This window comes from Pantoea sp. YR525, assembly GCF_900116775.1.
GTDB lineage: Bacteria > Pseudomonadota > Gammaproteobacteria > Enterobacterales > Enterobacteriaceae > Pantoea > Pantoea symbiotica.
On sequence record NZ_FPBU01000004.1, the window covers coordinates 172243 to 286313 of the forward strand.

General features: G+C 55.3%; 111 protein-coding genes and 7 tRNA genes (2 of these 118 only partly in view). 71 read left to right on the top strand and 47 right to left on the bottom strand.

The window, feature by feature from the left end:
* The 7 genes in view from alsK to BM323_RS09695 are tightly spaced (at most 16 nt apart) and all read right to left on the bottom strand, a layout consistent with a single transcriptional unit that may run on beyond the window.
* Nucleotides 1–795, bottom strand: partial view of an allose kinase gene (gene alsK, locus BM323_RS09665; protein WP_008107857.1) — the 5' portion only. It extends 99 nt beyond the left edge of the window; 795 of the gene's 894 nt are visible here — the first part of the coding sequence; its start codon is at nucleotides 793–795; the stop codon falls past the left edge of the window.
* The gene (alsE, locus tag BM323_RS09670; protein ID WP_008107856.1) at nucleotides 792–1484 is read right to left on the bottom strand and encodes a D-allulose 6-phosphate 3-epimerase; all 693 of its coding nucleotides are present in this window, start codon (nucleotides 1482–1484) and stop codon (nucleotides 792–794) included. The genes alsK and alsE overlap by 4 nt, the downstream gene beginning before the upstream one ends.
* Nucleotides 1484–2533, bottom strand: a complete 1050-nt coding sequence (locus BM323_RS09675) for an ABC transporter permease (RefSeq protein ID WP_008107855.1) — start codon at nucleotides 2531–2533, stop codon at nucleotides 1484–1486. Before BM323_RS09675 ends, alsE begins: the two co-directional genes overlap by 1 nt.
* Before the next feature lie 16 nt (nucleotides 2534–2549).
* Nucleotides 2550–3539 (bottom strand): ABC transporter permease, encoded by a 990-nt coding sequence (locus BM323_RS09680; protein WP_008107854.1) that lies wholly within the window; start codon nucleotides 3537–3539, stop codon nucleotides 2550–2552.
* On the bottom strand, nucleotides 3532–5037 hold the full coding sequence (locus BM323_RS09685) for a sugar ABC transporter ATP-binding protein (RefSeq protein ID WP_036649324.1): 1506 nt from the start codon (nucleotides 5035–5037) through the stop codon (nucleotides 3532–3534). The genes BM323_RS09680 and BM323_RS09685 overlap by 8 nt, the downstream gene beginning before the upstream one ends.
* A 2-nt stretch (nucleotides 5038–5039) precedes the next feature.
* A complete protein-coding gene (locus BM323_RS09690) occupies nucleotides 5040–6023 on the bottom strand; it encodes a substrate-binding domain-containing protein (RefSeq protein ID WP_008107852.1) in 984 nt (327 codons plus the stop codon).
* Nucleotides 6024–6035: 12 nt separating this feature from the next.
* The gene (locus BM323_RS09695) at nucleotides 6036–6866 is read right to left on the bottom strand and encodes a DeoR/GlpR family DNA-binding transcription regulator (RefSeq protein ID WP_008107851.1); all 831 of its coding nucleotides are present in this window, start codon (nucleotides 6864–6866) and stop codon (nucleotides 6036–6038) included.
* Between the two features lie 489 nt (nucleotides 6867–7355).
* On the opposite strand from BM323_RS09695, the gene BM323_RS09700 reads away from it, so the two are divergent.
* Nucleotides 7356–8429, top strand: coding sequence for a DUF1176 domain-containing protein (locus BM323_RS09700; protein ID WP_008107849.1), 1074 nt, complete (start codon nucleotides 7356–7358; stop codon nucleotides 8427–8429).
* A gap of 40 nt (nucleotides 8430–8469) precedes the next feature.
* Here the strand turns inward: BM323_RS09700 and ampH are convergent, their stop codons facing one another.
* The 3 genes from ampH to tal all read right to left on the bottom strand — a co-directional run bounded on the left by ampH (nucleotide 8470) and on the right by tal (nucleotide 12815).
* Nucleotides 8470–9639 (bottom strand): D-alanyl-D-alanine-carboxypeptidase/endopeptidase AmpH, encoded by a 1170-nt coding sequence (gene ampH / locus BM323_RS09705; RefSeq protein ID WP_008107847.1) that lies wholly within the window; start codon nucleotides 9637–9639, stop codon nucleotides 8470–8472.
* A gap of 146 nt (nucleotides 9640–9785) precedes the next feature.
* A complete protein-coding gene (gene tkt / locus BM323_RS09710) occupies nucleotides 9786–11795 on the bottom strand; it encodes a transketolase (RefSeq protein ID WP_008107845.1) in 2010 nt (669 codons plus the stop codon).
* A 69-nt stretch (nucleotides 11796–11864) separates the two neighbouring features.
* Entirely contained in the window at nucleotides 11865–12815 is a 951-nt protein-coding gene (gene tal / locus BM323_RS09715; RefSeq protein WP_008107843.1) for a transaldolase, read from the bottom strand.
* A gap of 341 nt (nucleotides 12816–13156) precedes the next feature.
* On the opposite strand from tal, the gene maeB reads away from it, so the two are divergent.
* Nucleotides 13157–15436 carry an NADP-dependent oxaloacetate-decarboxylating malate dehydrogenase gene (gene maeB, locus BM323_RS09720; protein ID WP_091003713.1) on the top strand — a complete coding sequence of 760 codons (2280 nt, stop codon included), beginning with the start codon at nucleotides 13157–13159 and terminating at the stop codon, nucleotides 15434–15436.
* 39 nt (nucleotides 15437–15475) lie between these two features.
* Here maeB and hemF read toward each other — a convergent pair whose 3' ends face one another.
* Together hemF and amiA are read right to left on the bottom strand one after the other, a co-directional pair.
* Nucleotides 15476–16387, bottom strand: a complete 912-nt coding sequence (hemF, locus tag BM323_RS09725; RefSeq protein ID WP_008107839.1) for an oxygen-dependent coproporphyrinogen oxidase — start codon at nucleotides 16385–16387, stop codon at nucleotides 15476–15478.
* Nucleotides 16388–16435: 48 nt separating this feature from the next.
* The gene (gene amiA, locus BM323_RS09730) at nucleotides 16436–17293 is read right to left on the bottom strand and encodes an N-acetylmuramoyl-L-alanine amidase AmiA (protein ID WP_008107837.1); all 858 of its coding nucleotides are present in this window, start codon (nucleotides 17291–17293) and stop codon (nucleotides 16436–16438) included.
* A 211-nt stretch (nucleotides 17294–17504) separates the two neighbouring features.
* Between amiA and BM323_RS09735 the strand changes: the two genes are divergently transcribed.
* From BM323_RS09735 to BM323_RS09785, 11 genes are all read left to right on the top strand, one after another.
* Complete coding sequence (locus tag BM323_RS09735) at nucleotides 17505–17930, top strand: GNAT family acetyltransferase (RefSeq protein ID WP_007889032.1); 426 nt, start codon at nucleotides 17505–17507, stop codon at nucleotides 17928–17930.
* Nucleotides 17930–18391 carry a DUF2919 domain-containing protein gene (locus BM323_RS09740; protein ID WP_008107834.1) on the top strand — a complete coding sequence of 154 codons (462 nt, stop codon included), beginning with the start codon at nucleotides 17930–17932 and terminating at the stop codon, nucleotides 18389–18391. Before BM323_RS09735 ends, BM323_RS09740 begins: the two co-directional genes overlap by 1 nt.
* Before the next feature lie 63 nt (nucleotides 18392–18454).
* Nucleotides 18455–19075, top strand: a complete 621-nt coding sequence (locus BM323_RS09745; RefSeq protein WP_008107833.1) for an RpoE-regulated lipoprotein — start codon at nucleotides 18455–18457, stop codon at nucleotides 19073–19075.
* A 102-nt stretch (nucleotides 19076–19177) separates the two neighbouring features.
* Nucleotides 19178–20074: a Dyp-type peroxidase gene (locus BM323_RS09750; protein WP_008107830.1), complete on the top strand. Its 897-nt coding sequence runs from the start codon at nucleotides 19178–19180 to the stop codon at nucleotides 20072–20074.
* Between the two features lie 249 nt (nucleotides 20075–20323).
* Nucleotides 20324–21340, top strand: a complete 1017-nt coding sequence (locus BM323_RS09755; RefSeq protein ID WP_008107829.1) for a sulfate ABC transporter substrate-binding protein — start codon at nucleotides 20324–20326, stop codon at nucleotides 21338–21340.
* Complete coding sequence (gene cysT, locus BM323_RS09760) at nucleotides 21340–22173, top strand: sulfate/thiosulfate ABC transporter permease CysT (RefSeq protein ID WP_008107816.1); 834 nt, start codon at nucleotides 21340–21342, stop codon at nucleotides 22171–22173. The genes BM323_RS09755 and cysT overlap by 1 nt, the downstream gene beginning before the upstream one ends.
* Nucleotides 22173–23045 (top strand): sulfate/thiosulfate ABC transporter permease CysW, encoded by an 873-nt coding sequence (gene cysW / locus BM323_RS09765; RefSeq protein WP_008107814.1) that lies wholly within the window; start codon nucleotides 22173–22175, stop codon nucleotides 23043–23045. The genes cysT and cysW overlap by 1 nt, the downstream gene beginning before the upstream one ends.
* On the top strand, nucleotides 23035–24123 hold the full coding sequence (gene cysA, locus BM323_RS09770; protein ID WP_008107812.1) for a sulfate/thiosulfate ABC transporter ATP-binding protein CysA: 1089 nt from the start codon (nucleotides 23035–23037) through the stop codon (nucleotides 24121–24123). Before cysW ends, cysA begins: the two co-directional genes overlap by 11 nt.
* Nucleotides 24124–24195: 72 nt before the next feature.
* Nucleotides 24196–25077 carry a cysteine synthase CysM gene (gene cysM / locus BM323_RS09775; RefSeq protein WP_008107811.1) on the top strand — a complete coding sequence of 294 codons (882 nt, stop codon included), beginning with the start codon at nucleotides 24196–24198 and terminating at the stop codon, nucleotides 25075–25077.
* Nucleotides 25078–25254: 177 nt separating this feature from the next.
* Entirely contained in the window at nucleotides 25255–25935 is a 681-nt protein-coding gene (locus BM323_RS09780) for a response regulator transcription factor (protein ID WP_008107810.1), read from the top strand.
* Nucleotides 25932–27293, top strand: a complete 1362-nt coding sequence (locus tag BM323_RS09785) for an ATP-binding protein (protein WP_008107807.1) — start codon at nucleotides 25932–25934, stop codon at nucleotides 27291–27293. Before BM323_RS09780 ends, BM323_RS09785 begins: the two co-directional genes overlap by 4 nt.
* Nucleotides 27294–27407: 114 nt before the next feature.
* Here the strand turns inward: BM323_RS09785 and crr are convergent, their stop codons facing one another.
* The 5 genes from crr to cysZ all read right to left on the bottom strand — a co-directional run bounded on the left by crr (nucleotide 27408) and on the right by cysZ (nucleotide 32354).
* Nucleotides 27408–27911 (bottom strand): PTS glucose transporter subunit IIA, encoded by a 504-nt coding sequence (crr, locus tag BM323_RS09790; RefSeq protein ID WP_008107804.1) that lies wholly within the window; start codon nucleotides 27909–27911, stop codon nucleotides 27408–27410.
* A gap of 41 nt (nucleotides 27912–27952) precedes the next feature.
* Nucleotides 27953–29680 carry a phosphoenolpyruvate-protein phosphotransferase PtsI gene (ptsI, locus tag BM323_RS09795; RefSeq protein WP_008107802.1) on the bottom strand — a complete coding sequence of 576 codons (1728 nt, stop codon included), beginning with the start codon at nucleotides 29678–29680 and terminating at the stop codon, nucleotides 27953–27955.
* Between the two features lie 157 nt (nucleotides 29681–29837).
* Nucleotides 29838–30095, bottom strand: coding sequence for a phosphocarrier protein Hpr (gene ptsH, locus BM323_RS09800; RefSeq protein WP_008107792.1), 258 nt, complete (start codon nucleotides 30093–30095; stop codon nucleotides 29838–29840).
* Nucleotides 30096–30483: 388 nt separating this feature from the next.
* A complete protein-coding gene (gene cysK / locus BM323_RS09810; protein ID WP_008107790.1) occupies nucleotides 30484–31455 on the bottom strand; it encodes a cysteine synthase A in 972 nt (323 codons plus the stop codon).
* Nucleotides 31456–31595: 140 nt separating this feature from the next.
* Nucleotides 31596–32354, bottom strand: coding sequence for a sulfate transporter CysZ (gene cysZ / locus BM323_RS09815; RefSeq protein ID WP_036649317.1), 759 nt, complete (start codon nucleotides 32352–32354; stop codon nucleotides 31596–31598).
* Between the two features lie 217 nt (nucleotides 32355–32571).
* Between cysZ and zipA the strand changes: the two genes are divergently transcribed.
* The 3 genes from zipA to BM323_RS09830 all read left to right on the top strand — a co-directional run bounded on the left by zipA (nucleotide 32572) and on the right by BM323_RS09830 (nucleotide 35856).
* Nucleotides 32572–33549, top strand: coding sequence for a cell division protein ZipA (gene zipA, locus BM323_RS09820; protein WP_008107787.1), 978 nt, complete (start codon nucleotides 32572–32574; stop codon nucleotides 33547–33549).
* A 68-nt stretch (nucleotides 33550–33617) separates the two neighbouring features.
* Nucleotides 33618–35636 carry an NAD-dependent DNA ligase LigA gene (gene ligA, locus BM323_RS09825; RefSeq protein ID WP_008107785.1) on the top strand — a complete coding sequence of 673 codons (2019 nt, stop codon included), beginning with the start codon at nucleotides 33618–33620 and terminating at the stop codon, nucleotides 35634–35636.
* 1 nt (nucleotide 35637) lies between these two features.
* Entirely contained in the window at nucleotides 35638–35856 is a 219-nt protein-coding gene (locus tag BM323_RS09830) for a DUF3820 family protein (RefSeq protein WP_008107783.1), read from the top strand.
* A 31-nt stretch (nucleotides 35857–35887) separates the two neighbouring features.
* Here BM323_RS09830 and BM323_RS09835 read toward each other — a convergent pair whose 3' ends face one another.
* Complete coding sequence (locus BM323_RS09835) at nucleotides 35888–36889, bottom strand: bile acid:sodium symporter family protein (protein ID WP_008107781.1); 1002 nt, start codon at nucleotides 36887–36889, stop codon at nucleotides 35888–35890.
* 102 nt (nucleotides 36890–36991) lie between these two features.
* Here BM323_RS09835 and BM323_RS09840 point away from each other — a divergent pair, with 102 nt between their 5' ends.
* Nucleotides 36992–37912: a LysR family transcriptional regulator gene (locus BM323_RS09840; RefSeq protein ID WP_008107779.1), complete on the top strand. Its 921-nt coding sequence runs from the start codon at nucleotides 36992–36994 to the stop codon at nucleotides 37910–37912.
* Here the strand turns inward: BM323_RS09840 and BM323_RS09845 are convergent.
* From BM323_RS09845 to BM323_RS09865, 5 genes are all read right to left on the bottom strand, one after another.
* Nucleotides 37909–38238 (bottom strand): FlxA-like family protein, encoded by a 330-nt coding sequence (locus BM323_RS09845; RefSeq protein ID WP_008107778.1) that lies wholly within the window; start codon nucleotides 38236–38238, stop codon nucleotides 37909–37911. The genes BM323_RS09840 and BM323_RS09845 overlap by 4 nt on opposite strands.
* Before the next feature lie 162 nt (nucleotides 38239–38400).
* Nucleotides 38401–38476, bottom strand: a tRNA-Lys gene (locus tag BM323_RS09850).
* A 4-nt stretch (nucleotides 38477–38480) separates the two neighbouring features.
* Nucleotides 38481–38556 (bottom strand) — tRNA-Val (locus tag BM323_RS09855).
* 41 nt (nucleotides 38557–38597) lie between these two features.
* Nucleotides 38598–38673, bottom strand: a tRNA-Val gene (locus tag BM323_RS09860).
* A gap of 49 nt (nucleotides 38674–38722) precedes the next feature.
* A tRNA-Val gene (locus BM323_RS09865) sits at nucleotides 38723–38798 on the bottom strand.
* A 273-nt stretch (nucleotides 38799–39071) separates the two neighbouring features.
* Here BM323_RS09865 and gltX point away from each other — a divergent pair.
* Complete coding sequence (gene gltX / locus BM323_RS09870) at nucleotides 39072–40493, top strand: glutamate--tRNA ligase (RefSeq protein WP_008102132.1); 1422 nt, start codon at nucleotides 39072–39074, stop codon at nucleotides 40491–40493.
* 35 nt (nucleotides 40494–40528) lie between these two features.
* Here the strand turns inward: gltX and BM323_RS09875 are convergent, their stop codons facing one another.
* Both BM323_RS09875 and BM323_RS09880 read right to left on the bottom strand, forming a co-directional pair.
* On the bottom strand, nucleotides 40529–40882 hold the full coding sequence (locus BM323_RS09875) for a YfeC-like transcriptional regulator (RefSeq protein WP_008102134.1): 354 nt from the start codon (nucleotides 40880–40882) through the stop codon (nucleotides 40529–40531).
* A gap of 111 nt (nucleotides 40883–40993) precedes the next feature.
* On the bottom strand, nucleotides 40994–41782 hold the full coding sequence (locus BM323_RS09880) for a formate/nitrite transporter family protein (RefSeq protein WP_008102137.1): 789 nt from the start codon (nucleotides 41780–41782) through the stop codon (nucleotides 40994–40996).
* Between the two features lie 362 nt (nucleotides 41783–42144).
* Between BM323_RS09880 and BM323_RS09885 the strand changes: the two genes are divergently transcribed.
* A tRNA-Ala gene (locus tag BM323_RS09885) sits at nucleotides 42145–42220 on the top strand.
* Nucleotides 42221–42262: 42 nt separating this feature from the next.
* Nucleotides 42263–42338, top strand: a tRNA-Ala gene (locus tag BM323_RS09890).
* A gap of 128 nt (nucleotides 42339–42466) precedes the next feature.
* On the opposite strand, the gene BM323_RS09895 is transcribed toward BM323_RS09890, so the two are convergent.
* The 4 genes from BM323_RS09895 to BM323_RS09910 all read right to left on the bottom strand — a co-directional run bounded on the left by BM323_RS09895 (nucleotide 42467) and on the right by BM323_RS09910 (nucleotide 47143).
* Nucleotides 42467–44083, bottom strand: coding sequence for a rhodanese homology domain-containing protein (locus tag BM323_RS09895; protein WP_091003716.1), 1617 nt, complete (start codon nucleotides 44081–44083; stop codon nucleotides 42467–42469).
* Nucleotides 44076–44666, bottom strand: a complete 591-nt coding sequence (locus tag BM323_RS09900) for a cysteine dioxygenase family protein (protein WP_008101359.1) — start codon at nucleotides 44664–44666, stop codon at nucleotides 44076–44078. The genes BM323_RS09895 and BM323_RS09900 overlap by 8 nt, the downstream gene beginning before the upstream one ends.
* Nucleotides 44667–44671: 5 nt before the next feature.
* Nucleotides 44672–45760, bottom strand: coding sequence for an LLM class flavin-dependent oxidoreductase (locus tag BM323_RS09905; RefSeq protein ID WP_008101356.1), 1089 nt, complete (start codon nucleotides 45758–45760; stop codon nucleotides 44672–44674).
* A gap of 192 nt (nucleotides 45761–45952) precedes the next feature.
* Entirely contained in the window at nucleotides 45953–47143 is a 1191-nt protein-coding gene (locus tag BM323_RS09910; protein WP_008101354.1) for a NupC/NupG family nucleoside CNT transporter, read from the bottom strand.
* A 369-nt stretch (nucleotides 47144–47512) separates the two neighbouring features.
* On the opposite strand from BM323_RS09910, the gene BM323_RS09915 reads away from it, so the two are divergent.
* A complete protein-coding gene (locus BM323_RS09915) occupies nucleotides 47513–48754 on the top strand; it encodes an Nramp family divalent metal transporter (protein WP_008101352.1) in 1242 nt (413 codons plus the stop codon).
* A gap of 46 nt (nucleotides 48755–48800) precedes the next feature.
* On the opposite strand, the gene BM323_RS09920 is transcribed toward BM323_RS09915, so the two are convergent.
* The gene (locus BM323_RS09920; protein WP_008101350.1) at nucleotides 48801–49157 is read right to left on the bottom strand and encodes a DUF2502 domain-containing protein; all 357 of its coding nucleotides are present in this window, start codon (nucleotides 49155–49157) and stop codon (nucleotides 48801–48803) included.
* Between the two features lie 159 nt (nucleotides 49158–49316).
* A complete protein-coding gene (gene mgrA / locus BM323_RS09925) occupies nucleotides 49317–50306 on the bottom strand; it encodes an L-glyceraldehyde 3-phosphate reductase (protein WP_008101348.1) in 990 nt (329 codons plus the stop codon).
* A 214-nt stretch (nucleotides 50307–50520) separates the two neighbouring features.
* Here mgrA and BM323_RS09930 point away from each other — a divergent pair, with 214 nt between their 5' ends.
* Both BM323_RS09930 and glk read left to right on the top strand, forming a co-directional pair.
* Nucleotides 50521–52173 carry an alpha-keto acid decarboxylase family protein gene (locus BM323_RS09930; RefSeq protein WP_008101347.1) on the top strand — a complete coding sequence of 551 codons (1653 nt, stop codon included), beginning with the start codon at nucleotides 50521–50523 and terminating at the stop codon, nucleotides 52171–52173.
* A gap of 160 nt (nucleotides 52174–52333) precedes the next feature.
* Entirely contained in the window at nucleotides 52334–53299 is a 966-nt protein-coding gene (gene glk, locus BM323_RS09935; RefSeq protein ID WP_008101345.1) for a glucokinase, read from the top strand.
* Nucleotides 53300–53330: 31 nt separating this feature from the next.
* Here glk and BM323_RS09940 read toward each other — a convergent pair whose 3' ends face one another.
* Both BM323_RS09940 and BM323_RS09945 read right to left on the bottom strand, forming a co-directional pair.
* On the bottom strand, nucleotides 53331–54056 hold the full coding sequence (locus BM323_RS09940) for a LytR/AlgR family response regulator transcription factor (RefSeq protein ID WP_008101343.1): 726 nt from the start codon (nucleotides 54054–54056) through the stop codon (nucleotides 53331–53333).
* Nucleotides 54053–55744: a sensor histidine kinase gene (locus BM323_RS09945; RefSeq protein WP_036647392.1), complete on the bottom strand. Its 1692-nt coding sequence runs from the start codon at nucleotides 55742–55744 to the stop codon at nucleotides 54053–54055. Before BM323_RS09945 ends, BM323_RS09940 begins: the two co-directional genes overlap by 4 nt.
* Nucleotides 55745–56050: 306 nt before the next feature.
* Between BM323_RS09945 and BM323_RS09950 the strand changes: the two genes are divergently transcribed.
* Nucleotides 56051–56575: a GNAT family N-acetyltransferase gene (locus BM323_RS09950; protein WP_008101336.1), complete on the top strand. Its 525-nt coding sequence runs from the start codon at nucleotides 56051–56053 to the stop codon at nucleotides 56573–56575.
* A 118-nt stretch (nucleotides 56576–56693) separates the two neighbouring features.
* Complete coding sequence (alaC, locus tag BM323_RS09955; RefSeq protein ID WP_008101332.1) at nucleotides 56694–57932, top strand: alanine transaminase; 1239 nt, start codon at nucleotides 56694–56696, stop codon at nucleotides 57930–57932.
* A gap of 41 nt (nucleotides 57933–57973) precedes the next feature.
* On the opposite strand, the gene ypdK is transcribed toward alaC, so the two are convergent.
* The 3 genes from ypdK to BM323_RS09965 form a co-directional block, all read right to left on the bottom strand.
* A complete protein-coding gene (ypdK, locus tag BM323_RS24285; protein ID WP_099686956.1) occupies nucleotides 57974–58045 on the bottom strand; it encodes a membrane protein YpdK in 72 nt (23 codons plus the stop codon).
* Nucleotides 58046–58248: 203 nt separating this feature from the next.
* A complete protein-coding gene (locus tag BM323_RS09960; protein ID WP_008101330.1) occupies nucleotides 58249–59277 on the bottom strand; it encodes an HlyD family secretion protein in 1029 nt (342 codons plus the stop codon).
* 5 nt (nucleotides 59278–59282) lie between these two features.
* Nucleotides 59283–60884 carry an MFS transporter gene (locus BM323_RS09965; protein ID WP_008101328.1) on the bottom strand — a complete coding sequence of 534 codons (1602 nt, stop codon included), beginning with the start codon at nucleotides 60882–60884 and terminating at the stop codon, nucleotides 59283–59285.
* A 150-nt stretch (nucleotides 60885–61034) separates the two neighbouring features.
* On the opposite strand from BM323_RS09965, the gene BM323_RS09970 reads away from it, so the two are divergent.
* From BM323_RS09970 to BM323_RS09985, 4 genes are all read left to right on the top strand, one after another.
* Entirely contained in the window at nucleotides 61035–61820 is a 786-nt protein-coding gene (locus BM323_RS09970) for an IclR family transcriptional regulator (RefSeq protein ID WP_008101326.1), read from the top strand.
* A 7-nt stretch (nucleotides 61821–61827) separates the two neighbouring features.
* Nucleotides 61828–62280 (top strand): universal stress protein, encoded by a 453-nt coding sequence (locus tag BM323_RS09975; RefSeq protein WP_008101323.1) that lies wholly within the window; start codon nucleotides 61828–61830, stop codon nucleotides 62278–62280.
* Between the two features lie 9 nt (nucleotides 62281–62289).
* Entirely contained in the window at nucleotides 62290–63093 is an 804-nt protein-coding gene (locus BM323_RS09980) for a hypothetical protein (protein WP_008101321.1), read from the top strand.
* Nucleotides 63094–63344: 251 nt separating this feature from the next.
* On the top strand, nucleotides 63345–63626 hold the full coding sequence (locus BM323_RS09985; RefSeq protein ID WP_008101319.1) for a putative periplasmic lipoprotein: 282 nt from the start codon (nucleotides 63345–63347) through the stop codon (nucleotides 63624–63626).
* A 514-nt stretch (nucleotides 63627–64140) separates the two neighbouring features.
* Here BM323_RS09985 and BM323_RS09990 read toward each other — a convergent pair.
* Nucleotides 64141–65358 carry an L-lactate MFS transporter gene (locus BM323_RS09990; protein WP_008101315.1) on the bottom strand — a complete coding sequence of 406 codons (1218 nt, stop codon included), beginning with the start codon at nucleotides 65356–65358 and terminating at the stop codon, nucleotides 64141–64143.
* Between the two features lie 269 nt (nucleotides 65359–65627).
* On the opposite strand from BM323_RS09990, the gene BM323_RS09995 reads away from it, so the two are divergent.
* The gene (locus tag BM323_RS09995; RefSeq protein WP_008101313.1) at nucleotides 65628–65867 is read left to right on the top strand and encodes a hypothetical protein; all 240 of its coding nucleotides are present in this window, start codon (nucleotides 65628–65630) and stop codon (nucleotides 65865–65867) included.
* 38 nt (nucleotides 65868–65905) lie between these two features.
* On the opposite strand, the gene BM323_RS10000 is transcribed toward BM323_RS09995, so the two are convergent.
* Nucleotides 65906–66805 carry a DMT family transporter gene (locus tag BM323_RS10000; protein ID WP_008101311.1) on the bottom strand — a complete coding sequence of 300 codons (900 nt, stop codon included), beginning with the start codon at nucleotides 66803–66805 and terminating at the stop codon, nucleotides 65906–65908.
* A gap of 180 nt (nucleotides 66806–66985) precedes the next feature.
* Between BM323_RS10000 and BM323_RS10005 the strand changes: the two genes are divergently transcribed.
* The 3 genes from BM323_RS10005 (at nucleotide 66986) to BM323_RS10015 (ending at nucleotide 68550) form a co-directional block, all read left to right on the top strand.
* Nucleotides 66986–67855 carry an AraC family transcriptional regulator gene (locus BM323_RS10005; RefSeq protein WP_091003719.1) on the top strand — a complete coding sequence of 290 codons (870 nt, stop codon included), beginning with the start codon at nucleotides 66986–66988 and terminating at the stop codon, nucleotides 67853–67855.
* 187 nt (nucleotides 67856–68042) lie between these two features.
* On the top strand, nucleotides 68043–68273 hold the full coding sequence (locus BM323_RS10010) for a hypothetical protein (RefSeq protein WP_036647387.1): 231 nt from the start codon (nucleotides 68043–68045) through the stop codon (nucleotides 68271–68273).
* A gap of 25 nt (nucleotides 68274–68298) precedes the next feature.
* Nucleotides 68299–68550 (top strand): hypothetical protein, encoded by a 252-nt coding sequence (locus tag BM323_RS10015; protein WP_008101304.1) that lies wholly within the window; start codon nucleotides 68299–68301, stop codon nucleotides 68548–68550.
* A 20-nt stretch (nucleotides 68551–68570) separates the two neighbouring features.
* Here the strand turns inward: BM323_RS10015 and BM323_RS10020 are convergent.
* Nucleotides 68571–68645: transfer RNA gene (locus tag BM323_RS10020), tRNA-Arg, on the bottom strand.
* An 87-nt stretch (nucleotides 68646–68732) separates the two neighbouring features.
* On the bottom strand, nucleotides 68733–69647 hold the full coding sequence (locus tag BM323_RS10025; RefSeq protein ID WP_008101302.1) for a formate/nitrite transporter family protein: 915 nt from the start codon (nucleotides 69645–69647) through the stop codon (nucleotides 68733–68735).
* Between the two features lie 243 nt (nucleotides 69648–69890).
* Between BM323_RS10025 and ccmA the strand changes: the two genes are divergently transcribed.
* From ccmA to mlaA, 10 genes are read left to right on the top strand one after another with little or no spacing between them, the layout of a single operon-like run.
* Nucleotides 69891–70505 (top strand): cytochrome c biogenesis heme-transporting ATPase CcmA, encoded by a 615-nt coding sequence (ccmA, locus tag BM323_RS10030; RefSeq protein ID WP_036647378.1) that lies wholly within the window; start codon nucleotides 69891–69893, stop codon nucleotides 70503–70505.
* A complete protein-coding gene (gene ccmB / locus BM323_RS10035; protein ID WP_008101298.1) occupies nucleotides 70505–71164 on the top strand; it encodes a heme exporter protein CcmB in 660 nt (219 codons plus the stop codon). Before ccmA ends, ccmB begins: the two co-directional genes overlap by 1 nt.
* Nucleotides 71165–71221: 57 nt before the next feature.
* The gene (locus tag BM323_RS10040; RefSeq protein ID WP_008101296.1) at nucleotides 71222–71962 is read left to right on the top strand and encodes a heme ABC transporter permease; all 741 of its coding nucleotides are present in this window, start codon (nucleotides 71222–71224) and stop codon (nucleotides 71960–71962) included.
* Complete coding sequence (gene ccmD / locus BM323_RS10045; RefSeq protein ID WP_008101295.1) at nucleotides 71959–72192, top strand: heme exporter protein CcmD; 234 nt, start codon at nucleotides 71959–71961, stop codon at nucleotides 72190–72192. Before BM323_RS10040 ends, ccmD begins: the two co-directional genes overlap by 4 nt.
* Complete coding sequence (gene ccmE, locus BM323_RS10050; protein ID WP_008101293.1) at nucleotides 72189–72674, top strand: cytochrome c maturation protein CcmE; 486 nt, start codon at nucleotides 72189–72191, stop codon at nucleotides 72672–72674. Before ccmD ends, ccmE begins: the two co-directional genes overlap by 4 nt.
* Entirely contained in the window at nucleotides 72671–74629 is a 1959-nt protein-coding gene (locus BM323_RS10055) for a heme lyase CcmF/NrfE family subunit (protein ID WP_008101290.1), read from the top strand. Before ccmE ends, BM323_RS10055 begins: the two co-directional genes overlap by 4 nt.
* Nucleotides 74626–75183, top strand: a complete 558-nt coding sequence (locus BM323_RS10060) for a DsbE family thiol:disulfide interchange protein (RefSeq protein ID WP_008101288.1) — start codon at nucleotides 74626–74628, stop codon at nucleotides 75181–75183. The genes BM323_RS10055 and BM323_RS10060 overlap by 4 nt, the downstream gene beginning before the upstream one ends.
* On the top strand, nucleotides 75180–75635 hold the full coding sequence (locus BM323_RS10065; RefSeq protein ID WP_008101286.1) for a cytochrome c-type biogenesis protein: 456 nt from the start codon (nucleotides 75180–75182) through the stop codon (nucleotides 75633–75635). The genes BM323_RS10060 and BM323_RS10065 overlap by 4 nt, the downstream gene beginning before the upstream one ends.
* The gene (ccmI, locus tag BM323_RS10070; RefSeq protein WP_008101285.1) at nucleotides 75635–76846 is read left to right on the top strand and encodes a c-type cytochrome biogenesis protein CcmI; all 1212 of its coding nucleotides are present in this window, start codon (nucleotides 75635–75637) and stop codon (nucleotides 76844–76846) included. Before BM323_RS10065 ends, ccmI begins: the two co-directional genes overlap by 1 nt.
* Before the next feature lie 35 nt (nucleotides 76847–76881).
* On the top strand, nucleotides 76882–77649 hold the full coding sequence (gene mlaA / locus BM323_RS10075) for a phospholipid-binding lipoprotein MlaA (RefSeq protein ID WP_061717873.1): 768 nt from the start codon (nucleotides 76882–76884) through the stop codon (nucleotides 77647–77649).
* A 30-nt stretch (nucleotides 77650–77679) separates the two neighbouring features.
* On the opposite strand, the gene BM323_RS10080 is transcribed toward mlaA, so the two are convergent.
* The gene (locus BM323_RS10080; protein ID WP_008101280.1) at nucleotides 77680–79191 is read right to left on the bottom strand and encodes an MFS transporter; all 1512 of its coding nucleotides are present in this window, start codon (nucleotides 79189–79191) and stop codon (nucleotides 77680–77682) included.
* 107 nt (nucleotides 79192–79298) lie between these two features.
* Between BM323_RS10080 and BM323_RS10085 the strand changes: the two genes are divergently transcribed.
* Entirely contained in the window at nucleotides 79299–80207 is a 909-nt protein-coding gene (locus BM323_RS10085; protein WP_008101278.1) for a LysR family transcriptional regulator, read from the top strand.
* Between the two features lie 48 nt (nucleotides 80208–80255).
* Here the strand turns inward: BM323_RS10085 and fadL are convergent, their stop codons facing one another.
* Nucleotides 80256–81539, bottom strand: a complete 1284-nt coding sequence (gene fadL, locus BM323_RS10090) for a long-chain fatty acid transporter FadL (protein WP_008101276.1) — start codon at nucleotides 81537–81539, stop codon at nucleotides 80256–80258.
* Between the two features lie 359 nt (nucleotides 81540–81898).
* Here fadL and BM323_RS10095 point away from each other — a divergent pair, with 359 nt between their 5' ends.
* The 4 genes from BM323_RS10095 (at nucleotide 81899) to sixA (ending at nucleotide 86479) form a co-directional block, all read left to right on the top strand.
* Entirely contained in the window at nucleotides 81899–82195 is a 297-nt protein-coding gene (locus tag BM323_RS10095; protein ID WP_008101274.1) for a YfcZ/YiiS family protein, read from the top strand.
* A 166-nt stretch (nucleotides 82196–82361) separates the two neighbouring features.
* Complete coding sequence (gene fadI, locus BM323_RS10100; RefSeq protein WP_008101272.1) at nucleotides 82362–83672, top strand: acetyl-CoA C-acyltransferase FadI; 1311 nt, start codon at nucleotides 82362–82364, stop codon at nucleotides 83670–83672.
* Nucleotides 83672–85801, top strand: a complete 2130-nt coding sequence (gene fadJ, locus BM323_RS10105; RefSeq protein ID WP_008101269.1) for a fatty acid oxidation complex subunit alpha FadJ — start codon at nucleotides 83672–83674, stop codon at nucleotides 85799–85801. The genes fadI and fadJ overlap by 1 nt, the downstream gene beginning before the upstream one ends.
* A 195-nt stretch (nucleotides 85802–85996) precedes the next feature.
* Nucleotides 85997–86479, top strand: a complete 483-nt coding sequence (gene sixA, locus BM323_RS10110; RefSeq protein WP_036647371.1) for a phosphohistidine phosphatase SixA — start codon at nucleotides 85997–85999, stop codon at nucleotides 86477–86479.
* Nucleotides 86480–86545: 66 nt separating this feature from the next.
* Here the strand turns inward: sixA and smrB are convergent, their stop codons facing one another.
* A complete protein-coding gene (smrB, locus tag BM323_RS10115) occupies nucleotides 86546–87094 on the bottom strand; it encodes an endonuclease SmrB (protein WP_036647369.1) in 549 nt (182 codons plus the stop codon).
* A gap of 159 nt (nucleotides 87095–87253) precedes the next feature.
* Between smrB and prmB the strand changes: the two genes are divergently transcribed.
* The 6 genes from prmB to BM323_RS10145 all read left to right on the top strand — a co-directional run bounded on the left by prmB (nucleotide 87254) and on the right by BM323_RS10145 (nucleotide 92007).
* Entirely contained in the window at nucleotides 87254–88186 is a 933-nt protein-coding gene (gene prmB, locus BM323_RS10120) for a 50S ribosomal protein L3 N(5)-glutamine methyltransferase (RefSeq protein WP_008101261.1), read from the top strand.
* A gap of 46 nt (nucleotides 88187–88232) precedes the next feature.
* Nucleotides 88233–89318: a chorismate synthase gene (gene aroC / locus BM323_RS10125; RefSeq protein ID WP_008101259.1), complete on the top strand. Its 1086-nt coding sequence runs from the start codon at nucleotides 88233–88235 to the stop codon at nucleotides 89316–89318.
* Nucleotides 89319–89326: 8 nt separating this feature from the next.
* Nucleotides 89327–90151, top strand: coding sequence for a penicillin-insensitive murein endopeptidase (mepA, locus tag BM323_RS10130; protein ID WP_036647397.1), 825 nt, complete (start codon nucleotides 89327–89329; stop codon nucleotides 90149–90151).
* Between the two features lie 133 nt (nucleotides 90152–90284).
* Nucleotides 90285–91082: a sulfite exporter TauE/SafE family protein gene (locus tag BM323_RS10135; protein ID WP_008101255.1), complete on the top strand. Its 798-nt coding sequence runs from the start codon at nucleotides 90285–90287 to the stop codon at nucleotides 91080–91082.
* Between the two features lie 67 nt (nucleotides 91083–91149).
* Nucleotides 91150–91695 carry an elongation factor P hydroxylase gene (locus tag BM323_RS10140; RefSeq protein WP_008101253.1) on the top strand — a complete coding sequence of 182 codons (546 nt, stop codon included), beginning with the start codon at nucleotides 91150–91152 and terminating at the stop codon, nucleotides 91693–91695.
* A 30-nt stretch (nucleotides 91696–91725) separates the two neighbouring features.
* Nucleotides 91726–92007 (top strand): YfcL family protein, encoded by a 282-nt coding sequence (locus BM323_RS10145; RefSeq protein ID WP_008101252.1) that lies wholly within the window; start codon nucleotides 91726–91728, stop codon nucleotides 92005–92007.
* 29 nt (nucleotides 92008–92036) lie between these two features.
* Here BM323_RS10145 and mnmC read toward each other — a convergent pair whose 3' ends face one another.
* Nucleotides 92037–94049: a bifunctional tRNA (5-methylaminomethyl-2-thiouridine)(34)-methyltransferase MnmC2/FAD-dependent 5-carboxymethylaminomethyl-2-thiouridine(34) oxidoreductase MnmC1 gene (gene mnmC / locus BM323_RS10150; RefSeq protein ID WP_008101250.1), complete on the bottom strand. Its 2013-nt coding sequence runs from the start codon at nucleotides 94047–94049 to the stop codon at nucleotides 92037–92039.
* Nucleotides 94050–94203: 154 nt separating this feature from the next.
* Here mnmC and fabB point away from each other — a divergent pair, with 154 nt between their 5' ends.
* A complete protein-coding gene (gene fabB, locus BM323_RS10155; protein WP_008101249.1) occupies nucleotides 94204–95424 on the top strand; it encodes a beta-ketoacyl-ACP synthase I in 1221 nt (406 codons plus the stop codon).
* Between the two features lie 218 nt (nucleotides 95425–95642).
* Nucleotides 95643–96824, top strand: coding sequence for an MFS transporter (locus BM323_RS10160; protein ID WP_008101245.1), 1182 nt, complete (start codon nucleotides 95643–95645; stop codon nucleotides 96822–96824).
* Here the strand turns inward: BM323_RS10160 and BM323_RS10165 are convergent.
* Nucleotides 96787–98223 carry a MocR-like pyridoxine biosynthesis transcription factor PdxR gene (locus tag BM323_RS10165; protein ID WP_008101243.1) on the bottom strand — a complete coding sequence of 479 codons (1437 nt, stop codon included), beginning with the start codon at nucleotides 98221–98223 and terminating at the stop codon, nucleotides 96787–96789. The two genes, BM323_RS10160 and BM323_RS10165, sit on opposite strands and share 38 nt — an antisense overlap.
* 86 nt (nucleotides 98224–98309) lie before the next feature.
* Between BM323_RS10165 and BM323_RS10170 the strand changes: the two genes are divergently transcribed.
* Nucleotides 98310–98753, top strand: a complete 444-nt coding sequence (locus BM323_RS10170) for a rhodanese-like domain-containing protein (protein WP_008101240.1) — start codon at nucleotides 98310–98312, stop codon at nucleotides 98751–98753.
* Here BM323_RS10170 and flk read toward each other — a convergent pair.
* Both flk and BM323_RS10180 read right to left on the bottom strand, forming a co-directional pair.
* Nucleotides 98750–99781, bottom strand: coding sequence for a flagella biosynthesis regulator Flk (gene flk, locus BM323_RS10175; protein WP_008101238.1), 1032 nt, complete (start codon nucleotides 99779–99781; stop codon nucleotides 98750–98752). The two genes, BM323_RS10170 and flk, sit on opposite strands and share 4 nt — an antisense overlap.
* A gap of 112 nt (nucleotides 99782–99893) precedes the next feature.
* The gene (locus BM323_RS10180; RefSeq protein WP_008101236.1) at nucleotides 99894–100799 is read right to left on the bottom strand and encodes a DMT family transporter; all 906 of its coding nucleotides are present in this window, start codon (nucleotides 100797–100799) and stop codon (nucleotides 99894–99896) included.
* Between the two features lie 94 nt (nucleotides 100800–100893).
* Here BM323_RS10180 and BM323_RS10185 point away from each other — a divergent pair, with 94 nt between their 5' ends.
* The 14 genes from BM323_RS10185 to BM323_RS10255 all read left to right on the top strand — a co-directional run.
* The gene (locus BM323_RS10185) at nucleotides 100894–101673 is read left to right on the top strand and encodes an AraC family transcriptional regulator (RefSeq protein WP_008101234.1); all 780 of its coding nucleotides are present in this window, start codon (nucleotides 100894–100896) and stop codon (nucleotides 101671–101673) included.
* Nucleotides 101674–101729: 56 nt separating this feature from the next.
* A complete protein-coding gene (gene pdxB, locus BM323_RS10190; RefSeq protein WP_008101232.1) occupies nucleotides 101730–102854 on the top strand; it encodes a 4-phosphoerythronate dehydrogenase PdxB in 1125 nt (374 codons plus the stop codon).
* Nucleotides 102855–102955: 101 nt separating this feature from the next.
* Nucleotides 102956–103966 (top strand): aspartate-semialdehyde dehydrogenase, encoded by a 1011-nt coding sequence (locus BM323_RS10195; protein ID WP_008101230.1) that lies wholly within the window; start codon nucleotides 102956–102958, stop codon nucleotides 103964–103966.
* Complete coding sequence (gene truA, locus BM323_RS10200) at nucleotides 103966–104772, top strand: tRNA pseudouridine(38-40) synthase TruA (RefSeq protein WP_091003723.1); 807 nt, start codon at nucleotides 103966–103968, stop codon at nucleotides 104770–104772. The genes BM323_RS10195 and truA overlap by 1 nt, the downstream gene beginning before the upstream one ends.
* 159 nt (nucleotides 104773–104931) lie before the next feature.
* Nucleotides 104932–105585, top strand: a complete 654-nt coding sequence (locus tag BM323_RS10210; protein ID WP_008105206.1) for a DedA family protein — start codon at nucleotides 104932–104934, stop codon at nucleotides 105583–105585.
* A gap of 132 nt (nucleotides 105586–105717) precedes the next feature.
* Nucleotides 105718–106626 (top strand): acetyl-CoA carboxylase, carboxyltransferase subunit beta, encoded by a 909-nt coding sequence (accD, locus tag BM323_RS10215; RefSeq protein WP_008105205.1) that lies wholly within the window; start codon nucleotides 105718–105720, stop codon nucleotides 106624–106626.
* 124 nt (nucleotides 106627–106750) lie between these two features.
* Entirely contained in the window at nucleotides 106751–108016 is a 1266-nt protein-coding gene (folC, locus tag BM323_RS10220; RefSeq protein ID WP_008105203.1) for a bifunctional tetrahydrofolate synthase/dihydrofolate synthase, read from the top strand.
* The gene (dedD, locus tag BM323_RS10225) at nucleotides 108006–108755 is read left to right on the top strand and encodes a cell division protein DedD (protein ID WP_008105201.1); all 750 of its coding nucleotides are present in this window, start codon (nucleotides 108006–108008) and stop codon (nucleotides 108753–108755) included. Before folC ends, dedD begins: the two co-directional genes overlap by 11 nt.
* Nucleotides 108756–109005: 250 nt before the next feature.
* Nucleotides 109006–109491, top strand: a complete 486-nt coding sequence (gene cvpA / locus BM323_RS10230; protein WP_008105200.1) for a colicin V production protein — start codon at nucleotides 109006–109008, stop codon at nucleotides 109489–109491.
* Between the two features lie 36 nt (nucleotides 109492–109527).
* Nucleotides 109528–111045: an amidophosphoribosyltransferase gene (gene purF / locus BM323_RS10235; RefSeq protein ID WP_008105199.1), complete on the top strand. Its 1518-nt coding sequence runs from the start codon at nucleotides 109528–109530 to the stop codon at nucleotides 111043–111045.
* A gap of 116 nt (nucleotides 111046–111161) precedes the next feature.
* On the top strand, nucleotides 111162–111731 hold the full coding sequence (locus tag BM323_RS10240; RefSeq protein ID WP_008105197.1) for a UbiX family flavin prenyltransferase: 570 nt from the start codon (nucleotides 111162–111164) through the stop codon (nucleotides 111729–111731).
* Between the two features lie 278 nt (nucleotides 111732–112009).
* On the top strand, nucleotides 112010–112792 hold the full coding sequence (argT, locus tag BM323_RS10245) for a lysine/arginine/ornithine ABC transporter substrate-binding protein ArgT (protein WP_008105195.1): 783 nt from the start codon (nucleotides 112010–112012) through the stop codon (nucleotides 112790–112792).
* Between the two features lie 194 nt (nucleotides 112793–112986).
* The gene (locus tag BM323_RS10250) at nucleotides 112987–113673 is read left to right on the top strand and encodes a histidine ABC transporter permease HisQ (RefSeq protein WP_008105192.1); all 687 of its coding nucleotides are present in this window, start codon (nucleotides 112987–112989) and stop codon (nucleotides 113671–113673) included.
* Nucleotides 113670–114071, top strand: the 5' portion of a protein-coding gene (locus BM323_RS10255) for an ABC transporter permease (protein WP_008105190.1). Its footprint extends 315 nt past the window's final position; the window shows 402 of its 717 coding nt (coding positions 1–402); the start codon lies at nucleotides 113670–113672; its stop codon lies beyond the right edge, outside the window. The genes BM323_RS10250 and BM323_RS10255 overlap by 4 nt, the downstream gene beginning before the upstream one ends.

Here is a 114071-nt window from a genome sequence, read left to right on the forward strand (position 1 = left end):
GGCGGGTGGACGAAGATGCTGCTGGATCTGGCTGCGTAACGGCGCCAGCGGGAAGTCCGCCATCGCCAGCACGCCGCCGCCGAGAATCAGGTATTCCGGATCGAGAATGTTCATCTCGGTGGCAATCAACTGCGCCAGGCGCTGCACAAAAGCCTGTAGCTCCGGATGCTCGCGATGCTGGGTAAACAGCACCGACATATTGGTTTCCGGCACGTTGGCGCTCGCCCAGCGGCTCAGCCAGTGGCCGGAAGTGACGGTTTCCGCACAGCCACGATTGCCACACGGGCAGGGCAGATCGTTGCCGGCAACGGGCACATGACCAAGCTCACCTGCGCCACCGTGCTGACCATGATAAAACTGGCCGTTGATCCACAAACTGTTGCCCATGCCGGTGCCAGGATACAAACCCACCGCGCTGTCCGGCAGCTGCTCCAGCTGCAGCAAATCCCACAGCATCAGATGGTTAACATCTTTATCCATCGCTACCGGCACGCCAAGACGTTCGGTGAGCAGCGCGGCAACCGGTTGTTGATCCAGCGCCTGGATAAACGGCAGCGAAATCACCTGCTGGCGGTCGCGGCTGAGAATGCCGGGTAATCCGAGCATCACGCCGCTCACCGGCTGCTGCTCCAGCGTTTCACGGATTAACTCGCCCAACGCGCTAAGCGCATCAGGTTGCTGCGCCCAGCTGGCCGTCGGCACTTTACGGAAGCTCGACCAAACGCGGCCTGCTTCCATCAGCTGCAGACGTGTGCCGGTGCCGCCAATGTCGATACCGAGCCAGCATTTTTTCATGCGGATACCTGCGCCAATCCCTGAGCCTCATCGATGCTTTCGCGCATCATATTCCAGGCGGTTTCCAGATCGTCGTGAATATTGAATAAACCGGAGGTGCCAACAATCAGCACTTCTGCGCCCGCGCCAACCAGCGTGTTGTATGTGCGGGTGTTGCAGGAACCGTCGATCTCAATCAGGTATTTATAACCGTTGGCCTGCTTCAGCGCTTTCAGCTCCTGTACCTTCTGCACCATTTCCGGAATAAACGGTTGCCCGGCGTAGCCCGGATCCACCGTCATCACGGTGATCTTATCCACCAGATGAATGTAGTGATGGATAAAGGAGACCGGCGTCGCGGGGTTGAGCACCACGCCAACTTTCTTGCCGAAGCTGCGGATCATATTGATCACGCGGAACGCATCGCGGTTGATGGTTTCGGCGTGCGGGCAGATGTAATCCGCACCCGCTTTGGCAATCACTTCAATGAAATCGGTGGGCTGCTCGACCATCAAATGCACATCCAGCGCCACTTTGGTAAACGGGCGAATCTGCTCAATAAAGAACGGCGACAGCGTGATATTTTTCACGTAGTGACCATCCATGATATCGATATGCAGGAAGTCGGCGCGGGAGTCCAGCACGGCGAGCTGGTGCTTGATCTCCATCAGATTCATACACATCAACGACGGGGAGACTTGAATACGCATCATACTTCCTTTTTTTCGGTCAAAGGGTTAAGCGCCGCAGCCAGCTTGCTGAGTTTGACGGCACGATGTTCGTTAAAGCGGGTTTTAAATTGTTTGAAGGCCAGCACCACAATCAGCACCGCGCCCCACATCGCCAGGCTGACGTGCTGGCTGATATTCATCAGGTTGAAGCCGGTGGAGAGCACTTGCAGCGCGATCAGCGCCAGCACCACGCCAGTCACGCGACCAAAGCCGCCGTTGGGATCGGTACCGCCAAGGATGATCGCCAGCACCGTCAGCAGCAGATACGCATCGCCGTAACCCATACGCGCCGAGTTGAAGCGCGCCATCATGATCAATCCGGCCAACACGCACAGCAGGCTGGAGATGACGTACACCAGAATCACCATGCGATGGGTATTGATGCCGCTAAACCAGGTGGCGTTGATGTTGCTGCCGCCCATGTAGATGCATTTACCGGCGCGGGTTTTGCCGAGGAACAGCGCCAGCAGCGCGGCAGCAATCAGGAACACCCACAGCGGCAGCGGAACGCCAAGCAACGTGTTAGAACCGAGCGCCTGCACCACCGACGGCATGCCGCTGACCGCCGCACCTTTGGTCAGCCAGATGCCGATACCGTTGAGCGTCATCATGGTCGCCAGCGTCACCAGAATTGGGTGCGCACCGATGCGCGTCACCATCACGCCGGTTATCACGCCAATCAGCGCCGCAATCAGCATCGCGCCGATGATGGCGATGAACAGCCACAACAGTTGCATGCCGGTTCCCGCATCGGCGGGCAGGGCGCGCATCAGCGTCCAGGCGATAAACAGCGCGGTCAGATTGGCGGTGGCGATGATCGCCAGATTCAGTCCGCCGCTGAGAATGGCGATAAACATCGCCAGCGTCAGCAGACCGAGTTCGGGCAGCTGGAACGCCATGCTCATAAAGGTCGAATCAGTGAGAAAGCGGCCCGGCAACATGACGGTGAAGATCGCCAGCGCCAGCGCAATGAGCAGCATCAGGCCGATATTGGTGCCGTCCGGACGCAGAGCAGAGAGTGATTTCATGTGAATGCGCCTTCCGTTAGACGAAACTGACATCAGTTTCTTTACGTTTTTTGTAGTGAGTCACGGCGATGGCCACCATGATCACGCCGCCCACCACGATGTTCATGAAGTAGTTGGAGACGCCAATCAGGTTGAGGCCGTTCTTCAGGATGGCGATGAGGAACACGCCCATTAAGGTGCCGCTCACCGTGCCTTTGCCGCCCATCAGGCTGGCACCGCCCAGCACCGTGGCTGCCAGCACATCCAGCTCGCCGCCGACCAGCGCATTCGGCACCACTTCACCCATGCGATAGACCTGCACTAAGCCGCCAATCGCCGCCATCGCACCCAGCCAGCCGTAAGCGAAGATGTGAATCAGACCCACACGAATACCAATGCGGCGCGCTGATTCCGCATCGCCACCCACCGCATACAGCTGGCGGCCAAGATTGGTTTTGTTCAGCAGCAGCGCGGTGAGTCCGGCAATCACCAGCATGGTCACCAGCGGCAATCCAATCTGGAAGCTGTTGCCTTGCCAGCTGAATGGCAGCACGCTGCGCAGCGTGATCCACCAGTCCGGCAGCGAATAGAGGCTTTTGCCACCGGTCACCCACATCAGCAGACCGAACAGCAGCGACTGCATGCTGATGGTGATGATGATCGACACCACGCGCAGCGAGGTAATCAGCAGGGCGTTGATTACGCCAAACAGCGTGCCGCACACCACCGCCAGCAGAATACTGAGCAGGGCGTTATCAAACTGGAACTGCACAAACAGCGAGGCGATCAGGTATTGCACCACCGACGCCACCGCAGCAAAGGAGATATCGATGCCGCCTGTCACCAGCACCACAAACAGGCCGAGGGCGAAGATGCCGGTCACGGCGTAGCTTTCGGCCAGATCCAGCAGGTTTTGCACCGTCAGGAACTGGTCGCTGGCGGCAGAGAAAAACACAATGAACGCCAGCAAAACCCAGGCAAGCCAGCCCTGGCTGGAGCTCGGACGTAAACGAGAAAAATCAGGCATTGATCACCTCCGCCAGCTGCTGTTGCTCAACGGTATCGGGTTGGTATTCGGCATGAACGGTGCCATCACGGAAGTGCAGGATGCGGTCGCAGTTGTACCAAACCTCGGGCACTTCGTCGGAAATCAGGATGATCGACAAACCTTCCTTCGCCAGCAGATGAATCAGCTGATAGATGCTGGCTTTAGCGCCGACATCCACGCCAACCGTTGGCGAATCGAGGATCAGGATGCGCGGCTGGGTCAGCACCCATTTCGCCAGCACGATTTTCTGCTGGTTGCCGCCGGAAAGCGTAGAGATCGCCAGATTGGGATCGGCGACGCGCACGCCAAGCTGCTGAATCCACTGCAGGATCAGCTTGTTCTTGCGGTATTCGTCAATCAGGTGGAAACGGTTTTGCAGTTTGTCGAGGATCGGCAGCACCATGTTGTCGGCCACCGATTGCTGCTGCACCAAACCCAGCGTTAAGCGATCTTCAGAGACATATCCAATGCCCGCTTTGATCGCGTCTTCGTGTCCACGGAAGCGCACCGGTTTGCTGTCGAGCCAGATCTTGCCGCTGTCCGGTTTGGTCATGCCAAACAGCGACAGCGCCAGTTCGGTGCGGCCAGAGCCCAGCAGGCCGCACAGGCCCAGCACTTCGCCCTGATAGAGTTTGAAATTAACGTCGTGATATTGTCCGGCGCGCGTCAGTTTTTCGACTTCGAGGATCAGGCGGTCGTCATTGCGCGTCGGCGTTTTTAACTGGTAGTCGAGTTTCAGGCCGGTCATCAGTTCGGTCAGATGGTGCGGCGTCATCTCTTTGGCGGGCCAGCAGCCCATTTTGCGGCCGTCGCGAATCACCGTCACGCGATCCGAAATCTCCAGCACTTCATCCAGGCGATGGCTGACAAACACCACGCAGATGTTTTTGTCTTTCAGGTAACGCACGGTGCGCAGCAGCTGATTTACCTCGGTGCGCGTCAGCGACGCCGTTGGTTCATCCATGATCACCAGCCGCGCATCGGCGACCAGCGCACGGCAAATCGCTACCTGCTGGCGGGCGGCAATCGACAGCGCTGCCACTTTCTCATCGAGGTCGAGGTCAAATTTCAGTTCATCAATGATGCGCTGCGCCGATTCACGCAGTTTGGCTTTGCGGTGCCAGCCGAGCAGGCTACTCAGGTTGTGCTCGAAGGCGATGTTTTCCGCCACGCTGAGATTAGGGAACAGCGACAGATCCTGATAGATCACCTGGATGCCGAAGTCACGCGCCTGACGTGTGGTCAGACGCGGGAAGCTTGGGCCTTCGCCAAGCGTGATGCGGCTGCCGCTATCCGGGGCATGCACCCCGGAAATGACTTTGATTAAGGTGCTCTTGCCACAGCCGTTGGTGCCAGCGAGACAGTGCACTTCGCCAGCCAGTAAGGTCAGCGAGATATCGCTCAGTGCGCGGTTGCCACCAAATGTTTTCGACAGGTTGTCGAGCGCAATCAGCGTCTGTGGGATCACCTCTTTCATCATTACAGCCCCATTTTCACCAGTTTTGGCAGGTTCTCTTTGTCCAGGCTTTCGGTGTTGTTGCCGAGGATGGTGTGGGTCGCCTCGTCAACTTTCACTTTGCCCAAACCCTCGATGGTCATTCCGTCGGTGATTGGCTCTTTCTTCTGCATCATGTCGGCGATACGTACGAAAACTTCGCCTGCGGTCTGCGGATTCCAGATGTAGCCGCCTTTGATCGCGCCGCGCTGCACCAGCGATGCGCCCTGGCCAGGACTGAAGGCTCCAATTACGCACACCTGATCCATCTTGTTACGGTTCATCACCGCACGACCGGCGCCAATCGGACCTTGTGAACCAAAGGCCATAATCCCTTTCAAATCCGGGTACTTGGACATCAGCTCGTTGGTAGTACGGATCGAGTCATCCAGCGATTCGCCGACGCCAAACTTGTCGGTGACCATCTGCATCTTCGGATAGTGTTCTTTCTGATAATTCAGCGCCGCATCGGTCCACTGCTGATGCAATGGCACGGTCAGGCTGCCGACGTACATGGCGTATTTGCCCTCTTCATGCATGCACTTCGCCAGCGCTTTCATATGGTTGATGCCGTGCGTCGGCGCATCCACCAGTTCGAAGTCCCAGTTAGCGCCTTTCTGATCCGGCGATTCGTGGGTAATGACTTCAATGCCGGCATCACGGGCGCGTTTCAGCACCGGCTCCAGCACTTTCGGGTCATTCGGCACCACGCCAATGATGTCGACCTTCTGGGCAATCAAATCTTCGATAGCACGCACCTGCAAAGCGGGATCGGCCGCCGTTGGGCCCACCATCCACGCGTCAATGCCGCGTTTGGCCGCTTCACTCTTGATGCCCGCTTCCATGGCGCTGAACCACGGAATACCGCCAATTTTCACCACGATGCCCATGCGTAATTTGTCAGCAGCGTGCGCACCGGAGGCGGCAAACAGGGCGAGTAGAGAACAGGCGATAAGATGTTTTTTCATAAAGACTCCGATTTAATTTTTTATTAGCTGCATAGAATGGCTGCGCTGGGAGCAATCAATAATATTGACGCCGTTCCACGCTAATTCTTGTTCCAGCTCTTTGTCTTTTAATTGGTCAGTAATGAGAAAGTCCACATCGCGATAATGACAAATACGCGCGAATGAGGGCCGCAGGAATTTACTTCCGTCCAGCAGCAGATGTTTTCTTTCCGCTGCTAATAACATTTGCTGTTTTAAATGTGCGTTGTTTTCGTTACCTTCGCGTAAATAACCGTCATTGCCTAAACTGCTACAGGAAAAAAAGATCTTATTAATCTGAAATTCCCTGAGCGGTTGCTCGGCGACTACGCCGTGGAAATCTTCATAACGGTCAGAATATTCTCCCCCCAGACAGATAGTGCGGATGCTGCCGCGTGCCGCAAGGGTTTGCACAATCCTGATGGAGTTGGTTAATACCGTTAATTCAATATCTGGCAGCTGTCGCGCTAAATACCAGCAAGTGGTGCTGCTATCGAGTAATATACAATCGCCGGGGCTAATGAAATCGAGTGCGCGTTTGGCAATAGCCATCTTGGCATCAACGTGTTCATTTATTCTCTGGCGGAAAGATAATTCATACTCGTTAACGACTCTTGTATTCCCCTGAATGTTAGCGGCCTGTCGTTTTGCTGGTACCGCACCACCGTGACTGCGTTGTAACAGACCACGTTTCTCCAGCTGAGTTAAATCACGCCGAATGGTTTCTTGTGAAACCTGACATAACGTGACTAATTCAGCGACAATGACCCGACCATTTACATTTAATTCGTCAATAATTCGCTGCTGTCTTTCAATCGGCAACATACTAACCTCCGATGGTTATAAATTACTGGAATGCGCATTTAGAAAGTGTGGGCTGCGCACGAGTCCACAGTCCCCAAAACGCCTTAGCTGATTAGAGTGATCTGGATCTGTCTTTAATGTAAATGAGATGTCTGGTTATCAAAATTAAGTGATGCACTTCACATAAATGCGCCTAATGTCGCGAAATCCGCGTTCTACGCGCGTTGCATAGCCGCAACATGGATTTAACCTAGCATGACTGTTTATGACCGTTTGTGTGTATTTGACCGTTTTGTGATGCGTCAACAAGAGTGCGACGAATCCGATTGAGCAGGAATCGGTCAAAAAGGATGATGAGCCATTGCGTTATCCAATACCCGATTGCCACAAGGTGATGGCTTTTTCAGCGGTTGACCCCGCTTTTAGGGCCGGCTCACAGTTTATGCCTGCTGACAGCGTTCCCGTTGCGCTATTATTTTCTTTCCAGGAATTTGGGGACCGATTTTTTTGATGTCGTATTGGATGAAGTTACTGCTTTTATTGCCCTTTCTTTTTGTCGCGTGCGTACAGGCTCAGCCACTGCAAAAGTCATTTTCTGACTGGCAACTGACCTGTAACAATGCGGCTTTTTGCGTGGCACGCAGTTTTCCCGGTGACAACGGCTTAGTGATGACGATCTCACGTCATGCTGGCGTCAACGATCGCCCCTTGTTGCGCATTGATTACGGCAGCGGCTACAGCGGTGAGCTGCCGGGCGGCCCGCTAAAGGATAATTTGCTGCTCGATCAACGCCGTTTGACGCCGGATCTCAAACACTGGACGGTGGAGCCGCACCATCTGGCGACCAGCAATGCTATCGCCATCGACGAGTTCCTGGCGCAGACACTGGATGCGCAAAATCTGCAATTGACCTACAAAGCCAACGCCACCATTCCGCTCAGCGGCATGAAGGCAGCGTTACTGTTGATGGATGATGTGCAGGGGCGCGTTAACGGTGCCAGCGCTTGGGTGAAGCGTGGCGACCGCGTGCAGTGGGATGTGCCGCCGCAACCCGCGTTGCCGGCGTTACCCGCGCCGTTACCGCCGCCGCCGCCGCTGACGCAGGAAGAGACCAGCGGCTTAATTGATTTTGGTACTTGGCGGGTAAATACCGATAACTGCTCGCTCGATCCGTTGCGACGTGAAGTGAGCGTTTCACCGCTGACCGACAGCAAAGCGCTGCTGCTGATCAGCTGTGAAACCGGTGCTTATAACGTTATCGATCTGGCATTTGAAGTGACGCGTGATGCGCCTTACGTGTCGCGTGGTTTGAGCTTAACGCTGCCGTTTACCCCAGCATCACGCAGCGATAATCAGCTGGAGTTGGTGAACGCCGAATTCGATGCCAGCCATGGATTGCTCTACACCTTCAGTAAAGGACGGGGATTGGGTGATTGCGGCGTGGCGACGCGCTGGCAGTATGACGGCAACGAATTTGTACTGGCAGAGTATGCGGAAGAGAAGACCTGCGATGCGTGGCACAGCAGTGAAGACTGGCCAACACTCTGGGTCACTGAATCGCAAAATCCGGTGCAGTCGCGTTAATCAGTAGGGTCGCCATTAATGGCGACCTTCCCCCATATGATTAACGAATCGCTTGCACCGTCATCGGTGAACCCGACTGATTGCCCACCAGCTCGGTCAGCATATTATTCACGCCATCGCTCATCGGAGTGAAACGCGTTAACGGCGAGCGCGTCACCACCACAAACACACCAACGTTGTGCTGCGGCACCATCGCCATATAGGTAATGAAACCGCCGCCGCCGCCGGTTTTCTGAATAATCCCCGGACGACCTTCCTTCGGCCCCATATAGACCCAACCCATGCCCAGCGCATCGGCGCGGCCCGGCACATCCATGCCTTCCACTTTGGTTAGCTGGTCGCGGCGGTAGATCAGCGTTTGCAGGCGATCAATTTGCGGCGTGCGGTGATTCACCGCCGAGTTGAGGAACTGCTGCATCCAGCGGCCCATATCGTCTGGCGTTGAGTAAACGCCGCCGCTGCCGATAGCCGCCAGCGTGTTGTTGCACGGACTGGCGCCTTTCTCCGCAATCATCAGACGCTGACACTGATCCGGTGACGGCGTGAAAGTGGTGTCTTTCATGCCCAACGGACGCGTTATCAACTGCTGAAACAGCGCCGGATACGGCATGCCCGCCGCTTTGGCGAGAGCATCGCTCAGCAAATCAAAACCAAGATTGGAATAGGCGGCATTGGTGCCCGGCGCGGCTTTTAATGCGGCGCCGCTCAGCCATTGCCAGCGATCGGACTTGGTCGGCCAGACAAACACCGGACGATGCGGTTTACCGCCGGGCTGCTCGCGCGGCAGGCCGCTGGTATGCGTGGAGAGGTTAATCAGGCGAATCGGCTGGCCGTTATAGCTCGGCACGCGCGCGCCGGGCGGCGCGTATTTGCTTAGCGGATCGTCAAGACGCAGTTGACCGCGCTCGGCCATCTTCACCATCACTTCGCTGGTCATCAGCTTGCTGAGCGAGGCAATACGAATCACCGAATCAGGCTGCGGACGCACGTTGTTGCCGGGGCGCGTATCACCAAAGCTGGCGAAAACCCGCTGATTGCCATCAATTGCCACCAGCGCCATGCCGGTTGCGCCGCTGCCATAGAAAATGTGCTCGGCGTAACGATCAACAATTTGCGATGCCAACAGTGGATCGGGCGATGACTGCGCCATGCTTTTTAATGGAAGCACTGAAACCATTAAGGCCAGTAAAAAAGGAGTACGTTTTTTCAACGGGAAAGCGTCCGCTATAGGAATCGGAGGAAAGCTTATAGTAATCAGTTTGAGCGAGGCGTGAAGGGGGCAGGGCGGATTTTTTTCTGTATCAGGCTGTGATCAAAAAATGGCCCTTACGCCAAAAAGACGCAGGGCCAGATCGATTAGTGCGGCTTGAGTAATGCTTCGGTATGGCTAACGATGTTCTCGACGGTGAAACCGAATTCCGGGAACAGTTTGCCGGCCGGAGCAGACTCACCAAAGGTGGTCATACCGACAATCGCGCCGTCCAGCCCGACATACTTGTACCAGTAATCTGCAATACCGGCTTCGACCGCCACGCGCGCTTTCACGCCGGAAGGCAGCACCGATTCGCGATAAGCGGCATCCTGCTTATCAAACACGTCGGTACTCGGCAGCGACACTACGCGAATTTTGTGGCCGTTGGCGGTGAGTTTTTCCGCCGCGCCGAGCGCGATTTCAACCTCTGAACCGGTGGCGATAATGATCGCTTCCGGTGTGCCCGCGCTATCTTTCAGCACGTAACCACCGCGCGCGATATTCGCCACCTGCTCTTTGCTGCGATCCGGCTGCAACAGATTCTGACGCGAAAGAATCAGCGCGGTTGGCCCGTGATGGCGCTCAACGGCAGCTTTCCAGGCTACAGCGGTTTCTACCTGATCGCATGGACGCCACAAGCTGAGGTTTGGCGTAACGCGCAAGCCAGCGATTTGCTCAACCGGCTGGTGCGTAGGACCATCTTCGCCAAGGCCGATGGAGTCATGCGTATACACCAGCACCTGACGCGCCTTCATCAGTGCCGCCATGCGCACCGCGTTACGCGCATACTCGACGAACATCAGGAAGGTGGCGGTGTAAGGCACGAAGCCGCCGTGCGTGGCGATGCCGTTGCCAATCGCCGTCATACCAAATTCACGCACACCGTAGTGAATATAGTTACCGGCGAGATCATCTTTGATCGATTTCGAACCCGACCAAATAGTGAGGTTGCTTGGTGCTAAATCCGCCGAACCGCCGAGGAATTCCGGCAGCAGCTTGCCATACACTTCCAGCGTATTTTGTGAGGCTTTACGGCTGGCGATTTTTTGCGGATTAGCCTGCAACTGCTCAATAAATTTCTGGGTTTCCGTTTCCCAATTTACCGGCATTTCGCCACTCACGCGGCGGCTGAATTCCTCAGCCAGCTGCGGATGGGCAGCTTTGTAGGCGGCAAATTTCTCATCCCAGGATTTTTCACGCTGACTGCCGGCTTCTTTAGCATCCCATTGCTGATAAATCTCTTTGGGAATCTCAAATGCCGGGTACTTCCAGCCGAGTTTCTGTCGCGTCAGCGCCACTTCCTCTTCGCCCAGCGCTGCGCCGTGCGACTCTTCTTTACCGGCTTTATTCGGCGAACCGAAACCAATCACCGTGCGGCAGATGATCAACGAAGGCTTATCGGTAACGCTTTGCGCTTCCTTGATCGCCGCCGCAATGGCTTCTGGATCGTGGCCATCAATACCTTCTGCGCTGCCGATTACATGCCAGTTATAGGCTTCGAAGCGTTTATGGGTATCATCGGTAAACCAGCCTTCGGTTTCACCATCAATCGAGATACCGTTGTGGTCGTAGAAACCAATCAGCTTGCCAAGACCGAGCGTACCGGCCAGCGAGCTCACTTCGTGCGAGATGCCTTCCATCAAACAGCCATCGCCCATAAACACGTAGGTGTAATGGTCAACGATATCGTGATCGGGTTGGTTAAACTGCGCCGCCAGCGTGCGCTCGGCAATCGCCATGCCTACGGCATTGGCTAAACCCTGGCCGAGCGGACCGGTGGTGGTTTCGATGCCTGGCGTGTAACCGAGTTCCGGGTGACCTGGCGTTTTGGAATGCAACTGGCGGAAGTTTTTCAGCTCTTCCATCGGCAAATCGTAACCGGTGAGATGCAGCAAACTGTATTGCAGCATCGAACCGTGACCGTTGGAAAGAATAAAGCGGTCGCGATCAATCCATGCCGGATTATTGGGATTATGGTGGAGGAAATCGCGCCATAAAACTTCGGCGATATCTGCCATGCCCATCGGCATGCCGGGATGTCCGGAATTTGCTTTTTGTACCGCATCCATGCTGAGTGCACGAATCGCGTTAGCCAACTCTCTGCGTGAAGACATAAGGTTCTCCCTTGTGATTTGGCGATAGCGGATGAGCCAATGCCCATCCGCCATAAGAGTGAGTGCGGATTACAGACGAGAAGAGAGCACGTCTTCCAGCTTTTGCTGGTCGATGGCGAACTGACGGATGCCGTCTGACAGTTTTTCTACCGCCATCGGATCCTGATTGTGTTCCCAGCGGAATTCCGCTTCAGACAGTGAAGCAGGCTGATGGAAGCCTTCGGTTGATGGCTCCAGCTTACGCTCCAGTGGCGCATCACTGTTGGCCAGCTCTTCCAGCAGGTTAGGGGAAATTGTCAGTCGGTCGCAGCCGGCCAGCGCCTGAATCTGTTCCACTTTACGGAAGCTGGCACCCATGATGACGGTGCTATAACGGTGCTTCTTGTAGTAATCGTAGATACGACGCACAGATTTCACGCCCGGATCTTCATCAACCACATACGGGTCGATCGGTTTGCGTGAGTTGTACCAGTCATAAATACGACCAACAAACGGCGAGATCAGGAACACACCGGCTTCAGCACAGGCACGCGCCTGAGCGAAGGAGAACAGCAGCGTCAGGTTGCACTGAATACCGTTTTTCTCCAGCTCCTCGGCGGCTTTGATGCCTTCCCAGGTGGATGCCAGTTTGATCAGAATGCGTGAGCGGTCGATGCCGTACTCTTCGTACAGACGTACCAGCTTCTCGGCTTTGGTAACGCACATGCCACGATCGAAGGAGAGGCGCGCATCCACTTCGGTCGAAACACGGCCCGGTACGCTTTTCAGAATTTCCATACCGAGGTTGATCGCCACTTTGTCGCTGGCGTTAATGATTTGCGTCTCTTTGCTGCCGCCCTGTTTTTTTGCGTAGTCGATGGCGTCATCAATCAGATGTTTGTATGCGTCGAGACCGGCGGCTTTCAGAATCAATGATGGGTTGGTGGTAGCATCTTCCGGGTGGTAATGGCGAATGGATTCGATATCGCCGCTGTCCGCCACCACGGTGGTGTACTGTTTTAATGCATCTAGCTGGTTCATCACTTAACTCCTTGATTAGCAATAATGTGGGCAAAGGTGTTGCACCCATTCCTGTTAAGTATTGGTCCAACACAGTGCTACAGACGTTGCACGAAGAAAATGCGTTTTCTCTGATTGTGACGTCGTGGCGCTTAAGAGGTGCGATAGTGAAAGGAGGTCTAGCCTAAACGGTTCAGCTACGCTTTTTGCCATCAATAAGAATAGCAGGCTGTGCCGATCCCGCAGGCGAAGCGGTGGCAATCTGTGCCTTTCAGACTGTGCGTTCTTTGAGCGCCTTCACCCTCTTTTGTGCCGCACATTCCTATACTGAACGCTCACTTAGCTGCGCCAAAGGATGCCTAATGGACGATCAACTCAAGCAAAGCGCTCTCGATTTTCACCAATTCCCCACGCCCGGAAAAATTCAGGTTTCACCCACCAAACCTCTCGCCACACAGCGCGATTTGGCGCTGGCCTATTCGCCCGGCGTCGCCGCACCTTGTCTGGAAATTGCTGCCGATCCGCTGGCGGCGCGCAAATACACCGCGCGCGGTAATCTGGTGGCGGTAATCTCTAACGGCACGGCGGTGCTGGGGTTGGGCAATATTGGCGCGCTGGCGAGTAAGCCGGTAATGGAAGGCAAGGGGGTGCTGTTTAAAAAGTTCGCTGGCATTGACGTGTTTGATATCGAAATCGATGAGCGCGATCCCGACAAGTTGATTGAGGTGATTGCCGCGCTGGAACCCACTTTTGGCGGTATCAACCTGGAAGATATCAAAGCGCCCGAGTGCTTCTATATTGAACAAAAGCTGCGTGAGCGCATGCAGATTCCGGTGTTCCACGACGATCAGCACGGCACGGCGATCATCTGTACTGCGGCGGTGCTCAACGGCTTAACCATCGTCAAAAAAGCCATCAGCGATGTGCGGCTAGTGGTCTCCGGTGCGGGTGCTTCGGCGATTGCCTGCCTGAATCTGCTGGTGGCGCTCGGCATGCAGCAGCACAACATTGTGGTATGTGATTCTAAGGGCGTGATCTATCGCGATCGCGAGCCGAATATGACGCCGACCAAAGCAGCTTACGCAGTAGACGACAGCGGCGCACGCACGCTGGATGAGGTGATTGGCGGCGCGGATATCTTCCTCGGCTGTTCCGGCCCCAAAGCATTAACGCCGGAGATGGTGCAGAAGATGGCGCAGGATCCGCTGATTCTGGCGCTGGCCAATCCCGAACCGGAAATCATGCCGCCGCTGGCAAAACAGGTGCGGCCCGATGCGATTATCTGTACCGGCCGCTCTGATTTCCCCAATCAGGTGAACAACGTGCTGTGTTTCCCGTTTATCTTTCGTGGTGCGCTGGATGTAGGTGCCACGGCGATCAATGAAGAGATGAAGCTGGCGGCGGTACACGCGATTGCGGCGCTGGCGCAGGCGGAGCAGAGCGATGTGGTGGCATCGGCATATGACGATCAGGATCTGAGTTTCGGCCCGGAATACCTGATTCCCAAACCTTTCGATCCGCGCTTGATTGTGCAGATCGCGCCAGCGGTAGCCAAAGCGGCGATGGAATCGGGCGTCGCTACGCGACCAATTGAAGATTTTGATGCCTATCGCGAGCAGCTCACCGAGTTCGTCTACAAAACCAATCTGTTTATGAAACCGATCTTCTCGCAGGCGCGCAAAGATCCCAAACGCGTGGTGCTGGCCGAAGGCGAAGAGGTGCGCGTGCTGCACGCCACACAAGAGTTGGTGACGCTGGGCCTGGCGAAGCCGATTCTGATTGGCCGCCCGAACGTCATCGCTATGCGTCTGCAAAAGCAGGGTTTAAAGATCGAGGCAGGCAAAGACTTTGAGATCGTTAATAACGAGTCCGATCCGCGTTTCAAAGAGTACTGGAACGAGTATTACCAGATTATGAAACGGCGCGGCGTGACGCCGGAAACCGCCCAGCGCGCGGTGATCGGCAATCCTACGTTGATTGGCGCAATCATGGTGCATCGCGGCGAGGCTGACGCGCTGATCTGCGGCACCATCGGCGATTATCAGGAACATTACGACGTGGTGGAGAAAGTGTTTGGGCTGCGTGAGGACGTGAAGGTAGCGGGCGCGATGAATGCGCTGTTGTTGCCGAGCGGCAACACCTTTATTGCCGACACCTACGTTAATGAAGATCCCAGCGCGGAACAGCTGGCGGATATCACGCTGCTGGCGGCAGAAACGGTGCGACGCTTCGGCATTGAACCACGCGTGGCGCTACTGTCACACTCCAGCTTTGGCACCTCGAATGCGCCGGGCGCGCGCAAAATGCGCGAAGTGCTGGCGCTGATTCAGCAACGCGCCCCGGATCTGGAGATTGACGGCGAGATGCACGGTGACGCGGCGCTGGTCGAGAGCATTCGCCGCGAACTGATGCCAGATAGCCCGCTGAAAGGCACCGCGAATTTGCTGATTATGCCGAATGTCGAAGCGGCGCGAATCAGCTATAACCTGCTGCGCGTCTCCTGCTCCGAAGGTGTCACGGTGGGACCGGTGCTGATGGGGATCAGCAAACCGGTGCATGTGCTGACACGCATCGCATCGGTGCGACGCATTGTGAATATGGTGGCGTTAGCGGTGGTGGAGGCGCAGACAGAACCGTTATAGAACCCTCAAAAAGGTCGCCATGAATGGCGACCCTACGAGTTATTTCAGCCAATCTTTCACTGGCAGGAAATCGCGGTACAGCGCGGCTTCGGGGGAGTCGGCTGCGGGCTGATAATCGTATTCCCAGCGCACCAGCGGTGGCATCGACATCAAAATGGATTCGGTGCGACCGCCGGTTTGCAGGCCAAACAGCGTGCCGCGATCCCACACCAGATTGAACTCGACGTAGCGACCACGACGGTAAAGCTGGAACTGGCGCTCGCGATCGCCCCACGGCAGCGCTTTACGCTTCGCCACAATCGGCAGATAGGCGTTGGCGAAACCGTTGCCGACCGCCTGCATGAAATCGAAGCAGTAATCGAAATCGGGCGTGTTTAAATCGTCATAGAACAGGCCGCCGATGCCACGCTGCTCGTCGCGATGCTTGAGATAGAAGTAATCATCGCACCACTTTTTGTAGCGCGGATAAACCTCTTTACCAAACGGCTGGCACAGATCGTGTGCGGTTTGATGCCAGTGCAGCGCATCCTCTTCGAAGCCGTAGTAAGGCGTGAGATCGAAACCGCCGCCAAACCACCACACCGGATCGGCACCCGGTTTTTCCGCAATAAAGAAGCGCACGTTGGCGTGGCTGGTTGGTACATAAGGATTGGATGGGTGCACCACCAGCGACACGCCCATCGCTTCAAAGCTGCGGCCAGCCAGTTCGGGACGATGTGCGGTAGCGGAAGCCGGCATTTGATCGCCGTGCACGTGCGAGAAGTTAACGCCAGCTTGTTCAAATACCGCGCCATCACGCAAGACGCGACTGCGTCCGCCGCCGCCGCCGGGACGTTGCCACTCATCTTCGGCAAAGCTCGCCTTGCCATCTTCCGCCGCTAATTGGGCGCAAATATCATCTTGCAGCGCCAGCAAAAAGGCTTTGACGCGGGAAATATCGGGATTGCTCATCAGTCACTCGTTCCGGAAATTTGCCGCGATTCTACCACAGGATAAAGGCTATGCTTCGCGACGATCGACCTCATCAAAGTAGCGTGCGATGCCGTCGGCAATGGCGCTGGCAATTTTCTGGCGGAACGCCTGCGTGCCGAGCAATTGTTCCTCACGCGGATTGGTAATGAAGGAGGTTTCCACCAGCACCGAGGGAATCGACGGCGATTTCAGCACTGCAAACGCGGCCTGCTCGGTGTGCTGACTGTGCAGATGATGCACCGGGCGAATCTGATCGAGAACGTGCTTGCCGAGCGTCAGGCTGTTGCGGATGGTATCGGTCTGCACCAGATCGAACAAAATCTGATTGAGGTAATGATCTTTATCCTGCACCTCGGCACCGCCCACTTTGTCGGCGTCGTTTTCACGCTGCGACAGATAACGCGCCATCGCGCTGCTGGCACCGCGATTGGAAAGGGCAAATACCGATGCGCCGTTAGCATCCGGGCTGGTATAGCCGTCGGCGTGAATCGACATAAACAGGTTAGCGCCGTGCTGATGGGCAATTTCGACGCGCTGATAAAGCGGAATAAAGTGGTCGCTGTCGCGCGTCAGGCGTACTTCGATGCGCGGATGCGACTGCAGCAGCGTCTTCACGGTGTTAGCGATCGCCAGCACGATGTGTTTTTCTTCCGAACCCTCTTCGCCGACAGCGCCGGAATCGATACCGCCGTGGCCGGGATCGATCATCACGATGCGTTTGCCGTTGCTGGCGGGTTTCGGTGGCGTATGGCGCGGACTGACGCGCAAATCGCTGTTCTGTTCTTTGGCCTGCACCGCGCGCGGTGACAACACCGCCAGCGCTAAACCGGAAAGTATCAGTTGGCGACGATTGGTAAGGCGCTTTAGCAGTGAAATCTTCTTCATTTACGGGTCCATGGCAGGTAAATCCTGCCCAGTGTTATAGCGTAACAATTGCCAGGCGGCGACCTCGTAACTATTTCAAGTGTTTACTTTCTATTGCAACTGACTAACAGCGATGTCGCGCTTTTTTTGCCCCGTTGTCACGCGTGAGGGTTGCGCCTGGCAAAGAATGCGTGATAATCAGCGAATTGTGCCTAACAGCAGGGTAACGTCGATGGAAATCCGTTCTTTCCGCCAGGAAGATTTTGAAGAAGTGATCACGCTCTGGGAGCGTTGCGATTTGTTACGCCCATGGAACGATCCCGAGCTGGACATCGAACGCAAAATGAACCACGACCCGGAACTGTTTCTGGTCGCGGAAGTCGGTGGCGAAGTGGTCGGTACGGTGATGGGCGGCTACGACGGCCATCGCGGCTCTGTCTACTATCTGGCGGTGCATCCTGATTATCAGGGCCGTGGTTTTGCCAATGCGTTGATGAATCGTCTTGAGAAGAAGCTGATTGCGCGCGGTTGTCCAAAGATCAATTTGATGGTGCGTGAAGAGAACGATCAGGTGGTGGCGTTCTATGAAAAGCTTGAGTACGAGCCGGTGGATTCGCTGCTGCTGGGCAAGCGTTTGATTGAAGATCGCGAGTATTAATGGTCGCTTTGAAATACCTTCCCGAAGAGTACGATGCGAAAGGGCAGCTGCGGCTGCCGTTTCTTTTCTGGCTGATCCTGTTATTACAGGCGCGCACCTGGCTGCTGCTGGTGATGGCGGGCGCATCGCGTCAGCAGGGCAATGATTTGCTGGCGCTGTTCTATCCCGATCGCCAAAGCTTCTGGCTGGGACTGGCGTTAGGCATTCCGGCGGCGATTGGCTTGTTGCTGACCGGCTATCGTCAGCGCTGGCCGCGCCTGTGGCAAAGCTGGCGTCATGTATTGAGCGCATCGTTACTCATCAGCCTGCTGTGGCAAGGTTTCAGTCTGCTGCAAGGTGCCTTTCCCGACTCGCCGCTGCCGCTGTTATTGACGCTGTTTGACTTGCTGGCGCTGTTCTGGCTGCAAACGCAACATCGCCTGCGCGACTGCTTTCTGCCGGAACATCAGCACATCGAATAAACTTTTTGCCGGTTTGCGACTCCAACAGGCACGCCAATCGGCTTAGCAGATCAAGGAGTTTTCATGAAGGTTGTTCGTCACGCACTGCTGGTTAGCAGCATGATTCTGGCCGGCTGCGCCAGTTCGGGTTCCTCAACCAACGCGAGCGATAGCGAAAGTCATTGGTACAATCCGCTGAGCTATCACTGGTCAGCGCTCAATCCGCTCGGCTGGTTTGGTGGATCGCTGGAGGTCACCGAGCAAGGCGTTGCAGGCCTGACGAGCACCACTTCAATGTCGGAAGACGCCATCAATAAAGCCTTGAACGGCGATTACAAACTGCGTCAGGGTATGCGCACGCAGAATGGTCAGGTGGTGGATTTCTGGCAGGCGCTGGATGGCGACAAGGTTAAATTGGTGATTAACGGCAGCACCAGCGTTGAGCGCATTGAAGTGCAGGATGCCGATGCCAAAGCGGCGGACGGCAGCAAGATCGGCGATCTGTTCAGCGCGAAGTTCAGCAAAGCCTTTAATAACTGCAAAATGGTCACCGGTCTCGATGCACGTGATGTTGAATGCCGCGCGCCGGGCAGCCAGCATATCTCCTACATCTACAGTGGTGAGTGGCATGGTCCGGAAGGCTTGATGCCGTCGGACGAGACCCTGAAAAGCTGGAAAATCAGCAAGATTGTCTGGCAGCGTTAAACAAGATAAAACTTGCTTAAACACCCGCTCAAAGAGTGTGGCTTTCCGGTATGATACGGGCGAAAAAAACATCGTCTAACTTTCATGCCGGAGAGCAGTGCAATGTCTCAGTTTCAGAGCGGGATCCTGTTGGAACACCGCCGTTTCGCCATTTGGCTCGAAGCCCGCGTCACGGGCGATCTTGACGCGCTGCGCCAGGGCAGCAAATCCTTCCTGCAGCAGCTTGAAGCGCTGCAAACCAAATTCAGTGATGCCGGATTGGGCGCGGTGATCGCCTTTGGCGATGCGCTGTGGCGCGATCTGCAAGGCAACGCTTCTGCACTTGAACTCAAAGCTTTCGCCGCGCTCGGTAACGGCATTGCGCCAGCCACGCAGCGCGATTTGCTGATCCATATTCAATCTCAACGACATGACGTGAACTTCGCGCTGGCTCAGGCGGCACTCAGCGCCTTTGCCGCTGCCGTCAATATCGAAGAAGAGACACACGGCTTCCGCTGGATTGAAGATCGCGATCTGTCGGGCTTTGTCGATGGCACGGAAAACCCGCAGGGCGAAGCGCGTAAGGATGTGGCGATTATCAGCGCGGGCGCGGATGCGGGCGGAAGCTATGTGTTTACCCAACGCTGGGAGCATAACCTCAAGCTGTGGAATCGTATGGCAGTAGAGAAGCAGGAAGCGATTATTGGTCGTACCAAAGAGACGGATGAAGAGCTGCCGGGCGATCAGCGTCCTGCGACGTCGCATCTCAGCCGTGTCGATCTGAAAGAAGAGGGCAAAGGGCTGAAGATTCTGCGCCAAAGCCTGCCGTACGGCAGCGCCAGCGGTACGCATGGCCTGTACTTCATCTCTTACTGTCATCGTCTCTACAATATCGAGCAGCAGCTGCTGAGCATGTTCGGCGAGCGCGACGGCAAAATGGACGCGATGTTGCGCTTCACTAAACCGGTGAGTGGTAGCTATTTCTTTGCGCCGTCATTGGATGTGCTGACAGCGTTGTAATTAAGCGAGGTCGCCATAAATGGCGACCCTTCGGTGTGAAATTTCGTAGGGTTGCCATTTATGGCGACCTGGCCAAAACGCCGCACAATTCATTCCCACTCACCGCATAAACTCTCCCGCCGTCTTATGCCTTTTTAGACTTTGAAATCCCTAAACGATATATAAAACCGTTACAGCTTTCCCCTGAGTTATAAATACACTGACAGCATCTAATGGCATTGGCTTAACTGCCGTCTTTCAGGGTGCAGCATGACACTTCCGATTTCGAAAAAATGGCTTGGCGGTATCGCGCTGTCGTGTGCTTTAGCCAGTGCGGCGCAAGCGACCGAGTTGCTGAATAGCTCCTACGACGTTTCACGCGAACTGTTTGTTGCCCTGAATGCACCCTTTGAAAAGCAGTGGGACGCTGCGCATCCCAATGACAAGCTGACCATCAAGCAGTCACACGCCGGTTCTTCAAAGCAGGCGCTGGCGATTCTGCAAGGTCTGCGCGCCGATGTGGTCACCTACAATCAGGTTACTGATGTGCAGGTGCTGCATGACAAAGGCCAACTGATTCCCGCTGACTGGCAACAACGTCTGCCAAACAGCAGCTCACCGTTTTACTCCACCATGGCGTTTCTGGTGCGTAAAGGTAACCCGAAGCAGATTCACAGCTGGGCCGATCTGGCGCGCGATAACGTGAAGCTGATTTTCCCGAATCCTAAAACGTCCGGTAACGGCCGTTACACCTATCTTGCCGCGTGGGGCGCTGCCGATCAGGCCGATGGCAAAGATATAGCTAAAACTGAAGCCTTTATGGCAAAGTTCCTGAAGAACGTTGAAGTTTTTGATACCGGCGGTCGCGGCGCTACCACTACGTTTGCCGAGCGCGGGCTGGGCGATGTGCTGATCAGTTTTGAATCGGAAGTGAATAACATCCGTAATCAGTACGGCAAAGACCAGTACGAAGTGATCGTGCCGAAAACCAATATTCTGGCGGAGTTCCCGGTGGCGTGGGTCGACAAAAATGTCGAGCACAACGGCACCACAGACGCGGCCAAAGCCTATCTGAATTATCTCTACACGCCTGAAGCGCAGAAAATTATCACCAGTTACTACTATCGCGTGAACAATCCGCAGTTGATGGCGGAGCAGAAAGATCGCTTCCCGCAGACTGAACTGTTCAACGTCAAAGATGCCTTTGGCGGCTGGGACAATGTGATGAAAGTCCATTTCGCCAGTGACGGTGAGCTGGATAAATTACTGGCAGCGGGGCGCGGTTAATGTTTGCGCTTGCTCAAAAACGTGTTTTGCCGGGCTTTGGATTGAGTCTCGGCACCAGCTTACTCTTCACCTGCCTGATTCTGCTGCTGCCGATCAGCGCTTTGCTGATGCAGCTGTCGCAGATGACGCTGGCGCAATACTGGGCGGTGATTACCCATCCGCAGCTAATTGCCGCGTATAAAGTGACGATTCTGGCGGCGGGCGTGGCTTCGCTGTTCAACGCGGTATTCGGCATGCTGATGGCGTGGATTCTGACGCGCTATCGCTTCCCCGGACGCACGCTGCTCGATGGTTTGATGGATCTGCCGTTTGCGCTGCCAACTGCAGTGGCGGGCTTAACGCTGGCAGGCCTGTTCTCGGTCAACGGCTGGTACGGTCAGTGGCTGGCGCATTTTGATATCAAAGTCTCTTACACCTGGCTCGGCATTGCCGTGGCGATGGCCTTTACCAGCATCCCGTTTGTGGTGCGTACCGTGCAGCCGGTGCTGGAAGAGTTAGGTCCGGAATATGAAGAAGCTGCGGAAACCCTCGGAGCTACGCGCTGGCAGAGCTTCCGTCGCGTGGTGCTGCCAGAAGTGGCGCCGGCGTTGCTGGCGGGTACCGCGCTGTCGTTTACCCGCAGCATCGGTGAGTTCGGCGCAGTGATCTTTATCGCCGGTAACATTGCGTGGAAAACCGAAGTGACCTCGCTGATGATTTTCGTGCGTCTGCAGGAGTTTGATTATCCGGCGGCGAGCGCCATCGCTTCAGTGATCATGGCCGCTTCCTTGCTGCTGCTGTTCGCGATTAACACCTTGCAGAGCCGCTTTGGCCGTCGCTTAGGAGGCCATTGATGGCGGAGATTTCACACATTAATCACGCTGACCGCCAGCCAATCAACTGGGGCAAGTGGCTGCTGATTGGCATTGGCGCGCTGGTTTCCATCTTGCTGCTGGTGGTGCCGATGGTTTCCATCTTTTGGGAAGCGCTCAACCAGGGTTTGGTTGCCTCGCTGAATAACCTGAAAGATGGCGACATGCTGCACGCCATTTGGCTGACCCTGTTAGTGGCGCTGATTACCGTGCCGGTCAACATGGTGTTCGGTACGCTGCTGGCGTGGCTGGTAACGCGCTTTACTTTCCCCGGCCGCCAGCTCTTGTTGACGCTGTTTGATATCCCCTTTGCGGTGTCGCCGGTAGTTGCCGGTTTGATGTATCTGCTGTTCTGGGGCGTCAACGGTCCTGCCGGTGGCTGGCTGGATGCGCACAATATTCAGATTATGTTCTCCTGGCCGGGCATGGTGCTGGCTACCATCTTCGTTACCTGTCCGTTTGTGGTGCGTGAATTGGTGCCGGTGATGCTGAGCCAGGGCAGCCATGAAGATGAAGCAGCGGTGCTGCTGGGTGCATCTGGCTGGCAGATGTTCCGCCGCGTGACGCTGCCAAATATCCGCTGGGCGCTGATGTATGGCGTGGTGCTGACCAACGCACGTGCGATTGGTGAATTTGGTGCGGTCTCGGTGGTTTCGGGATCGATTCGCGGCGAAACCTATACTTTGCCGCTTCAGGTTGAATTACTGCATCAGGATTACAACACCGTGGGCGCCTTTACCGCCGCCGCGCTGCTGACCCTGATGGCAATTGTAACGCTGTTTCTGAAAAGCGTGGTGCAGTGGCGATTAGAGCATCAGCAGAAGCGCCTACAGGAGGAAAATCATGAGCATTGAGATTAAACAAATCAACAAATCGTTTGACCGCACGTCGGTTCTGAACGACATCTCTCTGGATATTCCTTCCGGCAAGATGGTGGGGCTGCTGGGGCCGTCTGGTTCCGGTAAAACGACGCTGCTGCGTATTATCGCCGGGCTGGAACATCAGAACAGCGGACAAATCCATTTCAATGGCAAAGACGTCAGCCGCATCCATGCGCGCGATCGTCAGGTTGGATTTGTATTCCAGCACTATGCGCTGTTCCGCCACATGACGGTGTTCGACAACATCGCCTTTGGCCTGACGGTGCTGCCACGTCGCGAACGTCCTAGTGCTGCTGAGATCAAACAGCGCGTTACGCGTCTGCTTGAGATGGTACAACTTTCCCATCTCGGCAACCGCTTCCCGGCACAGTTGTCTGGTGGACAGAAACAGCGTGTGGCGCTGGCGCGTGCGTTGGCGGTAGAACCACAAATTCTGCTGCTGGATGAGCCGTTTGGCGCGCTTGATGCGCAGGTGCGTAAAGAGCTGCGTCGCTGGTTGCGTCAGCTGCATGAAGAGTTGAAATTCACCAGCGTGTTCGTCACCCACGATCAGGAAGAAGCGATGGAAGTGGCGGATACCGTGGTGGTGATGAGCCAGGGTAATATCGAACAGGTTGGCACGCCAGATGACGTGTGGCGCGACCCGGCGACGCGCTTTGTGCTCGAATTCCTCGGTGAAGTGAATCGCTTTGCAGGCGAAGTGCACGGCTCGCAGTTCCATGTTGCCGCACATCGCTGGCCGCTGGGCTACACGCCAGCGCATCAGGGCGAAGTTGAGCTGTTCCTGCGTCCGTGGGAAATCGACATTTCACGCCAGAGCAGCCTGGAAACGCCTTTGCCGGTGCAGGTGCTGGAGATCAGCCCGCGTGGCCACTTCTGGCAATTGGTGGTGCAGCCGAGCGGTTGGCAGGGCGATGTGTTCTCGGTGGTGTTTGATGGCGACCATAACGCGCCGATTCGCGGTGAACGCCTGTTTGTTGGCCTGCAACAGGCGCGAATTTACCATGGCACTACGCCGCTGCGCCCGGTTGCCTTTGCCGAGAGCGCCTGATATTTTTGACACTCCTTCGGGCGGGATTTTCCCGCCCGTTTTATTTGCCCCTCTTTCGTCTGGAATCAAATCGTGACCACACTGGAAAATACCATCGGCAATACGCCGTTGATTAAGTTGCAGCGCCTGACGCCTGATAACGGCAGCGAGATCTGGCTAAAGCTGGAAGGCAACAATCCAGCCGGTTCCGTGAAAGATCGTGCGGCCTGGTCGATGATTCATCAGGCGGAGTTGCGCGGTGATATCAAGCCGGGTGATACCTTAATTGAAGCCACTAGCGGCAATACCGGCATTGCGCTGGCGATGATCGCCGCGATGAAAGGTTACAAGCTGCGTCTGCTGATGCCCGATAACATGAGCCAGGAGCGTCAGGACGCGATGCGTGCTTACGGCGCTGAGTTGCTGCTGGTGACGCGCGAGCAGGGCATGGAAGGGGCGCGCGATTTGGCGCAGGCGATGGCCGATCGTGGCGAAGGACGTGTGCTCGATCAGTTTAACAATCCCGATAACCCGCTGGGGCACTATCTCACCACAGGCCCGGAAATCTGGCAGCAAACCGCTGGCCGCATGACGCATTTTGTCTCCAGCATGGGCACCACCGGCACCATCACCGGCGTTGGACGTTACCTGAAAGAGTTCGCGCCTGCGGTGCAGGTGATTGGCCTGCAGCCGCAAGAGGGCAGTAGCATTCCCGGTATACGTCGCTGGCCCGAAGCCTATCTGCCCGGCATTTTCCGTCCGGAGCTGGTGGATGAGGTGATCGATATGGCGCAGCGCGAGGCGGAAGAGACCATGCGCGCGCTGGCACAGCGTGAAGGGATTTTCTGTGGCGTTAGCTCTGGCGGCGCGGTGGCTGGCGCCTTGCGTATTGCGACGGCGCAGCCAGGCAGCGTGGTGGTGGCGATTGTTTGCGATCGTGGCGATCGCTATCTCTCCACCGGTGTTTTCCATTGAGTGATTTTCCCCGCATTTAATTTGGCCTATGCGTACCTTTAAAGTATGACTGGGCCATTTTTGTCTATAGTTCCCCTAATAATCGTCTAGCGTAAGCACTGTAAGGATCGCGTAAAACCGGCTGCGCTCGCGGCGGAGTCAGGACAAAATAGCGGCAATTTTGTACGAGAGATAAAAATGAAAATCCTGCTGGTTGATGATGATGTAGAGCTTGGCACCATGCTGAGCCAATACCTGATTGCGGAAGGCTTTGAAACGCAATTGGTTTTAACCGGAAGCGCCGGTGTTGAAGGTGCGCTGTCGGGTAATTATACCGCGATGATTCTCGACATCATGCTGCCTGATATGAGCGGCATCGATGTGCTGCGTCAGGTGCGCCAGAACAGCCGTTTGCCGGTGATTATGCTGACGGCGAAAGGCGACAACATTGATCGTGTTATCGGACTTGAAATGGGCGCGGATGATTACATGCCGAAACCGTGCTATCCGCGTGAACTGGTGGCCCGTCTGCGTGCCGTGCTGCGTCGCTTTGAAGATCAAACTCCGCTGCCGGATAAGAAAGAGCTGTTGCGCTGGGGCGATCTGAGCCTCAATCCCGCGACACGTATCACCGAATGGCAGGGCAAAGCGTTCGACCTGACGGCTTCAGAGTTTAATTTGCTGGATCTGCTGCTGCGTGCACCGGACCGCGTGGTGTCGAAAGATGAGCTGTCGGAAAAAGGCCTTGGCCGTCCGCGCGAAGCATACGATCGCAGCGTTGATGTGCATATCAGCAACATCCGTCAAAAGCTGGCTGCGTTAACCGCCGACAGCGTCAACATTGAAACTGTGCGCAGTATTGGTTATCGCATTCGATGAAACACAGCTATCGCGGCCGCATGTTCTGGAAGATTTTGCTGGGCTTCTGGATTGTGTTTGTCATCATCAGCCAGCTGTTGTGGCTGGGCTTTACGCTCTCTGGTAATCGACATGAGCCGCCCGAGATTGTCGCGATTCGCCGTATTGTTAATCTGCAAATGGCTTCCGCCGTCTCAGTGCTGGAACGCGGCGGGCTGAGTTCGCTGGATGACATGATGGCGGATTGGGAGCCGAACGATCGTCAGTTCTTCTCAGTCATTCAGCACGATAAACCCGTTACCACGCCGGGCGATGCGCCACCGGAAACCTTTAGCGCACCGTTTCATGGGCCTTTTCCCAATGTGATTGTGCGTTGGGTGAAAGGACAGGATGGTAAACAGTACGAGTTGCGTTATGACGTTAAAGGCCTGCGTGAAGATAGCTCGATGGGCGGCGGCGGCCCGCGTCGCATCCTGAATATCCCAGAACCGATGTTTACTTTCGCTGGTGCATTGGGGCTGCTGTTTAGCCTGCTGCTGGCGTGGAACCTGACGCGGCCGATGCGGCAGCTGCGCGAGGGCTTTGCGCGCGTCTCCAGCGGTGATTTGTCGGTGCGGCTCTATCCGGTGATGCGTAAACGCCATGATGAGCTGTCAAACGTTGCGCAGGATTTTGATGCGATGGTGGAGCGCCTCGATACGCTGGTAAAAGCGCGCGAGGAGCTGCTGCATGATATCTCCCACGAACTGCGTTCACCGCTGGCACGCTTGCAGCTGGCGACCGGCTTAGCGCGGCAGACACCGGAATCCGTTGAGTCCTCACTCAATCGTATTGATGAAGAGGCCCGACGCCTCGACAAGATGATTGGCGAACTGCTGACGCTTTCGCGTGCTGAACACGAGAGTATGCCGGGCGAACAGTATTTCGACCTTACCGGCCTGCTGCATGCGGTGGTGACTGATGTTCGCTACGAGGCGCAAATTCCTGGCGTGAAAGTCGATTTTCAGGTTGATGAGAATGCGGATTACACCGTTCACGGCAATGCAGAGCTGATTCGCCGTGGCGTGGAGAATGTGCTGCGCAATGCGCTGCGTTTCTCGCATAAAGGTCAGCACATCAATGTGCGCCTGCAGGCGGAGAATCAGTGGCTGGCGATTAGCGTGCGCGATCAAGGGCCGGGAGTTGACGATGAGAAGCTCTCAAGTATCTTCGATCCTTTTGTCCGCGTGAATTCTCCGCTGATGGGCAAAGGCTACGGTTTGGGGCTTTCAATTGTGCGTAAGGTGATTCTGGCGCATCACGGTGAAGTGCAGGCGGTAAATCGCCCGGAAGGGGGTTTGGAGCTGACGTTAAGGTTGCCGCGCTGGAAGCAGGAATGAGGCTTGGTGTGGTCGTCCTGACCGCTCCTGGCGCATTCAGAGCTCTAATTTTTAAGTAAACAAAAACGGCACCCATTGGGTGCCGTTTTACAATTCTCACGAATCAGCCGAAGCTTACTTCTTGATGCGGATAACCGGAGTCTCGCCCACAGTTACCTGACCGGAGAGTTTGATCAGGTCTTTAATCTCGTCCATGTTCGAGATTACAACCGGCGTCAGCGTGGATTTCGCTTTCTCTTCCAGCAGTGCCAGATCAAACTCGATCACCACGTCGCCTTTCTTAACCTTCTGGCCTTCTTCAGCGATGCGTTTGAAACCTTCACCTTTGAGCTCAACCGTGTCGATACCGAAGTGAACAAACAGTTCGATGCCGTTATCAGACTCGATTGAAAATGCGTGGTTAGTTTCGAAAATCTTGCCGATAGTACCATCAACCGGTGCAACCATTTTGTTGCCGGTTGGTTTGATTGCGATACCGTCACCAACGATTTTCTCAGCGAATACCACATCAGGTACGTCTTCGATATTTACGATTTCGCCTGACAGAGGCGCAACGATATCGATAGTGCCTGACGCGCTCTCTGATTTTTCGCCAAAAAGTTTAGAAAACAAACCCATGATCTTCTCCTAAGCAGTAATTTGAGGCTAGCGTCCGTGGATCAGCAGAGCGTTTTTTCTTTAATGAACTTGTTGACCAAATTCATCAAATCATCCGCTGTTGGTTGATCCAGAGCCTGCTCCGCCAATGCCTTCGCATCTTCGAAATTAGTATTACGAATGATTTTCTTGATGCTTGGGATTGAAATGGCGCTCATGCTGAATTCGTCCAGCCCCATTCCCAGTAACAGTAGTGTAGCACGTTCATCACCAGCCAGCTCACCACACATGCCGGTCCATTTCCCTTCGGCATGTGATGCGTCGATCACTTGCTTAATGAGGCCCAGAACAGACGGCGTCATTGGGTTATAGAGGTGTGAAATCAAATCATTACCACGATCGACCGCCAGAGTATACTGCGTCAGGTCATTTGTCCCAATACTAAAGAAGTCGACTTCTTTCGCCAGATGGCGAGCAATCACTGCGGATGCTGGCGTTTCAACCATGATGCCCACTTCAATGGACTCATCAAAGGATTTGCCTTCTTCACGCAGTTGCGCTTTCAGCAGCTCCAGCTCGCCTTTCAGAATGCGAACTTCTTCTACTGAAATGATCATTGGGAACATGATGCGCAGTTTACCGAAAGAGGAGGCACGCAGAATCGCGCGCAGCTGCGCATGCAAAATCTCTTTGCGGTCCATGGCGATACGAATCGCGCGCCAGCCGAGGAATGGATTGTCTTCTTTCGGCAGATTCATGTAAGGCAGATCTTTGTCGCCGCCGATGTCCATGGTACGCACGATAACCGCCTGCGAACCCACAGCTTCAGCAACCGCTTTATAAGCCTGGAATTGCTCTTCTTCAGTTGGCAGTGAATCGCGGTCCATAAACAGGAACTCGGTACGATACAGGCCAACACCTTCTGCGCCGTTACGCTCTGCACCGGCGACATCGCGCACGGTACCGATGTTAGCGCAGACTTCAACCTGATGGCCATCCAGCGTAATCGCTGGCAGATCTTTCAGTTTCGCCAGTTCATGCTTCTCAGACAGATATTGCGTCTGGATCGCTTTCAGCTCTTCCAGTTCCTGCTCTGAAGGATTGACGTAAATCTTGTTGTTCACGCCATCAATAATCAGGAAATCACCGTTTTTCACGGTGGTGGTCACGTTACCGGTGCCAACAATGGCTGGCAGCTCGAGTGAACGCGCCATGATAGAGGTGTGAGAGGTACGTCCACCAATATCGGTGATAAAGCCCAGCACCTTTTTCAGGTTCAGCTGTGCGGTTTCTGACGGCGTTAAATCTTTCGCCACCAGAATAGATTCTTCAGCAATCGCGCTCAGATCAACAATGTGCAGACCGAGAATGTTCTGCAGCAGACGCTTACCGATATCACGTACGTCAGCCGCACGCTCTTTCAGGTATTCGTCATCCAGCTCTTCCAGGGCAACAGCCTGGCCTTCAATCACGGTGTGAGCGGCGGCGTCAGCGGTAGCGTGGTCTTTTTTGATGAGGTCGATGATTTCCTGCTCAAGCTCTTCGTCTTCGAGCAGCATGATGTGACCTTCAAAGATCGCAGCTTTCTCTTCACCGAAGGTTTCACCGGCTTTAATGCGAATGGCTTCGAGCTGTGAAGCAGCTTTGCTGCGTCCATCGAGGAAGCGCTGAACTTCCTGCTCAACCTGATCGTCAGTAATTTTTTTACGGCTAATGACGATCTCATCTTCCTTCAGCAAAAGTGCGTTGCCGAAAGCGATACCCGGTGATGCTAAAATGCCTGAAATCATAACCCTACCTTTTAATCACGATGGCTCATTGACCCGATGCGTCGCCACTGTCGCGGAGCAGTACTCTAAAGATGCAATAACGCGGACAGGTTGTCCGCGATCAAGATATTTGCACTCAATGGGGCAAAGGGGTCGGTTTAGTTGCGAACTGAGCCGGTTACTCCAGCTCAGCCATCAGCTTGACCAGGTGCTCAACCGCGTTCTGCTCGTCTTCACCTTCGGCAGACAGCGTAACAACCGTACCTTGCGTCAGACCCAAAGTCTGCAGTTTGAACAGGCTTTTCGCGCTGGCAGATTTGCCATTGGAAGTCACAGTGATTTCTGACTGGAAAGCCTTTGCTTCTTTAACGAACTGGGCTGCAGGACGAGTATGAAGGCCGTTAGGTGCGGTAATGGTAACTTCTTGCTGGAACATTCTATTTCCCCAACTTTATCAGGTTTGGTGTTATGGATCTAAAGTCTAGCCTGGAGCCGTAACTTTAGCCTGTGTAGGTGCGCTGGTATGGCTTTAAGCTCACCACAAAATGCGCTTGAATGAGTACGTCATTAACAGTGACAGATCAAAAACTGCACGAATGCGTCACTCTTCTCATTATGCCGTGATTCGCCGTTTCGCCAAATCAGTAAATCGATTCAGCTTGATCCACTTCAAAGGCAGATTAATTTCAGGCACCGAAATAATTGGAAGCTTAAATACCAGAGCCGCATCACTTAAAGCAATCTGTCTGGTGATAAAAGTGAGATCTGCACCACAAAAAAGCACCCATTCGGGTGCTTTTTTCGTCAGTTTCAGACTTTGAGCATCACTGCTGCAGCTCTTTCTCAGTGAAGAGATCGGCAAACAGTGCGGTACTCAAATAGCGTTCGCCGGAGGAGGGCAGGATCACCACGATGTTCTTGTTGGCGAAGGCTTCATCCTCTTGCAGCTTCAGCGCGGCAGCAACGGCAGCACCTGAAGAGATACCTGCCAGAATGCCTTCTTCTTCCATCAGTTGACGTGCGGTGCTAATAGCTTCTTCGTTGGTGATGGCGATTACACGGTCAATCAATTTCAGGTCAAGATTGCCAGGAATGAATCCGGCACCGATGCCCTGAATTTTATGTGGACCCGGTTTGATCTCTTCGCCCGCCAGCGCCTGCGCGATGACTGGTGAATCGGTTGGCTCAACGGCAACGGTAATCAGCTCTTTTTTACCTTTGGTGTTCTTGATGTAGCGGCTAACGCCAGTCAGCGTACCGCCGGTGCCCACGCCCGCGATGAACACGTCAACTTCGCCATCGGTATCTTCCCAGATTTCTGGGCCGGTGGTTTTCTCGTGGATTTCCGGGTTGGCTGGGTTGCTGAACTGCTGCAGCAGCACATATTTATCCGGATCGCTGGCGACAATCTCTTCCGCCTTCGCGATGGCACCTTTCATGCCTTTTGGACCTTCAGTCAGCACCAGGTTAGCACCTAACGCTTTCAGTAGCTTGCGGCGCTCAATTGACATGGTTTCTGGCATGGTCAGCGTCAGCTTGTAACCGCGCGCTGCGGCAACGTAAGCCAGCGCAATACCGGTGTTACCGCTGGTTGGTTCAACCAGCTCAACGCCTGGTTTCAAAATACCGCGTTTTTCCGCGTCCCAAATCATATTGGCACCGATACGGCATTTGATGCTGAAGCTCGGGTTGCGCGACTCGACCTTAGCCAGAATGCGGCCGTTACCGATGCGGTTCAGTCGAACCAGCGGCGTATGACCAATTGTCAGAGAGTTGTCTTCATAGATCTTACTCATAGCTCGTCCTTAACTGTATGAAATATTGGGAACCCTCAGAGCATACCTTTTCTAATGATGTGCGGAAGGAAAGAAATCGCATATCTATATAGCGCACAACCATAAGCCTTACGCAAAAATGCATAAGGCATTTTAAAGCTTTAGCGGCGCGCATGTTGTGCATGATAACGATCAACCCACATGGCCGTCGCACCGCATACCGCCACTGGCAGAATCGCCAGATTGATAATCGGGATCATGGTGAACAGGCTCACCAGCGCACCAAACTGCATATTGGCGCTCTTGTGCTGGCGCAGCGCCTGGCGCATCTGCTGAAAACTCACTTTGTGGTTATCAAAGGGGTAATCGCAATATTGCACGGACAGCATCCACGCACTGAATAAAAACCATAGAACCGGCGCCACCGTTTGTCCAAATCCAGGGATGAAGTGCAGCAACAGCAAACCAAGCGCACGCGGCAAATAGTAGCCGAGCTTCTGTAACTCTCGTTTCATGATGCGCGGTACATCTTTAACCATGGCCATCCAGCCACTATCGGGCAGTGGCGTTCCGGTCAATCGCCCTTCAAGCTGCTCGGCGAGTAAGCCACAGAAGGGCGCGGCAATCAGGTTTGCCAGCGTTGAAAAGAAGTAACTGAACACCAACACAATCGAAATCACCGATAGCGGCCACAGCAGATAACTCAGCCACTGCAACCAGTCGGGGATATGTGACATTAATGCCGGTATCCACTGCCCCAAACGCTGAAACAGCCAGATAAAGGCACCGCCAAGCAGCACGATGTTGATCAGTAGCGGCATGATGACATAGCGACGAATGCCGGGCAGGCGCACCAGTTTCCATCCTTCAGCGAAGTAGTGAACACCATTAAAAGTTGAGACCGAATTTCCTGCAGGCATAGCGAGCCTTTCTCCTAAATATAGCGGCGCGACCATCATAACCTGGCTTTTTGTCGGCTTCAGGCCTGGTTTGCGCGAAAAAACAGCAAAAAAGCGTGGGGCAGCTATCTAATTTGTCAGAAAATACTGCACAGACTTGCACTTGTTTAGCTGGGCAAATACAGTTAGAGGATAAAGTTTGCCGTGGTGGCAAGGTATTGGAACAACAGAGAATACAATGATGCAGGATTTGCGTCTGATATTAATCGTTGTTGGCGCGATCGCCATAATAGCGCTGCTACTTCATGGACTGTGGACCAGCCGTAAAGAGCGCTCCTCCGTGTTTCGTGATCGCCCGCACAAACGTCTGAAACAGCGCGAAGAAGCCGATGAAGATCTGCTGAGCGAAGAAGATGATGGCGTCGGCGAAGTCCGCGTACGTCGTCATCGTGATGCTGATGAAGAACCTGAGTTCAATGCACGCCCAGCGAGCGCGCCGCGTGCGCCTGAACCTGTGCGTCAACCGGCATCACGTCAGGCTGACCCGTTATTGGGCGATCCGTTGCTGGATGACGAACCTGAAGTGCGTAAGCCGGTGGCGCCACAAGCGCCCGTGGCGAAGCCAACGCCAGCGCCTGCCCCACAACCGATTCAGGCCGATCCGCTGCTGGATAACGATCCGCTTTCCGCAACGCAGCCTGCGCCAGAGTTCCAGGCGGCAGAAGAGCCAGAGTTCGAACCTGAAGCGCCAGTCGCACATCAACCGGAAGCGCCACAGCCAGCGGCTGCTGCGCCGGGCAGTAAAAAAGAAGCCGTATTAGTGCTGCATGTTGCTGCACACGCGGGCGGCGAACTGAATGGTGAAGCGCTGTTGCAGGGTATTCTGCAGGCCGGATTCCAGTTTGGTGAGATGAACATTTTCCATCGCCATCTTAGCCCTGCAGGCAGCGGTCCGGTGCTGTTTAGCCTGGCGAACATGGTGAAACCGGGTTCATTCGATCCGGATCAGATGGGCAATTTCTCAACGCCTGGCATCTCCATCTTCATGATGGTGCCGTCGTACGGTGATGCGAACCAAAACTTTAAGCTGATGCTGCAATCCGCACAGCGTATCGCCGATGACGTGGGCGGCGTGGTGCTGGATGATGAGCGTCGCATGATGACGCCGCAGAAGCTGGAAACCTACAAAACGCGTATTCGCGAAGTTATCGGTTAATCGCCGCTAGCTGAGTCAAAACAAATATAACCCCCGCATGTCGGGGGTTTTTTATCGGATAAGAGACTATGAAATCGGTTCAGGAGCAGATCACCGCGCTGCGCACCACGTTACGTCACCACGAATATCTCTACCACGTGATGGATACGCCGGAGATTCCGGATGCAGAGTATGACCGATTGATGGTTCAGCTGCGCGAGCTGGAAAGCGCTCATCCTGATTTGATTACACCTGATTCCCCGACACAACGCGTGGGCGCGGCACCGCTGGCCGCTTTTGAGCAAGTGCGGCATGAAGTGCCGATGTTGTCGCTGGATAACACTTTTGATGAAGCGGGCTTTCTTGCCTTCAACAAACGCGTACAGGACCGCCTTAAAAGCACTGACGAATTGACTTATTGCTGCGAACTCAAGCTGGATGGCTTAGCGGTGAGTTTGCTGTATGAAGATGGTTTGCTGGTGCGCGCGGCAACGCGTGGAGATGGCACCACCGGCGAGAACATCACGGCGAACGTGCGCACTATTCACGCCATTCCGTTGCGTCTGCATGGCGATAACATTCCCGCTCGCGTTGAAGTACGTGGCGAAGTGTTTATCACCGAAAGCGGCTTTGAAAAGCTGAATGAAGAAGCGCGTCGCACCGGCGCGAAAGTCTTTGCAAACCCACGTAACGCAGCGGCCGGTTCGCTGCGCCAGCTCGATCCGCGCATTACCGCCAAACGTCCGCTGACCTTCTTCTGCTACGGTTTTGGTCTGCTGGAAGGCGGTGAAATGCCCGCCAGCCATTGGCAACGTCTGCAACAGTTTAAGGCGTGGGGATTGCCGGTCACCGATCGTATTCGTCTGGCACACAGCGCCGATGAAGTGCTGGCGTTTTATCGTCAGGTTGAGCAGGAGCGCCCGTCGCTCGGCTTCGACATTGATGGCGTGGTTATCAAGGTCGATTCACAGGCGCTGCAGGAGCAGCTCGGCTTTGTGGCGCGTGCGCCGCGCTGGGCTGTGGCATTTAAATTCCCGGCGCAGGAACAGATGACGTTCGTGCGCGATGTCGAATTCCAGGTAGGCCGCACCGGCGCGATTACGCCAGTTGCGCGTCTGGAGCCGGTTCAGGTTGCGGGCGTTGTGGTGAGCAACGCTACCTTGCATAACGCTGATGAAATCGCCCGATTGGGTTTGCGCATCGGCGACAAAGTGGTGATTCGCCGCGCTGGTGACGTGATTCCGCAAGTGGTCAATGTGGTGGAATCGGAGTGCCCGCAAGAGACGCGTGAAATCGTCTTCCCGAGTCATTGCCCGGTGTGCGGTTCAGACGTTGAACGCGTGGAAGGTGAAGTGGTGACGCGCTGCACCGGCGGCCTGATTTGTGGCGCGCAGCGCAAAGAAGCACTCAAACATTTCGTTTCGCGTCGTGCGATGGATGTCGATGGCATGGGCGACAAAATCATCGATCAGCTGGTAGAGAAAGAGTACGTCTTAACGCCAGCCGATCTGTTCCGTCTTACTGCCGGTAAGCTGACCGGCCTCGATCGCATGGGGCCGAAATCGGCGCAGAACGTGGTTGATGCGCTGGAAAAGGCCAAATCCACCACGCTGGCACGTTTCCTCTATGCGCTGGGTATTCGTGAAGTCGGCGAAGCCACCGCTGCTAACCTTGCCAATCACTTTGGCGAGCTGGAAAAGGTGATGAACGCCGATCTCGATGCGCTAATTGAAGTGCAGGATGTCGGCAAAGTAGTGGCGACGCATGTGCGTAATTTTATGGATGAAGAGAGCAACCGCGTGGTTATTCGCGATCTTACCGAAGAGATTGGCGTGCATTGGCCGAAGGTTGAAGTGGTGAATGTAGAAGAGATTGATAGTCCATTTGCCGGTAAAACCGTGGTACTGACTGGTTCTTTGTCGCAGATGAATCGTGATGATGCCAAAGAACGTTTGGTGGCGCTGGGCGCTAAAGTGAGCGGCAGCGTGTCAAAGAAAACCGATTTGCTGATTGCGGGCGAAGCGGCCGGTTCCAAGCTGGCGAAAGCGCAGGAACTCGGCATTCCGGTGATCGACGAAGCGGAAATGATTCGCCTGCTCGGAGCCTAACGTGGATAAACAGCAGCTAGTTGAAATCGCCAATACCGTGATGCCGTTCGGCAAGTACAAGGGCAGAGTGCTGATTGATGTGCCGGAAGAGTATTTGCTGTGGTTCGCCCGCAAAGATGAATTTCCGGCCGGTAAGTTAGGCGAACTGATGCAGCTGACGCTGACGATTAAGATCGAAGGTCTGGAAGGTTTAATCAAACCGCTCAAGCGCAGTGAATAACCAAACGGCCCGCATTTGCGGGCCGTTTTACTTAGGACTTCTGCGCTTCTACTTGCTGCTGAGCCAGCCGTTTTTCATTCCCGGCTTTATAGCGTTGGGCAATGAAAGAACACACCATTAACTGCACCTGATGGAAGATCATCAGCGGCAATACGATAATCCCCACTGAAGCGGCCGGGAACAGGATGTTAGCCATCGGGACACCGTTCGCCAGACTCTTTTTCGAGCCGCAGAACAGCACGGTGATTTCATCGGCACGGCTAAAGCCAAACAGGCGTGATGCTCCGAGATTAATCGCCAGCGCAACAAACAGAATGAGCAGGCTGCCTGCCAGAATCCATAACAGCGTATCCAAACCGACGCGGTGCCAAATACCATTCACAACCGCTTCACTGAAGGCTGAGTAAACCACCAGCAGAATGGATGTCTGGTCAGTTTTACCAATCAGGCTGCGATTTTTTTCCACCCAACCGCCGATCCAGCGGCGTGACAGATGACCAATTACAAACGGTACCAGCAACTGCAGCATGATTTTGCCAATCTGCTCCAGCCCATTACCCGGCATTTCGCTGTGTACATTCATTACCAGATTCACCAGCAGCGGCGAGATAAATACGCCGAGCAGGCTCGAAGCCGACGCTGCACATACTGCTGCGGCAACATTACCGCCCGCCATCGAGGTAAAGGCGATGGCTGACTGCACGGTAGCTGGCAAAATGCAGAGATAGATAAAGCCGGTATAAATCTCCGGACCGACATTCACCGGATGCCACCACACCAGCAGCAATCCTAAAATTGGGAATACCACAAAGGTGCTGCACATGATCCACAAGTGCAAACGCCAGTGGCTGCTGCCGGCAATGATTTTCTCGCGCGACAGTTTGGCGCCATGCATAAAGAACAGCAGGGCGATGGCGGCGGTGGTCAAATATTCAAAGATGTCGACAAAGACGCCTTTGGCAGGAATAAAGCTGGCCAGCAGCACGGTGATGATGAGTTTAATCATCATCGGATCGAGGCGTAAAAATCCCATTGTTAAAATCCGGTTAAATTTAAAAAATTGATGGTGCTGATTGTGCGCCCGCTGGGTTTAGAAATAAAATTGATTTATTGCATCAATCTATGAGCGATATCGATGAATTACACTTTACGTCAGCTGCGAACCTTTGTGGCGGTGGCGCATCACGGCAGCTTCAGTCTGGCGGGTCAAGCGATTGGTTTGAGTCAGTCGGCGGTAAGCCATAGCATTAAAGAGCTGGAAGCGGAAATGGGCGTACGCTTACTGGATCGCACCACGCGAGAAGTGATGCTGACCGAAGCGGGGCAGCAGCTGGCCACGCGGCTTAATCGTTTATTGGAAGATCTCAATACCACGGTGTTGGATGTGCGCAGCTATGGTGAACAGCGCAGCGGCACGGTGCGTGTTGCCGCCAGTCAAACGCCTTCTGCCCACCTGATGCCGCAGTGTCTGGCCAGCAGCCAGCAGCGCTATCCCGATATCCGCGTCATCCTGCATGACCGCGTGCAGCAATGGGTGCTGCAAAGCGTACGCAATGCGGAGGTTGATTTTGGTATTGTGATTGGCCCGCTCAACGACACCGATTTCGATAGCGAAGAGATTCTCCAGGAGCCTTTTTTGCTGCTGTGTCATGAAGATGACGAGCTGGCGCAAATTGCACAGGCGCAGTGGTCGATGCTGGCCGGACGCAATATGGTATTACAGGATTATGCTTCTGGCAGTCGCGTATTGGTCGATGCCGCGCTGCAACAGCTGGCGTTAAATGTGAATGTGGTGCAGGAAATCGGCCATCCCGCCACGCTTTATCCAATGGTGGAAGCGGGGATTGGCATCAGCATTCTGCCCGCGCTGGCCTTGCCGTTGCCGTCAGGACGCAAACTCACGGTGCGACGTCTCTATCCGGAAATTAATCGCAGCCTGATGCTGATAAAGCGCAAAAACCGCTCGCTGACACCCGCCGCAGAAGCGATCTGGCAGGAAGTGCGTCAGCAGGCGGCCCTGCTGACGCAACAACGCATGCTGAAGCCGGCGTTTTAAACGTACACGTTGATCTGATTGCTATCAGTTGGACGGTTAATTCCATCGGCTTTGTTCGCCGCTGGTTGCTGAGCTTCCTGTTTCTGCTGCGCTTTCTCGGCTTGCTGCTGCTCAATCTGCGCGATTTGCGCTTCAATCATTTGAATCTGTGATTGCAGCATCTGCTCCTGTTCCGATTTTTGTTCATCGGTGAGCGTATCGTCGCTGGAAAGATCTTTCAGCTGCTTGGTGATGGATTGAATTTGTTTGTTGAGGCTGGCGATTTCTGAGGTCGATCCGCCGCCACTACTTGCGGTGCTGACACTACTAACGCTGGATATAGACATGGTTTTCTCCTTGCAATAGACCATAATCGTTATCGGTCAGAGCAGCGGGAGGCTTGAGGGCAGGGAGTGTTAAGCTTGCGAAAAGGTTTTGTTGGGATTTGGTACGCTAACGTGCCAGCGGTAGAAACGAAAAAAGCGCCTAAAAGGCGCTTTTCTCTGAATTGGTGGGTCGTGCAGGATTCGAACCTGCGACCAATTGATTAAAAGTCAACTGCTCTACCAACTGAGCTAACGACCCGAAGTGGTGGGTGATGACGGGCTCGAACCGCCGACCCCCTCCTTGTAAGGGAGATGCTCTACCAACTGAGCTAATCACCCACTTCGTACTGCTTTAACAAGAGCGTCATCTGACTAAGATATGGTGGGTGATGACGGGCTCGAACCGCCGACCCCCTCCTTGTAAGGGAGATGCTCTACCAACTGAGCTAATCACCCATATCTTATCTCTTGTTCACTGCGGGCCACCTTTAAAGCTTCTAAAGAGTGGTGGGTGATGACGGGCTCGAACCGCCGACCCCCTCCTTGTAAGGGAGATGCTCTACCAACTGAGCTAATCACCCCCGCTGTGTGGAGTCGCATTATAGGGATCCTTCAAAGTGAGTCAACGGTTTTTAAAACTTAAATGTGCGTTCGCTTTAAAAATAATCATCGTGGGGCGCTTTTCGCCAATGTGCTGGTTTTATTAGCAGAAAAGCGCACAGCAAACCGGGATGCCACCGCGACAATCATTGAGGAATCAGCCTCACCTGCTAGAATGTGCGCACTGTTTTTTCGCGTTAACCCGTTTTTTTGTCATCCAGACAATGAAACCTGCGCATTTAAGGCAATGCTGAATGAAAATCAAAACTCGCTTCGCACCCAGCCCAACCGGCTATCTGCACGTAGGCGGTGCTCGTACTGCTCTTTACTCCTGGCTTTATGCTCGCCATAACAAGGGCGAATTTGTTCTGCGTATCGAAGATACCGATCTGGAGCGTTCTACACCGGAAGCCATTGAAGCCATCATGGATGGTATGAACTGGCTGAGCCTTAACTGGGATGAAGGTCCGTATTATCAGACCAAGCGTTTTGATCGCTACAACGCGGTGATCGACGACATGCTGGAAGCGGGCACGGCCTATAAATGCTACTGCAGTAAAGAACGTCTCGATGCGCTGCGTGAAGAGCAGATGGAAAAGGGCGAAAAGCCGCGTTACGACGGCCGCTGCCGCGACAGCCATGAACATCACGCCGCTGATGAGCCGTGCGTGGTGCGCTTCCGTAACCCGCAGGATGGTTCTGTCATCTTTGACGATCAGATTCGTGGCCCGATTGAATTCAGCAACCAGGAACTGGATGACCTGATCATTCGTCGTACCGACGGTTCGCCAACCTACAACTTCTGTGTGGTGGTGGATGACTGGGATATGGGCATCACTCACGTGATTCGTGGTGAAGACCATATCAACAACACGCCACGCCAGATCAACATCCTGAAAGCGATCGGTGCAGAAGTGCCAACCTACGCGCACGTCTCGATGATCCTTGGCGATGACAGTAAGAAGCTGTCTAAGCGTCATGGCGCGGTCGGCGTGATGCAATATCGCGATGATGGATATCTGCCGGAAGCACTGCTCAACTATCTGGTGCGTCTCGGCTGGTCACATGGCGATCAGGAGATTTTCAGCGTGCCGGAAATGGCAGAGCTGTTCACTCTGGATGCGGTGAGCAAATCAGCCAGTGCTTTCAACACTGAAAAACTGCAGTGGCTGAACCATCACTACATTAATACGCTGCCGCCGGAATACGTTGCTACGCAGCTGCAATGGCACATTGAGCAGCAGAAGATTGATACCCGCACCGGTCCAGAACTGGCCAAGCTGGTTACCTTGCTGGGCGAGCGTTGCAAAACTCTGGTAGAGATCGCGGCATCTTGCCGTTACTTCTATGAAGAGTTTGAAGCCTTTGATGCTGACGCGGCGAAGAAGCATCTGCGTCCGGTCGCGCGTCAGCCGCTGGAAGTGGTGCGTGACAAACTGGCCGCGATCAGCGACAGCAACTGGAACGCTGAGAATGTGCATCATGCAATTCAGTCTGCGGCAGATGAGCTGGAGCTGGGCATGGGTAAAGTCGGTATGCCATTGCGTGTGGCGGTGACCGGTTCAGGCCAGTCACCGGCGCTGGATGTGACGGTGGAAGCGATTGGTCGCAGCCGCAGCGTTGCGCGTATTGAGAAAGCGCTGGGCTTCATCGCTGAGCGTGAAGCCAACGCATAATATGAAAAAGCCGGAAGCATCTGCTTCCGGCTTATTTATTCTTCCTGAATCCCCAGACGCTCCAGTACGCCTCGAATTCCCTCCCGCAATAACAACGCCGCAAATTGCTCTTGCTCCGCTGCCGTCATTTGCTGGACAGAATTTATTAATAACGCAGGTAACGTATTTTGTTGTGCACCGTAATTAGCCGCCGGTTCGTTCGCGTGGCGGGTGGACTGAACAAAGCTCTTTACACGCTCATCAATATGGATCAATCGCGCTTTACCGCCCTGAACACCGGGCTTTGGCGTGGTTGTCCAGTTTTCACGTTTAATCCATTTATTCACCGTTTGCCGACTGTAGCCCGTTTCCAGCGCGAGCTCCTCGGGGGTAAGCCATTCCTTTTTCACGATGCAGTCCCTGTTAAATACATTAGTTCTACATATTACAACAAAACGTAACGGGGAAAAGTAACCTGGGCAGAAAATGCCTTCTGCTCTCCAACAAAAGGCAAAATTCGGTTATTGCGCTTCGCTCACTGCGGGTTGTTCAGGACGGAAAGCGATGAAATAGGTGAGGCCAACAAAAATTGCACCACCCACGCCGTTACCAAGGAACACCGCAATTACGTTTGGCGCAAACTCCGCCCAGCTCATCTGGCCGGCAAAAATCGCTGCCGGAACAATAAACATGTTCGCGACAACGTGCTGGAAGCCAATCGCCACGAACGCCATCACTGGGAACCACATACCGAAGATTTTACCCACCACATCTTTACTGGCGAAGGCGAGCCACACCGCCAGACACACTAGCCAGTTGCAGCCTACGCCGGAAATAAAGGCGTGCAGGAAATCGGCATTCACTTTCGCGTGCGCAATCGCCACGGTTTTCTTCAGGTAATCGCCCTCTGTCATGCCTAGCATATGACCAAAAAACCATGCTACTGCAACGCTGCCAATAAAATTGGCGACGGTAACCCAAAACCAGTTACGCAGTACGCTGAAGCCACTGATGCGACGTGCGAACCAGGCGATTGGCATCGTCATCATATTGCCGGTCAGCAGCTCACCGCCCGCCAGCACCGTCATGATCAAACCAACCGGGAACACCGCAGCGCCGAGCAGCACGCCGAATGAGCCCCATTCAGCAGGCAGTTGGTTAATCACATGCAGATCGAGCAGGAAGCCGGTGGCGATAAACGCACCGGCCATGAAGCCAAGAATTAACAAGGTGGAGATAGGAAGGCGGCTTTTAGCCACGCCAGCTTGAATCGCCAGTTGAGCGATCTCTTTAGGTGTATGCAGCGACATAATTCACTTTTCTTATATGGATTAATGGGGACGTTGCTGGCCGGTCATTGAGAGAACACCCTGGCAGGATGACCGGTTAATTAGCGCGCTAAGTTTTACACGCACTTTTAACGAAAACAAGACTGCTCCTAACATCTTTAACCTTAAATTAACGCTGGGTTGAGGTTGGGTTTGGCGAGCATTGTTGGATAGCGCATATAAATAGAGGCGATTTGGGATGAAGTGTAGAAAAAAAAGCCATGCTGACGCGGGGTTGACGCCTTTTTCAGCGATCAAACACAGAACGAGAATTTGACGTTGACACTCAAGAGGCGGTTTCATATTATCCCGTCCGTCGAGTTTACTCGGCAGTTTTTCGGTTCGGGGGTATAGCTCAGCTGGGAGAGCGCTTGCATGGCATGCAAGAGGTCAGCGGTTCGATCCCGCTTATCTCCACCAAACCGCTCCCAACGGTTTGACCGAAAAATGATTTCCAGATGTGGGGGTATAGCTCAGCTGGGAGAGCGCTTGCATGGCATGCAAGAGGTCAGCGGTTCGATCCCGCTTATCTCCACCAAATCTCTGTTCGTTCTGAACACATTCAAAAAAAATTACCTTCTAAACGCAACGCAATAAATTGCGATTTTGTCGTTTGTAGGGTCGCCATTTATGGCGACCACATTACTGCATAACGCGGAATTATTGTCAGGCCGTAACAGCTTGCGGCTGCAATTGCAGCACACGGAAACCGTGCGTGCCATCGCGATCCAGCTGCGCCACTAAACCGTATTCCCAGTCTAGATACGCCTGCATCACGCCCGCCTCAATATCAGTGCCTTCATACGGGCGACGATAGCGATCGATGGCCGGTGACAGCAGATGCTGTTCTCCTTGCTCCGTCGGCAAACCCGCACCACGCCAGGCAGCGTTACCGCCTTCCAGCACAAACACCGGTTTACCGGTCAGCTCAGCTACCTGTTCCACCGCATAGCCCGCCAGCAGGCTGCTGCCACAGGTTAATACATAGCGACGCGCCTCCGGCAACAACGTTTTGCCTTGCTGTTGCAGAGTAGAGCGCAGCAACCAGGCCGCGCCCGGAATATGGCTGTTGAGATGGTTTGCGCGCGTGGTGAAATCCAGCACCTGCGTTTGCCCTTCCTGCAGCCATTCCGCTAACTGCTGCGGTGAGATGAATTCGGGTTGAGCGACGGGCGGCACCTGCGCTTTCCAGTTTCCGCTTTCACTGAAATCACTGGCCTGCAGCTCCTCCAGCACCGAAACCTGCCAGCCAAGCTGCGCCAGCCAGGATGCGGTCATATTGGCGCGCACGCCGTCATCATCAATCAGCACGATGCGTGCCCCGCGTACGCTGGCGTAATGATCGGTCTCCTGCACTAATTGTCCCCCCGGCACGTGACGGCTGCCCGGCAGATGCCCGGCGGCGTACTCGTCGGCATCACGCACATCAAACAGATAAGTGGTGCGCGTCTCCTGCTGCCAACGCTTCAGCGTGGCGAGCGGAATACGTTCCACACCCGCGCGATCGGCAATGATACGCGCACTGTTCGCCGCCTGACGCTGAGCGGTTTCACTGGTCTCGCCATAACGACGTGACTGGCCTTGATCCAGCGCATGTCCGGCCAGCGTCCAGCCGATGGTGCCATTGCGCAGCGCAAACACCGGATTGCGAATCCCGGCATTCACCAGCGATTGCGTGCCAATGATGCTGCGTGTGCGACCGGCGCAGTTGACAATCACCGTGGTCTCCGGCGATGGCGCGATATCACGCACACGCAGCACCAACTCACCGCCCGGCACGCTGGTAGCGCCTGGAATACTCATGGTTTGATATTCATCGAAACGGCGTGCATCCAGCACCACCACGTTAGCATCGCTGTTAATCAGCTGATGCACTTCGTCCGCTGACAAAGAGGGCGTGTGATTATGATGCTCAACCAGCTCGCCAAACGCTTTGCTGGGTGAATTCACGTCGATAAACAGTTCGCCGCCCGCCGCTTGCCAGCCGGCCAAATCATCCGCCAGCAGCGCAACATTGCTGTATCCCAGTGCGGCAATGCGCTCGGCAGCGGTTTGCGCCAGGCCTTCGCCACCGTCATACAGCGTAATCGCGGTGGTGTGTTGCGGAATGCGGTCCAGCAGCTCAAGCTCCAGCTTTGACAGCGGAATATTCACCGCAAACAGCGGATGCGCAGTGGCAAACAGCGCTTCATCGCGCACATCGACAATCGCCACTTCCTGCTGCTGACGTAGCGCATCAATAAGTTCCGCCGCCTGGCGTAAAGGGAAAACCGGTTTAGTCATGTGAAAGGTCCCAAATGTTAGGTAAGTAGCGGTTGCTGTAACCGGAGATAAACGTTTTTTCGATGCCGTCTTCGCGGTAGACCGCGCGTTTGACCGCGCCAATGTTGGCACCATAAACGTGAATGCTGATGGAGACGCGATCGTCATAGGCGTTGCTGACGCGATGAATATCGCCGACCGTTGGCGATACCGCTTCAACGCTGCCTGGATCGAGTCGAACGGGCGCGCCTTCCGGCTGCAATCCGTTCGGCCCCGGCTGCCAGGATTGTGAAATTTCCGCGCCGCGCAGCATGCCAATCAATCCCCATACGCGATGGTCGTGAATCGGCGTTTGCTGGCCCGGCCCCCAGACGAAACTCACCACCGAGAAGCGCTGCTGCGCATCGGCATACAACAAATATTGTTGATAGTGTTCGGGATGAGGTTGGCTAAAGGCGTCGTCCAGCCAATCGTCGTGGCGAATCAGCTCGCCAAGCCACTCGCTGCCACGCTGTAACACCGTGGCTTCCTCGGGCTTTGTATCCAGCAAATTAGCCAGATTTGCGACGAAATCGCGCAGGCGTTGGTGCTGATAATGGCTCATCAGATTCAGGCGCTCCTTTTATCTGCGGCGGAGAGCGCATCGACTTTCTCGCGCGTCAGCGGAATCAGCTCACGGCCATATTCCACCGCATCGTTAAGCGGGTCGAAGCCGCGAATCAGCACGCTATGGATGCCAAGGCGATAATATTCCAGCAGCGCATCGGAGACTTGTTCCGGCGTTCCCACCAGCGCGGTGGAGTTGTAGCCGCCCTGAACCAGTTTTGCGACGCCGGTCCACAGCACTTTATCCAGACGATCGCCTTCATTGGCGGCGGCGAGTAAACGCTGTGCGCCAACGCTCTGCGGTTTCGCCTTGCCAAAGGCAAAGCCAGTTTCGTTGAGCTGTTTCTCTGCCGTGGCGCGGATGTGTTCCGCGCGTTCCCAGGCTTCTTTTTCAGTTTTGCCAAGAATCGGGCGGAACGAGATGTTGAAGTTGATTTCTCGCCCCTGTCTGGCGGCAGCGGCGCGTACGTTGCGTACCGTCTCCTCCGCACCTTTCAGCGGTTCTCCCCACAGCGCAAACACATCGGCATGCCGTGCTGCGACATCAATTGCTTCCTGCGACGATCCGCCAAAATAGACCGGCAGTTTTTTCTGCAACGGTTTGATGGCCGAAAACGCCTGCTCGACCTGATAAAATTTACCTTGATGATCGTACGGCTGAACGGATTCGAGGCTCTGCTTCAGCACCGTAAGAAACTCATCGCTGCGCGCATAGCGCTCGGCTTTATTGAGGAAGTCACCGTCGCGGCGCTGCTCGGCATCGCTGCCGCCGCTGATAATGTGCACCGCCAAACGGCCGTCGGTTAAGTGATCCAGCGAAGCCAGTTTGCGTGCCGCCAGGGTTGGCGACACAAAGCCGGGGCGATGCGCCAGCAAAAATTTCAGCGTTGAGGTGTGCGCCGCCGCGTGCGCGGTGACCAGAAAGCCATCCGGCTGATCCGACCAATAGCCCACCAGAATGCGATCAAAACCGGCGTCTTCGTGCGCCCGCGCAAAACGCGCAATGTACTCTTTATCGAACAGCGGGCCGCTAGCCGGGATAATCTCGGAGGCGAGGCGGTGGCCAATCATGCCAAGGAATTGAATGCTCATGCGGTTCTCCTGAAGTGACGTCATGGAGAAAAACTACGGGCGCAGGCGGTGTGAACGGAAATTCAATATTGTGCAAAGGTTTTGCGTTTCACGGTGAAGCGGGTGATGGCGGGGGAAAAGCCGGGGCGAGGCGGGATAGAACCGATTGAAATAAATAAGAAGAGAAGGGCGAGCCGCAGCTCGCCCCTTTGATCAGAAGGCCAACACCAGGCCAGCGATAGCGGCTGATAGCACGCTCACCAGCGTTGAACCGTACAGCAGTTTCAGGCCGAAGCGTGAAACCACGTTACCTTGCTCTTCGTGCAGACCTTTAATCGCACCCGCCACAATCCCGATAGAGGAGAAGTTAGCAAAGGAGACGAGGAACACAGAGAGAATGCCTTCCGAATGAGGTGACAGCTGACCGGCGATTTTCTGCAGATCCATCATCGCCACGAATTCGTTGGAAACCAGTTTGGTTGCCATGATGCTGCCCACTTGCAGCGCTTCGTGTGAAGGAACGCCCATCACCCACGCAAATGGATAGAACACATAACCCAGCACGCCCTGGAAGCTGATGCCGAAAATCAGATCGAACAGCGCGTTCAGACCGGTGATTAAGGCGATAAAACCAATCAGCATCGCAGCGACAATCATCGCCACTTTAAAACCGGCGAGGATGTATTCGCCCAGCATCTCGAAGAAGCTCTGGCCTTTGTGCAAGTCCTGCAATTGCAGATCTTCTTCGCTATCAACGCGGTACGGGTTAATCAGCGACAGCACGATAAAGGTGCTGAACATGTTCAGTACCAGCGCGGCCACCACATATTTTGGCTGCAGCATGGTCATGTAGGCGCCGACAATCGACATGGAAACCGTCGACATGGCGGTCGCTGCCATGGTGTACATGCGACGCTGTGACATTTTGCCGAGGATATCTTTATAGGCGATAAAGTTTTCTGACTGTCCCAAAATCAGAGAGCTTACGGCGTTGAAAGATTCCAGTTTTCCCATACCGTTTACTTTTGACAGTACGGTACCAATACCGCGAATCACCCAAGGTAAGATGCGGAAGTGCTGCAAAATACCAATCAACGCAGAGATGAAGATGATTGGGCAAAGCACGTTGAGGAAGAAGAAGGCGAGACCTTTTTCACTCATATTGCCAAACACGAAGTTGGTGCCTTCGGCGGCATATTTGAGCAGATGATCAAAGAAGCCAGCGAAGCCCTGCACGAAGCCGAGACCGATGGAGGAGTTCAGGAAGAACCACGCCAACAACAATTCGATGACCAGAAGCTGTACGATAAAACGAAGACGGATGCTTTTACGATCGTTGCTGACCAGCAAGGCCAGCACCGCTACCACCACTAGTGCTAAAATAAAATGCAAAACATGGGACATGTCGGCTCCAAATTTGAGGAGGGTTGTATTTTGTTGCGTATTCTATGTAACGCGTTACTTAAAAACGAGATCAAAACCACATTATAAGTATTCGCTATCGCGATTTTTCTCAGATAAGTCTGACCGCTCACAACCCCATTACAAATCCATCACAAGAAATATCCACAAAAACATTGTCTATAAAATGACCCAAGCGTAGAGTCATTTGCGTTGCACGTATTTTTGGCAAGAACTGGCTTTACCACAATGTATAGCAATGGCTATACTTCATAGCACCATCTATTAATACAATAACTATAACCAAATTTCATCTGCCTTGAATGACCCTTAATCTGGTCGGGTCAACAAGCGTTAAGACAGGGTAAAACTATGCTAGAAAGCCGCACCGCTGAGCGCGCCGCTCGCGGAGCCAGAAAGATCAAACTCGCGTTGCTGGGCCCCGCTTTTATCGCGGCGATTGGCTATATCGATCCCGGCAACTTCGCGACCAACATTCAGGCCGGCGCCGCCTACGGCTATAAGCTGCTGTGGGTGGTGGTGTGGGCCAACGTCATGGCGATGCTGATCCAGCTGATGTCCGCCAAGCTCGGCATTGCCACCGGCAAAAATCTTGCAGAACACATCCGCGATCGCTTTCCGCGTCCGGCGGTGTGGTTCTATTGGGTGCAGGCGGAAATCATCGCCATGGCCACCGATCTTGCTGAATTTATTGGCGCAGCGCTCGGCTTCAAGCTGTTACTCGGCATTTCGCTGCTGCAGGGCGCGGTGTTAACCGGTATCGCAACTTACCTGATTCTGATGCTGCAAAGTCGCGGCCAGAAGCCACTGGAATTGGTGATTGGCGGCCTGCTGCTGTTCGTAGCGGCGGCGTATATTGTGGAGCTGTTTTTCTCCCAGCCAAAAGTGAGTGAGCTGGTGGTCGGTATGGCGCTGCCATCGCTGCCGACGTCAGATGCGGTCTTCCTCGCCGCAGGCGTGCTAGGCGCCACCATTATGCCGCACGTGATTTATCTGCACTCGGCGCTGACGCAGCACGGTAATAAAGGCAGTAAGGCGCAACGCTACAGCTCAACCAAGCTGGATGTGGCGATTGCCATGACCATCGCTGGCTTTGTAAATCTGGCGATGATGGCAACCGCCGCCGCAGCGTTCCACTTCAGCGGTCACTCCAGCATCGTCGATCTCGATCAGGCTTACTTAACGCTGCAACCGCTGTTGGGCGAAGCGGCGGCAATTGTATTTGGTTTGAGCCTGGTGGCCGCCGGTCTCTCATCTACCGTGGTTGGCACGCTAGCGGGACAAGTGGTGATGCAGGGCTTTATTCGTTTCCACATTCCGCTGTGGTTCCGCCGCACTATTACCATGTTGCCCTCGTTTATTGTCATCTGGGCGGGCTGGGATCCCACGCGCATTCTGGTGATGAGCCAGGTGCTGCTGAGTTTCGGTATCGCGCTGGCGCTGATTCCGCTGCTGTCATTTACCGGCAATCGTGAATTGATGGGTGATGAGATGGTGAACTCGCGCCTGATGCAGAATGCCGGTCGGTTGATTGTGGTGCTGGTCATCGCCCTCAATCTCTACTTACTGGTCGGCGAAGCGCTCGGTTGGTAACAGCTTTAGAAAAGAAAAATCCCGCTCATCAGCGGGATTTTTTTGTTTAGTGATGATGGTGATCGCGGTGATCACGACGATCATCATGGCGATGATCGTGACGCCAATGGTCACGACGTTCACGTTCATGCCAGCGACGTTCGCGCTCACGTTCATAGGCGCGATGACGTTTCCACTCTTCATGACGCCACCAGCGATGGTCATCGTAACGATAACGATCGTTCCACCAGCGCGGTTCACGCCAGCGACCGCCGTCCCAGTAATTACCGTGACGATCGCGATCGCCGAGATGCAGCGTAACGCCCGGACCCAAATTGATGGTGGCGCTGTCGGCTTGTGCTGTGCTGATAGCCAACGGGGATAAAGTTGCCAGCAAGGCGGCAAACAAAATGGCACGTTTCATAACTTCTCCTTTTCAGTAGCTTATCACTGCCACCGTTGCGCTAGTTTGCCACATCGGACCAGGTAAGCCTTGAGAATCAGTCTGAAAACGCTGAGGGAAATCTGAAATGAGAATTTTCTGCTGCGGAAAACGCCCGACAAATGCCGGGCGGGTAAACGTTTACACTAAGATATTGTGGATGGCGTCAATCTCGTCCTGACTCAGCACCGGCTGGCTCAACATCTCAACCGCATCATCAATTTGCGCAGTTTTGCTGGCGCCAATCAGCACCGAGGTGACACGCGCATCACGTAGCACCCAGCTCAGCGCCATCTGCGCCAGCTTCTGGCCACGCTGTTGGGCAATCGCCTGCAGCTGACGCACTTTTTCCATCTTCTCTTGCGTCAACTGGTTCTCATTCAGGAACTTACTGCCGCTGGCGATGCGCGAATCTTGCGGAATGCCCTGCAAATAGCGGTCGGTTAACACGCCACCCGCCAGCGGCGAGAAGGCAATGCAACCAACGCCGTTGTCGCCCAGTACATCCAGCAAACCCTGCTCTGGCGTACGTTCAAACATCGAATAACGCGGCTGGTGGATTAGGCATGGCGTGCCGAGATCGCGCAGAATCGCAATCGCTTCGGCGGCCTTGTCTGCCGGATAGTTAGAGATGGCGGCATACAGCGCTTTGCCCTGACGCACCACCTGATCCAGCGCGCGCATGGTCTCTTCCAGCGGCGTTTCAGGATCGGGACGATGGTGATAGAAGATATCAACGTACTCTAATCCCATGCGCTTCAGGCTTTGATCGAGGCTGGAAATCAGATACTTGCGTGAACCCCAATCGCCGTACGGACCGTCCCACATGGTGTAACCGGCTTTGGTTGAGATCACCAGCTCATCGCGCAGTCCCTGAAAATCCTCGCGCAGAATGCGACCAAAGTTAGATTCAGCCGATCCCGGCGGCGGACCATAATTATTGGCGAGATCGAAATGGGTGATGCCGCGATCAAAGGCGTGGCGCAGCAGTTCACGGCTGTTATCGACGCGCGTACTGTCGCCAAAGTTATGCCACAAACCCAGGGAAATTGCCGGTAACTTCAGGCCGCTACGGCCACTGCGACGGTATTGCATCTGTTGATAACGTTCGGGATGGGGAAAAGCACTCATGCAGCGTTCCTGTCTCAATAGGGGAGAAAGTGACATCAGCATAGCAGTGTATGCGTTTACACTAAGGCGAAACGCGCCGAAGATCGCAACTTACAGAATTATCTGTCGTCGTAACGAATGCTTGCCACAAATCAGCACCACACGATGGTGAATATCTCGCCAATTCAGCCACATCGCTAATACTCCTGATTATCCCCTTAACAAGGAGCTGTCGATGAAAACCCCCAACGTTGGCGATTATTTACTGCACCGATTACAGCAAAGCGGCATCCGACATCTGTTCGGCGTGCCGGGCGATTACAACCTGCAATTCCTCGACAGTGTAATTGCGCATCCCGAAATTGCCTGGGTTGGCTGCGCCAATGAACTGAATGCGGCTTATGCAGCGGATGGTTACGGCCGATGTAACGGCGCGGCGGCACTGCTGACCACGTTTGGCGTCGGCGAGCTCAGCGCGATTAACGGCATCGCCGGCAGCTATGCCGAATATGTACCGGTGATTCATATTGTGGGCGCGCCCGCGAGTCAGGCGCAGCAGCAAGGCGATTGCGTGCACCATTCGCTGGGTGATGGCGATTTTGGTCATTTCCTGCGAATGGCGCAGGAAGTGAGTGTGGCATCTGCGGTGCTGACGGCGGAGAACGCGGTAGTGGAGATCGATCGCGTTATCAGCGAGGCGCTAACGCAACATCGTCCCGGCTATTTATTGCTGGCGGTGGATGTGGCGGCGGCTGAGATTTCGCTGCCAGAGGAAAAAATTACAGCCGCAGATAACCATCAGCAGGTTGCCGCAGCCTTTGCCGATGCGGCAGAACGTTTGCTGGCACCGGCGCAGCGCGTGGCGTTGTTGGCGGATTTCCTTGCCGCGCGCTGGCAGTTGCAGCCGCAGCTTGAGGCATTGCGCCAGCTGCGCGCGATTCCTGCCGCCACCTTATTGATGGGCAAAGGCGTGCTCAACGAGCAGCAGCCGGGTTATGTCGGCACTTACGCCGCGCAAGGCAGCAGCGATGCGGTGCGCCAGGCGATCGAAGATACCGACGTCACGCTGTGCGTCGGCGTGCGGTTTACCGACACCTTAACCGCCGGCTTCACGCAAAATCTGCCCGCCGAACGTGTGATCGATCTGCAGCCGTTTCAGGCCACGGTCGCTGGTGAGGTGTTTGCGCCGTTAAGCATGCAGCAGGCGCTGGCGGCGCTGACGCCGATTTATCAGCGTCACTGTGCGCACTGGCGGCTGGCGGATGCGCCTGAGTGCGAAGAAAGTGAGCAAATTGCTGCGGCGGTAATCAGTCAGCAGGCATTCTGGCGGGCGATGCAGCGCTTCCTGCAGCCGGGTGATATTATCCTCGCCGATCAAGGCACTGCGGCCTTTGGTGCGGCGGCGCTGCGTTTACCGCAGGATGCGCAATTGCTGGTGCAACCGCTGTGGGGATCGATTGGCTATACTTTACCCGCCACCTTTGGTGCGCAAACCGCGCAGCCGGATCGTCGGGTCATCCTGATTATTGGCGATGGCTCCGCGCAGCTGACGATTCAGGAGTTGGGTTCGATGCTACGCGACGGCCAGCAGCCGATCATTTTCCTGATTAACAATGATGGCTACACGGTTGAGCGCGCGATTCACGGTGCTGAACAACGTTACAACGATATCGCGCAGTGGAACTGGACCGCGCTGCCGCAGGCGCTGAGCCAAGAGTGCGCGGCGCAGAGCTGGCGCGTCAGCGAAACGGTGCAGCTGGACGCGGTGATGGAGCAATTAATGCGGAATCGGCGTCTGTCGCTGGTGGAAGTGGTGATGGACAAACAGGACTTGCCGCCGCTGCTGCGTAAGGTCACCGCCGCACTGCATCAGCGTAACAGTGGCTAAATTTCGGAAAGTTGCCGCTGGGAAGTCGGGCAGGCGATCGGTAGGCTGTGCAGCATCTTTAAATGGATTACGCCCATCGTGCAGGTGGGCGTTGTTGTTTTATTGGCAGGCTTTTATAGTGTCCTGCAATTGTTTATGACCCAAGCGGAGCAGCAGAAGAATGACAACATACGCCCTGGTCGGCGATGTGGGCGGTACCAATGCCCGTCTCGCATTGTGTGAGGTAGAAAACGGTGCTATCTCCCAAGCCCAAACCTTCTCAACATCAGACTACGACAATCTCGAAGCGGTGATCCGTCACTATCTCGATGAGCAAAAACAGGACATTAAGCACGCCTGTATCGCCATTGCCTGTCCGATCACCGGCGATTGGGTAGAGATGACCAACCACGATTGGGCGTTCTCTACCAAAGTGATGAAAGAGAATCTGGCGCTGGAAAGCCTGGAGATCATCAATGATTTCACCGCCGTTTCAATGGCGATTCCGATGCTGAGCGAAAAGGAAGTGATTCAGTTTGGCGGCAAAGCGCCCGTTGAAGGCAAGCCCATCGCGATTTACGGTGCCGGCACCGGCCTCGGCGTCAGCCATTTAGTGCACGTGGATAAGCGCTGGATCAGCTTACCGGGCGAGGGCGGCCACGTTGACTTCGCGCCGAACAGCGAAGAAGAGGGTGAAATTCTCGAAGTGCTGCGCGCGGAGATTGGTCACGTTTCAGCTGAACGCGTACTGTCCGGTGCCGGTTTGGTCAATCTTTATCGCGCCATCGTGAAGTCTGATGAGCGTGAGCCAGAAAACCTCAAGCCAAAAGATGTTACCGAGCGCGCGTTGCAAGACAGCTGCATCGATTGCCGTCGCGCACTGTCGCTGTTCTGCGTCATTATGGGTCGTTTCGGCGGCAACCTGGCGCTGAATCTGGGCACCTTCGGCGGCGTCTATATCGCCGGTGGTATCGTGCCGCGCTTCCTCGACTTCTTTAAAGCGTCCGGTTTTCGCGCGGCGTTTGAAGATAAAGGCCGCTTCCGCGATTACCTGGTCGATATTCCGGTGTATATGATCACTCACGATCAGCCGGGCTTGCTGGGCGCCGGTGCGCACCTGCGTCAGGTGCTGGGCCGCGAACTGTAAGCACTCAGGCGAGCGGCATCCGCCGTTCGCCTTATAACCTCATCAACTGCCGAAAGGCTTTCACCTTGCTGCGACTCACCGGCACCTGCGCATCCAAATCACGCAACTTCACCAAATAGGTATTGTTAAACCACGGCTCGATTTCCCGAATCTTGCTCAGATTGACGCAGTAAGATCGATGGCAGCGGAAGAACTGCTGTTCCGGCAAACGGCTGCAAAACTCACTGATCACCATCGACATCACATAGGCTTCGCGTCGCGTATAAACAAACGTCAGCTTCTCGTGCGCCTCAACGTAATAGATCTCATTGATATCGGTGACGATGATGCGTTCATCTTTCACCAGATTAACGGTTTGTGGCGAGCTGGCCGCCGCGTTTTGCGGTTGCGACTGCTGCTGGGCGCTGGCTTCCAGTTTTTGCAGCATCGTCATGATGCGCGACTCGTGATACGGCTTGAGAATGTAGTCAAAGGCGTCCAGTTCAAACGCGTCAACCGCATGCTCTTTCCACGCGGTGATAAACACAATCAATGGCTTATGGGCAAACTGATTGATGTTTTGCGCCAGCAGCATGCCATCCAGCGACGGAATGTTGATGTCGAGGAAAATCACATCCACCCGATGGTTCTGCAGATATTTCAGCACCTCCAGCCCATCATCAAAGCAGGCCTCAACGCTGATTTGGCTGTGTTGCTGAATCATCCAGCTTAACTCTTGCTGGGCGAGAAACTCGTCTTCAACGATGATGGCTTTCACGTGGCGGTTTCCGTGGTGGGGCGCAGCGGCGCAGGTAGCGGCTGACCATTCTTGCTAAGCGTAAAGGCGATTTCAGTGCCGGGATGATGGCGGGTGATAACCAAACCCTGGCCTGAGAGCAATTTCACGCGATGATGCACATTCAGCAGACCAATCTTGTTACCGGGCATCTCATTACGCGCCACGCGGCTCATCACATCCTCGCTGATGCCGTCGCCGGTATCACGCACCGCGACGCGTACACGATCGCCCAAATCTTTCACGCTCAGCGTTACCACGCCTTTGCCGCGACAAGGCTGAATGCCGTGCACAATGGCGTTCTCCACCAGCGGTTGAATCAGCAGGCTAGGCAGCGTGAAGTGCAGATCTTCATCCACGTCATAAATCATCGACAGCTTGTCGCCGAAACGCGCCTGCTCAATCGCGATGTAGTCCTTCACCTGCCACAACTCTTTCTTGATATCGATAAGCTCGTCATCGTTGAGTTCGAGGTTGTAGCGCAGATAACGCGACAGGTTAATCACCAACTGGCGCGCCGTATCTGGATTAAGGCGAATCGATGAGGAAATAGCATTCAGCGCGTTAAACAGGAAATGCGGGTTAATTTTACTCTGCAGCGCGCGCAATTCAGCCTTGTTCGCCATCTCGCGCAGCTGCTCAGCCCGCGACACTTCCAACTGGGTGGAGATGATTTGCGACAGCCCAATCGCCATTTCTTTCAGCGAACCGGTGATGCGATGCGCACGGCGATAATAGATTTTTAGCGTGCCGGTCACTTCCCCTTTTTCCCAAAGGGGAATAACCAGCATCGAGTGAATATCTTTGGTGCGATGCGCCTCATCGTTGTTCTTGATGATGATTTTGCCGCTGGCGATCGCCTGCGCGGTGGTTGGGCTGATGGCATCATCGCCATTGTGATAGTTCTGCTCGCCGTAACCGACGTAAGCGAGGATCTGTTTGTTATTGGTGATGGCGACCGCATCGGCGTGAATGTCGCTGCGGATGATGTCACACACTTTATGCAGTGACTGGCTATCAACCTGACGAAACAGCGGCAATGTTTTGTTGGCGATCTCCAGCGCCAGCTTGGCCTGACGCGCCGCAATCGCCTCTTTCTCACCCTCAACGCTCTGCACCAGCAGCACGATTAAACCGATGCTCGATGCGCCCAGAATCATTGGCAGCGCAATCTCGGAAACAATCGCCAGGCCCAGCGTCATAGGCTTGGCCCACAATACAATTAGCAGCATGGTCAGGCTTTCGCACAACATGCCGCCGAGAATACCGGCGCGCCAGCGCTGCTCTTTACTCACCCGGCGATTAATCACGCCGGAAGCGATGCCGGCAATGATGCTGGTGATCAGGCAAGGCACCGCCGTGACGCCATCCATATCAATCAGATAGCGATGCAAACCGGCAATCACACCGGTGGCGATGCCCACCCACGGACCAAACAGAATGCCGCCGGACATCACCGCAATCACACGCACATTGAGCAGCGAACCGTCGACATTAATCCCCGACCAGGTGCTGAATAGCGCAAACAGCGAGAATATTGCCGTCACCACCACTTTTTCGCGCACCGAATGCTCATCTTTTTGCAGCAGCTGACGAAACACCCGCGTACGAGTGAGGAAGAACAGGCAAATCAGCATCAGCGCCGCGCGGTCAAAAACCGCCAGCAGCATGTCGAAGTGGGAAGGCAAGGGCATCTCTCAGGCAAGAAACGGGAGGCTATGATAAAAAATGTGATCACGATCCGCCAGCGCCACGGCAATCTGCAGACCTTTCTCGTAGCCAGGATCAATTTTTAACATGCAGGTCGCCATAAATGGCAATCGTACTCCGCCTTTGTAGGGGCGCCATTCATGGCGACCTCCCGAAAAGAGGAATACTTGACTAACAAAAAGAGGATTAACGAAAGCGTGCGCCGATCGCTGGTTGTGAATACGCCGGTTTGCTATGTTGCCGTATAAAAAAATGGGAGCTCAACCATGCAATTACTCACTCCACGTTTATACCTCAGCCGGCTTCAGCCAGAAGACTGGCAGATTTTCAAAGCGGTACACCAGGACGCCGCCACCATGACGTGGGTTAGTGAAATCCCGGATGAAAACGATATCCGTCAACGTTTTAACGAGCGTTTGGCGCCGTGGCAGGCGAGTAGTTTTCATATGTTGTGTCTGGTGGCGCGCATCCGGGAAAGCGATGAGCCGATTGGGTTGTTTGGCTGTAGCGCCGAATGGCATCCGTATCGTCAGGCCGAAGTGGGTTACATGCTACGCGCGGCCTTTACCGGCTTGGGTTATGGCAGTGAAGCGCTCGACGCGCTGTGCCAGTTTTTACTGCAGGCAGAATTTCATAAGTTAAAAGCGATGGTGATTGAGGGGAATTGGCCGTCGCGCCGCATTCTGGAGAAGAATGGTTTCGCCCTTGAGGGCACGTTACGGGATAATTATCTGCTAAATGGCCAATGGGTAAGCGATTGGGTGTTTGGCCGCCTGAATCCTGAATATTGAAAAAATTTTATTCCGCTCTCGACAATCTTGTTATCAGCGCGTTATGTTCTTGGTGCGGTCACCACAGTGACCCACGTCGCTCGGACGGTCCGGGCGCTTACGTAAACCAGAGGACATCATGGCTGATAACAGCACACCCCGTCGTTTCTCGCGTATTGAACGCCTTCCCCCGTATGTTTTTAACATCACCGCTGAATTGAAGATGGCTGCGCGTCGGCGCGGCGAAGACATCATCGATTTCTCAATGGGCAATCCGGATGGCCCTACGCCGCCGCACATCGTTGAAAAACTTTGTCAGGTAGCGCAGCGCGAAGACACGCACGGTTACTCAACCTCGAAAGGCATTCCCCGTTTGCGTCGCGCGATTTCGCGCTGGTACGCAGACCGTTATCAGGTAGAAATCGATCCGGAATCGGAAGCGATTGTCACCATCGGCTCGAAAGAGGGTTTGGCGCACTTAATGCTGGCCACGCTCGATCACGGCGACACTGTGCTGGTACCGAATCCCAGCTATCCGATTCACATTTACGGCGCGGTGATTGCCGGCGCGCAGGTGCGTTCTGTCCCGCTGGTGGCGGGCGTTGATTTCTTCAACGAGCTGGAGCGAGCGATTCGCGAAAGCTATCCCAAACCGAAGATGATGATTCTTGGCTTCCCGTCGAATCCTACGGCGCAATGCGTTGAGCTCGATTTCTTCGAACGCGTCATCGCGCTGGCGAAGCAGTACAACGTGCTGGTGATCCACGATCTCGCCTACGCTGACATCACCTACGATGGCTGGAAAGCGCCGTCGATTATGCAGGTGCCGGGTGCGCGTGATGTGGCGGTAGAATTCTTTACCCTGTCGAAAAGCTACAACATGGCCGGCTGGCGTATCGGCTTTATGGTCGGTAACAAAGAGCTGGTTTCAGCACTGGCGCGTATCAAGAGTTATCACGATTACGGCACCTTCACACCATTGCAGGTAGCGGCGATAGCGGCGCTGGAAGGCGATCAACAGTGCGTGCGTGATATCGCTGAGCAGTACAAACGCCGCCGCGATGTGCTGGTGAAAGGCCTGCACGAAGCGGGCTGGATGGTCGATCTGCCGAAGGCGTCGATGTACGTTTGGGCGAAAATCCCCGATCACTACGCGCATCTTGGCTCGCTGGAGTTCGCCAAATTACTGATGCAGGAAGCCAAAGTGTGCGTCTCGCCAGGCATCGGTTTTGGTGATTACGGTGATACCCATGTGCGTTTTGCGCTGATTGAAAACAGCGATCGTATTCGTCAGGCGGTGCGGGGGATTAAATCGATGTTCCGTGCCGATGGCATTTTGCCGGGAACGGTGAAAGCGCTGGAAGAAGAAGAGGAATAACCAGTAAGTGGGGCGACTCAGCGTCGCCCCGCCTGGCGGCTCTACAGCATCAGTACAAAGGTACCGACCCAAAGCAACAGGAAGAAAGAAATTCCCATCAAAGCGTATCTCACAAAAACAACTCCTCTGAGCGGCTACCCGGCGGGCGATCCCAAACCCGCGTAACCCGAACAGAATAAGAGAAAGGTGGAGTTCATCAGCGCTACACGCTTTCTTCTCAGGTCGCTCCAGGCAAGCCCGGAACAGGATCGAGGGCTAATTTACGCGGATTTGTCCCAAAAATAAATAGGCCGCTTCTGAGATATCGCTCACATTTTCAGCGGGTCTCAATCTCCGGTATCGCCGACATTCCCACACGCAGTTTTGCCAGATCCGGCTGGTTCTCATCGAGCACAATTTTCACCGGTAAACGCTGTACCACTTTGGTGTAATTGCCGGTGGCGTTGTCAGGTGAAATGGCGGAAAACGTCGCGCCCGTCGCCGGGGCAATACTATCCACGCGACCGGTAAATACTCTGCCCGGCAAGGCATCCACCTTCACGTTCACTTTCTGCCCTTGCTGCACATCCGCCAGCTGCGTTTCCAGATAATTTGCGGTGATATAGGTTTGCTGCAACGGCACCACCGCCAGCAAACGCGTGCCCGCGCTAACGTAGGCGCCGAGACGCACTGAACGCTGGCCGACCATGCCATCCACCGGCGCCACAATGCGCGTATAGGAAAGATTGAGCTGTGCCTGATCGACGCTGGCCTGCGCGGCAGTAACATCGGCTGCGGCCTGACGCACTGCGGCTTGCAGCACGCCAACTTGCTTGACGGCAGAAGCCAGCGCTGCTTCGCTCTGGCGCACGGTGGCTGAGGCGGAACGCTGCGTTGAGTTGGCTTTTTGCTGATCGTCTGCAGCGATGGTGCCACTTTTATACAGCTGGTTGTAACGCGCAGCGCTCTGTCCGGCGTACTGCGCTGAAGCCTGGCTCGCCGCTAACGTGGCTTTCGCCTGGTCGATAGTGGATTGCTGCTGTTCCAGCTGCGCCTGGCTACTCAAACGCTTGGCCTCGCTGACCTGCAAATTGGCCTGTGCGGTTTCTAATGCTACGCGGTAGTCGCGATCGTCGAGCGTGGCCAGCAGTTCGCCGGCCTTCACGCGCTGGTTATCCTGCACGTTGACGCTGGCGATGTAGCCGGAAACTTTTGGCGCAACCAGCGTGTAATCAGCATTCACATAGGCATCGGTGGTGCGATGATCGTTGCCGGTCATCGATGACCAGACAAAAAAGGCCATCGCCAATAACACCAGTAATAAGGCGCTCAACAGCACCGTTCTTTTCAGAGCAAAAGCTTGCATATCAATTATCTCGACGTCGTCGTAACAGGTTGAATCAGTGTTTGTGGTGGCCACACGCGTTTCGGCAGCCAGGCGGTTAACAGTAAAAGCAGGGCGGCGAAGGCAATCAGCATCTGGTAGCAATCACTCAGGCTCAGCACCATCGCCTGCTGTTTCAGCAAGGTGGCGAAGCCGCTGAGGTTTTCTGCGCTGCTGGCGCTGCCGTCTGGCAGCAACGGCAAGCTGCTGCTGGATTGCGCGCTATTCGGTGCGATCATCAGCCACGCACGGCTGGCGGCGCTATCGACCAGCACGTTGGAGTGGAATTTTTCACGGTGGCTGATAAACCACTCCACCAGCGTACTGGCGGCGATGCTGGAGAAACCGCGCACGGTGTTGAACATCGCCGAGGCGAACGGGCCTTCCGGCGGCGCGACCACGCTGGTGGCGCTCATCAGCACTGGCAAAATCACCATCGGCTGACCAAACGCCTGCAGAATCTGTATCAGCCAGAAATTCTGCCGCGCCCAATCAGTAGTGATGTGCATGCCCATCAGGCAGGACGTCACCAACAGCGCCACGCCCGCCGTCAACATCCAGCGACAATCCACCCAGCGAATATTCAGCAGCGCGGCAACAAAAGGCGCGATCAGCAACTGCGGCAAGCCGATGGTTAACGCCAGCGGGGCGAACTGCAGCGTGCGGAAACCTTGCACCTGCGCCAGATAGGCTGAAGGCAGCGCCGAACCAGACAGCGACAGAATCAGCACGCCCGCCAGCACCAGCAAGCCGTGCGCGAGATTGCGCCGTCCCAGCATCTGCAATTTGAACAGCGGCAGCGGGTGAAACCATTCATTAATAAAGAACACAGTCAGCAACGCCAGCGCGCTGAATAATAGGCCGCTGAATAACGGCGATTCGAGCCAGTCGAGCCGCTCGCCCTGCGTCAGTGCCAGAATCAGCAGCGCCATACCGGAACAACCGGTTAGCATGCCAAACAGATCGATCTGTTTGAAACGCTCAAGGCGCAGCGGATCTTGCGGTATACCCCAGCTAATCAGCAGCATGGCGATCAGCATGGCCGGCACCACTTGCCAGAAGACAAACAGCCAACTGACGTCATCGGTCCAGAATGCTGCCAGCGAAGCGGCCATATTCGGGCCGAAGGTGGCGGTCAGCGCATAACCCGCTAATCCGTATAATTTGATCGGCGGCGGCAGGAAGCGCAGCGCAACGGTCATCAGCATCGGCGGCAGCGCACCGCCAAACAATCCCTGCACCACGCGCAAGGCGATAAACAGCGTGGTATTGGGCATCAGCGGCAGCAGCAGGCCGCTCAGCATAAATCCGGCCGAGACGGTGAGCGCAAAACGGCGCAAAGAAAAGGTGACGGCGAACCAGGGCGCAATCATCATTGCCGCAACTTCAGCGGCTTGATACGCGGAGATAATCCAGCTGCCTTGATCGTAACTGATGCCGATGGCGGCGCGGATATCGGCTAGCGCGATATCGGTGACGCGATCGTTTAATCCCGATGTGAGCGCGGCAATCAGCACGCCAACCAATCCCAGCGCCAGGCGCAGAGTAAACGGATGGGGTGCCGGAGCCGCAATGGGCTGGGCGTTCATAGCAGGCTTCTCGTTATATTGTTGATGCAGTGTATTGCGATGTGATACAGATGGCATCTTACATATCGATATGCTGTATTGCAATGTGATACAGGGTGTAAAAGTGCGATCATTCGCGTTAAAGTAGGGCAGGCCAAAAAGGAACGCATCATGGTTGAACTTCCCTCAAGCCGTGAGGATGAAAAAGCGGGTGGCATTCAGGTCATCGCGCGTGCGGCAAAAATTCTGAATGCGCTGGGTGAGCATCCCGGCGGCATGAGTTTGGGTGAAATTGCGCAGGTGGTCGATCTGCCGCGCTCAACGGTGCAGCGCATTATTGGCGCACTGGACAGCGCACAGCTGGTGCGCAGCAGTGGTGCCGGCGGTTTACGTCTCGGTCCGGCGCTGCTCAAGCTGATCTCCAGCGTGCACAGCGACGTGGTGGAAATCGTGCGTCCGTTCCTCGAACAACTCTCTGCCGAAATCAATGAAACGGTATCGCTGGCGCGGGCCAGCGGCACGCAGCTGGCGATCGTGCATTATGTGGTGGCCTCGCGCGAACTGCGTGTGGTGCCGCGCATTGGTCTGAATCTGCCGCTCTACAGCACATCGGGCGGGCGCGCGTTGCTGGCGCTGGAGAGCGATGAAGATGTGCGCGTAATGGTGGGCGAAGCCTATAAAGAGTTAACCGAGATGACGGTGAAAACCCTGCCGCAATTGCTGGAGCTGATTGCCGAAGTGCGCGCCAGCGGATTAGCGATCGATCGCGGCGAGACGCTGGAGGGCATTTCGACCATGGCGGTTGCCATTGATACGCTGTTTGGCCGCTTCTCTATCTCATTGCTGGTGCCGACGGCGCGTTTTCATAAGCAGGAAGCGCACTATCGTGAGCAAATCATCAAGTGCAAAGACGCCTTGATTCGTGAAATTGGCAAAATGACCGCTGTGGAAGGATAACCAACTGATGAAAACCTTGCTGATGGCCATCGATAACTCTCCGGTGGCGGAAAAAGTGATTGCGTTGACCATTGAACAAGCGCTGGCGCATCAGGCGCAGGTCACGGTGTTGTGCTGCGTGGATCCCGCTTACTCCTCCTGCAATCAACCGATTGAGATTGATGCTGGTGAAGACCCGGATGATTTTGTGGCGGCGAAAGATGAGCAGAACACCGCCGAAATGGTGGTGCGTCATGCGCTGGCGCCGCTGCTGCGCGCGGGCGTGGCGGCAAAGGGATTGATTCTGGCGGGTGAAGCGGCTGAAACCATTGTGGCGCAATCCACACTTTTGCAGGCCAGCATGATCATCATGGGCCGCCGCCATCTGTCGCCATTTAATCGTCTGCTGAAAGGGTCGGTCAGCGCGGCAGTGATTGAGCGCGCCAATTGCCCCGTTTTAATCGATGTACGTAAGGATTAACCCCGTTCGATGCTCTCGCTTTTTCCGATTACGCTAGCGGCGTTCGCGCTGCTGGCGATCATTATTATTCTGCTGGTGCGCACCACTTCTTTACGACTGTGGCAAGGCGTGCTGTTGTTTATCTTGCCGCTGATTTTGGCGAATCTGCTGTGGTTTAGCTGGCTGCATCCGCGTCAGGAGCGTCAGGCGCTGGTGGAAGAGGTGGCAACCCAACTCAGCCTCGCGCCCGGTTATCGTCTGCTAAAAATTCAGGAACCGGCATTGTGGCAGTTGCTCAATCGCGAACTGCTGCATAAACGGCTTGAAGGCGTTCCCGCCGATCAGGCGCTGGGGGATATGCGCGGCTGGTTGATGGATCTGGTCAATCAACGTCTGACACGTGCCAGCGATGCGGCGATCATTGACTACATCCGCGTCTCGGTCGAGGAGATGCAGGCACTGCAGCAGCAGGAACCGCAGCGCTGCTTCCGTTTCCTCTATCCGCAGGTGAATGGCGGCGTCAATTTGCAACAGGTGCTGTCACCGGAATTGAATCAGCGCGATGCGCAGGCGCTCGAAACGTTGCTACAGCAAAGCACCGGCAATGAACAGCCGCTGGATCAGGCTGCGGCGCAGCGCGATCTGCAAAGCGTGGTGGAAAAGCTGTATGGCAAGTGGGGCGATAGGCTGCAACAGCTGAATATGCCGGCGGATACCGCGGTTGATCGCGGCGCGATGTGTGCGATGTCGATTGATCTCTATAGCGGCATTCTCGCATTGCCTGACAAACAAGCGGCCAATCTTTTACGTAAGATGGTCAGCCTTACCGGTTAGCGGGCAAAAAAAAGCCCGCTCAGCGCGGGCATGAAGGTCACTATCAGTATGTTTATTATTAACTCACCTGGTGTGGTGCAGACTTCGTTTTGTCTGGGTACATAATCGCACCGCTGAGTTGATAAGGAAAACCGTTTGGTTTTATCGATTTGATTGGCAAAAGCTTCACTAATCCCGGACATTTCGCGCTTTAATCCTATAGATAAGCGCGGCGTTGCATTTTAGACTGCGACGCTTTAGAGGAAACCCTAATGAAAAAAATGCTTATTAGCGCATTGGCGCTTTTTATGCTGGCCGGTTGTAGCGTCAGCAAACCAGGAGGATTTGAGCGTGTCGATGAAGATACCAGCTCAAATACCGTGCAGTATCGTTACGATCCGCACACGCTGAATAAAGACGCAATGGAGATCGACCTTGCGAATTATTGCAGTCAGCGTGGATTTGATAAGGTGGAATCACTGCCGTCGCAAAATAGCCATTTGCCCGGATTAAAGAAAGCCTGGTATCAATGTAATTACGCGGTAAAAAGCTAAAAAAATAGGGCGGGATAATTTCCCGCCCTTTTTATTTTCTTATTATTTGCTGTGTATATTCTTTGCCCAACTATCTGCGGTGTCCATAACCGCCGTACCCATGATGCCAGCCGCCGCCACCATGATGGCCCCAACCTGGGCCGCCGCCTCCACGATGATGATCGATAATACAGCCACTCAACATCGTCATAATGGCTACAACCGATGCAACCTTAATAACTTTCTTCATGGAGAGTCCTCCTCTGTTCCAATGACGCCAGATTACAGGGGAATAGTGGAGTGAAGATGCAGGAAATGTAGAGTTATTGCTGAATGTATTACGGAGTGTGTCAATTAAATGCTAAAAAAGTCGCGGGGTAAAATAAACCAATCGGAATAAGCTGAATGCCTGATAATAATAACGAGATTACTCCGAAAGGCAAGGCTTAATAATAGCGGTTCTCAATTGATGCTTTATTGTGGATCAATTGTGGAGAAATGGGATGCCGCAAATTGCTGCGGCATCCCAGCGAACTTAATTATGCAATAAAGGTTCTGCCACGTTTTGGCGATTTGGCAGACGGATGCTCAGCGACAACACCAGTGAAATCACCAGCAAGGTCATAATCAGGCTGAAGGTGACGGTGAAGCCACCAAAGGCGGAGGCAACCAGTGAACCCAGCACGCTGCCGATACCGAAACCAAGGTAAATCAGACCATAGTTTTTGGTCAGATTGTTCAGACCAAAGAAATCGCTGACCAGCGATGGGAACACAGTAATGGTGCCGCCGAAACTGAAGGCCACGCAGGCTAAGGAGAGGAAGAAGGTCGATTCATTCATGTGGGTGAACAGCAGAATACTCATGCCCACCAGCGAAACAATTTGCGCCAGCGTAATCACGCGGATGCGCGCCATTTTATCCGACAGCACGCCAAGAATCAGACGACCGCTGAGGTTGGCAATCGCAATCACCGTAACCGCATTGGCTGCGGTTTGTGCACTAAGATGCACCATGCCTTCACCGATATCTTTTGCCACGCCAATCACGTACAGGCCGCTCATGCAGGCAGTCAGGAACATCAGCGCCAGCATCCAGTACTGCGGTAAACGCACCGATTGCGCCAGCGTGTAATCTTTGGCTTCCAACTGCGCATTGCCGCTGCTCTTCTGCATTGGCGCATCACGCATCAGCAACGCGCCGACAATAATCATGCTCATAGCCAGCACGCCCCAGATCATAAAGGTATTCTCCAGACCTTGTGCGCTCAGCAGTGCACCGCAGATGAATTTGAAGCCGAGGCTACCCAACCCATACGCACCAATTGAGCAGGCCGAAATGAGCCCTTTGCGCTCCGGGAACCACTTCACGCAGTTAGACAGCGTCATCAGATATCCGGCACCATCGGCCAGACCCACCAGAATCCCGGCGCTGAGGTAGAGCATCATCAGATTATCGGCATGCGCGGTCAGCCAGAAACCGACAGCCATCAAAATGCCCGCGCCGATGGTGACGTTGCGCACGCCAAAACGTTCCTGCAATTTCCCGGCAAGCGAAGAAGCGATCGCCAGGCCAAGACTGAGCAGACCGAACGAGAACGCCACTTCACTGATAGGCGCATCCAGTTTATTCGCCAGCGGGCCGTTAAACAGGCTCCAGGTATAAACCGAGCCCAAAGCGAACTGCGTGATAATGGTGCCGATAAGGGTCAACGTGCGGGTACGTTGGTAATTCGCGGGGGTTGCTGTTGTCATTTTTATCTCTCACTCGAGAAAGCGGAATCTGTGGAGATAATAAGTTGCTCTCGCGCGTGCGGGGGAAACCGTGGCGTGAATGAACCCGACGGTGGCATGAAATGCAGCTAAACGGGTATGAATGACATTGTGATGACAGTAAGTGATGTCATTTAAAGCGTAGCGGTTGCTACGGGTAACCATGTGTAAGTATTTGTATCGATCGCGCCATAATGCCTGCAAAGTCGCGGATGTTTGCCAGGCTTAGAATTCATTCAAAAGGAGGAAATATGAAAGACCGAACATATGAATCCGCGTCTAATGAGGATGAGGTTTGCTGCATTATCGGTCAGGCGGTGATCGAGTTAAGCGATGAGCATCAACCAGTGAACAAATCCACGTTGTCGCTGAAATTACTGGCTATGGCCGACCGCGACAAAGATGATGAACGCGTCCTGCTTTACTGGATTGCCAGAAAAGCCATAACTAAACCTCACCAGCTCAATATCGGCGTTCAGGGCTGGCGTTAGAGGAACAAAAGAGCGGGCGCAATGCCCGCTCTCGTTATTTAGGCGGTACGTAATCGACCCATCGTCGGACAGCGTACAAACATCACCATATTCCCCGCCAGAATCATCACCAACCCGACAATTGCATTGCTATGCCAGTGATAACCTTCATAAAGCGTGGAGAGCGTCAGCGCCACCAGCGGGAACAGTAAGGTGCTGTATGCGGCCTGACTGGCACCAATGCGGCCTACCAGCGTGAAGTAGGCGCCAAATCCCAATACCGAACCAAATATTGCCAGATAACTCATCGCACCTAACCACTGCATATTCAGCGCGGGTGCCAGTGAATCGCCATTCACTAACGCCAGTGCGGCCATCACCAAAGCGCCATACAGCATTGCGTAGCTATTGGTGGTCAGAATATCGAGCTGACGACGCTGATGGCGCAGCGAAATCATATTGCCGAAGGAGAATCCCAGCGTGCCAAGCGCGCTGAGGCCCACGCCCCACAGCAACTGCGGAGCGGGATGCGCCGCCTGAATATCATTCCAGAACAGCGCGACAATGCCGCCCAGACCAAGCACCGCCGCTGGCAACAGGCGAAACGAAGGACGCTGACGGAAGAAGATCCAGCTGTTGAGCGCGTTATACAGCACGGCCATCGAGAAGATCACCGACTCCAGTCCGCTGCTGATCCACGCGGCAGCATGATAGAAGCAGACAAAGTTGAAGCCAAACACGCAGCAACCCTGTAGCAGACAAAACAGATGATCGCGCTTATCCAGCGTACGCAGCCGACGCAGCAGTTTGAGGATCGCCAGCATCACCAGCGACGCCAGTAAGAAACGCCAAAATACCGCCACCAGAACCGGCGTATCAGCCGCTTCCTGCTGCAGGAAAATGGCAATCCACGTGGTTCCCCAAATCATCACCACGGCAAGGTATAACATCACATTCATAACGCACTCTCCGACACAATCTGGCCCGCAGTGTGGCGTGAAAAGCAACGCGCGGCTTGCACGTTTTTGCGCGGCAATTGCAAAATCTTGCGCTTTTTACTTTTGCGTCCGGCTGTGACCTGTTTTCTGTCTGCGGAGATCCGTACACTAGGCGCTCATGAACTGCGAGTGATATCAACCATGGCCGATTACCAGACCTTCAACATGCTTCAGCGCCACAAAGCGCAACTGCGCGACAGCGTGCAGTTGTCGAGCGGCATCAAGCTGGCGGCCTGGTTTAACAGCGGCGACCGCGTCACCAATCTTAGCGATCATCACACGTTGAGCCTTTATACCGCCGACGGCTATGAAACCTGGCATAAAACCCAGCACGGCTGGCGCAACGGCGGCGGCCCGGATCGCTTTTGCCTGATGCCGAGCGGAGTGGAATCGGTGTGGGATATTCGTGCCGATTTATCGTTTGTGCATCTTTACTGCACCGATGAACATCTGCGCCATCTGGGCGAACAGATCTGGGACCGCAGTCCGTCGCAGCTCAATCTGCATGAAAAGATCTTCGCGGCGGACAATCGTATCACCCAACTTTATCGTCACTTCTTGCTGAGCACTGACTGGCAACAGCCGGCGAATCAATTGATGCTCAGCTGCGCCTCAACCTTGTTGATGACGCATCTGTTGCAACGCTACAGCGATGTGCATTGGCAAGCGCCGCAGGTGCGTGGTGGACTGGCGCCCGCCGTGTTGCGACGAGTGATGGCGTATATTGATGCGCAGCTTGATCAGCCATTAACGCTGGCGCAACTGGCCGCTGAAGCGGCGCTGAGCGAATACCATTTTGCACGCATGTTCCGTAGCAGCGTAGGCGAGGCACCGCACCAATATGTGATGCGCCGTCGCATGGATGCTGCGTTGCAGCTACTGAAATTCAGCCGTTTACCGCTAACAGAAATCGCGCTGCGCTGCGGTTTTCACTCCTCAAGTCACTTCAGTAACCGCTTTCGGCAGCTGCACGGCGTGACGCCATCGGCATGGCGACACGATCAGGCCTGATTACGATCTCACTCTTAAACCGATGTAATCGGCTGCAATAACCCCTGTTTTTTTCTGAACACATCTCTCAGTTAGGTACTCTCACACTCAGTGAGGCATTTTTTCCATGGATTTTGGAGTAGGATGCTTTGCAGGAATATTAAGCTATCGCATTGATTACAATGACAAGTTACGAGAGGCCGTAATTATGGAAAAGCGCGTTTCAAAGCTGGAAGCGGATATTGATGGTCTTAAAACCGATATGGCGCAAGTGAAAATGGATATTGCGGTGATCAAATCGAATTACGTCACCAAAAGTGAGTTTCATCAGGAGATCGGCAAAATTCACCAGGAGATCAGCAAACAGACGAAATGGATCGTGGCGGGCATGATGAGCACCGCAGGTATGACGTTGGGGCTGGCTCGCTGGTTGTTCTGAGTGAATTAATGATCAAGGAGTGAACATGGAAAGGCGCGTATCAAGGCTAGAAGCGGATATCGACGATATCAAAACCGATATGGCGCTGATGAAAACGGATATTGCAGTGATCAAGTCGAATTACGTCACCAAGAGCGATCTTTATCAGGAGATCGGCAAAGTGCATCAGGATATTGGGAGAATCCATCAGGAATTAAGTAAGCAGACAAAATGGATAGTCGCTGGGATGCTGAGTACTGCGGGCATGACGCTGGCACTGGCACGCTGGTTGTTTTAGGCGGGAGAACGATGAGAATCTGGTGTCCCCTGCAGGAATCGAACCTGCAACTAGCCCTTAGGAGGGGCTCGTTATATCCATTTAACTAAGGAGACGCCGGGCGCGCAGTATAGCGCACCGCGAACCTGATTTTAACTATGCAGCGGTTGTTTGCTCAATCTATCAGCAATTTAAGACCAGGCTTACGCCTGTTTTTGCTTCTCTTTCCGCTTCTGTTCCGCACGCGCTTTGGCTTTCGCCGCTTCACTCATATCGTTACGAATCTGCGCATGGCTGATCAAGGCAAATATCAGCGTACCGCCGGTGATGTTGCCAAGCAGCGTTGGCAAAGCAAATGGCCAGAAGAATTCGTACCAAGGTAGCGTGCCTGCAAACACCAGATACAGCACCTCGACCGAACCGACAACGATATGCGCTAAATCCCCTAACGCCACCAGCCAGGTCATCATCACGATCACCACAATTTTTGCTGCGCCCGCATACGGGAACATCCACACCATGGTGGCGATAATCCAGCCGGAAATCACCGCATTGGCGAACATTTCGCTGGGTGAATTGACCATCACTTTTTCACTGATGGCGGTAAACGCCTGACGCGTCGCATCATCGAATATCGGCATATGATTAAAAGCGAGCGCGCCCAATGCGGTGCCAATCAGATTGCCGAGCAGCACCACGCACCAGAGACGCAACAGCAGCGCAAAGTTGCTGCCGGTCGGTTTGTGCATCACCGGCAAAACAGCGGTAACGGTGTTCTCGGTGAACAGTTGCTGGCGCGCCATAATCACAATGACAAAGCCAAAGGTATAACCCAGATTTTCCAGTAAAAAAGCGCCCGGCACGCCTTTGAGGTGGACCTGAAAAATGCCTTTAGCCATCAGCGAAGCACTCATCGACAATCCTGCCGCTACCGCTGACCAAAGCAGCGCCATGCCATCGCGCTCGAGCTCTTTTTCACCGTCCTGACGTATCTCCTCATGAATCGCCGCAGCCTGCGAGGGCAGGGCATCTTCATCGACTTCAATCTCCTTGCCTTGCTCCTTCTCGTCACTCTCTACATCGTTGTCACTCTTTGAAATCGATGGTGATTGTTTCATGTTTCCCTCGGGTGATAATGCCATTGCGTAATAAGCGTAGCTGGTTTTGGCAAGGTCAATTTGTTACGAAGATTCAATTTAAGAGTAACGAAATCTTAACCGAGTTGGTTTTTTGAACGATTTCTTGATCTGATGCGCACGAATACCCCATTTGGGGTAAGTGGGAGCCAGCTCACAGACTTCGGCCCACAGATTCAATGTGGTATTATCGCCGCCTCATTCATTGCCGTGATTCTCCCTTCTATGCTCGAAGTCATTAATCTCTCATGCGTTCGTGATGAGCGAACCTTGTTTCATGGGTTGAGCTTCCGTGTGCAACCGGGTGACATTGTGCAAATTGAAGGGCCAAACGGAGCCGGGAAAACCTCGCTGCTGCGCCTGTTGGCGGGATTAAGCCGGGCGGAAGAGGGCGACGTGATGTGGCAGTCACAGCCGATTCGTCAGCAGCGCGAAATATGGCAACAAAATCTGCTCTATCTCGGCCATCACCCCGGCGTGAAATCGGTACTCTCACCGCTGGAGAACCTGCATTTTTGGCACGGCAGCAGCAATGAAGATGCGATTTTTGATGCGCTTGAGCAGGTCGATCTGCTGGGTTTTGAAGAGGTGCCGGTGGCGCAACTCTCTGCCGGACAGCAGCGGCGCGTGGCATTAGCCCGCCTGTGGCTCAGCCCGGCGTCGGTATGGATCCTCGATGAGCCCTTAACCGCCATCGATAAAGGCGGCGTAGAAAAATTAATGGTGCAATTCGCCACCCATGCCGATAACGGCGGAGCGGTGATTCTGACCACCCATCAGGATCTGCCCGATAACAGCGCGCGCGTGCGTAAAATTCGTCTTACTTCGGAGTGGGCTTGATGTTAGGTCGGGTCATTCAGCGCGAATTAAAAATCGCCTTTCGCAGCGGCGCGGAAGTGATCAATCCGCTGTGGTTTTTCCTGATTGTTATCACGCTGTTTCCGTTAGGTATCGGACCGGAGCCGCAGCAGCTGGCGCGCATTGCGCCGGGCGTAGCGTGGGTTGCCGCGTTACTGGCCTCATTGCTGGCGCTGGAACGGCTGTTTCGTGACGATTTTCTTGATGGTTCGCTCGAGCAACTACTTCTGTTGCCAACGCCGCTGCCGGTCACCGTGCTGGGCAAAGTGATTGCTCACTGGCTGATTACCGGGCTACCGCTGATTTTACTGTCGCCGCTGGCGGCTTTATTGCTGTCGCTGGATTTTGCCGGCTGGCGCGCGATGGCGTTAACGCTGCTACTTGGCACGCCAACTCTGAGCTTTCTCGGCGCGATTGGTACCGGTTTAACCGTTGGGCTGCGGCGCGGCGGCGTATTACTGAGTTTGCTGGTATTGCCGTTGTCGATACCGGTTCTGATATTCGCCAGCGCGGCGATTGATGCCGCCGGAATGGGATTGCCGATCGGTGGTTATCTGGCGATTCTCGGCGCGATGCTGGCCGTCAGCGCAACGTTGTCGCCGTTTGCGACAGCGGCGGCCTTACGTATCAGTCTGCATTAATTCGTGTCGCCTCAGAGCGGCCGAAACCTGAATTCTCTTTATTGTGAGCTATGCAAAATGTGGAAATGGTTACACCAGTGGGCAAAGCCTGAGCGGCTTTACCAGCTATGCGGTCGCTTAATTCCGTGGTTCGCGGTGCTGGGTGTTGGCACGCTTTTACTCGGTTGGGTTTGGGGCTTCGGCTTTGCACCGGCGGATTATCAGCAGGGCAACAGCTTCCGGATTATGTACATTCACGTGCCTGCGGCGATGTGGTCGATGGGCGTGTACGCGTCAATGGCTATCGCGGCGTTTATCGGCCTGGTGTGGCAGATGAAGATGGCCGATCTGGTCTCAGCGGCGATGGCGCCGATTGGCGCGGTGTTCACCTTTATCGCGCTGATCACCGGTTCCGCCTGGGGTAAACCAATGTGGGGAACCTGGTGGATCTGGGATGCCCGTCTGACATCCGAGCTGGTGCTGCTGTTCCTCTATATGGGCGTAATTGCGCTCTATCACTCTTTCGAAGACCGCCGCACTGCCGGGCGCGCCGCCGGCATTTTGATTCTGGTTGGCGTGGTTAATCTGCCGATCATTCACTTCTCGGTACAGTGGTGGAACACGCTGCATCAGGGCTCATCCGGTATTCTGCAGCAGGCCATCGATCCGAGCATGCGTACACCGCTGCGCTGGTCCATTCTCGGCTATCTTCTGGTGTTTGGTGCGCTGACCTTGATGCGCCTGCGTAACCTGATTCTGTTTACTGAGCGTCATCGTCCGTGGGCGATTGATGTGGCGCAGCGAGGAAGCAAATCATGACGCCAGCCTTTGCATCCTGGAGCGATTTCTTCGCCATGGGCGGCTATGCCTTTTACGTCTGGCTCGCCGTTATCCTCACCTTGATTCCATTATTCGGCCTGGTGCTGCACACTGTGCTGTTCCGCCGCCGTTTGCTGGCAGAAATTCGCCAGCGTCAGTCCAGGGAGCGCCGCATTCGCGCGGCTAAATCGAAAAAAGCTGCCAGTGAAGCAGCGGGAGAATCCGTGTGAATATCCGTCGTCGTAATCGCCTATATGTGGCGATCGCGGTGTTGATCGGGCTTGGCCTGGCGACCGCGCTGGTGATGTACGCGCTGCGTTCCAACATCGACCTGTTTTATACCCCGAGTGAAATTATCAACGGCAAGGGCGAAGATCATCAGAAGCCTGAGCCGGGCCAGCGCCTGCGCATTGGCGGCATGGTGATGCCGGGCAGCGTAAAGCGCGATCCGAAAACCCTCGCGGTCTCTTTCAAACTATATGACGCCAACGGCGTGGTCAGTGTTACTTATGAAGGCATTTTGCCGGACCTGTTCCGTGAAGGGCAGGGCGTGGTGGCGCAAGGCGTGCTCGAAGAGGGCAATCTGGTGAACGCCAAAGAAGTGCTGGCGAAACACGATGAAAAATACACGCCACCTGAAATTGAAGATGCCATGAAGAAGAATCACACGGGACCTGCGGCAGCTTATCAGCAGTCAGGTGCGCAATCATGATGCCGGAGATTGGTAGCTTTCTGCTGTGTCTGGCGCTGGGTTTAGCGCTGCTGTTGAGTGTCTATCCGCTGTGGGGCGCGGCGCGTCAGGATGCGCGTTTGATGGCGATGGCGCGCCCGCTAACCTGTGGCATGTTCATCTGCGTCGCCGCCTCCTTTGCCGTGTTGGTGCACGCCTTTGTGGTGAATGATTTCACCGTTGGCTATGTCGCCACCAACTCCAACACCTTGTTGCCGGTTTACTATCGTATCGCCGCAACCTGGGGCGCGCACGAAGGTTCACTACTGTTGTGGGTGCTGCTGCTCAGTACCTGGACGTTAGCGGTAGCGATCTTCAGTCGCGGCATGCCGCAGGATGCGCTGGCGCGCGTGCTGGCGGTGATGGGCATGATTAACCTTGGCTTCCTGCTGTTTATCATTCTGACCTCGAATCCGTTTACCCGTACGTTGCCAAACTTCCCGATTGACGGGCGCGACCTCAACCCGATGCTGCAGGATATCGGGCTGATCTTCCATCCGCCGCTGCTGTACATGGGCTATGTTGGATTCTCGGTGGCGTTTGCGTTTGCCATTGCTTCGCTGATGGCCGGACGTCTGGATACCGCATGGGCGCGCTGGTCACGTCCGTGGACCACCGCCGCGTGGGTGTTCCTGACTATCGGCATCGTGCTCGGTTCAGCGTGGGCTTATTACGAACTCGGCTGGGGCGGCTGGTGGTTCTGGGATCCGGTCGAAAACGCCTCCTTTATGCCGTGGCTGGCTGGTACCGCGCTGATGCACTCGCTGGCGGTGACGGAAAAGCGCGGCAGCTTCAAGTCGTGGACGGTCCTACTGGCGATTACCGCGTTCTCGTTAAGCCTGCTTGGCACTTTCCTCGTGCGTTCCGGCGTGCTGGTTTCCGTGCACTCGTTCGCCTCCGATCCGGCGCGCGGCATGTTTATCCTCGCCTTCCTGGTGATTGTGATTGGCAGCTCGCTGCTGCTGTATGCGCTGAAAGGCGGTCAGGTGCGCAGCCGTGTGCAGAGTGAAGCCTGGTCACGTGAATCCTTCCTGCTGGGTAACAACGTGCTGCTGATCGCCGCGATGCTGGTAGTGTTACTCGGTACGCTGCTGCCGCTGGTGCATAAACAGCTGGGTCTCGGCAGCATCTCGGTGGGCGAGCCGTTCTTCAACACCATGTTTACCTGGCTGATGGCACCGTTCGCGCTGATGCTCGGTATCGGTCCGCTGGTGCGCTGGCGTCGTGACCAGCCGCAGAAACTGTGGAAACGCCTTGGCGTTGGCCTGTTGGTGACGCTGGTTCTGTCGATCGCGCTGCCGTGGCTGCTGCAGGATCGCATTGAGGCGATGACGGTTATCGGCCTGCTGATGTCGATCTGGGTGATCATGCTGACGTTGATGGAACTGCACGAGCGCGCCACCCATCGTCACTCCTTCTTCAAAGGTTTGCGTCATCTGTCGCGCAGCCATTGGGGCATGGTGCTGGGGCATTTAGGCGTGGCGGTGACCGTGGTCGGTATCGCCTTTAGCACCCAATACAGCGTTGAGCGTGATGTACGCATGAGGGCGGGCGATAACGTCGATATCCACAATTACCACTTTACCTTCCACGGCGTGCGCAACCTGCAAGGACCGAACTACAGCGGCGGCGTGGCGGTGATTGAAGTGACGCGCAACGGTAAGCTGGAAGCGGTGATGCAGGCGGAAAAACGCTTCTATGCAGCCGCGCGCACCATGATGACCGAAGCGGCGATCAGCGGCGGTTTCACCCGCGATCTCTATGCGGCGCTGGGCGAAGAGCTGGACGACGGTTCATGGGCAGTGCGTATTTACTACAAACCGTTTGTGCGCTGGATCTGGTACGGCGGCGTGTTTATGGCGGTGGGCGGCTTGTTCTGCCTGTTCGATCCGCGCTATCGCTCACGTAAAAAAGAAGAGCGTGAGGAGCTGGCATGAACAAAAAAATCCTGTTTATCCCTTTAGTTCTCTTCCTGCTGCTGGCTGCGGCGCTGCTGTGGCAGCTGTCGCGCAACGCCAACGGCGATGATCCCACGCGTCTTGAATCGGCGCTGATCGGCAAGCCGGTTCCATTATTCAAACTGGAAGCGCTGGATCAGCCCGGCAAAATCTACGATCAGCAGGTGCTGACCGATGGCAAGCCGATTCTGCTCAACGTCTGGGCGACCTGGTGCCCAACCTGCCGCGCTGAGCATCAATACCTCAATACGCTGGCGGAAAAAGGCATTCGCGTGGTTGGCCTCAATTATAAGGACGATCGCACCAAAGCGGTGACGTGGCTGAACACGCTGGGTAATCCGTATGCGCTCAGCCTGTATGACGGCAACGGGATGCTTGGTCTTGATCTAGGCGTTTACGGCGCGCCGGAAACCTTCCTCATCGACGGTAAAGGCATCATTCGTTATCGCCATGCGGGCGACATGAACGATCGCGTCTGGCTCGAAGAAGTGAAACCGCTGTGGGACAAATACAGCAAGGAGGCGGGCGTATGAAACGGCTGCTTCTCCTTTTAGCGGGAATACTGCTCAGCACTAGCCTGTGGGCGGCGATTGATACTTATCAATTCGATTCGGTGCAGCAGGAAGAGCAATACCGCGATCTCACCGCATCGTTGCGTTGCCCGAAATGCCAGAACAACAGCATTGCCGATTCCAATGCGATGATCGCGGCGGATATGCGGCTCAAAGTCTACGAGTTGATGAAGCAGGGCGAAAATCGCCAGCAGATCATTGATTACATGGTGGCGCGTTACGGTAATTTCGTGACCTATGAGCCGCCGGTAACACCTTCCACGCTGATTTTGTGGGTGGGTCCAGCACTGTTTGTGGTGCTGGGCGCGCTGATCATTATTCTGCGCAATCGCCGCGGCAGAGCGCGTAGCGAGCTCGACGACAGTGAACAACAGCGCCTTGCGGCGTTACTTAAGCGTGACGGGAAGCCGTAATGACTGGATTCTGGATTACCCTGATTATTTTACTGCTGGCGGCTATCGCGCTGTTTCTGCGTGCCGGCTGGCGTCAGCGCGAGGCCAGCAGTGGCGATCGCGATCGTCTCAACACCGATTTTTATCAGCAGCGCCTGCGCGAGCTGGAGCGTGATGAAGAAGAGGGCGTGGTGGCTGAGCGCCCGGAAATGGTGCGTGAGCTGCAACAAACGCTGTTAACCGATGTGCCGCAGCAGGATGCAGCAACCATTCATCGCAGTAGCCGCTGGGTATTGCTGCCCGGCGTGATTGTGCTGTTGGTGGTGTCGGTTGGCATGTATCTGAAAACCGGCGGACTGGCGCAGCAAACTGCGTTTGTTAGCGTGCAACAAGAGTATCCTGCCTTACGTGCGCGCGTGATGGATCCCAAAGCGCAGCCGCTGACTATGGAAGAGCTGGCGCGTCTGCAGCTGGGTCTGCGCAGTTCGCTGCAAAATGACTCTTCAAACCTCAACGATTGGGCGATGCTGGGCCGCCTTGGCATGGTGCTGAATAACGCCACCGATGCCAGCCAGGCATTTGAACATGCGCTGCAGCTGGCGCCAGACAATATCGAACTGCAGCAGGATTACGCCGAAGTGCTGACGCGCTCCAGCGATCCGCAGGATAACCGTCAGGCCAACGTATTGTTGAAAGAACTGCTGAAACGCGATCACAGCGATGTGCGCACGCTGAGTCTGCTGGCGTTTAACGCCTTTGAACAGCAGCAGTACAACGAGGCGATTGGTGCGTGGCAGGTGATGCTGAAACTGTTACCGGCAGGCGATCGCCGCATCACCATGATCGAGCGCAGCATTGAACAAGCGAAAACTGACGCGGGACAGCAAAATAGCAATCTGGCATTGACGGTGAATTTGACGCCGCAGGCAGAAAAAATGTTACCGCAAGGCGGAGTGTTGTATATTTCTGTGTCTGACGGTGTTTCACCGGTGCCTGTGGCTGTGAAGCGTTTACCGCTGAGCCACTTCCCGTTATCGCTCACGCTGGATGACAGCAATGCCATGATGCCCGATCGCCTGCTATCGGCGCAGCATCAGGTGCAAGTCAGGGTGCGTATTTCGCGCGACGGCAGTGCCAATCCGCAGTCAGGTGACTGGTTTGGATTAAGCGCGGTCACACCCTGGAATGGTCATCAGCAACTGGCTGTGGAAATTAATCAACAGCAGCCCTGAAGCGATACCTTACTGATCCGCACAGGGAGAGAAGAATGAATAACCGCCTGACCGGTTTGGCGTTAGCCAGCTTACTGCTGGTGGGTTGTGCCAGCTCAAAACCGGCTGACAATACGGAACCTGCGCAGCGCAGCGATCCGCTGGAAGGCTTTAACCGCACGATGTTTAACTTCAACTACAACGTGCTGGATCCGTATGTTCTACGCCCGGTGGCGGTAGCCTGGCGCGATTATGTGCCGGTGCCGGCACGTAGCGGCATAAGTAATGTATTAGCTAACGTTGAAGAGCCTGCCAGCATGGTCAACGCCATTCTGGTTGGTGAGCCGCGCCAGGCAGGTATCCACTTTACCCGCTTCTTCCTGAACACCGTGTTAGGGCTGGGTGGCTTTATCGACGTGGCAGGCAAAGCCAATCCGGAGCTGGCGCGTGAAGTGCCGCATCGCTTTGGTAGCACGCTGGGACGTTATGGCGTCGGTTATGGTCCGTATGTTGAATTGCCGGCCTACGGCAGCTTCACCATCCGTGAAGATGGCGGTGACTTCGTTGATACGCTCTATCCGGTACTAAGCTGGCTGAGCTGGCCGATCTCGGTGGGCAAATGGACGCTGGAAGGGATTGAAACCCGTGCGCAGTTGCTGGATTCGGACGCCATTTTGCGTCAGCAGCAAGATCCATATGCCTTCATTCGTAATGCCTACTTCCAGCGACATGACTTTATCGCCAACGGTGGCAAGCTGAAGCCGGAAGATAATCCGAACGCCAGTGCGATTCAGGATGATCTGAAAGATATCGATTCGCAATAAAAAAAGGCGACTCATTGAGTCGCCATTTTTTTATCTCGGTAGCGTTGGCCGTGTCAGTAAAAATCCAATCATCCCTGTACACACAAGCGTGATCGCCGCTAATCCGTACAACAAAACCTGATAAGCATATTGAACATTGTGCACCAGTTCGCGAACCGTCAGTTGCGGCAGCAACTTGCTGGCTTCTGCGATATGGCTACCGGAAAGCCAGCCAGCAACGGCCTCGTGTGTGCTGGCGTCCAGCGCAGGTAATGTCTGGTGAAGTTGCCACTGATTGAACAGCGTCAGCAGCGCCATCACTACCGCCAGCGCAATACCTTCACCGGCCACACGTACCGTATTAAACAAACCGGCCGCCATGCCCGCTTGTTCTACCGATACGGCAGAAACCGCCAATCCATCCATCAAACCCCAGGGCAACGCCGCGCCTGCACCGGTAACGAACATCGCGATACTTAATCCGGTGATATCGGCAGTTGCGATGGCCTGCGCCATGCCCAGCAATCCCAATGTCGCCAGTAGCAAGCCAAATACCGCTACATTGCCAGCACGGAACCAGCGTGTTAGCCAGGCCGCGATACCCGGAAAAATCAGCATCGGCGCGGTCAGTGACAGCAAAGTGACGGCGCTTTGCGTTTCGCTCAATCCCTGTGCGCCCATCAAAAACAGTGGGATAACAATCAGCAGCACCACATAGCAGTAACAGGTGGCGACGGGCAGCAATAGCACGCCAGCAAAGTGCGGCTGGCGCAGCAGCGTCAAACTAAACACCGGCATCTCAGCCCGCTTGGTATGACGATAAAATTCCCCGCCCGTCAGCAGCGTTAATACTGCGCACAGCAGCAGCGGCCATGAAATCGCGCCGTATTGCGGCAGCAGAATTAGCGCAATGGTGAAGGCCAGCAGCGCCATGCTGAATAGCGCGGTGCCGCGCATATCCACAGGTCCGGATGCGCGCACCTGCGGTGCGGCGAGGAATAGCTGGCTGGTTAACGCGATGAGCGTGGCTATTAACGCCAGCACCAGATAAACCCAGCGCCAGCCAAATCCATCGGTAATCAATCCCATCATCAACGGACCAAATGCCAATCCGACACCAAACAGCGTACCGAGCAAACTGAACACCCGCGTATGCGCATTACCACTGTGTAGATGCGCCAGCGCGGTAGCGCCTCCCGCTAACGTCATGGCGGCGGCAATGCCTTGCAGCGCGCGATAGACGCCGAGGGCAAACGCACTTTGGGTGAGAAAAATCAAAAGAGAACTAACAGCGAACAGCGCCAGACCGGCGATAAAAATGCGTTTGTAGCTGAGCTTATCGGCGGCGACGCCTGCAGCAAGCAGACCGCTGCCGAAGGTCAGCATAAAGCCGTTGGTCAGCCAGGCCAGAGAAAGCGGTCCGCCCTGCAGTTCGTGACTGATCGCCGGTGTTGTCACAACACCGCCGGTAAAACTCAGTGGCAATAATAACGCTGCCAGCAGAATCGCCAGCGTTGCACTGCTTTTAGCGCTGATAGTAAGTGCCGTACTGATTTCCGTCATCAAAGGGTCTCGCAAAAAGTGAAGGGATGACGAAGGATGCTATTGCGGATATAAAGATGAATAAATGGGGTGGATATCCATTCTTTGCGGACAAAAGGTTTATCAGCATGGACAGTTTGACGTCGTTAACTTCCTTTGTGCGTACTGCAGAGACGCTGAGTTTTGTGCAAGCGGCGCACCTGCTTGGCATTTCCGCGTCTGCGGTGGGGAAGAATGTGGCACGTTTAGAGCAGCAGCTCGGCGTGCGCCTGTTCCATCGCAGTACGCGCAGTGTCAGCCTGACGGCTGAGGGCGCATTGTTGCTGGAGCGATCGCGGCTTATCCTCGAACAAATTCGCGATGTCGAAGCGGAGATCACTCAGGCGGTAAGCCATCCCAGTGGCAAACTGCGCATTTCGCTGCCGGTGGTTGGTTATCGGCTGATCACGCCGTTGCTGCCGCACTTCAGCCGGCTTTATCCGGATATTGAACTGGAGTTGGATTTTAGCGATCGTCTGGTGAACGTCATTGATGAAGGATTTGATGTGGCGATTCGCAGCGGTGAAATGCAGGATTCACGCCTGCAGGCGCGCACGCTGGGCGCGTTTCGCTTTGTATTGTGCGCCAGTCCTGGCTATTTGCAAAGCCATCAGCCACCAAAGCGCAGCGATGAGTTAGCCCGACATCACTGCATTCTGTTTCGCTTCCCGGCAACCGGCTTACTTCAAAGCTGGGAGCTGGCGGATTTGCGTGTGACTGGCGAATTCCAGCCGCTAAAATTATTAACCGTCAACAACATCGAAGCGATGGTGCATAGCACTCTGGCAGGAATGGGCATCAGCTATGTGCCGGATTTTGTCGTGGGTGAGCTGCTGAAAAGAGGCGAGTTACAGGAAGTGTTGCCGGGCAGTTGCGTGCGGGAGAGCCGTTTTTCTGCTATCTGGCCCGCCAGCCGTTATCTGTCGCCGCGCGTGCGCTGCTTTGTGGATTTTCTCGCGGCTCACTGGCCGGTACTAAATCGCATGCAGGATCAATAATAAAAAAACGGCGACATCACTGTCGCCGTTTTCATTGCTATCTGCACATCAGAACTTGTAGTTAAAGTTCGCGCCGTATAGCCAGGCTTTACCTTCAGAGTTAAAGGTATACGGGCCTTCTTTGACGGTGACTTTCTGACCGTGCATGTAAGAAATACCCAAGTCGACGGAAGCATCTTCATTGAACGCGTATGACGCACCGGCGCTCAGCCACAGACGATCCTGATCCGGGATGGAGATAGAGCGCTTATCGGCCGGAACCGGGCTGTCATCAAAGGCGATACCGGTACGGAAGGTCCAGTTGTCGTCATAGAAGTACGAGGTACCTAACGCGATGCGGTAGGCATCGTGGAAGCCTTCATCCTTATAGAACAGCGTCTGGCCATTGCTGCCGGTGGCTTTCAGCTCCTGGAATTGGCTCCAGCTGGTATACGTGAGGCTATAGTGAACCGCCCATTGTGGTGCGACTTTATGGTAGCCGGACAATTCCCACATCTCAGGCAGATTCAGCGTCAGAGAACCCGGAATGGTTGAGCCGCCGGTACCGTAAGGCAGGCCTAACAGCTGCGCCTGTGGCAGGGAGTTCACGTAACCCGGCAGACTGCTTTTGTAATCGCCGTCAAAGTCGATTTTAACTTCTGAGCGATAAGTGAAACCGAAGCGGTTGTTCTTATCCACTTCATACAAAATACCGGCGTTCCAGCCGTAGCCCCACTCATCGCCCTTTAAATGGGCAATTTGGGTATCGGCAGGAATGCCTAGCGCTGCGCCAGATTCACCGGCATAACGCTCAATTTTCGCCTTGGCATAAACTGCATCAAAGCCGATACCGAAGCTGAAATTCTCATTCAGTCGATAAGCGGTGCTGATATTAAAGTTGCCGGTCATCAGGTCGGTTTTGCCGCCATAACCACCTGCGGTATAGCCATTATTAAATTCTGTTGCCAGACCATAGTTGGAGGTTGCAGACGCACCAATCCACCACTGATCGTTAATCGGATGCACGTAGTGAAGATTAGGGATCCACTGATTTGGCGCAATATTCTTGGCATCAAGGCTGCGACCAGACGGACTCTGACCGCTAATATCGACTTCAGGATCAATATAAACCGCACCAATCGAGAAAGAAGGGCGATCCATTAACGCCATGGTTGCCGGGTTACGGCTGGCAGAGGCGGCGGTATCACCCATCGCACCTTCACCGGAATACGCACGACCTAAACCAATTGCTGAGAATTCATTCAGTTGAAAGCCCGCGGCGTAAACATGAGAACAGACGAGCGTTACTGCAGCTGCCACAGCTGACTTTGCAAACAGGTTTTTATGGTTCATGACCACAACCTCATCTAGATTTATTATTTAACGTTGTTACGTCGCGTAACAAAGAGCGGCGAATTGTAGGGACTGACGTCAAAACCACATATCAGACCAGTGCGACGAGTATAGGTCCGACCTGTGTATTTGTTGCAATATTGTTTTTTAAATATTTCTGATTTGATCGATAAAATCAGATCTGCTTAACAAAATCTTAGCGGTTCGCCTTCAACATAGCTTTCAATTTTGTTCTGGATCAATTTTTAGTGTGATATTCGTCACTTAGCGGCTTGATCGTGGATGTGAAAACCCAGCAGGCGTACACTTTGCGGCAGAAAATGATCCGATTGTGTTGAATTTATCGTCAGGAGAAAACCATGACTGATGCCATTAAAAAATGTAGTGCGAACGAAACGGCCGCCTGCTGCTGCGTAGATGTGGGAACCGTGATGGACAATACCGATTGCACCGCGAGTTGGTCTGGCGTGTTTGCCGATCGTCATGCAGCGGATGCGATGCTAGCGCATTTGACGGAGCGCGCGCGTCAGGTGGAATCCGAACCCTGCGATATTCGTGCAGAATTTGCCAACGAAGGCGACGCGGTGCGCCTGTCTATCGACTTCACCTTTGCCTGCCAGGCGGAAACCCTGATTTTCCAACTCGGCCTACGCTAATCCCGCCGCTGCCGAAACCCCTTCGGCAGCCTTAACTCATTTTCGTGTATTCCCTCGCACTTTTTTCCTCTGCTTATTGGCTACTTAGCAACACTTAGTTAACACTGATGATCAGGTCAGACCTGTTTGGCAATGATGCCCCGGTCGAAAATTACAGGTGATTGCAATGAGCAAAGCGCAGCCGCTGCTGACGCGTCAGGGCGAACGTATCGCCATAACCCACGGATTACGCACCCCTTTTGCCCGTCAGGCGACCGATTTTCACGGCATTCCCGCGCTGGAGCTGGGGCGTATGGTGATCAGCGAACTGATGGCGCGCAGTGAATTACCGGTCGAGGTTATCGATCAACTGGTGTTTGGCCAGGTGGTGCAGATGCCTGAAGCGCCTAATATTGCGCGTGAAATTGTTCTGAGCAGCGGATTAAGCGTGCATACCGATGCGTATAGCGTCAGTCGCGCCTGCGCCACCAGTTTTCAGGCGGTGGCAAACGTGACGGAAAGTTTGATGGCGGGCACCATTGATGTCGGCATTGCCGGTGGCGCGGATTCATCCTCGGTGCTGCCGATTGGCGTCAGTAAGACGCTGGCGCGTGCGCTGGTGGATCTCAACAAAGCGCGCAGTTTCAGCCAAAAACTCAGCATCCTGCGTCGTTTGCGTCCGCGCGATTTGTTGCCAGTGCCACCGGCGGTGGCGGAGTATTCAACCGGATTACGCATGGGCGATACCGCCGAGCAGATGGCGAAAAGCCACGGCATAACGCGTGAACAGCAGGATGCGTTAGCGCTGCGTTCGCACCAGCATGCGGCGCGCGCCTGGCAATCGGGCGTGCTAAGCCAGGAAGTGATGCCGGCGTTTGTACCGCCGTGGAAAGCGCCCATTGAGCAGGACAACAACATTCGCTTCAACGCCAGCGCTGCCGATTACGCCAAACTGCGTCCGGCATTTGATCGTCGCCACGGTTCAGTGACCGCCGCCAACAGCACGCCGCTGACCGATGGCGCGGCGGCAGTGATCCTGATGCGCGAAGGGCGCGCACGCGAACTCGGCATTCAGCCGCTCGGCTATCTGCGCAGCTACGCCTTCACGGCGATTGATGTCTGGCAGGACATGCTGCTCGGACCAGCCTACGCCTCGCCGCTGGCGCTGGACCGCGCTGGCATTACGCTCAACGATCTGACGCTGATTGATATGCATGAAGCCTTTGCCGCACAAACCTTAGCGAACCTGAAAATGTTCCGTGATGAACGCTTTGCGCGTGAGGTGTTGAATCGTCCGCATGCGCTGGGCGAAGTGAATGAAGAACGCTTTAACGTGCTCGGCGGATCGATTGCTTATGGTCACCCGTTTGCCGCCACCGGCGCGCGCATGATCACGCAAACGCTACACGAACTGCGGCGGCGCGGCGGCGGTTTAGGATTGGTCACCGCCTGCGCGGCGGGCGGCCTGGGCACGGCAATGGTTCTGGAGGCCGAATAATGAGCGAATCTGCCTTTCATTTACATATGCGCCTCGACCACGTTGGTGTGATTACCATCGATGTGCCAGGCGAGAAGATGAACACGCTGAAGGACGAGTTTGTGCCGCAGATCAAAGCGGTGCTGGATGAAGCGCGCAGCCATCAGGATTTAGCCGGATTAGTGTTGATCTCCGGCAAGCCAGACAACTTTGTTGCCGGTGCAGATATCAGCATGATCGCCAGCTGCAAAACAGCTGAAGAAGCTGAAGCGCTGGCAAAGCAGGGACAAGATGTGATGGCGATGATTGCCGCTCTGCCGTTTCCGGTGGTGGCGGCGATTCACGGTGCCTGCCTTGGCGGCGGCCTCGAGCTGGCGCTGGCCTGCGATGCGCGCATCTGTTCGCTGGATGACAAAACGCGCCTCGGTTTGCCGGAAGTACAGCTCGGTTTGCTGCCGGGTTCTGGCGGTACGCAACGTTTGCCGCGCCTGATTGGCTTGCAGCAGGCGCTGCCACTGATTCTCACTGGCAAACAGCTGCGCGCCAAACAGGCGCTCAAACTCGGGATTGTGGATGACGCGGTGCCGCAATCGATTCTGCTGGAAACGGCGATTGCGCGCGTACATAAAGGAAAAGGCGCTCGCCGTGAACTTTCGCGCCGCGATCGTTTGCTGCAGGGGCCGATTGCGCGTCAGGTGCTTTTTTCACTGGCACAGCGTCAAACCCACAGCAAAACCCAGGGCAACTATCCTGCGGCTGACCGTATTCTTGAAGTGGTGCGCATCGGTCTGGAGCAGGGCAGCAGCGCCGGGCACGAAGCGGAAGCGCGCGCTTTTGGTCAACTGGCGATGACGCCAGAATCGGCCGCGCTGCGCAGCCTGTTCTTCGCCTCTACCGCCTTAAAGAAAGAGTCGATGGCGAGTGTTGAACCGCAAGCGCTGAAGCAGATTGGCGTGCTTGGCGGCGGATTGATGGGCGGCGGCATCGCCAGCGTCACGGCGCTGAAAGCCGGTTTGCCGGTGCGCATTAAAGACATCAATCTCAATGGCGTGAATCATGCGCTGCAATACAGCTGGGACTTGTTGAGCAACAAGGTGAAGCGGCGTCAGCTGAAAGCGGCTGAACGTCAGCAGCAGATGGCGCGCATCAGCGGCGGCATCGATTATCAAGGGTTCAGCCAGCGCGATCTGGTGATCGAAGCGGTATTTGAGGATCTGGCGCTCAAGCAGCAGATGGTCAGCGAAATCGAAAGTCATTGCCAGCCGCACACCATATTCGCCTCCAATACCTCGTCGCTACCGATTGCCGACATTGCCGCCCATGCGCAGCGACCGGAAAATATTATCGGCCTGCATTACTTCAGCCCGGTGGACAAAATGCCGCTGGTGGAGGTGATTCCGCACGCCAATACCTCGGCGCAAACGCTGGCGAACACGGTGCAGCTGGCGCGTCAGCAGGGCAAAACAGCGGTGGTGGTAGCAGATCGTCCTGGCTTTTATGTAAACCGCATTCTCGCGCCCTATATAAATGAAGCGATGCACTGTTTGCAGGAAGGTGAGCCGATTGAGCATATCGATCGTGCTTTAGTGAAATTCGGTTTTCCGGTTGGGCCGCTGCAGCTGCTGGACGAAGTGGGCATTGATGTCGGCAGCAAAATCAGCCCGATTCTCGAGCAGGCTTACGGTTCTCGCTTCAGCGCACCCAACGCCGCGAATGCCATTCTGGCTGACGGCCGCAAAGGGCGTAAGAACCACAAAGGGTTCTACCTCTACCAACGTTCGCGCTGGCCGGGCAAGCGCAAAGCTGATGCGTCAATCTACACGCTGTTGAACATCAAACCGCAGGCGAAGCAGAGCGAAGCGCAGATCGCCGAGCGCTGCGTATTGATGATGCTGAACGAAGCGGCACGTTGTCTGGATGCAGCGGTGATTCGCAACGCGCGCGATGGCGATATTGCAGCGGTATTTGGCATCGGTTTCCCGCCGTTCCTCGGCGGTCCGTTCCGCTATATGGATCAGCGCGGCATTGGCGATATCGTTAAAGCATTAAGCTCATTAATGCAGCAACACGGCGAACGTTTTACGCCGAGTGAGGCGCTGATCGCAATGTCAGAACAGCAAACGAATTTTTACACTTCTGCACAATCGTGAATAGGCGCACAGATTCAGCGGGTTAGTCAGAGGGCTGCGCAGCGGTAAGCGCAGCACCATTCTGAGATATGCTTATTTAATAAACAACCGGTTGACTATACTGAAGCCATTGGGGTAAAACACACCGTTCATTCGCAGAATGAAGCGTCTGGTGCTGTGGTACCGGGCGATATCGACAAACAACAGCGGTGCTTTATGCAAGTTTTTATCATGCGTCATGGCGACGCAGCTCTGGAAGCAGCGAGTGATTCAGTTCGACCTCTCACCCTCTGTGGCTGTGATGAATCGAGAGCGATGGCGAGTTGGCTCAACAGTAAAACGCCAGCAATCGATCGGGTATTAGTGAGTCCGTATCTGCGCGCCGAGCAAACGCTGGCAACGGTACGTGAAACGCTGAATTTGCCGGAAGGGCAGGATGTGTTGCCGGAACTGACGCCAGGCGGCGATCCCGCGATGGTAGCCAGCTATTTGCAGGTGCTGGCGCAGAAAGGGGTTAAATCGGCGCTGGTGATTTCGCATCTGCCGCTGGTGGGTTATTTAGTGTCTGAACTCTGCCCGCAGGAAGCGCCGCCGATGTTCGCCACCTCCGCGATAGCCTGTGTGGACTTTGATGCAGATGCCTGCGAAGGCAAGCTGGAGTGGCAGGTCAGCCCGTCAAAACTGGCTAAAGCAATCTAATTCTCTGAAGTTACACACTTCTCTGTGGGCCGCATTCGCGGCCCTATCCTTTTGTAGTGCGGCACGTCACGGCAATTCAGGCGGCTGCCACTCTTCTACTTCTATCAGTACCAGCAGCGCGGCGTCGCCGCCGAACATTTTCGGTGCCTGATGAAACGCCATCACATGCGGATGTTGTGCCAGCCACAGCGGTGTTTGCTGCTTGAGGATGTGTTTACCGTGCCCGGTCATGACGCTGGCGCAGAACAGATGCTCACGACGACAGGCAGCGATCAGCGCGCCGAGCTCCTGCTTGGCCTGCATCTGCGTTAAGCCATGCAGATCGAGAAAAATTTCCGGCGTGTAATCGCCACGACGTAACTTTTTCTGCTCGTAATGGCTGACATCAGTGCGCACGTAGCGTACCGGACCTTCGCTGGAAAGCAGCGGCTGAAACTCGTCAGAGAAATAATGACTATTATCGGCTTGCTCTGATATCAGGCGTTTCAACGGCAGTTCGCGCGTTTTCACCACCGGTTTGTGCACGATGGTGTCCTGTTTCAGCTTGCGCGTTCCGGTCATCAACTGGCGGAACATCTGCTGATCGTCCTGGCTTAACGGCGTTTTTTTACTCATGGCTCTGTGCTGGGGTCAGAAAAGGCTGATAAACATTGAGGCGCATACCTTAACCGTTAGCGTTAACAAATGTCAGCTTTTTCACCTCGCTGCGCTGAATTCTGCCCGGCTTCGTGGCACACTATCGGCCGATTGATTTTATGGCCTGCGGAGGGCTACGTGGACAAGATATTCGTCGATGAGGCAGTGAATGAACTGCACACCATTCAGGACATGCTGCGCTGGGCTGTCAGCCGTTTTTCGGCGGCAGGCATTTGGTACGGCCACGGCACGGATAATCCCTGGGACGAAGCAGTCCAACTGGTTCTGCCCACGCTGTGGCTGCCGCTGGATATTCCAGAAGATATGCGCAATGCGCGCCTGACCGCCAGCGAGCGTCATCGTATTGTTGAGCGCGTGATTCGCCGCGTCAACGAGCGTATTCCGGTGGCGTATCTCACCAACAAAGCCTGGTTCTGCGGCCACGAATTTTACGTTGATGAGCGCGTATTAGTGCCGCGTTCACCGATTGGTGAACTGATTGAGAACCGTTTTGCCGGTTTGATCAGCGATTCGCCTAATCACATTCTCGATATGTGTACCGGCAGCGGCTGCATCGCCATTGCCTGCGCTTACGCCTTCCCGGAAGCGGAAGTGGATGCGGTGGATATCTCCACCGATGCGCTGGCGGTTGCCGAGCAGAACATCGAAGAGCACGGCCTGCTGAACCACGTTACGCCAATCCGCGCCGATCTGTTCCGCAACTTGCCGCCGGTGAAATACGATCTGATCGTCACCAATCCACCTTACGTGGATGCGGAAGATATGGACGATCTGCCGAACGAATATCGCCACGAGCCGGAACTCGGTCTGGCGGCGGGCAGCGACGGCCTGAAACTGGTGCGCCGTATTCTGGCCTGTGCGCCGGATTACCTCACCGAACAAGGCGTGCTGATTTGCGAAGTGGGTAACAGCATGGTGCACATGATCGATCAGTATCCAGACGTGCCGTTTACCTGGCTGGAGTTTGATAACGGCGGTGACGGCGTGTTTATGCTGACGCGCGAGCAAATCGTCGCGGCACAGCATCACTTCTCATTCTACAAAGACTAAATAAGAGGGCGAGCGCTCGCCCGCAACATCGCAACAAGGAACCAGCATGGCCGGAAACAGCATCGGACAAGTTTTTCGCGTAACCACTTTTGGCGAGTCGCATGGTATTGCGCTGGGCTGCATCGTTGACGGTGTGCCGCCCGGCATTCCGCTGACGGAAGCCGACATTCAGCACGATCTCGATCGTCGTCGTCCTGGCACGTCGCGCTACACCACGCAGCGCCGTGAGCCGGATCAGGTGAAAATTTTGTCCGGCGTGTTTGAGGGCGTGACGACGGGGACTTCAATCGGTCTGCTGATTGAGAACACCGACCAGCGTTCACAGGATTACGGCGCAATCAAAGATCTGTTCCGTCCTGGCCATGCCGATTATACCTACGAGCAGAAATACGGCCTGCGCGACTATCGTGGCGGCGGACGCTCTTCGGCGCGTGAAACCGCGATGCGCGTAGCGGCCGGTGCGATTGCGAAGAAGTATTTGCAGATGAAGCACGGCATCGTGGTGCGCGGCTATCTGGCGCAGATTGGCGATGTGGCCTGTGAGCTGAAAGACTGGAGCATCGTGGAAGAGAACCCATTCTTCTGCCCGGATGCCTCCAAGCTGGAAGCGCTGGATGAACTGATGCGCGGCCTGAAGAAAGAGGGCGACTCCATCGGCGCCAAAGTCACGGTGCTGGCAGAAAACGTGCCGCCGGGCTTGGGCGAGCCGGTATTTGATCGTCTGGATGCGGATTTGGCGCATGCGCTGATGAGCATCAACGCGGTGAAAGGCGTGGAGATTGGCGACGGTTTCGCGGTGATCAACCAGCGTGGCAGCCAGCATCGCGATGAAATTCGCGCCAACGGTTTCCAGAGTAATCACGCGGGCGGCATTTTGGGTGGCATCAGCAGCGGCCAAACCATCAGCGCCAATCTGGCGATGAAACCGACCTCCAGCATTACCGTGCCGGGCAACACCATCACCCGTGACGGCGAAGAAGTTGAGATGATCACCAAAGGTCGTCACGATCCGTGCGTTGGTATTCGCGCGGTGCCAATTGCCGAAGCGATGATGGCGATTGTGTTGATGGATCACCTGCTGCGCCAGCGCGCGCAAAACGGTGACGTCAACAGCAGCGTGCCGCGCTGGTAAGCCCGATGATGCGCCGTCTGCTCATCACCTGTGCCGCGCTGTTATGCAGTGCGGCCGCGGTTGCCGCCACGCCGTGGCAGCAAATTCATCAGCCGATCGCCGGCAGCCCGCAGTCGATTGGCGGTTTCGCCAACGGCTGTATTGTTGGTGCGCAACAGCTGCCGCTCAATTCACCCAATTATCAGGTGATGCGTCAGGATCAGCGTCGTTATTACGGCCATCCCGATTTGATCGCCTTTATTCAGCGTCTCAGCACTCAGGTTCATCAGCTTCAGCTGGGGCAAGTGCTGATTGGCGATATGGGCATGGCGGCGGGCGGTCGTTTTAGCAGCGGCCACGCCAGCCATCAAACCGGTCTGGATGTTGATATCTGGCTGCAACTGCCGAAAACCCGCTGGACGGCGCAGCAATTGCTCAAGCCGCTGCCGCTCGATTTGGTTTCTGCCGATGATAAGCAGGTGATTTCACGTCACTGGCAACCACAAATTGATAGCCTGATTAAACTGGCAGCGAAAGACGACGAAGTCACGCGTATCTTCGTCAATCCAGCCATTAAACGGCAGCTTTGTGCCGATGCCGGTAGCGATCGCGCGTGGCTAAATAAAGTACGTCCGTGGTTTGCCCATCGCGCGCACATGCATGTGCGTTTGCGTTGCCCGGCGGGCAGTCTGGAGTGTGAAGATCAGGCGCATCAACCGGCAGGCGATGGCTGTGGCGCTGAGCTGGATAGCTGGTTCCTGCCGAAAAAACCAGGCAGCACGCCGCCGGTGAAGAAAACGCCGCCGCCGTTGCCGCCTTCTTGCCAGGCATTATTAGACCGTCATTTATTATAACCGTGAGAATTTGAGTTGCGGCAAGGCGGCAAGTTCGTTCATCTCCAGGAGCTTACTTAAGTAAGTGACTGGAGTGGGCGAGCGCAGCCAACGCAGCCGCAGCTCAAAAGATCGCGGTTATTTGAGGATTAAAATGGATTGGTTCGTTGTCAGCCCGCTAGTCGTTGGCGTGCTTTTTTTTGTGGCCATGCTGGCGGCATTTATCGACTCCATTGCCGGTGGTGGCGGATTGCTTACCGTGCCGTCATTACTGGCGGCCGGGCTGTCGCCTGCACAGGCGTTAGCCACCAATAAGTTGCAATCGGTCGGTGGTTCGTTCTCTGCCAGCCTCTATTTTATCCGTCGCGGTGCGGTGAAGCTGAACGAGCAGTGGCTGAATATCGCCATGACCTTTCTTGGCGCGATTGCCGGCACCATTCTGATTCAGCATCTACAAGCGGATGTGCTGCGCCAAATCTTGCCGCTGCTGCTGATCTGCATCGGTTTGTGGTTCCTGCTGATGCCGCGTTTGGGTGAAGCAGATCGCGAACGTCGTCTGCACGGTTTGCCTTATGCGCTGGTGGGCGGCGGCTGTGTCGGTTTCTACGACGGCTTCTTTGGTCCAGGCGCCGGTTCGTTCTATGCGCTGGCCTTCGTTACGCTGTGTGGTTTCAATCTGGCAAAAGCTACCGCCCACGCCAAAATCCTAAATTTCACCTCGAATTTTGGCAGTCTGCTGTTCTTTATGTTCGGCGGCAAAGTGGTGTGGGGCACCGGCGCGATTATGCTGCTCGGCGCCGTTATCGGCGCGCGTCTCGGCGCCAGGCTGGTGTTGAGCCGCGGTCAGAAACTGATTCGCCCCATGGTGGTGATCGTTTCTGCAGTGATGAGCGCCAAATTGTTATGGGACAGTCACGGCGGAGAATTGATGGCCTGGCTGGCCACGCTGTAATCCAACACTCGTCAAGACCGGCTGCCAATGCGACAATGGCGCCGGTTTTTTTTAAAGATTAAAAATTATGAGTACAACACACCATTACGATCAGCTGATTGCCATCTTTGATGGCTGCTTCGTTGACGATTTTCAGACCCGTCTAATTAAAGGCGACGACGAACCTATTTATCTTCCAGCGGATGAAACCTCACCGTGGAATCGCGTGGTGTTCGCACACGGCTACTACGCCAGCGGACTGCATGAAATTTCCCACTGGTGCATTGCCGGTGAAGCGCGCCGCAAGCTGGTGGATTTTGGTTATTGGTATTGCCCGGACGGACGCGATGCGCAAACGCAGAGCCAGTTCGAATCGGTTGAGGTGAAACCGCAGGCGCTGGAGTGGTTGTTCTGCGTGGCGGCGGGCTTTCCCTTCAACGTCAGTTGTGACAATCTCGAAGGCGATTGTGAGCCAGATCGCATCGCGTTTCAGCGCAAGGTTCATGCGCAGGTGATGACGTATCTGGAGCAGGGCATTCCGCTGCGACCGGCCCGTTTCATTGATGCACTGACGAATTATTACGGCACGCCGGCACTGACGGCGGCACAATTCCCCTGGCCGGAAGATCTGTAATCCGCGAAGGTTATAAGAAGAGAGGAAGAGATGATCGTAGAATTTGAAACCCGAATTCTGGCCCTGATTGACGATATGGTCGATCACGCCAGCGATGACGAGTTGTTTGCGGGCGGCTATCTGCGTGGTCATCTGACCCTGGCAGTGGCGGAGATTGAGCTGAGCGGTGAACACACGCCGGAAGCGCTGCAAACTCACGTTACCAACAGCCTGCAAAAAGCCATTGCTGCCGGTGAACTGTCGCCACGCGATCAGGCGCTGGTCACCGGCATGTGGGACAATCTGTTCCTGCAGGCACGTCAAACCGCTTAACGTCTCGGGGCGATCGCTCGCCCCGCAGATTATCGACCCGCTTTTTTACCCTTCAGCAGTTTTCGTACCCAGTAGCGATTTGGATTCATCGCCGCCAGCGTGGCAGCATCCAGCGGCTGCGGTTCGCCGCTCATCTGCGCTGCCAGCACTTCGGCCGCCAGCGGTGCGCTGCACAAGCCACGCGAACCTAATGCTCCCAACACAAACAAACCGTTATGCACTGGCGCATCAGCTACATTTGCAGCGCGCGTGCGCTGTTCTGGCAAGTCGGCATACTGCGCCAGGGTGGCGTCATAATCCGGCGCGCTGCCGCTCATCGGCAGATGATCGCGCGTGGCACAGCGCACGCCGTTGCGCGCCTGGTTATCTGACACATCAACCTGCTGCGGCCATTGGCTTTCCGGCAAACAGTTGATCAGCCGCTGGCGATTCTCCTGCTGATCGTCGGCGCGGAAATCCGTCGCGGTTTCGCCGCGATGATAGCTAGCGCCGATGCAATGGGTGGCGAAGTTCGGGCTGACCGGCGTGAGATAGCCGTCGTAGCACAGCACGGTGCGCAGCGCGCCTAATGACGGATTGGTCGGCGCGTGGCTCACCTGTCCCGCCACCGCGTAGACCGGCAGCATTTTGCTTTGATCGAGTTCCAGCAACGCGTGACCATTCGCCAGTACCACTTGGGGATGCTGCACTGGCGGCTGCTGGCTAAAGTGCAACGTCCAGTGATCTTCATCGTGCGTTAACTGCGTGACGCGATGCAGCCAGTGAAGGCGTAATCCCAGCGATTGCGCGTATTCCAGCAAATTGCTGGTTAGCTGAGAAGGCGACAGCCAGCCGCCCTGTGGATAGAAAATCCCGCCAACGCCGAGCTCGACGCCCGCCAGCTGTTGCGCTTCTTCTTTATTAACGCCGTACGCGATGTCATGCGGCAGCTCCATGTTGAGCATTTGCGCAATTTTCTCCGCGCTTTTTTCATCCCAGCCCAGCTGCAACACACCGCTCCAGTCATGCTCAAACTCCACTGGCAGCCGATCGTACAGGCGACGGGCAAAACCAAAAGCCGCCGGGAAGAAGGTGGCCAGCGCGGGATCGTGCTGGTTCAGCAGCGGATAGAGCGCGCCCTGACGATTGCCGGATGCGCCCAGCGCGGGCGCATCATCCGCGCAATAGAGCGTCACGCGCCAACCGCGTCGCAACAGTGCCAGCGCCAATACTGCACTGGCGACGCCGCCGCCGATCAGCGCCACTTCCTGGCTGCTAGCCTGCGGGCGCGCATACCACGGCTGGCTGTGCGGCAATTCTGCAGCCTGTTCCATTACGCCGACCAGCATTTCACGCTTGTGACCAAAGCCTTTGCGCTTCTGCATGCTGAAACCGGCGTCCTGCAACCCGCGACGCACAAAACCCGACGCGGTGAAGGTCGCCAGCGTGCCGCCCGGACGGGCGAGGCGCGCCATCGCGGCAAACAGCTCTGGCGTCCACATCTCCGGATTTTTGGCCGGTGCGAAGCCATCAAGGAACCATGCATCCACCTGACGATTGAGACTGTCATCAAAGGTGTGAATTAGCGCGTTAATATCACCAAGCCAGAGATCCAGCGTGACTTCGCCGCCGTTAAACAGCAGGCGCTGACAGCCCGGCAACGCCTGCGGCCACTGCTGTTGCAGCTGTTCGGCCCACGGCTGCAGCTCTGGCCAATGGGCATGTGCGGCAGCAAGATCGGCGTGCGTCAGCGGAAATTTCTCGCAGCTGATAAAGTGCAGACGCTGCAAAGTGGCGTTGGGTTGCTCATTACGGAAGCGATCGAAGGCTTGCCACAGGGTGACAAAGTTCAGACCAGTCCCAAAACCGCTCTCGGCGACAATAAATAAATCGCGCGCATGTGCGGCAAAACGGTGTGGAATGTGGTTGCCATCGAGGAACACATAGCGCGTTTCCTCCAGTCCATTATCGTTGGAGAAATAGACGTCGCCGAACGCTCGGGACACAGGTGTACCCTGTTCATTCCAGTTTATTTGGGCGTGTTCAACCGGGGTTAATTTCACGGGGAAAGGCTCATATTTCAGGCAGTGGCGCGAGTTTAGCGATAGACGTCACATGACGCAAATTTACAAAAGGAAATGGCTGATCGGACTTGTTCGGCTTACAACTGTACGCTAGAGTGCACGTCATCCAAATATGTGGAACGAGGATTATTGAATGAAACGTGCAGTGATTACTGGCCTGGGTATTGTTTCCAGCATTGGTAATAACCAGCAAGAAGTGCTGGCTTCTCTGCGTGAAGGCCGTTCCGGTATTACTTTCTCTGAAGAGATGAGAGATGCCGGTATGCGCAGCCACGTATGGGGCAACGTCAAACTGGATACCAACGGGCTCATCGATCGCAAAATCGTGCGTTTTATGAGTGATGCCTCTATTTATGCTTACCTTTCCATGGCTGAAGCGATCAAAGATTCTGGCCTGACTGAAGAGCAGTATCAGCAAAATCCACGTGTCGGTTTGATTGCCGGTTCTGGCGGCGGTTCTCCGCGTTATCAGGTATTTGGTGCTGACGCGATGCGTAGCCCACGCGGCCTGAAAGCAGTCGGTCCTTATGTGGTGACCAAGGCGATGGGTTCAGGTGTTTCTGCTTGCCTGGCAACCCCATTCAAAATTCACGGCGTGAACTACTCAATCAGTTCAGCCTGTGCCACTTCTGCACACTGCATCGGTAACGCGGTTGAGCAGATTCAGCTGGGCAAACAGGACATCGTTTTTGCTGGCGGCGGCGAAGAGCTGAGCTGGGAAATGGCCTGTGAGTTCGATGCGATGGGCGCACTGTCGACCAAGTACAACGAAACCCCAGAAAAAGCCTCACGTACTTACGATGCCAACCGTGACGGTTTCGTCATCGCTGGCGGCGGCGGTATGGTGGTGGTTGAAGAGCTGGAACACGCTCTGGCTCGCGGCGCGCACATCTACGCTGAGATCGTTGGCTACGGCGCAACCTCAGATGGCGCAGATATGGTGGCTCCTTCAGGCGAAGGCGCAGTGCGCTGCATGAAGATGGCGATGCAAGGTCTCGATACCCCAATCGATTACCTCAACACCCACGGCACTTCTACGCCGGTTGGTGATGTTAAAGAGCTGGGTGCGATTCGTGAAGTGTTCGGCGATAACTGCCCATCACTGTCTGCTACCAAAGCTATGACCGGTCACTCACTGGGTGCGGCGGGCGTGCAGGAAGCGATCTACACCTTGCTGATGCTGGAGCACGGTTTCATCGCGCCAAGCATCAACGTGGAAGAGCTGGATGAAGCGGGTAAAGGTCTGAACATCGTGACCAAGCCAACTGAAAAAGCGCTGACCACCGTGATGTCGAACAGCTTTGGTTTTGGCGGCACTAACGCAACTCTTACCATGCGTAAGTTGCCAGCATAATCCCGTAGGGTCGCCATTCATGGCGACCTAATTATGCTCGCACTATCTCAAGGGCCGGTTATCCGGCCCTTGTTGTTTTTGACAATCCACCTCCTGCTTGCCTACACTCTCACTCCATCCGAAATAAAATTATCACTTCACACTAACGTGAACCAAATATCCCGTTTCTGTTTTGGCAGCAAGCGCGTGTCTGGTTAGTACAAGGAGTTCGACCCATCATGACCACGACTGCTGACGCGCAGACGCAATCCGTTATGCCGCTGGCCTGCACCTCATTTGCAGTGTTCCTCACTTATCTGACCGCTGGCCTCGCGCTGCCGGTGATCCCGCTGTATGTCCATCATGAACTCGGCATGAGCAATTTGATGGTTGGCGTGGCGGTGGGGATTCAGTTCTTTGCCACGCTGTTAACGCGCAGCTTTGCCGGACGTCGTGCCGATCAGCACGGTGCGAAACTCACCACGCAGCACGGCATGCTGGCCATCGCGCTGGTGGGCGTGGCGTATCTGGCGGCGGCGTTGTTACCGGTTTCTCCGTGGACGAAGTTTGGTTTGCTGGCGATAGGGCGCTTGATGCTGGGATTCGGCGAAAGCCTGCTGCTGACCGGCAATCTGACCTGGGGCATGGGATTGGTGGGCAGCAAGCGTTCCGGATTAGTGATGTCGTGGAACGGCATGGCGATTTACGGATCGCTGGCGGCTGGCGCACCACTCGGCTTGCTGATTAATCAGCAGGGCGGCTTTGCTGCGTTGGGCGCTGTCGCGCTGGTTCTGCCGTTGTTGGCGCTGGGGATCAACAGCTGGATTGGTAAAGTGCCGGTCGCCGGTGGCGAGCGGCCATCGCTGTTCAGCGTGGTGAAGATTATCTTTCAGCCGGGATTGGCGCTTGCGCTTCAGGGCACCGGCTTTGCGGTAATCGGCACCTTTACGTCACTCTATTTTGCTGCGGAAAACTGGGGCAATGCCGGTTTCGCGCTGACCGCCTTTGGATGTGCGTTTGTGCTGGTGCGCGTGTTCTTTGGCGGCTTGCCGGATCGACACGGTGGCGTAAAAGTGGCGATGGTCTCTTTGCTGGTGGAAACCGCCGGCCTGCTATTGCTGGCGTTCGCCAGTTCCGGCTGGATGGCGCTGATTGGCGCGGCCCTGACCGGCTGCGGCTGCTCGCTGATCTTCCCGGCGCTGGGCGTCGAAGTGATCAAGCGCGTATCGCCACAGATTCGCGGCACCGCGCTCGGCGGTTTCTCGGCATTTCAGGATATCGCCTACGGTGCCAGCGGCCCGTTGACCGGCTTGCTGGCGACGGCGTTGGGTTACGGCTCGGTCTATGTCGCGGGTGCCTGTTGTGCGGCGCTGGGCATTCTGGTCACCTGGACGTTTGCGCGGAGTGCGACAACAGCGTAACCAGCTTATCGCAGGCGCTGACAATCTCACCGGGCGTCAGCGCTGCAAAGCCCAGCAGCCAGCCCGCTTGCTGCACTTCACCGGCATAAAGCGGTGACAGGCGCGGCAGCAGCAATCCGACTTCGCTGGCTTGTTGCGTGAGTCGCGCTTCATCTCCTTGCAACAGCTGTACCGTCAACTGTAAGCCGCCCGCCGCTGGCAGCGGTTTGAGCCACAGTTGTAGGCGCGTTTCAATTTGCGCCAGCAAGCAGTCACGCCGGCTGCGATAAAGCTGGCGCATCAGGCGCAAATGGCTGGCGAAATGGCCTTGCTGCAGAAACTCTGCGCAAATCGCCTGCGGCAGCAACGCGCTGTGACCATCCATCACGCTGCGCGCGCGGCCCAACGGTTCTACCAGTTGCGGCGGCACTACCATCCACGCCAGTCGCAGCGATGGGAACAGCGTTTTGGAAAAGGTACCAAGGCAAATTACCCGACCATCCGCTGCTAACCCTTGCAGTGCCAGAGCGGGGCGATCGTCGTAGTGAAATTCGCTGTCGTAATCGTCCTCTATCAGCCAGCTATCCTGCTGTTGCGCCCACGCCAGCCACTGCAAGCGCCGCGCCAGGCTCATCGCTGTGCCGGTGGGATAGTGATGCGCCGGTGTCAGATAGACCAATTTCGCGCTGCCGCTCAGCGGCACTGCACCTTCCGCATCCAGCGGCATCGCTCGACAGCGCGCCCCGGCGGCAAGAAACGCATTGCGTGCGCCGGGATAACCCGGCTCTTCCAGCCACACTTCGTCACCCGCATCGAGGAACATCAGCGCCAGCAACTGTAGCGCCTGCTGCGAGCTGGTAAGGATCACCACTTGTTCCGCCGTGCAGCGCACGCCGCGCGACAGCGCCAGATAATCTGCCACCGCTTGCCGCAGCGATGGTAATCCAAGCGGATCGCCGTAACCCATCACTTTGCTGCCCAGCGAGCGCTGAACCTGATTGCTGATACGACGCCACTGCGCGTGCGGGAAAGCGCGTAACTCGGGTGAACCGGCGGCAAAGGCGTGAGGAAAGGGCGGATCCTGACAGCCGCCGGTTGCCAAAACCTGCTGGCCGCGCTGGGAAAAGTGCGGTGATCGCTCGATGCGAGGTTTCTGCATGGGCGATGCCATGCGAATCGAAACAAACGTCCCGCGCCCAGCGTGACGCTGCAGATAACCTTCGCTCTCTAACTGTGCGTAAGCCGCCTCCACCGTGACGCGCGACAGCGATAAATCGCTGGCTAATTGGCGGCTGGATGGCAACTTCTGCGCATGCCGCAGATGCCCGTTGGCGATGGCCTGACGCAAGGTATTGCACAGTCGCTCACGTAAACCGCCCTGAGTTTGATGGCTAAACAGCGCGAGAAATGAAGTGGTCACAATGGTCTTATCGCTATGCTGGAAGTGGTATCAATATGCAGACCACTTTGCCGTAAACTGAGGGAAAATCACAACAGGAGAATGCGATGTCAGCGGTCTTAAAAATTGCTCCAGCCAGCGCCAGTGAAAGCGTGGCGTATCTGCAACATAAACTGGCGTACTACACCGATGCGTGGGATTTAGCGGATGATCTGGCGCAGGGCATCACGGAAATCGTGGTGATTGATGCGCGTTCTGACGAGGTGTATCAGGCCGGCCATATTTGCGGAGCTATTTCGTTTCCGCATCGCACCATGAATGCGGAATCCACTGCGCATCTTGATCGCAGCAAAGTTTACATCACCTATTGCGACGGCATCGGTTGTAACGGTTCAACCAAAGCTGCGCTCAAGCTGGCGTGGCTGGGTTTTCAGGTCAAGGAGTTAATTGGCGGGCTGGATTTCTGGAAACGCGATGGTCATCCAATGGCGTGGGGCGCGGCAGCGGGTGAATGGCCGCACGCCACGCCCGCTGCCAACTGCGGCTGCTAGATAAACAGCCACAGCAGGAAGATAAACAGGAAGATACCGGCAATCAGCGTGAGTGCCGGGCGCTGGGCCAGCGGCTGCGGCAGCATCTGGATAAACGGCGACCAGATTGGCTGCGGACGAATTTGGCTATCGGCCAGCGGCTGCTCATGCAGTTTCTCGGCGCGGCGGCTAAACAGCAGATTCAGCAGATCCTGCGTCTGCGCTGGCGTCAGCACGGTGGTCGGCAGCGCCTGGAAGCGTTGCTGGCTGTAATCTTCCAGCAGTCGCTGCTCATCATGGGTTAGCGGCTGGCGCAGCGAAGTTTCCAGCATCTGCAAGGTTGGCGCACTGTGCTGAGCCAGCGTCTGACGCACCTGCAAATATTGCGTTAGCAGTGGGAAGTGGCGTGATGGAATCGGATCGCCACTTTTCAGATGCACCAGCTTCAGCGTATCGGCCAGCAATTTCACCGGCGACTCACCGGTTTTAGCTGCAAGACGCGTAACCTGCTGATTCAGCGATTGCTGTTCTGCCGGCAACAAGCTGCGATCGGACACGCGCGTTTGCTGCGGCTGCGGGATCGCCATCTGACCGTTTTGCAACATGGTCAGCACCTGACGCAGCTGATCCTGCGACAACGCGCTCAACACCGTTTGATTAAACTGCTGACGAATAAATTCGCTCACCGCCTGGCGATTATTACCCTGCGGCAATTTCTCCAGCAGCTGTTGCAGCAGCTGGCGCGTAGCGAGGCTGTTTTGCACTTGCGTCAAGCGACCATTGAGATGCTGTTCCGCCGCCGGGAAGTGGCGCGATTGCAGCTCCGCTTCACTCTTCACCCCGACTTCATGCCGCACGCCAGCCCAGAGTTCCGGCGCTTTCAGCGTACTCAAAGACATGATGCGCACAATCAGGCGTTCCAGCGTGGTGCGCTGGGCAGGAGAAAGCGGCTGTTCACCGGCTGGACCGCCAGGACGCGTCGGGCCAGTGGCCTGAGATAAAGGGGAACGATCGCCCGCGGGCACACCGGGACCGCTGAGAGGTTGCATGGCGGAATCCTTGAAAACGGGTCAGATCCGGGTGCGCCGGAAAAAAGAGGCCACATGATAGCAAAAGCCCCCAGGAAATCCACGGGGGCTGCGGCCTTTCCGGATAATAAAATCAGGCGGCGGGATCGGCAAGGGTCGCGCTACGTGGCTTACGCAGCGGGGTTTTCAGACGTTGCGCCAGAATTACGCCGACTAACGTCATGCCGCCGCCAATCCAGTGATAGGCGTGCAGCTGCTCATGCAGTAACATCACGGCAATAATGGCAGTAAACGCCGGTACGAAATTCATAAAAATGCTGGTGGTGCTGGCACCCAGACGCTGCACGCCAAGGATCCACAGGAACGGTGCGATGATCGACGCAAACAATCCGGCATAGAGCACCAGCGGCAAATTGTGCATGTTGAGCGTGACATCCGGCGCATGCAGGAAGCCAGGCAGCAACAGCAACACGCCAAAGAAAATCTGCACATACAGGCTTTGCCAGGTTGGCAGCGGAATCGCCCAGCGTTTGGTCAGCACGCCGTACAAGGCGTAGGAAGTGGACGCTGCCAGCATCATCAATTCACCATTGCCGAGCCGTTGATTCAGCAACTGCGCCGGATTGCCTTCGCTCACCAGCCACACCAAACCGGCGAAAGACAGCAAGCCGCCAATCAAAATGCCGCGCGTCGGCGCAAGGCACAGCACAACCAGGCTGAGCAGAATAGTCAGCAGCGGAATGGTTGCGCCGAGAATCCCCATCATCACCGCAGAAACGCTGTGCGCTGCGTAATAGGCGAGGCTTTGATACAGCACCATGCCGAGCAGGCCGAGGATCAGCAATCGCCAGCCGTTGGCTTTGATGGTGTGACGATGGCGCCACACGCCCGGCAGGCAAAACGGTGCCAGCACCACCAGCGCCAGCAGCCAGCGATAGAAGGAGATCGCCGCAGGATCGATACTTCCCGCCGAGAGTTTGCTGACGATAGTGTTGATCGACCAGATCAGCACCGCGATCAGCGGAAACAGTAAATTCATGATACAGCTCCTCAGATAATCGCGAATAGTTTACGTTTGACCGGTTTAAAGTAGATAGTTAACATCGGACAATATTTGTTAGTGACCGGACAGAATGAATCTACAAGTCGAATACCAGCCGCCGATTGATGCGCCCTTGCTGCGCTTCTTCATGCGTTACGACGAGGTCAACGCCAAAACCGAATACCTCACGCATGCGCATGATTGGGGCCAGGTTATTTTTGTCACCAGCCACGTACTGGAGATGGAAGTCGAGGGCGAACGTCTGCTGACGCCCGCCGATATTCCGATCTGGATCCCGGCCGGCCATCGTCACAGCAGCTACAACCACAACGATGCGCGTTTTCGTACCTTTAATCTCGCCGCCGATCTTTGCGCGGGCCTGCCGGATAAAGCCTGCTTATTGCATGTCGATGCCATTGGGCACGCCATCATGAATGATTTTGCCCGCCGTGAACTGGAGCAGCCGCAAACGCAAGCCGACTGGCGCATGTGTGAAGTGTTGATTGATCGCCTGCGTCTGGCGCCGGTGCACAACAGCTATTTACCGATGTCAGATGACAAATTCCTCGCGCCGATTCTGCGCGCGCTTGAAGCGCATCCCGGCGATAACACCACGCTGGCACAATGGGCGAAGCGCGTGTTCACCACCGAGCGTACGCTAGCGCGACGCTGTCAGCAGCAGTTAAACATGTCGTTCAGCGAGTGGCGGCAGCGCTTACGCTTTTTGCGGGCTATCGCGCTGCTGGAGCAGGGCTGCAGCGTGCAGGGCATCGCCCATGAGCTGGGTTACAGCTCGGCCTCGGCGCTGATTGTGATGTTCCAGCAGCAGGCCGGTACCACGCCCGATCGCTATCGCAGTCGGTTAGGTTAATCCCCGGCTTTATGGCAAAATACGCGCCTTAAATTCTTGCAGACAGGACCGCCGCAGTGAAAATTCTCGTCGATGAAAATATGCCTTATGCCCGTGAACTGTTCAGCCGCACCGGCGATGTTGTGGCGGTGCCGGGACGTCCGTTGCCGGAAGCAGAGTTGCAAGATGCCGATGGCCTGATGGTGCGTTCCGTCACCAAAGTGAATGCGGCGCTGCTGGCCGGTACGCCGGTGAAGTTTGTCGGCACCGCGACGGCGGGCACCGATCATATTGATGAGGCATCGCTGGCGGCGGCAGGCATCAGCTTCTCTGCGGCGCCAGGCTGTAACGCCATTGCGGTGGTGGAATATGTTTTCTCCTCGCTACTGCTGCTGGCGGAGCGCGATGGTTTTGAACTGCGCGATCGTACGGTGGGCATTGTTGGCGTGGGTAATGTCGGCGGCCGCCTGCAGAAGCGTCTGCAAGCCTGGGGCGTGAAAACACTGCTGTGTGATCCACCGCGCGCCGATCGTGGCGATCAGGAAACCTTCCATTCGCTGGATGATCTGGTGGCGCAGGCCGACATCCTGACTTTCCACACGCCGCTGTTTAAAGATGGCCCGTATAAAAGCTGGCATCTGGCCGATGCGGCGTTGCTGATGGCGCTTAAACCCAACACCATTCTGATCAATGCCTGTCGCGGCCCGGTGGTGGATAACGCGGCGCTGCTGGAAGTGCTGAAGATGCGCCACGATCTCAGCGTGGTGCTGGATGTGTGGGAGCCGGAGCCGGATCTGTCGCTTGATCTGCTGGATAAAGTTGATATCGCCACCGCACATATCGCCGGCTACACGCTGGAAGGTAAAGCGCGCGGCACCACGCAAGTGTTTGAAGCCTGGTGCGACTTTATCGGCCAGCCGCAGCAGGTCGCGCTGGAAAGCCTGCTGCCCGCACCGGAATTTGGTTCTATCACCCTGCGCGGCAAGCTCGATCAGCCAACGCTAAAACGCTTAGTGCATCTGGTGTATGATGTGCGCCGCGACGATGCGCCACTGCGTAAAGTGGCGGCAAAGCCAGGCGAGTTTGATCGCCTGCGCAAGCAATATGAAGAGCGTCGTGAATGGTCATCGCTGCAGGTGCATTGCGATGATGCGGAGACGGCGGCGATGCTCAATCAACTTGGCTTCCGCGCCAGTTTGTAAAGAAATTTCAATCACCTGCAATATTGCGGGGGATAATTCCTAAATCTCGGGCGATGTTTTCATCGCCTTCTGTTTTTGTGTCAATCTCTGGAGTAACCAACATGTCTGACGGCTGGAATATCGCGCTTTTGGGCGCAACAGGCGCAGTAGGGAACGCTGTACTGGAACTGCTGGCTGAACGCCAGTTCCCGGTTGGTGAGTTGTATCTGCTGGCGAGTGAAAACGGTGCCGGTGAGAACAAACGTTTTGAGGGACGTACCGTGCTGGTGCAGGACGTGGCCGAATTTGACTGGACACAAGTGCAGCTGGCGTTCTTCACTGCAGGTCGTGAAGCCTCGGCGCGCTATGCCGAAGAAGCCGCCAGCCAGGGTTGTCTGGTGATCGATAGCAGCGACCTGTTCGCGCTCGAACCGGATGTGCCGCTGGTGGTGCCAGATGTGAATCCACAAGTGCTGGCGGACTACCGCAATCGCAACATCATTACCGTTGCCGACAGCCTGGTGAGCCAGCTGCTGTGCGCAATCAAACCGCTGGTGGATCTCGCCGGTCTGAGCCGTTTGCAGGTTACCAACCTGATTGCGGCTTCCAGTCACGGCAAAGCGGCGGTTGATGGCCTGGCCGGTGAAAGTGCGCGTTTGCTGAACGGCGTACCTGCGGAGCAGCACTACTTTGGCCGCCAGCTGGCGTTCAACATTCTGCCGCTGCTGGCTGACAGCAATGGCAGCGTGGAGAGTGAGCGTCGCGTGGTTGAGCAGGTGCGTAAAGTGCTGCAAGACGAAGGTTTGCCGATCGCGGTAAGCAGCGTGCAGGCGCCAGTGTTCTACGGCAACGCGCAGATCGTGCACGTGGAGAATCTGCGTCCGCTTTCTGCAGAAGAAGCGCGCGATGAACTGGGCCGCTCCGGGGATATCAACCTTAGCGAAGAGAGCGATTACCCAACGCAGGTGGGTGATGCATCTGGCAGCGACGTGCTGAGCATTGGCTGCGTGCGCAATGATTACGGCATCCCAGAGCTGCTGCAGTTCTGGTCTGTGGCAGACAACATCCGTTTCGGCGGTGCACTGATGGCGGTGAAAACGGCTGAGAAACTGGTGCAGGAGTATTTCTATTAATGTTGCCTGAAGGTAAGACGCTTAAGCTGGCGTTGGGTATTGAATACGATGGCAGCCGTTATTACGGCTGGCAGCGGCAAAATGAAGTGCGCAGCGTGCAGGAAAAGCTGGAAAAGGCGCTGTCGAAAGTGGCGGATCATCCGGTGGTAGTGTTCTGCGCTGGCCGCACCGATGCTGGCGTGCACGGCACCGGACAAGTGGTGCATTTCGAAACCACTTCGCCGCGTGCTGACGCGGCCTGGACGTTGGGCGTGAACGCCAATCTGCCCGATGACATCGCGGTGCGTTGGGTGAAAGCGGTGCCGGAGGAGTTCCATGCCCGTTTTAGCGCGACGGCACGCCGCTATCGCTACGTGATTTACAACCATCGGCTGCGTCCGGCGATTCTGGGCAATGGCATTACCCATTATTACCATCCGCTGGATGCAGAGAAGATGCAGCGCGCCGGGCAGGCGCTGATTGGCGAGAATGACTTCACCTCATTCCGCGCGGTGCAGTGCCAGTCACGCACGCCGTGGCGCAATGTGATGCATCTTAACGTCACGCGTCATGGACCGTATGTGGTGGTGGATATCAAAGCCAATGCTTTTGTGCATCACATGGTGCGTAACATTGTCGGCAGCCTGATGGAAATCGGCACCGGTAATCAGCCGGAAGAGTGGATGGCGACGCTGCTGGCGGCCAAAGATCGTAAGCTGGCGGCGGCGACCGCCAAAGCCGAGGGGCTTTATCTGGTGGCGGTGGATTATCCATCCCACTTTGCATTACCTCAGCCTGCGTTGGGACCCTTGTTCCTCGCGGATTAACCATTACTTTAATATGTATACCCTAAATAATTCGAGCTGCGGCAAGGCGGCAAGTGAGTGAATCCTCGGGAGCTTACATCAGTAAGTGACCGAGGTGAGCGCACGCAGCCAACGCAGCTGCAGCTTGAAGTATGACGGGTATCGGGGAGTCGTTGTTATATGGAGTTCATCCACTTTCTGGTCGATTTTATTCTGCATATTGATGTGCATTTGGCTGAGCTGGTGGCGCAGTACGGCATCTGGATTTACGCCATTCTGTTCCTGATTCTGTTCTGTGAAACCGGTTTAGTGGTTACACCGTTCCTGCCAGGCGATTCCCTGCTGTTTGTTGCCGGTGCGCTGGCGGCACTGCCGGGTAACGATCTCAACGTGCATCTGATGGTGACGCTGTTGGTGATCGCCGCCATCCTCGGTGATGCGGTGAACTACACTATTGGGCGTCTGTTCGGTGAGAAGCTGTTCAGTAACCCGAACTCGAAAATTTTCCGTCGCAGTTACCTGGATAAAACCCACGCGTTCTACGATCGCCACGGTGGCAAAACCATTATACTTGCGCGCTTTGTACCAATCGTGCGAACCTTTGCCCCCTTTGTGGCAGGGATGGGACACATGTCTTATCGCCACTTCGCGCTCTACAATGTTACGGGCGCACTGCTGTGGGTGCTGCTGTTCTCTTACGCCGGTTACCTGTTTGGCGACCTGCCGATTGTGCAGGAGAACCTGAAGCTGCTGATCGTCGGCATCATCGTGGTTTCCATACTGCCAGGCGTAATTGAAGTGTGGCGTCACCGCCGTCAGCAGAAGTCACAGTAAGCTCGTAACCAGATTTTTATCCACAGCGTGAACGGGTTGTGGTTTAATGAGCGACATTTACGGCCTGCTGAAGGTGATTTCAGCAGCAATGAGAAGACTGGACCAGGTCAGCATTAAATAGAAAGGTCATCAATGAGCTGGATTGAACGCATACTGAATAAAAGCACTGCCACGCCAACGCGCAAAGCCAGCATCCCGGAAGGGGTGTGGACCAAGTGCGATAGCTGTGGACAGGTGCTGTACCGCGCCGAGCTGGAGCGTAACCTCGAGGTCTGCCCGAAGTGCGACCATCACATGCGCATGCACGCCCGTGAGCGTCTGCATAGCATGCTGGATGAAGGTTCGCTGGTTGAGCTGGGTAGCGAGCTGGAACCGAAGGATCTGCTGAAGTTCCGCGACTCGAAGAAGTATAAAGACCGTTTGGTCGCTGCACAGAAAGATACCGGCGAGAAAGATGCGCTGGTGGCGATGAAAGGCACGCTGCACGGCATGCCGATTGTTGCTGTGGCCTTTGAGTTCTCCTTTATGGGCGGCTCAATGGGTTCTGTGGTTGGCGCGCGCTTTGTGCGTGGCGTTGAGCAGGCGTTGGAAGACAACTGCCCACTGATCTGCTTCTCCGCGTCAGGCGGTGCTCGTATGCAGGAAGCGCTGCAGTCGCTGATGCAGATGGCGAAAACCAGTGCTGCACTGGCGAAAATGCAGGAGCGCGGCTTGCCGTACATCTCCGTGCTGACCGACCCAACCATGGGCGGCGTTTCAGCCAGCTTCGCGATGTTGGGCGATCTCAACGTGGCGGAACCGAAAGCGCTGATCGGCTTTGCCGGTCCACGCGTTATCGAGCAGACCGTGCGTGAAAAACTGCCGCCGGGCTTCCAGCGCAGTGAGTTCCTGATTGAGAAAGGCGCGATCGACATGATCATCCGTCGTCCGGAAATGCGCTTTAAGCTGGCAAGCCTGCTGGCGAAAATGATGAACCTGCCAGCGCCGCAGCTGGATGGTGATCAGCCTAATGTGGCTGAGCCGGAGAGCAACGAAGCCTGACAGGCAACGGAAAGGCACTTAACGTCCTTTCCTCCAATGCACCGTCTACATTGAATACTTAAGGTTGCATCCGACATGGCCCGCGACCTTAAGTTATTTAATGTATTGATTTTTAACGGGACACATGGATAATTCTCTTCCTCAAGCCACGTCGCCTTTGGCCACGTGGCTTCATTATCTTGAGCATCTGCACTCGCAGGCCATTGAACTGGGTCTGGATCGTATTCAACGCGTCGCAGAACGCCTCGACCTGCTTAAACCCGCTCCTTTTGTCTTCACCGTCGCCGGTACTAATGGCAAAGGCACCACCTGTCGCACACTGGAAACGCTATTGATGGCTGCGGGCTACCGCGTGGGCGTTTACAGCTCGCCACATCTGGTGCGTTACACCGAACGTGTACGTGTGCAGGGCGCTGAACTGGATGAAGCGCAGCACAGCGCCAGTTTTGCCGCGATTGAAGCCGGACGCGGTGACATTTCACTGACCTACTTTGAGTTCGGCACCTTGTCGGCCTTCAATCTGTTCCGCGCAGCGAATCTCGACGTGGTGATCCTTGAAGTCGGCCTGGGCGGACGTCTTGATGCCACCAATATTGTCGATGCCGATGTGGCGGTGATCGCCAGCATCGCGCTGGATCACACCGATTGGCTCGGCCCGGACCGTGAAAGTATCGGCCGGGAAAAAGCCGGCGTGTTCCGTGCAGGTAAACCGGCAATTGTCGGTGAAGCCGATATGCCGGGCACCATCGCGGATGTTGCGGCAGAGAAGGGCGCGGTGTTGCTGCAGCGCAATCGCGACTGGCAGTGGCAGCAAACCGGCGCCAGCTGGATGTTGCAGGATGCGCACGGCGAGCTGCGCGATTTACCGCTGCCGCAGGTGCCGTTACCCAATGCCGCCACCGCGCTGACCGCGCTGCGTGCGTCGGGCTTAACGGTGAGCGAAGCGATTATTCGTCAGCATCTGCCGCTCGCGATTCTGCCGGGGCGTTTTCAGACCGTCAGCGAAGCGCCGCGCGTCATTCTCGATGTGGCGCACAATCCGCATGCCGCTTATTATCTGGCTTCACGCCTGGCTGAAGAGCCGCACAGCGGTGAAGTGCATGCGGTGGTCGGTATGTTGCACGATAAAGATATCGCGGGGACTTTGGCGGCGCTGGCGCCTCAGGTTGACCGCTGGTACTGCGCGCCGCTCGACGGCCCGCGCGGTGCCTCCGCCGATGAGCTCCTCGCTCATCTGGATGGCGGCGTGGCCTACAGCAACGTTGATGCGGCCTGGCAAGCGGCGCGTCAGCAGGCGCGTCCCGAAGATGTGATTCTGGTGTGTGGCTCTTTCCACACCGTAGCGCAGGTTATGGAATCGATGGCAGCGGAGAACGGCAGTGGCAAGTAAGTTCCAAAATCGCTTAGTCGGTACGGTCATTCTGGTGGCGATTGGTGTCATCGTATTGCCCGGCCTGCTGGACGGTAAGAAGAAGCACTATAAAGAAGAGTTCGCCGCCATTCCGCTGGTGCCAAAACCGGACGATCAGCAGGATAGCGAAATGGTGCCGCCGGTGACGCAACCCTTACCGGCGCAGCCGCCGGAAGGGGCGGGCGCGGCACAAAATCAGAACGGCGGTAAGACCGCCACCAACGGCAGCGAGCAGCCAACGCAGAATAGCGAGCCAAGCGTGGTGACGCCGCCGCCGGTGCATCAGCAAGTGCAGCCGAAACCGGTTGAACAGCCGAAGCCAAAACCGGTCGAGCAGCCGAAACCGAAGCCGGTTGAACAGCCGAAGCCAAAACCGGTTGAGCAACCGAAGCCGAAACCGGTCGAGCAGCCGAAGCCGGTTGAACAGCCAAAACCGGTGGAAACGCCGAAGCAGAGTGAACCTGCAGCGCCAGCTGGTCAGGCGTTTGTGGTACAGCTCGGTGCGCTGAAGAATGCGGCGAAAGTGAGTGAGATTGTGGCGCAACTGCGGCTTTCCGGTTATCGCGCCTTCACTGTGCCGTCGACGCCGGTGCAGGGACAAATCACCCGTATTTATGTTGGTCCGGATGCGAACAAAGCCAAGCTGCAAGGCTCGCTGAGTGAGCTGCAAAGCATTTCCGGCCTTGGTGGTGTGGTGAAACCCTATAGCGCCAGATAAAGTGCTGATAAGCCGCGCCGATAGCAGAAAAAGGCGCGGCTTTACAAAAAATTTGTAGCGAAGCGCGGCAATAAAATCATTGAATATCAGGGGATTAAATCCCTGATAATACACAGGGCGAGGAAAGTTTTTTTCATCGCCCTTTTTGCGGAAACAGAACCGGAAAACCCTACGCAAACGTTTTCTTTTTCTGTTAGAATGCGCCCCGAACTGGATGCAGGGGTGCGATAGCACTGGGCTGGAAGAGTTCATGATCTGGATTGATTACGTCATTATTGCGGTAGTTGGTTTTTCGGCTCTGGTCAGCCTGATTCGTGGGTTTGTCCGGGAAGCCTTATCTCTCGTTACCTGGGGATGCGCGTTTTTTGTCGCCAGTCATTATTACGCCTACCTTGCAGTCTGGTTTACCGGTTTTAGCGACGAACTGGTGCGCAACGGCATCGCCATCGCGGTGTTATTCGTTGCTACCCTCATTGTGGGTGCCATCGTCAACTATGTCATCGGCTCGCTGGTTGAAAAAACTGGCCTGTCGGGAACCGACAGGGTGTTGGGAGTCTGTTTCGGGGCGTTGCGTGGCGTGCTGATCGTATCTGCTATGCTGTTCTTCCTCGATACATTCACCGGCTTTTCGAAAAGTCCGGACTGGCAACAGTCGCAACTTATCCCCGAATTCAGTTACATCATCAGGTGGTTTTTCGATTACCTGAAAAGTACGTCGAGTTTTTTACCCCGGTGACACCATCGGGCGTGCGGCTAATGAGGAAAAGACAATATGTGCGGTATTGTTGGTATCACCGGTTTTATGCCAGTAAACCAGTCAATCTATGACGCGTTAACGGTGCTTCAGCACCGCGGGCAGGATGCCGCCGGCATTTGTACCATCGATGCTATTAACTGCTTCCGTTTGCGTAAGGCTAACGGCCTGGTCAGCGATGTGTTCGAAGCGCGCCACATGCAGCGTTTGCAGGGCAACATCGGCATTGGCCATGTGCGCTACCCTACCGCAGGCAGCTCCAGCGCCTCTGAAGCGCAGCCTTTCTACGTGAACTCCCCTTACGGCATCACGTTGGCGCATAACGGCAACCTGACCAACGCCCATGAATTGCGTAAACAGCTGTTCGAAACGGGTCGCCGTCACGTCAATACCACCTCAGATTCCGAAATCCTGCTGAATATCTTTGCGCAGGAGCTGGACCGTTTTCAGCACTATCCGCTGGAAGCTGACAACATTTTTGCTGCGGTGGCGGCGGTGCATCAGCAGGTGCGCGGCGCTTACGCAGTGGTTTCAATGATTATCGGACACGGCATGGTCGCATTCCGCGATCCAAACGGTATTCGTCCGCTGGTGCTGGGCAAGCGCGTTATCGCCGATGGCCGCACCGAATACATGGTGGCGTCAGAAAGCGTCGCGCTGGATACGCTGGGCTTCGAGTTCATTCGTGACGTAGCACCAGGCGAAGCGGTGTACATCACCGAGCAGGGCCAGCTCTCTACACGTCAGTGCGCCGAGAACCCGAAAACCAATCCATGCTTGTTCGAGTACGTCTATTTTGCCCGCCCGGATTCGTTCCTCGACAAAATCTCGGTGTACAGTGCGCGCGTGCGCATGGGCACCAAGCTGGGCAACAAAATTGCCCGCGAGTGGGAAGATCTGGATATCGACGTGGTGATTCCGATTCCGGAAACCTCCACCGATATCGCGCTGGAAATCGCGCGCATCCTCGACAAGCCGTATCGTCAGGGCTTCGTGAAAAACCGCTACGTTGGCCGCACCTTTATCATGCCTGGCCAGCAGCAGCGTCGCAGCGCGGTACGCCGTAAGCTGAACGCTAACCGTGCTGAGTTCCGTGATAAGAACGTGTTGCTGGTGGATGACTCCATCGTACGCGGCACCACGTCTGAGCAAATTATTGAGATGGCACGTGAAGCCGGCGCGAAAAAAGTGTATCTCGCCTCGGCGGCACCGGAAATCCGTTTCCCGAACGTGTACGGCATCGACATGCCAAGCGCGACCGAACTGATTGCGCACGGCCGTGAAGTGGATGAGATTTGCCAGCTGATCAAAGCCGATGCGCTGATTTTCCAGGATCTCAACGATCTGATCGAAGCGGTTCGTGAAGAGAACCCGGATATCGCCAACTTTGAGTGCTCGGTATTTAACGGCATCTACGTCACCAAAGATGTCGATCAACAGTACCTTGAGTATCTACAGTCGCTGCGTAATGACGATTCCAAAGCCATTGCGCGTCAGACCGAAGTGGAAGGGCTGGAGCTGCACAACGAAGGCTAAGCCGGAGGTTGTGGCAGAATAAAAGCAGGGCGGGCGCAATCCCGCCCTGTTTGTTTTTGTATTTTTGTTCAGCGAGCCGCTATCATTGCCGCAATCTGAACCTGCAAGGCTGAATTATGAAACGACTGATCATTGGCATTTCCGGCGCCAGCGGCGCAATCTACGGCGTACGCATGTTGCAAGTGCTGCAATCGCTGGCAGAAGTGGAAACCCATTTGGTGATCAGCCCCGCCGCGCGGCAAACGCTGGCGCTGGAGACCGATTTCAGCCTGCGCGAGGTGCAAGCGATGGCCGATGTGGTGCATGACGTGCGCGATATCGCTGCCAGCATTTCATCCGGATCCTACAAAACTCTCGGCATGGCGATTGCGCCGTGCTCAATGAAAACGCTGTCGGGCATTGTGCACAGCTACAGCGACAGCCTGCTGACCCGCGCCGCTGACGTGGTACTGAAAGAGCAGCGTAAGCTGGTGCTGTGCGTGCGTGAAACGCCGCTGCATCTGGGACATCTGCGCATGATGACCACTGCAGCAGAGTTGGGCGCGCTGATAATGCCACCGGTGCCAGCGTTCTATCACCGTCCGCAATCGATCGGCGATTTAGTCGATCAAACGGTGAATCGCGTGCTCGATCAGTTCGATATTGAGCTGCCGGAAGATCTTTTCACTCGCTGGAGTGGCGCATAATGGTGCATTAATGCACTGCTCGTGTGCAAATTCGCGTGTGCGATCACTCTTCGTGCATCTTGTGCACCAAAAGTTAACAATGTCGCTTTTTCTTCCTCACACCGCTGTTATATTTCCCTCACAAACTAAGTGCTTGCGCCGCTAACCGGCGCAGTATTTAGCGCGCTTGCGCAGCGTTTAGCCAATTCGCACAACTGGCATGAAACGTGCACAGCTTACAGCGCAAACCAACACATCACGCACCACATAACAATAAGCACTTCACTTGAGGGTTACCTATGAAAAAGCGAGTTCTGGCTCTTTCTCTGATGCTGACAATGGTAAGTAGCGCGAGTGTCTTCGCCGCTGTACCGCAGTCGCTGCGCATCGGAACTGACCCGACTTATCCGCCATTCGAATCCAAGAACGCGCAAGGTCAGCTGGTTGGCTTTGATATCGATCTGGCGAACGAAATTTGTAAGCGTATCAAGACTAAATGTACTTATGTGGAAAGTGATTTCGATGCGCTGATCCCGTCGCTGAAAGCGAAGAAGATCGACGCCATCATCTCTTCTCTCTCAATCACCGAAAAGCGTCAGGAAGAGATTAACTTCTCTGAAAAACTGTACGCCGCGAACGCGCGCTTAGTGGCACCGAAAGGTTCTACGCTGCAACCGACCATTGAATCGCTGAAAGGCAAAAATATCGGTCTGCTGCAGGGCACCACCCAGGAAACCTATGCAAAAGAGTACTGGCAGCCAAAAGGTGTCACCGTTACGCCTTACGCTAACCAGGATCTGGTGTATCAGGATCTGAATGCCGGTCGTATTGATGCCGCGTTCCAGGACGAAGTGCAGGCGAGCGAAGGCTTCCTGAAACAGCCTGTTGGCGCTAAATATGCGTTTGCGGGTCCAGCGGTGAAAGATGAAAAAGTCTTTGGCGTGGGTACCGGTATGGGCTTGCGTAAAGATGACGCAGACCTGAAAGCGGCGATCGATAAAGCCTTTAACGAGATGCGTAAAGACGGCACTTACGACAAAATTGCCAAGAAGTACTTTGATTTCAACGTGTACGGCGATTAATTATCCTGTTTCCTAATCCTGGTCTGTGAAATGCAGGAAGGTTGCACATAAGTATTCACTCCGGGCGCTTACATATGTAAACTGCCCGGCTTCATACGCTTGCCGCCATCCATCCTGCGATTCAAATTTCCTGGTTAGGACTGTCCGTCAGTTGGGCAGCGTTTGTAATTTACCCTCACGACAGGATTGAACCCATGTTGTATGGCTATTCCGAAGTAATCCTCAAGGGCACCCTTGTGACGCTGGAGCTGGCACTCAGTTCCGTGTTGCTGGCGGTTGTGCTCGGCTTAATTGGCGCTGGCGCCAAACTTTCCCGCAGTCGCCCGCTGGCGATGCTGTTTGAAGGCTACACCACCTTAATCCGCGGTGTGCCTGATTTGGTGTTGATGCTGCTGATCTTCTACGGTCTGCAGATCGCGCTGAATACTCTCACCGATGCGCTGGGACTGGCGCAGTTTGATATCGATCCGATGGTCGCCGGTATCATCACGCTCGGCTTTATTTACGGCGCTTACTTCACCGAAACCTTCCGTGGTGCATTTCTGGCGGTGCCTAAAGGGCAGATCGAAGCGGCAACCGCGTTTGGTTTCACCGGCTCGCAAACCTTCCGCCGCATTCTGTTCCCGGCGATGATGCGTTTTGCGCTGCCGGGCATCGGCAACAACTGGCAGGTTATTCTCAAAGCCACGGCGCTGGTTTCGCTACTGGGGCTGGAAGATGTGGTGAAAGCCACGCAGTTGGCTGGCAAAAGTACCTGGCAGCCGTTCTACTTCGCCATTGTGGCGGGTGTGATTTATCTGGTGTTTACCACGCTGTCGAACGGCGTGCTGTGGTGGCTTGAACGTCGCTACACGGTGGGTGTGAAAAGGGCAGAGCTATGATTGAGATTATTCAGGAGTATTGGAAACAGCTGCTCTGGACCGATGGTTACCGTTTCACCGGCATCGCGATTACGCTGTGGTTATTGATCATCTCGGTGGTGATCGGCGGTTCGCTCGCGGTGCTGCTGGCGATTGCGCGCGTCTCCTCCAACCGCTTTATCTCCACGCCGGTTTGGCTGTTCACCTATGTGTTTCGCGGCACGCCGCTGTATGTGCAGCTGCTGGTGTTCTACTCAGGCATGTACACGCTGGAAGTGGTGAAAGGCACTGAGCTGCTGAACGCTTTCTTCCGCAGTGGACTTAACTGTACGCTGCTGGCGTTCACGCTGAATACCTGCGCCTATACCACCGAAATCTTTGCCGGTGCGATTCGTTCGGTGCCGCACGGGGAAATCGAA

Bases quoted from the DNA above. Each gene is read 5' to 3' on its own strand.
- alsE (WP_008107856.1), bottom strand. From the start codon at position 1,484: ATGCGTATTCAAGTCTCCCCGTCGTTGATGTGTATGAATCTGATGGAG.
- BM323_RS09675 (WP_008107855.1), bottom strand. From the start codon at position 2,533: ATGAAATCACTCTCTGCTCTGCGTCCGGACGGCACCAATATCGGCCTG.
- BM323_RS09680 (WP_008107854.1), bottom strand. From the start codon at position 3,539: ATGCCTGATTTTTCTCGTTTACGTCCGAGCTCCAGCCAGGGCTGGCTT.
- BM323_RS09685 (WP_036649324.1), bottom strand. From the start codon at position 5,037: ATGAAAGAGGTGATCCCACAGACGCTGATTGCGCTCGACAACCTGTCG.
- BM323_RS09690 (WP_008107852.1), bottom strand. From the start codon at position 6,023: ATGAAAAAACATCTTATCGCCTGTTCTCTACTCGCCCTGTTTGCCGCC.
- BM323_RS09695 (WP_008107851.1), bottom strand. From the start codon at position 6,866: ATGTTGCCGATTGAAAGACAGCAGCGAATTATTGACGAATTAAATGTA.
- BM323_RS09700 (WP_008107849.1), top strand. From the start codon at position 7,356: ATGTCGTATTGGATGAAGTTACTGCTTTTATTGCCCTTTCTTTTTGTC.
- tkt (WP_008107845.1), bottom strand. From the start codon at position 11,795: ATGTCTTCACGCAGAGAGTTGGCTAACGCGATTCGTGCACTCAGCATG.
- tal (WP_008107843.1), bottom strand. From the start codon at position 12,815: ATGAACCAGCTAGATGCATTAAAACAGTACACCACCGTGGTGGCGGAC.
- maeB (WP_091003713.1), top strand. From the start codon at position 13,157: ATGGACGATCAACTCAAGCAAAGCGCTCTCGATTTTCACCAATTCCCC.
- hemF (WP_008107839.1), bottom strand. From the start codon at position 16,387: ATGAGCAATCCCGATATTTCCCGCGTCAAAGCCTTTTTGCTGGCGCTG.
- amiA (WP_008107837.1), bottom strand. From the start codon at position 17,293: ATGAAGAAGATTTCACTGCTAAAGCGCCTTACCAATCGTCGCCAACTG.
- BM323_RS09735 (WP_007889032.1), top strand. From the start codon at position 17,505: ATGGAAATCCGTTCTTTCCGCCAGGAAGATTTTGAAGAAGTGATCACG.
- BM323_RS09740 (WP_008107834.1), top strand. From the start codon at position 17,930: ATGGTCGCTTTGAAATACCTTCCCGAAGAGTACGATGCGAAAGGGCAG.
- BM323_RS09745 (WP_008107833.1), top strand. From the start codon at position 18,455: ATGAAGGTTGTTCGTCACGCACTGCTGGTTAGCAGCATGATTCTGGCC.
- BM323_RS09750 (WP_008107830.1), top strand. From the start codon at position 19,178: ATGTCTCAGTTTCAGAGCGGGATCCTGTTGGAACACCGCCGTTTCGCC.
- BM323_RS09755 (WP_008107829.1), top strand. From the start codon at position 20,324: ATGACACTTCCGATTTCGAAAAAATGGCTTGGCGGTATCGCGCTGTCG.
- cysT (WP_008107816.1), top strand. From the start codon at position 21,340: ATGTTTGCGCTTGCTCAAAAACGTGTTTTGCCGGGCTTTGGATTGAGT.
- cysW (WP_008107814.1), top strand. From the start codon at position 22,173: ATGGCGGAGATTTCACACATTAATCACGCTGACCGCCAGCCAATCAAC.
- cysA (WP_008107812.1), top strand. From the start codon at position 23,035: ATGAGCATTGAGATTAAACAAATCAACAAATCGTTTGACCGCACGTCG.
- BM323_RS09780 (WP_008107810.1), top strand. From the start codon at position 25,255: ATGAAAATCCTGCTGGTTGATGATGATGTAGAGCTTGGCACCATGCTG.
- BM323_RS09785 (WP_008107807.1), top strand. From the start codon at position 25,932: ATGAAACACAGCTATCGCGGCCGCATGTTCTGGAAGATTTTGCTGGGC.
- crr (WP_008107804.1), bottom strand. From the start codon at position 27,911: ATGGGTTTGTTTTCTAAACTTTTTGGCGAAAAATCAGAGAGCGCGTCA.
- ptsI (WP_008107802.1), bottom strand. From the start codon at position 29,680: ATGATTTCAGGCATTTTAGCATCACCGGGTATCGCTTTCGGCAACGCA.
- ptsH (WP_008107792.1), bottom strand. From the start codon at position 30,095: ATGTTCCAGCAAGAAGTTACCATTACCGCACCTAACGGCCTTCATACT.
- cysK (WP_008107790.1), bottom strand. From the start codon at position 31,455: ATGAGTAAGATCTATGAAGACAACTCTCTGACAATTGGTCATACGCCG.
- cysZ (WP_036649317.1), bottom strand. From the start codon at position 32,354: ATGCCTGCAGGAAATTCGGTCTCAACTTTTAATGGTGTTCACTACTTC.
- zipA (WP_008107787.1), top strand. From the start codon at position 32,572: ATGATGCAGGATTTGCGTCTGATATTAATCGTTGTTGGCGCGATCGCC.
- ligA (WP_008107785.1), top strand. From the start codon at position 33,618: ATGAAATCGGTTCAGGAGCAGATCACCGCGCTGCGCACCACGTTACGT.
- BM323_RS09835 (WP_008107781.1), bottom strand. From the start codon at position 36,889: ATGGGATTTTTACGCCTCGATCCGATGATGATTAAACTCATCATCACC.
- BM323_RS09840 (WP_008107779.1), top strand. From the start codon at position 36,992: ATGAATTACACTTTACGTCAGCTGCGAACCTTTGTGGCGGTGGCGCAT.
- BM323_RS09845 (WP_008107778.1), bottom strand. From the start codon at position 38,238: ATGTCTATATCCAGCGTTAGTAGTGTCAGCACCGCAAGTAGTGGCGGC.
- gltX (WP_008102132.1), top strand. From the start codon at position 39,072: ATGAAAATCAAAACTCGCTTCGCACCCAGCCCAACCGGCTATCTGCAC.
- BM323_RS09880 (WP_008102137.1), bottom strand. From the start codon at position 41,782: ATGTCGCTGCATACACCTAAAGAGATCGCTCAACTGGCGATTCAAGCT.
- BM323_RS09895 (WP_091003716.1), bottom strand. From the start codon at position 44,083: ATGACTAAACCGGTTTTCCCTTTACGCCAGGCGGCGGAACTTATTGAT.
- BM323_RS09900 (WP_008101359.1), bottom strand. From the start codon at position 44,666: ATGAGCCATTATCAGCACCAACGCCTGCGCGATTTCGTCGCAAATCTG.
- BM323_RS09905 (WP_008101356.1), bottom strand. From the start codon at position 45,760: ATGAGCATTCAATTCCTTGGCATGATTGGCCACCGCCTCGCCTCCGAG.
- BM323_RS09910 (WP_008101354.1), bottom strand. From the start codon at position 47,143: ATGTCCCATGTTTTGCATTTTATTTTAGCACTAGTGGTGGTAGCGGTG.
- BM323_RS09915 (WP_008101352.1), top strand. From the start codon at position 47,513: ATGCTAGAAAGCCGCACCGCTGAGCGCGCCGCTCGCGGAGCCAGAAAG.
- BM323_RS09920 (WP_008101350.1), bottom strand. From the start codon at position 49,157: ATGAAACGTGCCATTTTGTTTGCCGCCTTGCTGGCAACTTTATCCCCG.
- mgrA (WP_008101348.1), bottom strand. From the start codon at position 50,306: ATGAGTGCTTTTCCCCATCCCGAACGTTATCAACAGATGCAATACCGT.
- BM323_RS09930 (WP_008101347.1), top strand. From the start codon at position 50,521: ATGAAAACCCCCAACGTTGGCGATTATTTACTGCACCGATTACAGCAA.
- glk (WP_008101345.1), top strand. From the start codon at position 52,334: ATGACAACATACGCCCTGGTCGGCGATGTGGGCGGTACCAATGCCCGT.
- BM323_RS09945 (WP_036647392.1), bottom strand. From the start codon at position 55,744: ATGCTGCTGGCGGTTTTTGACCGCGCGGCGCTGATGCTGATTTGCCTG.
- BM323_RS09950 (WP_008101336.1), top strand. From the start codon at position 56,051: ATGCAATTACTCACTCCACGTTTATACCTCAGCCGGCTTCAGCCAGAA.
- alaC (WP_008101332.1), top strand. From the start codon at position 56,694: ATGGCTGATAACAGCACACCCCGTCGTTTCTCGCGTATTGAACGCCTT.
- BM323_RS09960 (WP_008101330.1), bottom strand. From the start codon at position 59,277: ATGCAAGCTTTTGCTCTGAAAAGAACGGTGCTGTTGAGCGCCTTATTA.
- BM323_RS09965 (WP_008101328.1), bottom strand. From the start codon at position 60,884: ATGAACGCCCAGCCCATTGCGGCTCCGGCACCCCATCCGTTTACTCTG.
- BM323_RS09970 (WP_008101326.1), top strand. From the start codon at position 61,035: ATGGTTGAACTTCCCTCAAGCCGTGAGGATGAAAAAGCGGGTGGCATT.
- BM323_RS09975 (WP_008101323.1), top strand. From the start codon at position 61,828: ATGAAAACCTTGCTGATGGCCATCGATAACTCTCCGGTGGCGGAAAAA.
- BM323_RS09980 (WP_008101321.1), top strand. From the start codon at position 62,290: ATGCTCTCGCTTTTTCCGATTACGCTAGCGGCGTTCGCGCTGCTGGCG.
- BM323_RS09985 (WP_008101319.1), top strand. From the start codon at position 63,345: ATGAAAAAAATGCTTATTAGCGCATTGGCGCTTTTTATGCTGGCCGGT.
- BM323_RS09990 (WP_008101315.1), bottom strand. From the start codon at position 65,358: ATGACAACAGCAACCCCCGCGAATTACCAACGTACCCGCACGTTGACC.
- BM323_RS09995 (WP_008101313.1), top strand. From the start codon at position 65,628: ATGAAAGACCGAACATATGAATCCGCGTCTAATGAGGATGAGGTTTGC.
- BM323_RS10000 (WP_008101311.1), bottom strand. From the start codon at position 66,805: ATGAATGTGATGTTATACCTTGCCGTGGTGATGATTTGGGGAACCACG.
- BM323_RS10005 (WP_091003719.1), top strand. From the start codon at position 66,986: ATGGCCGATTACCAGACCTTCAACATGCTTCAGCGCCACAAAGCGCAA.
- BM323_RS10010 (WP_036647387.1), top strand. From the start codon at position 68,043: ATGGAAAAGCGCGTTTCAAAGCTGGAAGCGGATATTGATGGTCTTAAA.
- BM323_RS10015 (WP_008101304.1), top strand. From the start codon at position 68,299: ATGGAAAGGCGCGTATCAAGGCTAGAAGCGGATATCGACGATATCAAA.
- BM323_RS10025 (WP_008101302.1), bottom strand. From the start codon at position 69,647: ATGAAACAATCACCATCGATTTCAAAGAGTGACAACGATGTAGAGAGT.
- ccmA (WP_036647378.1), top strand. From the start codon at position 69,891: ATGCTCGAAGTCATTAATCTCTCATGCGTTCGTGATGAGCGAACCTTG.
- ccmB (WP_008101298.1), top strand. From the start codon at position 70,505: ATGTTAGGTCGGGTCATTCAGCGCGAATTAAAAATCGCCTTTCGCAGC.
- BM323_RS10040 (WP_008101296.1), top strand. From the start codon at position 71,222: ATGTGGAAATGGTTACACCAGTGGGCAAAGCCTGAGCGGCTTTACCAG.
- ccmD (WP_008101295.1), top strand. From the start codon at position 71,959: ATGACGCCAGCCTTTGCATCCTGGAGCGATTTCTTCGCCATGGGCGGC.
- BM323_RS10055 (WP_008101290.1), top strand. From the start codon at position 72,671: ATGATGCCGGAGATTGGTAGCTTTCTGCTGTGTCTGGCGCTGGGTTTA.
- BM323_RS10060 (WP_008101288.1), top strand. From the start codon at position 74,626: ATGAACAAAAAAATCCTGTTTATCCCTTTAGTTCTCTTCCTGCTGCTG.
- BM323_RS10065 (WP_008101286.1), top strand. From the start codon at position 75,180: ATGAAACGGCTGCTTCTCCTTTTAGCGGGAATACTGCTCAGCACTAGC.
- ccmI (WP_008101285.1), top strand. From the start codon at position 75,635: ATGACTGGATTCTGGATTACCCTGATTATTTTACTGCTGGCGGCTATC.
- mlaA (WP_061717873.1), top strand. From the start codon at position 76,882: ATGAATAACCGCCTGACCGGTTTGGCGTTAGCCAGCTTACTGCTGGTG.
- BM323_RS10080 (WP_008101280.1), bottom strand. From the start codon at position 79,191: ATGACGGAAATCAGTACGGCACTTACTATCAGCGCTAAAAGCAGTGCA.
- BM323_RS10085 (WP_008101278.1), top strand. From the start codon at position 79,299: ATGGACAGTTTGACGTCGTTAACTTCCTTTGTGCGTACTGCAGAGACG.
- fadL (WP_008101276.1), bottom strand. From the start codon at position 81,539: ATGAACCATAAAAACCTGTTTGCAAAGTCAGCTGTGGCAGCTGCAGTA.
- BM323_RS10095 (WP_008101274.1), top strand. From the start codon at position 81,899: ATGACTGATGCCATTAAAAAATGTAGTGCGAACGAAACGGCCGCCTGC.
- fadI (WP_008101272.1), top strand. From the start codon at position 82,362: ATGAGCAAAGCGCAGCCGCTGCTGACGCGTCAGGGCGAACGTATCGCC.
- fadJ (WP_008101269.1), top strand. From the start codon at position 83,672: ATGAGCGAATCTGCCTTTCATTTACATATGCGCCTCGACCACGTTGGT.
- sixA (WP_036647371.1), top strand. From the start codon at position 85,997: ATGCAAGTTTTTATCATGCGTCATGGCGACGCAGCTCTGGAAGCAGCG.
- smrB (WP_036647369.1), bottom strand. From the start codon at position 87,094: ATGAGTAAAAAAACGCCGTTAAGCCAGGACGATCAGCAGATGTTCCGC.
- aroC (WP_008101259.1), top strand. From the start codon at position 88,233: ATGGCCGGAAACAGCATCGGACAAGTTTTTCGCGTAACCACTTTTGGC.
- mepA (WP_036647397.1), top strand. From the start codon at position 89,327: ATGCGCCGTCTGCTCATCACCTGTGCCGCGCTGTTATGCAGTGCGGCC.
- BM323_RS10135 (WP_008101255.1), top strand. From the start codon at position 90,285: ATGGATTGGTTCGTTGTCAGCCCGCTAGTCGTTGGCGTGCTTTTTTTT.
- BM323_RS10140 (WP_008101253.1), top strand. From the start codon at position 91,150: ATGAGTACAACACACCATTACGATCAGCTGATTGCCATCTTTGATGGC.
- BM323_RS10145 (WP_008101252.1), top strand. From the start codon at position 91,726: ATGATCGTAGAATTTGAAACCCGAATTCTGGCCCTGATTGACGATATG.
- fabB (WP_008101249.1), top strand. From the start codon at position 94,204: ATGAAACGTGCAGTGATTACTGGCCTGGGTATTGTTTCCAGCATTGGT.
- BM323_RS10160 (WP_008101245.1), top strand. From the start codon at position 95,643: ATGACCACGACTGCTGACGCGCAGACGCAATCCGTTATGCCGCTGGCC.
- BM323_RS10170 (WP_008101240.1), top strand. From the start codon at position 98,310: ATGTCAGCGGTCTTAAAAATTGCTCCAGCCAGCGCCAGTGAAAGCGTG.
- flk (WP_008101238.1), bottom strand. From the start codon at position 99,781: ATGCAACCTCTCAGCGGTCCCGGTGTGCCCGCGGGCGATCGTTCCCCT.
- BM323_RS10180 (WP_008101236.1), bottom strand. From the start codon at position 100,799: ATGAATTTACTGTTTCCGCTGATCGCGGTGCTGATCTGGTCGATCAAC.
- BM323_RS10185 (WP_008101234.1), top strand. From the start codon at position 100,894: ATGAATCTACAAGTCGAATACCAGCCGCCGATTGATGCGCCCTTGCTG.
- BM323_RS10195 (WP_008101230.1), top strand. From the start codon at position 102,956: ATGTCTGACGGCTGGAATATCGCGCTTTTGGGCGCAACAGGCGCAGTA.
- truA (WP_091003723.1), top strand. From the start codon at position 103,966: ATGTTGCCTGAAGGTAAGACGCTTAAGCTGGCGTTGGGTATTGAATAC.
- BM323_RS10210 (WP_008105206.1), top strand. From the start codon at position 104,932: ATGGAGTTCATCCACTTTCTGGTCGATTTTATTCTGCATATTGATGTG.
- accD (WP_008105205.1), top strand. From the start codon at position 105,718: ATGAGCTGGATTGAACGCATACTGAATAAAAGCACTGCCACGCCAACG.
- folC (WP_008105203.1), top strand. From the start codon at position 106,751: ATGGATAATTCTCTTCCTCAAGCCACGTCGCCTTTGGCCACGTGGCTT.
- cvpA (WP_008105200.1), top strand. From the start codon at position 109,006: ATGATCTGGATTGATTACGTCATTATTGCGGTAGTTGGTTTTTCGGCT.
- purF (WP_008105199.1), top strand. From the start codon at position 109,528: ATGTGCGGTATTGTTGGTATCACCGGTTTTATGCCAGTAAACCAGTCA.
- BM323_RS10240 (WP_008105197.1), top strand. From the start codon at position 111,162: ATGAAACGACTGATCATTGGCATTTCCGGCGCCAGCGGCGCAATCTAC.
- argT (WP_008105195.1), top strand. From the start codon at position 112,010: ATGAAAAAGCGAGTTCTGGCTCTTTCTCTGATGCTGACAATGGTAAGT.
- BM323_RS10250 (WP_008105192.1), top strand. From the start codon at position 112,987: ATGTTGTATGGCTATTCCGAAGTAATCCTCAAGGGCACCCTTGTGACG.